Origin of the sequence: Pseudoalteromonas sp. GW168-MNA-CIBAN-0100 (genome assembly GCF_040309225.1) — a bacterium.
GTDB lineage: Bacteria > Pseudomonadota > Gammaproteobacteria > Enterobacterales > Alteromonadaceae > Pseudoalteromonas > Pseudoalteromonas arctica.
This window is the reverse complement of the sequence record NZ_JBEOOL010000019.1, coordinates 1-93,895: the sequence shown is the minus strand read 5'-3', so window position 1 is coordinate 93,895 and position 93,895 is coordinate 1. Positions and strand designations below refer to the sequence as shown.

The window sequence follows — 93,895 nt, the reverse complement described above, 5'->3', positions numbered from 1 at the left end:
CCGAATTGTTGTTTTGCCCAATGAGTATGTTCGTTAATCATAATGTGCCCTCAAACAAGATTTGAAGATCTGATCATGACATTGAGATTTAGTTCAAAAAAATCCCCGCTAATTTCTTAGCAGGGATTTGTGTATAAGAGACAGCTTAGTAAGCGCCTTTTTACTGCGTAGAAGAAAATCTTAAATCGCCTCTTCATCTTCCTCAGCAGTACGAATACGTATTACACGCTCAACATCAGTGACAAATATTTTACCGTCACCGATTTTTCCTGTTTGTGCCGTTTTTACAATAACTTCAATTGCACGGTCTACATCTTCATCAGTCAATACAATATCAAGTTTTACTTTAGGTAAAAAATCAACCATATACTCTGCGCCACGATATAACTCAGTGTGACCTTTTTGACGTCCAAAGCCTTTAACTTCGCTTACCGTCATACCTGTAATACCTACATCAGACAATGCTTCACGCACATCGTCTAACTTAAAAGGTTTGATAATTGCTTCTATTTTTTTCATATTAATTACTTTTGAAAGCTCCAGTTGCCTCGATTTTAGACAATCATGATGCTCATAGCAAACAAAGCGATTGAATTACGGTGATAAAACAACCGATCATGGTATAATTTATTGTATAAAAATAGCGATACTTAAATGACTAGCAGTAAATGAGATTAATATGAAAAATAAACAAAACGGATTCACTCTTTTAGAACTCATGGTAACCGTTGCTATCGTTGGGATCATTGCATCCATTGCGATCTGGAATAGCAGCGATATGCTAGAAGAAAATAGAGCTGAGAATTTTTTGTTGGAATTAAAAAGAAGTATTACTTATGCACGCTCTCAAGCGGCAAGTACGGATGAAATAGTTATTTTATGTCCCGCACAAGAAGGCGCTATTAAACAAGCTAAAGATGAGTTTGAATGTGAACCAGAATGGGACACGAATAAAATCATTGTTGTTTTTGTTGATGCTGATAACAATGGAAGTTATAACGTAGCTAACGATGCCTTGTTGAGAGTTATAGAAGATATTCCTGCAACTGATAGCCTTAGTTATAGTGGTAACGAGACAAGTCTTCGTTTTAATACCAGTGGTCGTATTACAACAAATCCGGGAGACTTTATCTATTGCCCTAATAGTGATAATGAAAATAACAAAGCTTTAACAGTATCTCAATCTGGTACTTCTTTTTATACTGGTGATACAGCTCAGACTTGCGGTTAAAAAACATACAAATTAATCTTGTCATATTTGTATCATTTACTAGACTGAGTTAATCATTTATTAACTCAGGTCTTCAAGGATGAGATTATCAATATCAAAAAACAAGGGAGTGACACTTCTTGAATTAATGGTTTCAATTGCTGTTGTCAGTGTAATCAGTCAATTATCGATGTGGTTTTATCCAGACTTCTTGGCTAAAAACCGATTAGATAACCATGTGAATCTACTACACCGAAATATAAATTATGGCCGTCTTTACGCAATTGAAAATGGTACTTACGTCACGCTTTGCGCACTAAAAGGCAGTCAATGCACAAAGGACGAGTGGGATGGTCAAATGTCACTATTTATCGACAAAGATAAATCAACGACTCTCGATGATGATGAGTTACTCTTAAGCACTTTCGAGGATGTTCATGATGCTGATACTTTAGAGTATCCGCGCAACGCCATTACATTTCGTCCAGATGGTTCTTTAAATGGTTTTCAAAATGGGACTTTTATATATTGCCCCAATAGCGATAAAGCCAATCTCGAAGGATTGGCTTTATCTGTAAGTCAAACGGGTAGAATTCGCATCAAATCAACTGATAAGTGTCAGAAGAAGTAATCTAGGCTATCGGCCCCAGCAATAGTCAACATCTGAGTCTCCTTTAGACCCTTTTGCACCTTTGAGGCCTGTGTCAGTAATTGTAAGCTCTTTACAATCATTATCGCCTTTTACAGCACCGTCTATAGGTTTAGCTGTAATAGTGAAGGTATTGCTATCGACTACCTTTATGGATAGCTCAAAATGGCCATTTTCGGTTTTACTTTGCAATCCTAAATCAGTAAATGTCTCTGTATATTCCCTATTATCGACAAAATATTGCTCTTCCTTGTTTGCTGCATCTAATAATGCTGCAGCAGCTTCAGCGCGCGAAGCACGCTTTACATATTCAGTATAGTTAGGCAGCGCAATTGAAGCGAGTATGCCGACGATAGCAACGGCTATCATCAGCTCAATTAAGGTAAACCCGTGTTGTTTTTTCATCTAATTTCCTTAATTATTAACTTCGTCATTTTCTTCACGTTTATAGATATATGTTTGTTGGGTTTTAAAGCCAAACCCTACTGCATTGTCATTAACCAACACAACTTTACCATCAACAACAGTTAAACCAGGACCTTTTATTTCTACAGGTTTCATTGGATTTTCCGCATTTTCACCTTTAATACCAGGCCCAATTAAATAAAACTGACTTTCTTGTATTACGTCAACTGTTGGGTTGTCATCACATTTACCATCGCCATTACCATCTACACATGAAGGGCTTTCACCAAAGTATAACTGAGGTGTGTCTGGTACATCATAGCTGGTTGTAAATTTAAGGTCGTCATACACCTTAGTACCGTAATGTAAGTGAAAAGCATATAAAGAACCGCCACCACCACTTAGCGAACATTGATTTTCAGTCGATGTATCTGATGCAGGTGTGAAGCTTGTAAAATAGGCAACACCTCCAACAACTGTGGCAGCAGCTAGCGACTTTTCACCCGTTCCTAACTCATATCTCCAGCCATTAAATTTAGCCAAGTCTACTTCTAAGTCAACAAAATCATCAACGTCATCTAGGGCATTACCAAATGGATCTGAGTTCATTTGCATTAAATCAGCAGGCACAATAGTATCTGGTGCATTCGTTTTATACGATTTAGTAACCGTATTTTCATCTCTGATCATAAACAATTGATCTTTCTCATTGGTGCCGGTTGGTTTTGAGCGGTTACCGCTACCAATAACTATCGCATCATACGGTGTATCTAAGCGTGTTATAACGGTACTACCATCAACTGTTGTCTCGCTTACTTTACTATAAATGGTTCGTGCAACGAGTGGTTTATAAAAAAAGCGTCGATCCTCAGTTGCTTTATTACTACCAAGCTCAGCTAATTTAAAGTGACTAAATTCACTAGTACTAGTACTAGTCCCTGGCATATCTATACGCCAAATATCTCCACCTGTATCTGCCGCATAAATTCGGTCTATATATCCATCATAATCAGAGTCAAGCGTGGTTATATCTGCAGCAATACTATGCTTACCTTTAAAGCCATTAATATCGGGTGTTAATGCCCATACTCTTTTACCTGTTTCGGCTTCAACAATATAGATACCTCGCCCTGTACTATCTTCACTACGGATAGCTGCGTCTTTATTAGTATCATAACCAGCACCAAAAACTAATAAGGGTTTATCCCCAAATGCTTTAATGTAGGCTATTTGTGGCTTTGACCAGGTTTGTGCAAGCTCTTTAAAATCACCTTTACCACCTTCGATTGGAGCGTCCCATAATTTTTTCGGTATGTTCGGATTTGTTATATCAAGTCCGTAGTAATTTTTACCACCGCGACGCATCCCCGCAAAAGCCCACACTTTATCGTCGCCACTCGCATCAATAATACCGTCATTTAAACCATCACTATTTAAGTTTTTATTATCAAAATAAATACTAATAGGACCATCCACACCATATACTTTCGTATCGGCTTGATTTTCACGTAGAGGTTTAATAATGTTGTATAAAGCAGACGGTATAAATGCCCAACTTTCACTTACGCTATCATCAGAATCCTTGAACATATGCAAAAAGCCTGCATTAGTTCCTATCAAAACTCGAATATCATCATTACCATAATCGATTGCAACAGGTTTAGAATGCAGAGGGTCACCAAAAATATCTTTGCGCTGATCAACGCTAGACCCATCGCCATCTTCATCATCAACGTCTATACCCATTGCCCATTTGATATCATTACTCGATAAGCTTAGCGGATTGTTATCGACTAAATTGAGAATATCACTCACAACTGAGGTATTAAAATTTACTATAGCTCCCTGATTGTCAGTGTATAAATTACGGCTATCTGAATCTAATGTCGTTAAATGAAGGTTCACACCACCTTGTGCAACTAAGTTACCATCCGCTGGCTCCCCACTTGGCAACCAAAATGTTTCTGCATTTTCGTCAATTAAGCCATTCTCATCAAGTGCCGACAATCCTTTTGAATCAACAATTTGATTCCCTGATACTTTCAGTTTTTTTAAGTTTCCACGCCAACGAGCACCGGTTTCAGGGTAAAACATGGCAAAATAAACAGCATCCCGGCTACGAGTTTGATCTACATTATTACTCGCAACTGAAGGCGATGAAAAACTATCATTTACTTCTCTAATTCTTGAAATAGTATTTTTTAATGCTTCAGATAAAGCTTCTGAAGTTCGCGCCTCTAAGTACTGGCCTCCACCAACTGATGCAGCTTTCTCTAGTAAGTCGATACCGCCCTCGCTCATTCCTGTGCCAAAGCCAATGGTAAAAACTCTACCAGTATCTAGCACATCACTTGTATCAGAGTATAAATCTACTTTTGTATTATTTGTTCCATGTATTATTTTTGATAGAGCAACTAAATAGCTATTAGAATAATCACCGCTCACAAAAGGGATTGAATCATTAAATAAATTATTATGTACACTTTTAATCTGATCATCACGACCATCATCGTTAGTAGGGTCTCCATCAGTCATCAAAATAATATTAATTGAGTTATCGCACCTGAGAGGATCTCCTGATTCCTTTTTAAATGGTGACTTATAAGTTCCATTAGCATCGGCTGCTTTATCTCTGCTGTTAATACCATACCCATAATAAAGGCTTTGCCCAGTAATATACCTATACGCCTCCCATAATGTTTCAGTTAAAGGAGTTGCACCACTTGCAGGCAAATCGTCAACTTCATTAAGTAAAGTGTTTTTGTTAGCACCAAGCCTTGCTAGTACATAGCCACCTGAACTTTCTCTAAATCTCATTAAACCAAAATCAATATCATCATTATCGGTAATAAGTTGGCTAACAGCGTTTTTTGCTACTAATAAGCGGCTATCTTCACAAACAGCTTGTGCATATCCGTTTACAGACTTGTAACATTGCTGTGTGTAACTAAAGTAAGTCTGACTTTTAAAACAATCTGATGTATAAAACTGTCCATTTTGATATCGACGATAACACTGGCCTCCATCTACAACATCCCAGGCCATACTCCCAGAGGTATCAAATATCATTAACACTCTTGGATTTTCGTCTGTCTCTACATCATGATTTACATAAAGCTCAATATCCTCAGCGAATACCGACATACTTATTGTTAAGCCAAGCAAAGAGGCTAACACTTTGTTTAATTTAAATTTCATCTTAAATCCCCTTGCTTACGCTGGCCATTTCTTGTGCTATACCTGTAACAATAGTTAGTTCATGTTTACTTTTAGATCCATATTCTATTGTTGTGGCAACCTGTAACATATTGCACGATATACCTGCAGTAAAATTAAAGCGTCGAGGACATTCTAAATCTAACGCCCCCTTGTTCAGGTTAGTCATTTTGCTTTGCATATCTGCATGATTTGCAATCACCATACCTTTATCATCACCATCCGCGATTGCAGTTACTTCATCGGGAGTCAGGAAGAACTGATTATTAGCGCCTTGATTTGCCTCATCAGAGATCATGCGCTGCACTTCACCAATGAGTTCATTTTCGGCCACTTCGCGCTCTTGTGCTGCATTGGTAATTTTAATATCAATACTACTACTGCTCATAAGCGTTACAGCAATACCGGTCACTGCAATAACCATTATTAAAGCTGTAATTAGAACTACACCTTGCTGTTTTTTTTGTGATTGTTTTAAATACGCCATAAATTTGATCCAACATTATTTAATCGAATAGTAGTAGTAAACACCGTGCGTCTGAAATTATCGGTAAATGTTAATACACGCTTATCTTCATCCTCACCTAATGTATAAGTTTGGTTTTTAATTTTAACTCCCGGGTCTGGCTGCAATGCGCGTATTAATAAAAAAACCTGAACAGTTAAAATACCTTTACGATTTTCCCAATCTGTATACTTCATATCTTGAATACTTCGGTAGGTATCTACACGATTATCACTGTTAGTATCAAGACCAAAAACAAACCGCATGTTCTCAACACCTTCCATAATAGTTTCTGTGTTGATGCTTCCACCAACCAGGCGCTTTCTCATTAATGCAGGTACAGTTAAATTTTTATTATTAACTTTATAAGTTTGTTCTGATAGATAATAAACATGATGGCTGTAAGGCCAAACGGTTGCATTAACATTAAGAGTCGCAGCGTTAACCGTTCCACGGAAAAATTGAGCTTTCTCTTGCTCAGCTACAAAGTAGTTTTCATCAGCCTGAGTCTCATTAGTTACTGTATTAACTGTTAAGCTCTTACCTTGTAAAAATTTTAATTGAATAATGTCAGTGCTTTTAATCGGATTATTTAGGCAGTTAAGCTCTTTTGATTCTCCAGCAACCTTTGCGTAAATAGTTCTAAAATTACTAGCTGTAGCAAAATCAGGAAAACTCCCATTATTTAACCCTTCAAAGCAGTCTGTTCCAGGGTTTGCTAGTGTATCTGTATTTACTGCAGTGAACGAATCGTCATAATAAGTTCCCCAAAAGCCAATTTGTTCAATATCACGTTGCATTATGTTAATTGCAAGGCGCCCTGATTCTTGAAGTTCACCAATAGTCATCGTATCTTTAGTGGTTACTTTCATACCTATATAGGTGAACATAACGCCACCTAGTATTAATCCACCAATAAATAATGAAATCATCATTTCTACAAGTGTAAAACCTTTTTGCTTCATGTTAGCTCCTAAGGTAAATGTAACTAGTTAAAACAACTAAGCGGCGCTTTTTGTCAGCCGTTCCACACTTTATTGCGCCAGTAGCATCATTTGCATTAAACTCTTGTCGACCTTGCCACGAAACAATTACTTCTAAATTAAATGCCTTACCACCCGAGCCAGCAACTGCTGTAGGTGCAATACATACGGTAGCACCATCTAAAGACCCCGTATTTTCTCGAGCTCTTATAGCCCTTTTCCACTGCTCAAGATCTAAGGCCGCAACTTGCGCTGCGCTACAAGTATTTGTAAAGCACGTTTGCGAGGTTGTCGTTGCAGTTTCACTATCAAATGTTTGTGTGTACAGTCCGGCTATTTGAGGGGTATCGTTAGCACGGATACGCTGCACAATATCATTACCAAGTGCAACTGCAGCAGCACGTTGCATAGAATCAAAGCTTGCTTGCTTTGCTTTTGCTTGCAGGGCAACTGCGCCTAAAAGGCCAAAACTAAGAATAATAAATGCAATTAACACTTCAATTAGAGTGAAGCCTCTTTGCACTTTTGTTTGAGATGACTGCATAGTAGAACCAAATAAAAATTATCTGATTATAAGTTTATGCTATTTATTTGAGGAATCAATGAGGACTAAGACAAGCGGTTATATTTGTTGATAAACGGTTAATTAAATCGGCTCATTCAACAAAACAGTAGTAATTAAGCGTAAATGCATTTAAGTCAGAGGCAACTTAATTGCGAAATAAGTCTAAAGCGTATTTTTAACTAATTTAAGCTCGCGGCGGCTCACTGGCAATAACTCACTGCACCCTTGTAGCTCAATCATATGATTGCCATTCCCTTTTGAATGCAAGGCTATTACTTTTTGTTTATTCACTAAAGTATTGCGGTGAATTCGTAAAACATATGCGGGATATTGCAGCTCTAATTGCTTTAGGCTTTGCTCCAGTAAAGCTTCTCCACCCGAGAATATCATTTTGGTATACTTTTCTTCGGCACTAAAATACAAAACATCATTTATATCAACACTACGTAGAGTACCCGCTAACTGATAAGATACTTTTACATTTTGTTGTTTTTGAATATGTACTTTATTTAAACGGCCTACTTGCTTAAGTACCTTCTGCAGTGATTGCTCTGAAATAGGTTTAACTAAATAACCTGCAGCGCTTAATTGTAAAGCATCGAAGGCATGCTCAGGGTGGGCAGTTATAAAAACAATAGCAGGAGGTAGAGTTAGACTATTGAGCTCATTAGCAACTTGTAAACCATTCATACCAGGCATATCAACATCTAAAAAAATCAAATCAGGCGTTTGCTTTTTAGCAAGTACTAGAGCTTCCTTACCATTACTTGCCTCACCTTGTACAACTATGCTTTTATCATGTGCCAACAAACGGATTAAGCGAGATCTCGCAAGAGGTTCATCATCAACAATGAGCACATTCATACACTGCCCTCAATTAGCTTAGGGATAACGACCTTGACCCTAAACACATCATTTTTATTAGTAATTGTTAGCTGCGCTTTATTTTTATAATAAATATTTAATCGCTGGCGAATATTTTCAAGCGCCATTCCGTTATTAGGCCTAGTTTGAGCATTAGAAATTGTTATAGGGTTAGAAACAATCATGGTTATATAGCCGGTAGTGATATGTAGCTCTACTTTTATTTCTGCACCATGCTCACTTGTTTCAACGCCGTGGCATACCGCATTTTCAATTAATGGCTGCAGGGTTAAGCAAGGAATACTCAATGCGGGTAGTTCATTAGGTATTTGCCAATCAACTCTTAAGCGATTACCAAAACGCCACGTTTCAAGTGCGATATATTGCTTACTCAACGTTATTTCATCTTCAAGAGATACATTCTTCCCCGAGTGCATTGCAGCCTGCGATAATGCGGCTAATGCTAAAATAGCCTGTTCTGCCGCATCGGCATCATGATGAGTAAGCTCTGCAGCAGTGTTTAAACTATTATATAAAAAATGAGGACGTATTCTAGCTTGTAGGGCATCAAGCTCTGCACGAGAAAGTGCTTTAGTTTGCTGCTCTTTTTCAAAATGAATTAATAAAAACTGGACGAATAAAGCAGCCAGCAAAGCCACTATAATGCAATTGCGAAGTGTGAAATAAATTAAGTTATTTGTATCATCTATATCAAAAGCAAAATGAGAAAATAAAATACTAAAAATACAGGTAGATAATAAAAAAAAGGCAAAAAATAGACTTAATTGAAAAGTTTGAGTACGTTTTTGTAAGAAAAATCTACAGAAGTATAAAGAAGAGGTACCGACTAAAACAATTAAATGCATAAACAAACTAATGATCCCAAGTCGTAGCCAAATATCTCCTTCTACATTAGGTGCAAAAGCTAAAACAATAGCAATAACTTGAGAAACAATAAGCGTGGCTAATACGCCTCGTTCATTAAAAAGAGCCGAAAAAAGCAAACCATCATTTTGAAGTGACTTGCTCATAACGACTCTCCTTTAATCTAAATGTTTAATATATTTAAATTAACGTAGCTCTACAGGAACAGCAAATACTATATTTTCTACTTCACCTGGGTTCTCAACAACCTGTGTGCCACCTAGCTCTTTTAATCGGCTTATTACTTGTTGTACAAGTACTTCTGGCGCAGATGCACCCGCAGTTACACCAACTGATTTAGAGCCTGAAACCCACTGCTCTTGTACATCAGTTGCGTCATCAATTAAATAAGCAACTGTGCCCATTTTATCTGCAAGTTCACGTAAGCGATTAGAGTTAGAGCTATTTTTAGCGCCAACAACTAATAGCACATCAACTTTATCAGCTAAGTCACGAACAGCGTCTTGACGATTTTGCGTTGCATAACAAATGTCATCTTTACGAGGTCCGTCAATTGATGGAAACTTATTGCGTAGTGCATCAATAACATCTGCTGTGTCATCAACTGAGAGTGTTGTTTGGCTGCAATAAAAAAGATTTTCAGCATTTTTTACATTAAGCGCAACAACATCATCAACGGTTTCAACAAGATAAATGCCACCGGCTGAGTTATCATATTGTCCCATTGTTCCCTCTACTTCAGGGTGGCCATGGTGTCCAATTAAAATACACTCAATACCTTTACGACTCGCACGTGTAACTTCCATATGTACTTTAGTTACAAGCGGACACGTTGCATCAAATACTTTTAAATCACGACGTTTAGCCTCTGAGCGAACAGCTTGCGAAACACCATGTGCACTAAAAATAACAATGCTGTCGTCAGGTACTTGATCAAGCTCTTCAACAAATACCGCACCACGACTTTTTAATCCATCAACCACATAGCGGTTATGTACTACTTCGTGGCGCACATAAATTGGCTTTTCAAAAATATCTAGGGCGCGCTCAACAATACTAATAGCACGGTCAACACCAGCGCAAAAGCCGCGTGGATTAGCTAGTAATATTTCCATTAACCTTCCACCTCAATAATATCAACTTCAAACGTTAAACGTTGGCCAGATAAAGGGTGATTAAAATCAATCGTTACCGACTCACCTTGCACTTCGCGAACTAATCCAGGAAGCTCAGTACCGTCTGGTTGAGTAAACGCAATAATTGCACCTACCTTAGCTGGTGTTTCTGGGCCAAATTTACTACGGTCAACGTAGTAAATATTATCTGGATTTGGCTGACCAAACGCATCTTCAGGTTCTAATTCAAACGTTTTACTTTCGCCTGCAGTTAAACCTAATAAACACTTTTCGAAGTTTGCCGTTAAACTGCCATCGCCCATTGTTAATTTAGCAGGTTTGTTGTGCACCTTGGTAGAATCGGCGGCAGAGCCATCTTCTAATTTAATAGAAAAATGGAAAATAACTTGCGAGTTTTCACCAATTACAGCTTGGCTCATGCTTTATGCTCCTTCGGACTCTCGCCGGTAAAGGCATCAAATAACAATAATGCTGCGCCAATACAAATAGCGCAATCAGCAATATTAAATACAGGAAAATGTGAGTCTTTATAAAATACGTGAATAAAGTCGATTACATAACCATACGCAATACGATCGTATAAATTACCAATAGCGCCTGCAAGTACCAGTGCATAAGCACCGCATAGTACTTTGTTTGTTGCAGGTAAGCGTTTTAGCCACCACACAAGCAAAGCACTAATAGCAATAGCAATCGCACTTAAAAACCAACGCTGCCAACCACCCGCTTCACTTAAAAAGCTATAAGCAGCACCATAGTTATGCACATAAGTAATACTAAAAACAGGGAGTAAGTTTATCGACTCTTGATAAGCCATAGTCCCTACAACAAGTGTTTTACTGGCAAAGTCTATTACTAATAGTAATAGACTCAACCAAAGCCACACTAAACCACTTTTTTGGGCTAGTTTGCTCACTAAGAATAACTCCTAAGCGAATTGACGCTTTTCGCCTTCGCCGTCAACATTACTTACACAACGACCACAAATTTCAGGATGAGCAGGGTTAACACCTACATCTTCGCTGTAATGCCAACAACGCTCACATTTAGCAGCATCTGTTGCAGCAACACTAATGAATAAACCTTCAATTTCGGTAGGTTGTGTATCAGCTGGCTGACTATCAACTTCAGAAACATTTACGGCCGATGTTAATAATACAAAACGCAGTTCATCACCAAGCGCATTTAATTTAGCGGCAAGCTCTTTACCAGTAAATAAATTAACCGTTGCTTGAAGCGTTGCACCAATGACTTCTTCTTTACGTGCAGCTTCTAATAAGCGGTTTACTTCGTCGCGTACTGTTAGAATTTCTAACCAGTCATCGTTACTAAATTGGCTATTTGTTGGCGCTTGTAAGCCATCATACCAAACAGATGTAAATACGTAGTCACTACGCTCACCCGGTAAAGCCTCCCAAATTTCTTGTGCGGTAAAGCTCATAATAGGTGCCATCCAACGCGTCATTGCTTCTGCAATATGATAAAGCGCTGTTTGACAAGAACGACGTGCATGGCTGTCACTCTTAGCTGTGTACTGACGATCTTTAATAACGTCTAAATAGAACGAACCAAGCTCACCCGTACAGAAGTTCATTAGCTTTTGCGTTACTAATAGCATTTGGTAGCTATCGTATGCGGCTAAAATTTCGTCTTGCAACTGAGCAGCACGACCAACAATCCACTTATCAAGCTCAACCATATCATCAACAGCAACTTGATCAGTTTTTGGCTCAAAACCATTTAGGTTAGCTAGTAAGTAACGGCTAGTGTTACGAATACGGCGGTAGCGATCGGCAGAGCGCTTAAATATTTCATCCGACACAGTCATTTCTGCCGTGTAATCGGTAGAGGCAACCCATAAACGTAGAATGTCGGCACCTAGTTTATTCATCACATTTTGTGGTGAAATAACATTGCCTAGTGACTTAGACATTTTTCGGCCGTTTTCATCAACAGTAAAACCATGAGTCAATACTTGGCGGTATGGCGCATGACCATTAATAGCCACTGATGTCATCATTGATGACATAAACCAACCACGGTGTTGATCAGAACCTTCAAGGTATAAATCAGCTGGACCAACCAAGTCTTCACGTGCGTCTACAACACATGCGTGTGAAACACCTGAGTCAAACCATACATCTAGCGTATCTTGCACTTTCATGTATTGCTTGGCATCTTCTTCACCAAGTAATGTAGCTGGTTCTAAATCGTACCATGCCTGAATACCAGATTTTTCAACTAGCTGTGCAGCTTGCTCAATGAGTTCTTGAGTATTTGGATGAAGTGCACCGGTATCTTTATCAGCAAACAATGCAATTGGCACACCCCAAGTACGTTGGCGAGATATACACCAATCTGGGCGGCTTTCAACCATGTTCGAAATACGGCTTTCGCCCCACTCTGGCAACCACTGCGTGTTTTTAATTTCTTTTAAAGAATCTTCACGCAAGTTAGCCTGATCCATACTTACAAACCATTGTGGTGTAGCACGGAAAATAATCGGTGTTTTATGGCGCCAACAATGTGGGTAACTATGAGTTATAGCATGATGATGCATTAATGCACCGTGCTCTTTTAATACTTCAATTACGCTCGCATTTGCTTTAAATACATGCTGACCTGCAAAAAGTTCAGTATCTGGTAAATAAACGCCATTAGCGCCAACAGGGTTAGCTACTTCAAGGTTGTAATTTAAACCAGCCACGAAATCTTCTTGACCATGCCCTGGTGCTGTATGTACAACACCGGTACCTGAGTCAGTCGTTACGTGTTCTGCAACAATCACGGGTACATTAAAATCATAAAAAGGATGGGCTACTTGTAAGTTTTCAAGTGCAGCACCTTTTACATAACCTAATACGTGGAAGTGATTAAAACCAAAGCGGTCCATTGCATCTTTAACAAGCTCAGAGCCTAAAATTAGACGTTGTTGTACGCCTTCATCTTCAACCTGCACCAATGCATATTCTAAATCGGCATGCACAGCTACTGCGCGGTTTGCTGGAAGCGTCCACGGTGTTGTTGTCCAAATAACAGTACCAACACTGCCTTCACCTTTATGACCATCAGCCAAATCAAATGCACTTACAACAGCATCTTGATCAACAAATGTAAAACGTACATCAATCGCTGGTGATTGCTTGTCTTGGTACTCAACTTCAGCTTCTGCTAATGCAGAACCACAATCTGTACACCAATGCACAGGCTTAGCACCTTTATGCAAATGACCTTTTTCAATAATACGACCAAGTACACGAATTGCATTCGCTTCAAAGTCAAAGTTCATTGTTAAGTAAGGCTTATCCCAATCTGCAAATACGCCTAAACGTTTAAAATCAACTTTTTGACCTTCAACTTGTTTTTTAGCGTATGCACGGCATTTTTCACGAAACTCGCTCGCGGTTACTTTTACGCCCGGCTTGCCTACTTTTTTCTCAACCATTAACTCGATTGGTAAACCATGACAATCCCAACCTGGGACTAATGGTGAATCAAAGTCAGATAATGTTTTAGACTTAACAATAATGTCTTTTAATATTTTATTAACTGAGTGGCCTAAATGGATATCGCCATTTGCATACGGAGGGCCGTCATGCAAAATAAAGGTCTTTTTACCTTTCTTAGCGCTGCGAATTTGACCGTACAGGTCGTCTTCATACCATGCTTTAAGCATTTTTGGTTCACGTTGTGCCAAATTGCCACGCATTGGAAACGGTGTTTCCGGTAAGTTCAAAGTATGTTTATAGTCGCTCATTTATCCTACATTCCGTCTCTATCGGCTACCTGATTTAAACCAAAACACTGCTTAGCGGCAGCAACATCAGTTGCTATTTGCGCCGTTAATCGTGTTAATGTCTCGAATTTTTTTTCGTTGCGAAGTTTTTTTATTAACTCCACATGCATAAATTGTCCGTAAATATCCTGTGCAAAATCAAAAAGGTGAACTTCTAATAATGCACGAGTTCCATTAAATGTCGGCTTATTGCCTACATTTGCAACTCCAAAAATCTGTTTTCCTGCAATCGTTGCTTGCACTGCAAACACCCCGTTGACAGGACACACTTGGCGTTTTAGGGCAATATTTGCCGTTCTAAAACCGAGTTCACGTCCTCTTTTCCAGCCGTGTATAACACGCCCAGAAATAGCATAATCGTGACCAAGCATTATTTTAGCACTTGCTAAGTCACCAGATGCTAAAGCATCTCGTATTAAAGTGCTGCTTACTCTAGCATTTAATTGACGAAAACTCGCGGTGCTTTTTACGTCCATGCCCGCTTGCTTGCCCATGCTAGCAAGTAAGTCAAAGTTACCTTGGCGCTGCTTTCCAAACTTAAAATCATCGCCAACAGTGAGAGCTTTAACACCTAACTTTTTAATCAAAATATCATTAACAAATTGCTCAGCATGCATGTTTGCAAATTGCTGATTAAAGCTAATGCAAATAACTCGCTCAATACCTAAATCACTAAGCAAACGTAGCTTATCTCGTAAGCGCGTTAGCCGTGCTGGTGCATTGTTTTTAGCAAAAAATTCTTGTGGCTGGGGTTCAAATAGCATTACAGTGCTAGACAAACTATGCGCTTTAGCATCACTAAGTAAGCCTTTTAATACTTCTGAGTGGCCTAAATGAACACCGTCAAAATTACCAATAGTTAACACACAACCAAAGTGGTGTGGGCGAATATTGTGTATACCTCTAATTAACTCCATGCCACCTAATGCCTTGTTTAGCGAGTTATTAATTACGACTAAAAATTAATTAAAGCCGCAGAGTTGCCGATTATAATCTTTTTTTTAGTTTGATTCAGTAATTGCTACACTTTTTATCGTATTTAGTCTAACGCCCATCAAAAATAGCATTGCAAAGTAACTAATACCTGCCAAAGCCACGAGTGCTATTAATAAGACTACCTGCTGTGTAAAAGCCCATGTAGCCCAGTAATAGTAACTGCTCACAAACCATGTAACAGCTCCCATAACCATACTTGCAACAACACATTTAAGTGTAAAGCGCATACTCATTGATGAAAACTGATACACATTTTCTTTTTTAAGCTGCCTGTATAGCAAAAATGCATTACAACTAGCCGATAGCGAAGTAGCGAGTGCTAAACCTAAATAACCAATAAAAGGAGCCAGCATAATATTAAATACCATATTCAATACTAAGGTAATAATACCAATACGCACCGGCGTTTTTGTGTCTTGACGAGCATAAAAGCCAGGAGCAAGTACTTTAATCAGCATAAAGCTTACAAGCCCTACTGAATATGCGACTACGCCTAAACTTACTGCTTTAACATGATCAACACTGTCTTCTTTAAACGCACCGTGGTCGAACAATACGGTGATAATAAGCGGGCTGATGATCATTAGACCTATCATTGCTGGTAGGCCTAAAAATATAACAAAGCGCACCCCCCAGTCGAGGGTATGCTGAAAGTCACTACTTTTTTTACTGCTATGTAACCTAGAGAGCGCCGGTAAAATAACTGTCGCAATACCAATACCAAATAAGCCCAATGGAAATTCAATTAAACGGTCTGAATAATAAAGCCATGCAATCGAGCCTGTCATCAGTAATGAAGCAATCATGGTATCAAGCAACAAATTAATTTGGCTAATAGATACACCAAACAAAGCAGGAAGCATAAGTTTACGTACTTTTTTTACGTTTTCGTCTTGCCATGCCCAGCGTGGACGCGCCAACATTTTTGCACGGTATAAAAATGGAAGTTGAAACAATAACTGCACAACGCCACCAATAAATACGCCAATTGCGAGAGAATAAGCCCCGACACTAAATTTATCATGTAAAAAAATTGCACACGTAATAATAGAAACATTGAGTAAAACAGGTGTAAATGCAGCAACAGCAAAACGGTTATACACGTTCATTACCGCACCACTAAGCGCAACTAAGCTTACAAAAAACAAATAAGGGAATGTAAATTTAAGTAATGAACTTGCAAGTTCAAACTTTTCGGCGTTAGGTCCGCCCTGCCACCAATCTATAAACCAACCGGTGCCAAACAATGCTGCAATAACGGGTGAAGCAACAACACCTATAATAGTGACAATCAGTAAAATGGTTCCTAATGTGCCTGCTGCTTGTGCAACAAAAAGTCTGACCTTGTCGTCGCCTTGCTGTTCTTTAATTTCACTCAGCACGGGTACAAATGCTTGTGCGAAGGCACCTTCTGCAAATAAACGACGTAAAAAATTAGGAATACGGTTAGCAAATAAAAAAACATCAGCCGCCGCACTTGCGCCTAATAAATTGGCAACGACTGCATCTCGAACGAGCCCTAAAATACGCGATATCATAGTCATACAACTAACAATCATACCGGAGCGAAATAAACCTTTTGACACCTTAAACCTACTCAAAAATCCTCAAGATAGGCGATTATGCCACAGTCTTTTTTATAAATCGCTTTAAAGCACTAGGCTGGGGGTCTGTGCTTTGTTACAATGTCGGTATTAACTGCTAAAGCGGCAAATTGATGCTCGTTATATGGTGCAGTTTTTCTTGGATTGTTAAATTTAAATTGACATCCATGATAGAAACAGGCATATTCCACGGCCTTTAATTTAAGCTTTATTTTAAGATTGTTAGGAGCAAACCTTGGCTAACATCAAGTCTGCAAAAAAACGCGCTATCACAAGCGAAAAAAACCGTCAGCACAACGCAAGCCGTCGTTCAATGATGCGCACTTACTTCAAAAAAGTAATTGTTGCTATTGAAGCGGGCGATAAAGAAGCTGCACAGCAAGCTTTTTCTGTTGCTACACCTATCCTAGACCGTTACGCAACTAAGGGTCTAATTCACAAAAACAAAGCAGCTCGTCATAAGAGCCGTATAGCAGCTAAGATTAAAGCTCTATAATTTGTTTTTGATAGAATATAAAAAACCGGCTTTTGCCGGTTTTTTTTTGTTTAAATTTTAAATGTACTTACTTTATTAGACATTTTCTAAATCTGGATAAAACTTCTTAAGCATTGCCGCTATTTTTTTAGGTGTAAATGGCTTTACTACAAACCCTTTAGCGCCTTTATCAATTGCATCCTTAACATTCTCAATACCTGAATGTGCAGATACCATAACCACATTTGTCTCTGGGCTTAATTCATTGATTTGTGCAATCAAATCTTTACCATCACCGTCTGGCAATTCAATGTCTAAAAAAATGATATTATAATTTGCAGCTTGGCACTCACTAATACATTGTGAGGCAGTAGATGCTTCCTTTACGTTATCTATCCCTAAGTGCATGAGCGTTTGGCTCAAAAAACTACGCACTGTGCTAACGTCATCTACAATTAAAATTGATAGCTGCGTATTCATCTTTATTCCTCGTAGGCTATAAGCTAACTTTAAGTTATCATAATAATTAGCTTAGTATATAAATTTACTCATTTAATTATAGAGACCTACGGAAAAAAGGCCAGATTTGCTTTATGTCTAAAACCCCAAATAAACAATCGTTGCTAGGTAAAGCACCGGCAAGAAAAAAAACAGCGCAAAAAAGAAAACCTCAGCGTTCTACTCAGCGCCCTTCACCTGGCGAGTTAAATTCCAGTGCAAAGAATGATATAAGCCAAAAAACAACGCAAAAAAAAGGACTGTTTATATCACTCGCTGTCGTTGCTGTAATAATTTTAGCTTTTCCAAAACCTACCTTACTCACCTATAAAAAATTAGGGATGGTAAGTGAGAGTGTTTACTGGCCCGGATTCTTTGGCAAGGGGGCTACTTTGATTGATTCAAACCTACACCCCACCTATGATTCTAGCCGTGAGTCCCTTTATTTATGCAGTGACTTACAAAAACCGCAGAGCTGCCAAAAGTATCAAGTAATTGCTGATAATGGTTTATTTTCAGCAATCGGCAGCTACTTTTAGCATTAAAAAAACTAATCTGAAAATTTAAAATTACTTGGTTGAAAGGTGCGCAAAAGATCAACATAATGGCGCTCCTTTTTTCAACAACTGAACTATTGAAACGACCATGCTAAACGAGCTAGATTGGCTTTTAAATACTACACTACTTGCACTAGGTTTAGGTGCATTCTTTATTAACCAGATAACACTGCTGCGCGTTGCCGCCATTAGTGCGTGTGGTTTATTATTCTTATCATTTAGCTTAGATCTTATGTCGTCGAGTGTTATTTCAAATATGAGTTTAGTGTTGATCAATACTTTTTACTTGTTTAAAGTTTATACATTTGGGCAATTTAATGTAACCCAAAGTTAACAACTTTTCCCTAGAATATTTAATAGCCCAGCATTGCTGGGCTTTTTTTGTTAAGAATTTAAAAATATTAAAAAGCACTTTCAATCAAGATGAAAATTAGAGCTTTAGGGGCACACAAGCACTACTGTGAAAATAATGCTTGTGTACTGCTAAAAAGAGTCACGAGAAGAAACACGAAAACAGAGGAATACATAGTAAGTAGGCTAGTCCGCTATTGTTAACTCGCTTTGGGTTTGTATTGTAGAAGGAGTATCCTCTGCATTAGCCTGATTAAACCAAGCTGAAACACCAAGTATAATAATTGAAACAATAACTAGGCTTAATTTAACGCCACTTTGACTCGATTTCATAACACCCTCTTTGTATTTTTTATTAGTGAGAATACCTTTTACACTAATGAAAATTACAAATGTTAACAAGCTGTTTTTTAAACTAATTAGCTATCAGCTAATAACCTTTAGTTCTATCTATTGGATTATTAAGTACTAACCCCTTATTCAAGCATTCAATATTATCGGCTATTTGCTCTATAACACTATTTAAATCAGAAATCGCCGCGCAATGTGGTGTAAGCGTTATTTTGGGGTTTCCCCAGTAAGGGTGATTCGACGCTAAAGGTTCTTGATCAAATACGTCGAGTGTAGCTGCGCGTAAGCTATCGTTATTTAATGCACTTAGTAAGTCTTGCTGAACAACATGAGCACCGCGTGCCACATTAATAACAACAGCATGTTTAGGTAGCTTTGCGAGCATTGAGTGATTAATAATGCCTGTCGTTGCTTGCGTAAGGGGTAATAGACATACAAGGTAGTCAACATCAGAAAGCATACTATTGAGGCCTTCCTCGCCATAAAAAATTTCGACATTAGTCGCGCTTTTATTACTTTGCGCCCAGGCACTTACCTTAAAGCCATTATTTATAAGCTTTTGCGCGCATGCTTTACCTAATTCACCAAACCCAAGTATGCCGACATGTTTATTACTATGCGCCCGCTTTGGCTTCCATGTTTGCTGTGTTTGTTTAATGTAATACTCTTTTAAACGTAACTTTTGAGCTAACACATGTGTCAGTACATATTCCGCCATATCTTCAGCTAGTTGCATGTCAACAATACGTACTACTTCAACACTTTCGTCGAGTAATGTTAAATCGATACTGTCTACGCCAGCACCAAATGACGACACAGCCTTTAAGTTAGGTAGCTGTGGCCACATAGATTCTGGCGCTTTCCACGCAAGTACAAAATCCACATCATGTGCGTTTTTGCAATCAGGCCATTGCTCTATCAGCGTATTTGGTAATCGCTCTTGTAACTTCGTTATTAGTTTTGTGTTGTCACGCCCAGTTATAGCAACCAATACCGACATAAATTCTCCTAACAATACACAGTTTATAAGTTAGCACTTTAAAAAGTCACACTACTGCAAAGTAACTGTCACACCCTTTTTTTAATCTTACATGTATGGCGAATAGGCCAAACGGAATATGAGGTTAATATGATAAGTGTTGATAAAGTAATTGCTGCAAACTTACCACAACTAGAGAACTCTCCAAAAGTAAAAGGTTTAGTAAAAAAAGGCCTAGGCTACTTATTACATGAACAAGAGTTTGTTGCTTTTGGTGATGCCTACCCTCACCTACAAGGATTAGAATTTGTTGAACAAGTGCTCGATGAACTCAATTTTGATACGCGCTATAAACCTAAGCAGATAGAACATATTCCTAATGAGGGTAAACTTGTTATCGTTGCTAACCACCCTATTGGTTCATTAGATGCTTTAGCACTTATCAAAGTACTTTCAACTGTAAGACAGGATTTAAAAGTAGTGGCAAACCGCATGTTGATGTCGGTTACTCCAATGCACTCACTTTTACTCCCCGTAGATAACTTATCAGGTATGAGTAAGAAACAAGAGCTTAGTAATATACAAAACCATTTAAAGGATGAAGGCGCATTACTTATATTTCCGGCAGGAGAAGTATCGCGATTAGGGCCAACAGGTATTAAAGACTGCAAATGGAATAGTGGCTTTTTACGTATGGCAAAAAAAGCTAACTGCCCTATTTTACCTATTTATATTAAAGCCAAAAACAGTCCACTTTTTTATGGCACATCAATGATTTATAAACCTTTGGCAAGTTTACTATTAGTGGCCGAGATGTTTAAGCAGCGCCAAAAATCTTTAGAGTTTGAGATTGGCGCCTCTATCCCTCCTGAATCTTACTTAATAGAAAATCTTAAAGATAAAGAAGTTGTAAACCTCATCCGTAAACAGCTTTATAGGCTTACAACAAAAAAAGCACTGCCGCTAAAAACACAAACACCTATCGCTGTTCCCGAGTGCAGAAAGGAGCTAAAAAAAGCAATTGAGCAATGCCAACTACTTGGTAAAACGCAAGACGGTATGCATATTCATCTATACCAATATGCAGGTAGCTCACCTATTTTTAGAGAGTTAGGGCGCCTGAGAGAAATAGCATTTAGAGCAGTCGGTGAAGGTAGTGGTAAGCGTCGTGATATAGATAAATACGATATGGATTACCAACACCTTGTACTGTGGGACCCAATGCAGCTAGAGCTGGTAGGTGCTTATCGATTAGCCTGTGCACAACAGATAATACAAAAACATGGCCGCGAAGGTTTGTATACCGATAGCTTATTTTCTTATACCGACGCTATGACGCCCTATCTAAAACAAGGAATTGAGCTTGGTAGAAGCTTTGTACAGCCTAAATATTGGGGACGTAAGAGCCTCGACTATTTATGGTATGGCATTGGCGCTTTTATAAAAAGCTATCCACAGTACAGGTACTTGTTTGGTGCTGTAAGTGTATCAAATGCTCTACCCGAGCAAGCAAAAGCCATGCTCGTTTATTACTATCAGCATTACTATAAAAGTGGTATTGAATTAGCTACGCCTAATAATGAATTTAAATTAACTGAGCAACAGCTAACCCAGTGCAATACTCTTTTTTGCGGCAATGACGTAAAAGAAGATTTTGTAGAGTTAAAGCATGTGTTAGCTAATATGGGGGCTCAAGTCCCTACTTTATTTAAACAATACACTGAACTTTGTAAACCAGGTGGCGTGCAATTTTTAAGCTTTAGTATTGATCCCGATTTTAATAATTGTATTGATGGATTGGTATTGGTCGATCTTGAAAATGTAAAAGAAAACAAAGCCAAACGTTATTTAGAATAACCAATAATAAGAGAGTGCTTTATATTTATAAAGTACTCGATTTATATTTATAAAGTACTCGATTTATATTTAATTATTTATAAATATCTGCTCTAGTAAAGTTGTATAAATAGCTTCAATTTTAAGTAAATCACTAATAGATACGTGTTCATTAGCTTGATGAATCGTATTGTTTCGCACACCACATTCAATAACTTGAGTATGGGGGCTGGCAAAAAATCGTCCATCTGATGTCCCTCCATTTGTACTTAGTAATGGGTAACTTGAAGTGTTTTTGTAAATAGCCTGCTCAATATGAGTAAGTAAACTCCAACCCGTATTATGGCTTGTATAATAAGGCTCGCATGGGCGTTCCCACTCAATTGTAAAATGCTCAGCAAACTTGTTTAGGGTATTCATTAATTGCGTTTTAACTGCTGCGCTACTGTAACCGTGGCTATAACGTACATTAAATGTAATCTCACAATGACTTGGCACTAAATTATCGACCACATTATTTATGTTAATTCCAGTCACTTGCAGTGTGGTTTTTGAGCTAGCCACATCGAGTAACCAGATCTGATCACTCAAGCTATTTACTATTTTTGCAGCAATATGAGCAGCATTGAGTGTGTTTTGAGGATAAGCTACATGACCTGCCTTACCAGTAACTAAAATCCGAGCTGAAAGCGCACCACGACGGCCATTCTTAACCGTATCGCCAACTTGTGCCACACTTGATGGCTCCCCGACAATACAGCCATCTAATACAACACCTTGCTTGGCAAGCTTATTAACTATTTCTTGAGAACCAAATTCAGCCTCTCCCTCTTCATCTGACGTGATAAGCCAGTAAAGAGTCCCTACTTTAGCGGATTTACTATTAATTAACTTTTTTGTGGCGCTAAGCATGGCGGCAACACCCCCTTTCATATCGGCCGCCCCTCTACCGTATATTGCATCATTGCGCACTCGCCCTTCAAAAGGAGGACTTAACCAACCGCTACTTGTTGCTGGTACTACATCAATGTGCCCTGAAAAAGCAACACATGGGCCATCTTTGAATTTTATGCAGGCAATTAAATTGGTTACACCATTTATAGTAAATTGCTCGCAACTTAACCCTAAATCCACCAATTTATCTGCAAGCCAATCAATTGCACCCGCTTGGTTAGGGGTTACTGATTCAAAGCGAATTAGTGTTTGTAAGTGCTCTACAACTTCTTTTTGAATATCCGTTGTTTTTGATTTTTTTTCGAATGCTTCTAAAAACATGTTAAACACACTTTATTATTTAATGTGCCTTTATTAAAACGTGAGTTTATGACTAAGCGATGTCAGCCTTAATACATTCATATGACTGTTGATGAAATAAATATGTCAATCTTTTCAAAAGCAGAACGACGCTAAATTTAATCTAAATCAATAAAGCATTCCACAAGGTTAAAATGTTTTTTAAACTTTGATCTAGAACAAGTTTTCATTTTTATTGCTCGGTAATAATAGCGCCAATCAAACAGTAGTTCTTGGAGAACAACATGAAAACTCAAATTAGCATCGCATTATTAACCTCTTTATTAGCACTCTCTCCAGCTGCACACGCTAACTTTAGCGTAAATGTTGGCGCTATTAACGTAAACCCTGATAATAGTAGCTCAGCAATTAATGAAGCACCTACGCTGGGCCTTAAAGGTGATTCAGATACTCAACTAGGTATCACTGTAGATTATGCATTTAACGATCAATGGGTGTTAGAACTAATAGCAGCAACACCTTTTTCACACGATGTAAATGGCGCAGGCGGCTTAGCAGGCAACAAAATTGCAGATATAAAACAGCTTCCTCCTTCTTTAGTTGCGCAATACCACTTTTTAGACACAAGTTATGCGCTAAGACCTTTTATAGGCGTAGGCATAAACTACACTGCATTTTTTGATGAGCAACCTTCTCAAGCACTTAAAGCGACGCTAGGAACAGACGATGTAGAAGTAAAATTAGATGATTCGTTTGGCTTTATGGCTCAGGTAGGTGCTAACTATAAAATTGATGCAAACTGGGGTCTACACGCCATGGTATCAATTATGGATATTGATACCGATGCCACTGTTTATGCTAATGGTGCAAAAGCACTTACATCAACTGTTGAGCTTGACCCCGTTGTTGCTATGTTCGGTGTTAGATACAGCTTTTAAAGCATATATAAAGTAGTACGTAGTTACCCAATTACAATGTGTGTTAAAAGGCCGAAAGGCCTTTTTTTTCATTTGTAGAGATTAGGGCAGGTTACTTAACTTTTTCTGCTCTAGCATTTCTTTCCAGTGCATAACTTCACTTGGCAATATAGGTGTTTGGCCATCAAAACCAGCCACTTCAAGCATTTCTTCAATACTTATAATACCTTTTTTACTTTTAAATACACCGCGTACATAAGCAATAGCATGTAAGCCTCGTTCTGAGTGAAACTTTTGCTCAATATAAAAGTATTTATGATCCCATCCAACTAGCTTAGTACTTATTGTATATCGCTGCATAGGCTTAATATCACGAATATAAGTAATAGCAGTTGCGTTAACAATCGGAAACCAGCGACGCTTCATTATTTGTTTAAGCAAGCCAACGCGCTCAGTCATCCAAGTTCGAGATAAATCCATCATCGCGAGGTAACGTGAGTTTGTTAAATGTAAATTAATGTCACAATCAGTAGGTAAAGCTTTGTAATCAATATCTACCGTATCAAGTAAATTTTGATATTGCTTGTTACGTTTAATTTTAAAAAACAATAATAAAAGTCGAATATATAAGTTCACAAAAAAGGTCTTACCAGTTAAATTTATTCGAGTGTAGCATAGCCCCTTGCGAAGACGAATATTCTACTTTAATCTTAAATCACTATTACAATAAAAAGATAACTCATGAAGTCAAAACTAAAAATTATTACTGCGCTAACTCTATTAGCGCCTAGTTATAATGCTTTTGCCGATTTTTCATTACCGGGTAAAGGCTCTGTTACTTACCCTACTGGTGTAGTTAAAGAATTTAAATTTGGTTTTGAATGGCAGCAAAAAGCTGAAAAATTCACTATTGGCTCTAAAAGTTACAATATGGAGCAGATCCCTAGCTCTTACTCGGTAGCTATAACGCTTTCAAAGGATGACAGCCAAATATGGGTGCAAGAATTTAATAATGGATTTATTGAAGAGTTTGAATGGCAAATTGGCGAACATAAGGTCACTTTAAAAAAGCAGCAATTTAGCGACCCCGTAAAAGGCGATTATGTTATTGAACTTAATGGCCGTAGCTATTTTTTCACTCGTAATAACGCCAGCATTGTAATGAACTTTAACGAAGAAGGTATCGAGACAATTGCAATTGACGGGGTAACAAAAAATATGGGCACTAAAAATTAGTCCCCATATTTTAATTTATTTATGTCAATTACACTTTTACTGTTTTTCGGTTAATACCGTAATCACGTAACTTATTAGCTACCGCGGTGTGACTTAGGCCCAATCGCTTAGCTAACTGACGTGAGCTTGGATAAGCTGGGTAGAGTTTGCGAAGTAAGGTCGCTTCAAAACGTTTAACAGCTTGATCTAGTGAGCCTTCAAAATCAGACTCTAAATACCCTAAATCATGGGTAAAAGTTGGTAACTGTAAATGCTCTACGCGAAGCTCGCTATCATCTAGTAACGACACTGCACGGTAAATTGCATTTTCCAGCTGACGAACATTTCCTGGCCACGGATACTCTTGTAAAAAGCTCAAACACTCTTGTGATAAAACAGGAATTGCATGACCATTTTGTTGCGCATATTTTTGAATAAAATGCTCTGCAAGTGGTCCTACATCTGCTTTTCTATCTCTTAGTGGTGCTATTTCTAAAGTAAGCACGTTTATACGGTAATATAAGTCTTCTCTAAAAACCCCTTCTTGTACCATTGCAGGTAAGTCTTTTTGAGTAGCGGCAACAATACGTACATTTACTTTAACTTCGTTCTCATCGCCTACTTTTCTAAACGTACCATCTTGTAAAAAACGCAGTAACTTAGTTTGTAGTTGAGTCGACATTTCGCCAACTTCATCTAAAAATACAGTTCCACCATCGGCTTGCTCTAATACACCGCGCTTTGGCGCTGCATTTTCTTCGTACCCGGCATAACCAAATAACTCAGACTCAGCAACATCATCAGGAAGTGAAGCACACGACAGTGCAATAAAAGGTTTAACAGAACGATTAGATGCGTAATGGCACGCTCTAGCTAATAACTCTTTACCTGTTCCTGTTTCACCAGTAATCAAAATAGGGGCTTCTAGTTGCGCCATTTTGCGTGCTTCGCGCACAACTCGGCGCATTGCCGTACTAAAGTTGTGAATAGTAGCGAAGCTTTCTTGCCCGTAACGTCTAAATGCACTGACTTGCTGCCCTAACCGACTTTGCGATTTAATGTTAATAACCGCACCAGCAAGCACATCACCTTCACTACCTTGAGGCACTGCAATTGGCAAAATGTCTGCAATAAAATCCTCACCAGCCACTTCAACGCGAGTGGTTTGTCCGAGTACTTCTTTACCTTCTAACCAGCGTGTAAAGTTAAAACCTTTAAGCAGGTTATTAATATTTGCACCAATCACGTCTTTTTCAATTAGCTGTAAGTCTTTACATGCTGCATCGTTACACAAACGTACCCAACCTTTGGCATCAATAGAGATAACCCCATCAGGCAATGCACGTAGTAAAGTATTTAATTCGTTGTGTTCACGCTCAGATGGTAAAAATGCAGTAGTACGCACATCGTGTACACCGTCGATTAAACGTATCGATGGCATAATTTTTTGGAATTGTTCAAATTCAATTTCGGGAAAACTAACGTACATACGACAATTTACAGAATCGACTTCAATTCCTTTCAAATCAACGCTGTAGTTAACTAATATATTAAGGATTTCTTGAGCAATACCAATTCGATCAGCACAGTGAATATCTAGACGCATACATCCTCAAAGAAGGAAAAACTATATTAGCCGAATAATACGCTAAGTCGCTTTGAGAAGGTAGCTTATTGTAAACATTTTTGGACAAAATAGCTTTTAGAGCCAAAGAGTGGGATGTAATTAAACGAAGAAAAACAGCACTGATATCTATATTTAACTATACCAGTGCTGTTTATTAAATCTTATTATGAGACTACTTACCTTGTGGGTAAGCTGACCAATCACCACCATCTAATTGTATGAATGGTCTTTGGTTAACATACATCATTATTGTGCCTTCATTTTCAGCAACTTTAGGTGCTTTAGGTAGGTTTTCAAGTAAATTAGCAACACTATTATTCCCACCAAACACATCAGTTTGCAGCGTCTTACTTACCAGCTCTGAAAGCGCAAAGTAACTTGTTGAATCATCAACCACAATTTGCGAGTAGTTTTGTACGTCTGGGCCTATAAATTTAATCGCTACAGGTACAGACACAATTGCAGGACTAGGGATTTCACGTAATCCTGCAAATTGTACTTTATCACCTTTTAAGTTAGCGCCGTGTTCAGGCACTATCATTAACATAACGTTGCGACCACGCTTTTCTAATTTTTTTACAAATTGGTTAATATCAGCAAACAAGTTTTTATGTCTGATTGGGTATGTCTCTTTACTATTCACCCTTGGTTGATTCTCTAGCTGATTACCGTCATGTAAACTTGTGGTGTTATAGTACATAGCACACGGCTTACAATCATCAGCTTGCTCTAACCAACCATCCAGCACAGCTTCATCTGAGTAAATAGGGCTATTATCAAAACCTCGAAGCGCCACTGGCATTGAATCGATATTAAATGGCGTGCTATCTAGGCCACCGTACTTATTTATTAAACCTTTAAACTCATCAAAATGTCCGTCGTGATTCATCACAACATTATTTTGATAACCTAGTTTTTCTAGGTTTTTAAACAAGTGACATTGTTCAGGTGCCTCTTTAAATAATGCCGTTTGACTAGTTTGGCCACAACTAGCGCGCAGTAGCCTTACCGCAGCTGGTCCGCTGTATGATGTAGCCGAGTTAAAGTCTGAAAACACCACATCAAAGTCTTTATACATATCAGTAACACTTACACCAATAGCATTTAAATCAGCAACAGCCATTGAGCATATGTTCAAAATAATTACATCAAACAGTTCACCATTTACTTGGCTTGGAAAGTGACTCATTAATAAGCTTTGTTGTTGATAAAAATCAGCTAATTTTTGATCAGGAGATTGTGCTGCCTGAGTGATCACTTGTGTTTGAGGATTACTTTGACTCTGTGTAACCGGCTCAGGGTTAGCCACATTATTAACAAATTGTGATTGAGAGTTACCCCCTTGCCATCCTACAACTAACAACCCAACGATAGTGACTGTTGTAAAGCGTATCCATTGCGATGTATACCAAAAACACACACTAATTACGAACAAAGCCAATAACATATCAATGTTAATAACACGGGTTAATAACTCAATAAAATAACCAAAACTAAAATCTTGAACGTTACCCGCTTGTTTAGTCAACCTGTTTATTGGTGGCAACCATGAGTCTTGGTAAAGTAATACCACAGCAAACACAGCACCTACTATATGTTTTACCTTCTCTATTAATGGCTGTTTAAATTTAATCGCAAGCAACGCAGCAAAAGCCGCATTAGTTAATACGTTAAAATCAATTGCACCATAATAAAACAGAGCAAACTTAACTAAAAAATAAAGGTTCCAAACCCCTAAACCTGATAATTTCACTTCTTATCCTTTTTTACTGTATTTGGTGTATAAGGCTCTAGTACTTCATGTTTAAAAGTAAGCTTATAATAATATTTTGTTATTTGAGATAAAATGTATTTGCCTAGCATACAAAGCACCGCGCCAAGCACCATTGCAAGAAACACGGTAATTAAAAGCTGATTCATACTCATAAGTTATCTCTTAATTTCATTATAAAAGGCTTAGCATCTGGGCGGCTTTTGCTAGAAAATTCAGGTGTGTTAATATTTTCAGTAACGCTGTTTGCTATATCAGGTGCAAATTTATAGCTATCATTCTCGGCAAGTTTTTGCGAGAAATCTACAACACTCTTACCTTTATAAAAACGCCTTAATTGTTTACATTCTTGTTGAATGTAAAAGTGATCAGAAATTACATTTTGCTGTACAAAAAAATCGCTTGTTTTTAATTTAAACAAATGCTTAATCGCATTATCAACGTCATTCTCTCTACAAGCATGCAAATATAAATAAACTGTATTATCTGCAATACTAAATACATCACCTTCGCGTTTAATATGAAATAAATGCAAAGGGTGTATTGGGTCGATCCGTGGCAGTAATTCAAGCTTTACTAGCACACCACTCACACCTAAATTAACGGCTGAGTCACTATGAATTTCTACTTGTTTTGTAAACTCAATAAAAGGTAAATATCCTTTCGAAAAAGTGTTTTCAGTGTATTTCAATACGTCCTCAACTGAGGGAGGTAAAGGCCTAGAAAACTGAAAACCTTGAATAGATTGAATTTGTGAGAGCAACCGAGAAGGCTCTGAAAAGCTATATAGAATAAGGTTTACACCCAATGTTAAAAATAAACATTCATCTTGATGGCGAATAACACCATCAACATTTTGAATAACAAGCTTTAACCAGCGCCCACAGTTTTTTCTAAGTTCAAAACACTGCTTACCTAATAACGCTAAATCAGTGTAGCGCGTTACTGCAAAAATTAAGGTGGCTGCTTCTACCTTTGGTCCTTTATTAAATAAGTCATTATTATCTTTTACACTTTTATAGTGCATTGGTAATTTAGTACCTTCGGGCACCGCACTTTGCACAAGCCAAACATCGTCTTCATCGGAAAAGTCTGAACTTTTAGGTGCTTTGCTCTCGCTTATTATTCCCTTTTGAACAACAAACTGATTATTACTTAATAATAACGGGTAATGTTCACCAGCAATAACACCCGTGCTATGGCGCCAATAATCATATTCAAGAACTCGCATTGCAGAATCATTATCAACAAAAACCAGCCCATCAAATACATTATTTAATCGTCTAACTAAAAAACGGTAGTTAGCAATATCAGGCCCAGATATTAAAAATAGTAATGTAGCTCCGGTACGACGAACAAAATCGTTGTACTCATTCATCATCAGTTTCAAGCTTTTTTCGCCAGCGCTGTTTAACTGTGTTGTATTAAAATGGACAAAAATGAGCGCTTCGTTTAGACGTTTATAAGCACTTATCTCTTTTATAATACCTGAATTGATTCGCTCAATTGAATAGTGTTGTGTTTCTGGGGCCAACGAAAAAGGATGTACTCGATTATGTTCATAAGCATAATTTAACGATGCAGAAAAAGAAGAATCAAAAAATGATTCAGCCTCTTGAGAAACTATATATATATCATTAGCTAAACTTTGGTTAATTGAATGTAACGCTAATTCGATTGCAAAATTATCTAAAGGGGCTAAAACAGCATAACTTGAAGCCGATTTTAACTCTTTTGCAGCAGGCTCTAATCCCGTTATGTTAAAGTTATGCACTTAAAATGCCCTATAAAAAATACTTTTTTACTAGTTTTAACCGTTATTCTATATATAATAGCCAAATATTGTCCACTTTTAATCAAAATAATTAAAGTAACTGTAAAGGTAAAGATGAACAACTTAACATCTAAAAACTCACAAACGTTAACATCGAGTGATATAGAAAACCTTACACTGCGTTTTGGTGGAAAGAGTGATGACTACATAGAAATTGTAAACAAGCAGCAAAATAATAATACAATTAATAAATACGCATTGCTTAAAGAGATAAACAACGAACTAAACACATACACTAGTTAAACTAAGGATAGGTAACCCCGTTGCAAAGAGTTTTCATTAAAGGTATCAAAGGCGGTTTAGGCAGCACTTCTGTAGTTGCCAACCTTGCATGCGTGCTAAAAAAGTCTGACGTTGACGTTGTTGCTATCGATTTAGATGCAAAAAGTGACTTAGGTTTACATTTTGGTTTACCGTGGAAATACACCAAAGGCTGGAGTAATGAAGTGCACTTTGAAGATGCACTTACGCATTTTCACCAAGATAACGATGGCATTATATTTTTACCATTTGGCGATAACGACGACACTAGCACCGATAACATCACTAAAACGGTCAATAAATGCAAAAACCTAAATTATAACAACGAAGCTTGGATACTTTTTGACTGCCCTTCACATATTAACCTTTCTCACTACCCATTAGAGAAAGACGATATTGTAATTGAACTTGTTAATTGCGACGCTATTTGTCACAGCTTAATTTATAGGCGCCTGCAAAAACTTAAAAATTCAGATACCAATTGGAAACATTACTTTTTAGTTAACCGCTATAACTCTGCATCAACGCTAGAATTTGACTTATTTTCCCTATGGCAATCGACACTTCCCCTTATGGCTCCCTTTTTTATTAACAGTGACGAAGTTATTAAAGAGTCAACCGCATACAGAAATGTAGCACTTAACTGCGCGCCATATAGTGTCGCAAACGATGACTTTGAAACACTAGCTGGTTGGCTAGTTAGTAAAGCGACCTTATAAAATGAGCATTACACTATTTTATCAGCGCCCTATTCACAGCACTTTATACTTGCTGCTGAGCATTTTATTTACTGATAAGTTAGTTCGGTACATTTTATTTAAGTTTCATAGCTACTTTAATCAACATAAAGTAAATGTAATTGAAGCTTTCTTAATGCCTTTTATTACGCTTTTAAGCTCGCTATTTATAAACATTAAACAGCATAAAATCAGCTTTGAGTTTACCCTTTATAACTACTACCCTCATTTAAGGCTGCCTTACCGAACCTATATTTACTCCAATATATTACGCTTTATTATTCAAAGTGTTTTTTTAGTGTTTTTTAAAAATCAGCTTAAATCTAGTTCAGTAAAAGAAGATGCAGTTAATTATTTTTATGATGGCGTTAGCTACCTTTTAAGGCAATTACGTTGGTTTGATTTAAAGTTAGGTAAATTATTAAAACGCCTACTATCAAAAAACAAAAAAGGCCCTAAAAAAAGTGCATTTAAAGCCATGGCTGATGCACGTGTATGGCAAAATAAATTAGTTAAATACGTCATCCTCGCGTTTATTTTATTTTTATTAGCAATATTCATTACAATTCCTTTTAGCTTGGAAGCTCAAGCCGTATTTATAAGCTTTATTTTATTAGTTGCGTACGCACTTAAACGAGTAAAAGGCCAAATGGCAACCATTGTCATGATCACCCTGTCAGTAACTACGTCTTCTCGTTACTTATGGTGGCGTTACACTGAGACTTTAAACTGGGATGATCCGCTTGCACTTGCACTAGGTGGCGGTTTACTACTTGCTGAAACGTATGCATGGCTTGTACTGATTTTAGGTTTTTTTCAAACAGTTAATCCGCTTGAGCGAAAACCAGTGCCTTTACCTAAAGACACTGACCTATGGCCAACTGTTGATGTATATATTCCAACTTATAACGAGCCGTTAAGCGTTGTAAGACCCACTACTCTCGCTGCTTTAAGTATCGATTGGCCTGCAGACAAGTTAAATGTTTATATATTAGATGATGGTAAGCGCTCAGAGTTTAAGGATTTTGCAGCCGAGATTGGAGTGGGTTATTTAGCGCGTTCGGATAACAATCATGCTAAAGCCGGTAATATGAATAGTGCTATGCGTTATACCGATGGCGAATATATCGCAATTTTTGATTGTGACCACGTTCCTGCTCGCTCGTTCTTACAAATGACAATGGGACAGTTTTTAAAAGACAGTAAAGTGTGTTTGGTCCAAACACCGCATCACTTTTTTTCTGCCGATCCATTTGAGCGAAATCTTAATAACCACAGTCAAATCCCTAACGAAAACATGTTGTTTTATGGATTGATTCAAGATGGTAACGACATGTGGGATGCAACCTTCTTTTGTGGTTCTTGTGCCGTATTAAAACGAGAAGCGCTTGATAACATTGGTGGTTTTGCATTTGAAACAGTAACTGAGGATGCTCACACGGCCCTTCGTATGCAGCGCGCAGGTTATAAAACTGCATATATAAACATCCCACAAGCCGCAGGCCTTGCTACCGACAGCTTGTCAGCGCATATAGGCCAACGTATTCGCTGGGCGCGTGGTATGGCACAAATATTTAGGCTTGATAACCCATTGATGGGTAAAGGTTTAAGCATCCCTCAACGATTATGCTATATAAACGCAATGCTGCATTTCCTATCGGGTATTCCTCGTATTGTATTTTTAACAGCTCCTTTGGCGCTAATATATTTTAATGCCTACATAATTTATGCTCCTTTTATTGCTATTTTTATCTATGTGGTACCGACACTAATTCAAATAAAAGCGACTAACTCACGCATTCAAGGTAAATACCGTTACTCCTTCTGGGGTGAAGTGTATGAGTCAGTACTTGCTTGGTACATATTAAAACCAACTACCGTTGCTTTATTTAATCCTAATAAAGGTAAATTTAACGTAACCGAAAAAGGCGGTTTAAATGATGAAGAGCATTACGACTGGGGGATTTCTAAACCGTATTTAATTCTCTTACTTATTAACTTACTTGGAATAATAGTGGGTGTATTACGTCTGTTTTTAGGTGATTCAAGCCAGATTGGCGTACTTATAATAAGTATGGGTTGGGCTTTTTATAATATTATTATTTTGGGTGCTGCGGTTGCGGTTGCTGCTGAGGCTCGCCAAGTGAGGCACTCGCATCGTATAAAGGCAAACTTTCCTGCCGGCGTTCGTTTAGCAAATGGCCATACTTTAAAAGTAAAAATAACGGATTATTCAGATAACGGTGTAGGTATAGAGACTGAACACGCACATTTATGCCGCGTTAACGATAAAATTGAATTATTAATGAGTCGCGGTAACAAGCAATTTTCGTTTACAACGTATGTATGTAATACCCGTAAAAAACAAATTGGCCTTACACTTAAAGATTTATCCCTCGAAAAGCAAAGAGCTTTTATACAATGTACTTTCTCCAGAGCAGATGCTTGGCTAGATTGGCAAAATAACTTTAGACATGACCGTCCATCGTATAGCTTCAAAGAAGTGCAAAAAACCAGTTTACGGGGCTTTAGTAATTTATTGTTTCATGCCCCAAGAGCGTTACAACCTATAATTAAGTTTATGACTAATACTGTCATTTACATAAATTCATTTACTCCAAAAAAACCGATAGTGCATAATAATTATGATTAAAAAGTTACTTAATACATTTCTAACATTGTTACTTATTAGTAGCGCATATCAAGTGCTCGCTATCGAGCCTATGCACGACAAAACTATGTTTGTAAATGGCTACCCTGAAAGCGCTCAGGTTTCTAGTTTACGTCTTAGCTTTGAAAAGTTAGGGTTCAACGACTATAAACTCGACGGCGTGAATAATAATTCTCGAGTCGATTTCACAAATAGAATTGATAAATTAAGCACTAATCTAAAGCTTAACTTTTCGTACACCAACTCACCTTCATTGCTGGCTAATGTATCGCATTTAAAAGTTTATTTTAACGATAACTTAGTTACTGTTTTACCTATTAATGAGCAATTAAGTGTTGTAAAAAATACGGTAAGTCATAGCCTAGACCTAAATGCTAAATACATCCAAGACTACAACCAAATTCGCTTTGAACTAGTTGGCTACTACGACTTACGATGCCAAGATTACTTTAGCCGCTCAATTTGGACTGAAATAAACAAATCAAGCCACATCACGCTTGATCAAAAACAGTTAGCAATTGATAGCCGCCTTGAATATTTACCAGAACCATTTTTTGATGCTAAAGATTACAACAAATTAAACTTACCTTTTGTATTTGCAAGCACACCTAATACACAAGCAATAGAAGCTGCAGCAACTTTATCTAGTTGGTTTGGCGCACAAGCTGACTGGCGTGGCGCTAACTTTCCAGTCGTTTTAAATAAAGCACCAGAGCAGCATAGTGTGGTGTTTATTACTAATGACTCAAAACCTGATTTTTTAAAAGATTATCCAGATGTTGAAAAGCCAACCGTCGAGCTAATTTCAAGCCCTATTCACAGATACAATAAAATGCTGTTAATTTTGGGGCGTGACGAAAAAGACTTAAAAACAGCGGTCACTGGTCTTGTATTTGGTCATAAAATTATGACTGGTCGAAGTGCAAGCATCGAGGCAATTAACAAACTCCCACTGCGTAAAGCTTATGATGCGCCGAGATGGCTAAGAAACGATCGTCCCGTGCACTTTGACGAGCTTATTGACTACCCAACTCAGTTACAAGCTGAGGGTCTTAACAACGGCCCTATAAAATTAAATGTTCGTTTTGCACCTGATTTATTTACTTGGCGTGAAAAAGGTATTCCTATTACTTTGCAATACCGTAATACGCCAGAGAGCGAAACCTTAAATTCACGTTTAAACATGCTAATAAACCAAGAATTTATAAGTGGTTTTTTACTTGATAAAAAAGACACATCGTTAACTACCGCTAAAACGTTGCTGCCTTTAATTGCTAATACAGACACAACGCAAAGCGCTGAAGACTTTTCATTAAACGGTATTAATCTTGCCAGCCGAAATGAGTTAAATTTTGACTTTAGATTTGCAGTACTTAAAAAAGGCGAATGTGCCGTTGCTCCACCTGGTGGCGAGTACGGGGTAATTGATGGAAATTCTAACATTGATGTAAGTGGGTTTGATCATTACATGGCTTTACCTGATTTAAATGTATTTGCAAATAGCGGATTCCCATTTACAAAATACGCAGACTTACAACAAACTTTAGTATTGATAGATGAAGTTCCATCACCTAAAGCACTATCTGTATTGTTTAATTTAACAGGCCACTTTGGTGCTATTACAGGCTACCCAGCTCATAGAATAAGCATTGCTCATTTAAATCAAGATGCCAACTTAGATGATAAAGACATCTTAGTAATCGCAACACCTAATAGCATTGCTAATAACTTAGATGAAGATGCGCAAACCAATATCCTGCTTGATAATAATCAGCGCGCTATAAAACAAGCCATATACAATGGTGCTTACGATGAGCAGACAACAGATAAAGTCCAAGTAAGTATAAAAAGTAGTGGTGATATGGCCGTTATTACTGGCTTTCAATCACCGTTTGATTCAGAGCGTTCAATTGTATCGCTTAGTGCAACATCACAAAAAGCCTTTACTCTACTAGATGATGCGTTAATGAGTTCAGAAGCTCTTGCGCAAATTAAAGGCAGTGCTGCGGTCATAAATTCTCAAGGCATTAAGACAATTAAAACTGATGAGCAATACTTTGTTGGTCATATACCTGTGCATACCCTAATTTGGTTCCATTTATCGGATCACCCATTTGTACTGGCGCTATTGTCTATTTTAACACTACTGTTGATCTCATTTATAATATGGCGATTACTGCAAGCATTAACATACAAGCGATTAGCTGAAGGAGATAAGTAATGAAGTCACTCATTAAAGTATTTTTTACCGTGATTGCATTATTTACCTTTAATGCCAATGCACAAATAGAGCAATGCCAACCATGGGATGCATGGCAAACGTTTAAAAGTAACTTTATAAGCCAAGATGGTCGCGTTATTGATTTGGGGAGTGAGCAAAAAGTCACAACCTCTGAAGGCCAATCTTATGCCTTATTTTTTGCTGTCGTAGCAAATGACAAAGCAATGTTTGACCTAGTCCTGGATTGGACGCAAGAACATTTGTCAGAGGGTGATTTAAGCACTCGTTTACCGGCATGGCAATGGGGTGTTAACAATCAAAATGTTGGCGGAATTTTAGATTCAAATCCAGCGTCTGATTCTGACTTATGGATAGCATATAGTTTATCGCAAGCTGCTATTCTTTGGGATGACCGCCGCTACAGCATATTAGCAGCCGTACTTGCACAACGGATAATGCGTGAAGAAACCGCCTATATTTCGGGCCTAGGTTTATCATTACTACCCGCCCCTACTGGTTTTGAATTTGATAATGAGCGTTTTAAGTTAAACCCAAGCTACTCACCGTTATTTATTTATCAGCAGTTTAAAAAGCTTTATCCACACTCGCCTTGGCATCAACTGCACGAAGGCTCAGCAAAGTTGATTTTAGATACAGCAAAGCAAGGTGTTAGCCCTGACTGGGTAATGTTTGATGCAGATAACGGCTTTTACTACGATAAAAAAACGAGCGACTTGGGCAGTTACAACGCTATTAGAGTATATTTATGGGCAAGTATGATGGCAGACAACGCACCTTATAAAAAAGAGCTATTAGCGCAATTTAACCCTTTTATAGAAACAATTAATAAACGTGGTTACGTGCCTTTAAATACTTTTGCTAAATCAGGAAAATCTGAAAAAAGAGGCCCTCTAGGCTTTAACTCAGCTCTATTACCTTTACTAGCGACTAATAACGATAATTCTACAGTAATGGCTATTCAGCAAAAACTAATGATTGATAAATCATTTACCCAGACTCGTTATTACGACAGCGTACTTAACTTGTTTGGTGCAAGTGCTTTAAATAAACGTTTTTCAATTACAGCAGATGGGACGCTACAACCGGTATGGAGCACTGAATGCCGTTAAGGTTTGCCCTCGCTTGCACATTAGCGCTTAGCTCTGGATTAAGCGCTAACACAGTCAACGATATTGATACGCAATCTGTTGATTGGTTACTAAGCCAAATAGGTATTGGTGAAGCACAGCAAAATAAAAAACTAGTTGAAGATAGCTTGCGAAAGCTAGTCGCTATTGCCCCTGCCCGAATAGAAACACAGTGCGCAGTAGCGCGTTATAATTTTGCCAATGGCGAATCAGTGAAAGCCAACCAATTATTAAGCAAAATAGATAACGGACTCACTAAGCAAGCCCCTTGTGTTGAAAAACTTAAAATACTCTCTCGTATTGAGGGTAAAGATAAATCTTTAATTCATGAAGCTAGGCTACTTTCTCGAGCTGGACGTTATGAACAAGCCCGTGAAATATACAATAAAATATTTAAAAACACCTACCCTACACTTAATTACGAGCTTGAGCATTTAAGCTGGTATGGGCAAGACAGCGACCAATGGAAAAGTGTTAAAAAAGGCTATGAAAAGTTATTAAAAAGCTATTCTAATATCGCTCAAGTAGAAATACCTTATGCTCGCCATTTACTGAGGAAAAACCCAGCAAATAATAAAGCTTTAGATATTTTAAGTAATTACGGAACTAGCCCTTCTTTTATTAATGAAGTTGAGTTTATTTGGCTTGCAACTCTTAAGAGCATGGATCTTACTCAAAATACAGTTGAGCAATACCAACGATACTTCTCTGTGTACCCATTTAGTAGTAAAGGTAAGTTACAATACGAAGATTTCCAACGAGATTTTAAAGTAAGGCAAGCATTACTTGCCGATCCTGCGTATCAGCTTTGGCTTAAAGGTGATCGTTTACTTAATAATAAAAAATTAAAAGAAGCTGAGCCCCTACTATTAAATGCTTTAAAAGGGCGGCCAACCGATAAAGAAATTATGCGCAGCTTAGGGTATTTGTATTTAGCGAAAAGCGACTACAAAAAATCTTATTACTATTTTTTTACCGCGCAAAAATATACACCTAATTTTGATGAGCGTGAAGGACTTAAAGAACTCGCGACAGTTGCGAAGTTTTGGCTGTATATGTCTGAAATGGAAGATGCTATAGAGCAATCTGATTTTAAAACAGCACAATTAAAACTAAATCTAGCTGAGCAATTAAATCATGACCAAGAAGCTTTTCTTTATAACAAAGGCCTATTACTAGTAGCTCAAGGAAATTACACACAAGCTGCTACCGCCTATCAAGCTGCCCTAAAAACCAATCCTTTATATGAAAATGCCTTACTTGGCTTATTAAATATCGCGCAACTAGATCAAAACCAAAAATCAATTCGCAACTTTTATAATTCATTAAATGCAAAGCAACGAGATTTAATCTACCCCTCATATGCACTAGCTACCAGTAATACTCTAAGAGATAAAGCAAGTCAGTATACTAATGGTGGAGAGCTAGAAAAAGCAGAAGAATTACTTAAGCAAGCTATTGAGCTTTCACCTGAGCAACCTTGGTTATATTACGATTTAACTTTTATATACCAACAAAAAGGCCTCACTCAACAAGCACGTGATTTATTTAATAATGTATTGTGGCAATTTCCGCTAAACCCCCAAATTAGATATAGCCATGCTTTATTTTTGCGCTCTATAAATGATTATGAAGGTGCTTTAGATACACTTAAATATATTCCTTTTAAAAATCGAGATACAGATATTATTGCTTTAGAGCAGCAATTGTTGCTTAACGAGTCTCTTACGCAAAGTCAGCAATATCTTGATTTAAAAAATAAATCTGTCGCTATCTACCATTTAAGTAACTTAGAAGCAAGAGAGCTAACACCTGAAATGCAAGCTGAGCTTTCTAATAGTTGGTACAAAATTGATGAAAAACGACATGCTCTTAAATTACTTTCAAGTGCCCTTTCATCTGACTCATCTTTGTCGCCTTATTGGCACCTTTTACAAGGCCAGTGGATACTAGAGCAAGGTAACCAAGTTGAAATAAAACGCTGGTTTGAGGGTTACGTGTTACCAGAAAGCGCTTCTGAAAACGAAACGGCTCAATATGTTCAGTTACAAAATAACTACCTAAACCAGTTTTACACTGGCAGTGATTTAATTGCTAAGCTCAATCAGCTTGATCAAAAATATAAAGATATTCCAGCAACAACTACTGCCCTTATTAATGCAAATTTAGCGCTAGAACAATATGAAGCGGCCGTTATTTTGTATCAGCAAAAAGTACAAAATAAACAAACCATAGAGCCTCAAGCACTACTCGCTATTGCTAATGCATACATAGAACTTGGAGACGACTTTCAAGCAAAAGAAGTTACGCAAAAAGCGATAGCGCAAACCACATCGCAAGAGGGTTATTTGCAACGCCAAATCATGTCATCTCTCAATGAGTTTAATTACTCTGGAGACGCACTTTATTTAGCTAAGCAACTTGTTGAAAAGTCACCCAACGATCAAGAACTACGTTATTTAGGCGCTCAAGTAGCCAGCAAATTCAACGAAACCGAACAAGCACAATCTTGGTACGCACAAACCCTGTCACCTAATCGTACTTTAAACGAAAAAGAGCTTTACGGAGCGCTTTTAAAAATAGATGAAAACGATGAATGGTATGTAAACGGTGCTAAACGTGAGCTAATAAACGAGCAAAACAAAAACCAAGCCTACATTGCCATGGGTGTTAACTTTAGTGGGCAAACAAGTACCGAAAGTGAAGCAACACTTGGTGCGGGCTTAGTACCGATTGAAGCTTACTTTCCACTTTGGCAAGGCCAAGGATTTATTAAAGTAGACCCGACTACTATTAGCGCACAAACAACGCGCTTTGATGAGCAGTTCGCTGGTAGTCGCTACGGACAAGGTGCTTTATGTATTTTCACTTGTTCAGTCGATGAAGTGACACCAGAGGAAAGTGGTGTAGATATAGGTATTGGTTGGCAAAACGAAAACTGGCGTGTAGATGTAGGCACTACTCCACTTGGCTTTTTAATTGAAGATATTGTATGGGGTGTAAATTACGCAGACAGTTTTGGCGACTTTGGATACAGCCTAGAACTTGAAAAACGCCCAGTTACAAATTCAGTGCTTTCTTATGCGGGCTTAAAAGATGTAAATACAGGTGAAGTTTGGGGGGGCGTACGCTCTACAGGCCTAACAGCTAATTTATCGCACGACTTAGGCGGAAAATGGGGTTTTTGGTCAAGCGCCGACTTTACCCTATATAAAGGCCAAAATGTAAAAGACAACCAACGCTATCGTATGATGGGCGGTACTTATTACCGTGTAATTAGCAATCAAGAGCGTGAATTCACCTCAGGCGCTAGCTTATTACATTGGGCATACAAGTATAATTTAAGTGAAGAAACATGGGGCCATGGTGGTTATTACAGCCCACAAAACTATGTAGGTTTATCTGTGCCACTCACTTATGACGCGCGTTGGGGCGATGATTTTGTTTATCGATTAAAAACCGGTGTTTCGTACTCGCAAACAAAAACTCAATCTATTGATTTCTTCCCTAATGATGGCGATTTGCAAATAGCTGCATATGATAGAGAGTCAATAACAGGTGTTGATCCTGTATTTGAAGGTGAAACAAGTTCTGGTGTTTCATATAATCTTGAAGGTAGTTTTGAGTATAGAATAACGCCGAATTGGTTCTTTGGTGGTTACTTAGCCATCGATCGTTCTGACTTTTACGAACCAAATTTTGGTCAGCTTTATATACGTTACTACTTTAATCCTGTGTACGGAACACTTGAGTTTCCAGGCACCCCTATTGTTCCTTATGCTGAGTTCTAACTTGGCATAAGGTGATACACCGCGCAATACTTCCCCTAGCACTAAGGTATATGTATACTTGAGCGCAATTGTAACTAGGATAAGGGTGTGTCTCTTACCTTGTGGTGTTACTGCCATATAGCAAATCATTATCTTAGCTACAAATAATATACTGATGGTCGAGCATTTTAGTGGTTACAAATTCTAAAATAGCTAAAGCAAAAAATTATAAGGCCATCATAACAATACTTAAAGTTAGGAAGTAAATATGAGTTCAGCTCCAGATAGTGGTTGGTTTGGCCACCCTAAAGGACTTTCAACATTGTTCTTCACTGAAATGTGGGAACGAATGAGTTATTACGGTATGCGAGCTATGCTCGTATTATTCATGACAGCAAGCTTACAAGAAGAAGGTTTAGCCTTTACTGTTGCCTCAGCTGCTGCAATTTATGGTTTATACACAGGTGCGGTATACTTTTTAGGTTTACCAGGTGGCTGGCTAGCAGATAGATTGTTTGGTGGTCAAAAAGCAGTTTGGTATGGCGGTATAATCATTATGATTGGCCATATTATTTTGGCTATTCCACATGATTATTCTTTCTTCATTGGCTTAATATTTGTAGCGACAGGTACTGGTTTGCTAAAACCAAATATCAGCGCAATGGTCGGCCAACTATACAGTGATGCTGATGAGCGTCGTGATGGCGGTTACGCTATTTACTACATGGGTATTAACTTAGGTTCTTTAATTGGTTACTACGTTTGTGGTTACTTTATGGAAAACGTAGGTTGGCACTGGGCGTTTGGTGCAGCCGCTGTTGGTATGGCTATTGGTTTGGTGCAATATAAGCGCTCACTTAATAACTTACCAGAGCATAGCGCTTTACCAGCTAATCCATTAGGTCCTAAAGGCACTTCTCGCGCATGGGTTGGTATTGCTGCGTTTGTAATTGCAGCTGCTGCAGTTACTACGGCTGCAATGACCGGCGCAATTGTAATCAATCCAACAGTGGTTGCAGGGTACGTAGCTGTTGTATTTACTATTATCTTTTTTGTTTATTTTGGTGTTATTTACTTTACAGGTAAATTAACAGATGCTGAAAAACAAAGAATGTGGGCACTATTTTTAGTCTGTATTGCATCTGCATGTTTTTGGTCTGGCTTTGAACAAGCGGGTTCATCATTAAACTTATTTGCTCGCGATTATACTGACCGTCTTATTGGTACTTTTGAAATCCCTACAACGTGGTTTCAATCATTAAACTCACTGTTTATTATTGCTTTATCGCCATTTTTTGCAGCGCTTTGGATTAACTTATCTAAAAGCTTAGTGTCACCTAGCTACAGCGTTAAATGTGCAATTGGCTTAATTATCATGGCATCTGGCTTTTTAGTTATGTTTATGGCGGCTCATTACGCAGCTGAAGGTTTAAAAGTAGCGCCTTACTGGCTTGTTACTACGTACTTTTTACATACAGTGGGTGAGCTTTGTTTAAGCCCTGTAGCGTTAAGTGCTGTAAGTAAGTTATCGCCTAAACGTTACACAGGTCAAATGATGGGTGTATTTGTATTAACTTACTCAATCGGTAATATTATTGCAGGCTTACTTGCTGGTAATTTCGATCCGAATAATGTTGATGAAATTCCTAACTTATATTTACAAATTGCATTATTTAGCATTGGTGTTGGTGTTGTTTTAGTACTAATGACCTTTAAAGCTAAAGTATGGGAAAAACAAGGGTTAGAAGAGAAAGCCTCTTAATTATTGTTTATTTTTAATGTAGCAATATAACCTAAGACAATTCCTCCATAGCTCCTATGGGGGAATTTTTTATTCAACTTTGCCCTGCTCCCGTTAACTGATATTATGTCCTGATTGGTTATTGAATAGACTCAGGGACATCCGTAGATGCAATCGTTAACGATATCACGTGTTATTATATTTATATTTCTTAGCTTTATTTTAACTGCCTGTGGTAGCGGCGATGAAGTGACGGTTAATCCAAACGATCCTGTTGAGCCTGAACCAAGCAAATTAACACTATCAAGCGCTAATGGTTTAGACGCTACATTAGACGAAGGCAATTTTATATTTAATGCACCTTCCAGTGCTATTTCTAGTGATGTAGAGCTTACCTACGAGAAAACATTATTAGATGAGACGAATATACAACAAAATATAATTTCTGATTTACATGCACTTACGCCCTCCACGCTTACTCTTTCAAAACCTATTACCATTACAATAAAAATCCCTGATGACTATGCATTAGGCGGACAACTGTTTATCGCAAAGCAATCGGGCGCTAATTGGGACACAGTTACAAATTCAATCGTTTTAGATGGATTTGTTAGCGCTCAAGTAACAACATTGGGCACATATGCAATACAAATGCAGCGCAATGAAGCTTTCGCAAATATCGGCCCAACTTGCGATGCTAACGCAACAGAGCAGTCAGTAAGGTTTGTCCACGTTGCAGACTTACATGCTCGCTTTGGCTATGAAGAGCAATATTTCAGTCGTATAAAAGCCTACTACAATCAAGTAGCAAGCCAAACCCCGCACACCTTATTTACAAACGGTGGTGACGACTATGAAAAAGGCACTGTTGCTGAGCAATTATCACAAGGTACTGCAACAGAAGAAGCAATTAAAGCAATGCAGTTTGACCTACGAGTCGTTGGAAATCATGATTATGCTTGGGGCCCAGAAAAATTACTAAGTTATTCCCAAGACGAGAATGCAATCGTACTTGCTAGTAATACTCGTTATGAAGCAGAGCAACTACAAGATTTTGCAGGCGTAGGATTTGCAAAAGTACAGGTAGGGTGTATTACACTTGGTGTGTTTGGCATGACTTCTGTGCCGTGGAATGAGCTAGATGAACCAATTCAAGATGATCCGATCCCTGATTTTATTAAACAATTTAAAATGAGCTGGCAATGGCAACAAATCGCACAAAGCATAGTAAACCAATACAGTGGTGATGTAGATTACATGATTATGTTGAGCCATTTAGGTGTAGGCTTAGATACTGATATGGCAACAAACGTACCCGGTATCGACTTAGTACTTGGCGGCCATACACACGGTGGGGAAAGCTACACAACCCTTGATAACGGCGCTATTGTTTTACAACCGGACTTTTACGCTAAAGGTATTACTGACTTAACGCTTAATTTTAATTTAGCTGATAAATCATCTCCAGTTGTTGATTACAAAACGATTGAAACCGATACAATTGTTGAACGTGATGAGACAACAAAACTAGCAATAGATGAGATAATGGGGCGTTATGCTCCCGATGCAGAAACTGAAATCGCTATTTCTGAAAACTACCCAACTGATGCGCAGCTAGCCGAAATCACCGCCTTAGCCGCAAAACATTCAAGCACAATTAGCGCAGCATTACTTAATCCTGAACTAGTACAAAAGCGCTGGACACCTGGCACACTTACTCAAGAAGACTTCCATAAAGCTTTTTACGTAGAAAGGCAGCCATCAAATACGCCAGGGTTTAACTCTATTTATAAAGTAACAGTATCGGGAAGCGACTTAACAACGATGTTTGCAAGTCAACCAGATTGGTTTTTACTTAAACCTGAAGATATACAACCTACTAATAATTACGAAGTTGCACTATTTAAAGGGGCAGCTTTAAATCCTGATTTATTTTTTAATAGTGTTACATTCTCAAACGTAGAGCCAATAGCCGAAGCTTGGTGGCTACTTGATAAATATGCACGTGCCAGAACAAGTCAGTGCCTACACCTTGACACTGACACCGAACTTTATTCATGCAACAACTTAGCAAATGTAACCGTATGGAATTTTGACGATACTAACAACCCGTTAGCTGCTGATTTTGGACCTTCGATACTTAGCTACTTTGATCCAGATGAAACAAATTGGGGCACTGCAGAGACACAATATAGCACCACGACTCAATTAAATATTGATGATTTAAGTAATGGTCCTTCAGGTGTTATGGCGTTTTCTCGCCACGCTCCAACAGAAGGCTTACTTATTGACTTAAACACACCAGCAAATGGTGACTTTGCAAATGAAGGAATGGTGTCTGACTACACTTTGGTAATGGATTTATACTGGCCCGCAGAAGGTAAAGATATTTACCGTGCAATTATGCAAGCCAATACAACTGATTATCTTAATGATGATGCCGATATGTTTATTGACCCAAGCGGCGGCTATGGGCAAGCAACTAGCGATAGCGGCTATTTTGGCAATACACAACCCGACTCTTGGCATCGTATAGCTTTTGTATTTTATACAGCACCAACCAATGGGGTGTTTGAAGTCTATATAGATGGAGAACTTGCTGGCGTAAAAGAGGATGGCGAAATCGATAGTCGCTGGGCACTCAATCAATCTGTATTACTTTTGACAGATAACAATTACGAGACAGTACCAGGGTACTTAAACTCGCTGCTTTATGCAGGACGTGCTATGACCAGAGATGAAATTAAAAGTATGGGCGGCGCACAACAAAAGTTGTCCTTTGAGCAACCGACGCGAGTGTTAAATCAAACGATTGAACGTCACTATCAAGCTGCGCCAGCGATAAAAACAAACCAATGGATTGAGCAACGTAACAAGTTCTTTGGTGGCAACTCTAAAAGTGTAAACAATTAAATACAACTAAGCTTTTTCTTGTTCATTCTAAAAGGAGGCTTCATGCAGGTGAACCCTCCTTTTTATTATTTAAAAACAACAAATTAAGAATAAAAACCACTATTCAATCCTATGGCGTATAACTTCATTTTACTTAACTGTATTACAAACACGTAACTTTATAATAACCGTCTTATAAAATTTACACATACACTACACACTAAATAGTGCCTCCCCCTTCCCCAAATCAAAAATCTGGTTGATTATCTACTGCAATATGACAACAACACATAATCGCAGTGCTTAATTGCGGGAGTAATAATAATGAGTGAAGTAAATAACTATTTAGGTTTAGTCGGTATTGAATTTACCGAGTACGCAACACCTGATGCTGATTATATGGATAAAGTATTTACTGATTTTGGCTTCTCTAAGCTTAAAAAATTCAAAGGTAAAGACATTGTTTATTACAACCAAAACGATATTCATTTTTTACTGAATAACGAGCGTGAAGGTTTTTCTGCAGAATTTGCTAAAAGCCATGGCCCTGCTATTTGTTCAATGGGTTGGCGTGTTGAGAATGCGCAAAAAGCATTTGAAACTGCAGTAGAGCGTGGTGCAAAACCAGCCACTGATTCAACACATAAAAACATGCCTTACCCTGCAATTTATGGCATTGGCGACAGCCTAATTTACTTTATTGAAAATTTTGGCGACAAAGGCACTATTTACGAAAGTGATTTTGAAGATTTAGAAACGCAAAATGTTGTAGAAGATAAAGGCTTTATCCGAATCGATCATTTAACCAATAACGTTTATAAAGGCACCATGGAAAAATGGGCTAACTTTTATAAAGACGTATTTGGTTTTACAGAAGTACGCTACTTTGACATTAAAGGTCAAAAAACAGCGCTTATTTCGTATGCATTAAAATCACCTTGTGGCACCTTCTCTATTCCAATAAACGAAGGTAAAGGTAACGATAACAACCAAATTGATGAATACCTTGGTGAGTACAACGGCCCAGGCGTTCAACATTTAGCGTTTTTAACAGATGACCTAGTAAGTTCTCTTGATAAGCTTGATAAATCAACAATTGCAACGCTCGATATTATCCCAGAGTACTACGATACTATTTTTGACCGAGTACCTTGGGTTGCTGAAGATAAAGAAAAAATTCGTAAGCACCAGATACTCGTAGATAGCCAAAGTGAAAATTGTTATTTATTACAAATTTTCTCTAAAAACTTATTTGGTCCAATCTTTATAGAAATGATCCAACGCGTTGATGATGGTGGCTTTGGTGAAGGTAACTTCCAAGCATTATTTGAATCAATCGAACGCGACCAAGAGCGTCGCGGCGTTTTATAAAATATTTGAGTAAATTAAAAGCAGCGAACTTCGCTGCTTTTTGTCGTTTTAATATTTAAAAAGTATGGCGCCAAGTACAAGTATGATTAAATAAACTATACCTTGTCGCCATACAGTAAAATCCAAAGGAAATGTAATGAGCCTAATTAACGAAACCCACGATATTAATTTAACCAGCTGGGTAGAGTCAGCTAATGTTGATAATTGCGACTTCCCTATTCAAAACTTACCGTTTGCAGAGTTTCGCCGTAAAGGGTCTGATGAGGCCTTTCGTGGTGGTGTTGCAATTGGTGACCAAGTAATTGATTTAGCAAAACTGAGTAAATTAAATGTTTTAACAGGTGACGCTAAAACAGCCGCTGATGCAGCAAGTGAAGCAACTCTAAATACATTTATGGGTTTAGGGGGGCAGTATTGGTCAGCACTGCGTTTAGCGCTTTCAAAAGCACTACGAGCAGGCTCTGAGCACCAACAAGCGCTTAGCGATACGCTTGTTGTACAATCTGACATAGAGTTTTCTTTGCCTTGTCGTATCGGCGATTACACCGACTTTTACACTTCTATTTATCATGCTACTGCTGTGGGTAGTTTGTTTCGCCCTGATAACCCATTACTACCTAACTATAAATGGGTACCTATTGGTTATCATGGTCGCTCTTCATCTATTGACGTATCGGGTCAAACATTTCATCGCCCTAAAGGCCAAACTAAAGCGCCTGATGCAGAAGTGCCATCATTCGGTCCTTGTAAACGCCTTGATTACGAACTAGAGCTGGGTATTTACTTAGGTAAAGGCAATGCACTGGGCGATGCAATCGCTATCGAAAATGCTGAAAACCACGTATTTGGCTTTTGTGTATTTAACGATTGGTCAGCACGTGACTTGCAAGCGTGGGAATACCAACCGCTTGGTCCATTTTTAGCTAAAAACTTTGCTTCAACTGTATCGCCTTGGATTGTTACAACCGAAGCGCTAGCGCCTTATAGAACAAGCTGGACGCGTGATGAAAACGATCCGCAGCCTATGGACTATTTAGAGTCAAAAGCGAATCGCGACCAAGGTGCTTTTGATATTCAAATGGATGTTAAAATTCAAACGCAAAAAATGCGTAGCGAAGGCCATAACCCAACGCGCGTATCCACATCTAGCTTTAAGCACTCTTACTGGACTGTGGCACAAATGGTTACTCACCACACAGTAAATGGCTGTAACTTTATGCCAGGTGACATGTTAGGTTCGGGCACTCAGTCTGGTCCAACGCACGAAGAAGCGGGTTCTTTACTTGAACTATCTCGTGGCGGTAAAGAAAAAATTACGCTAAGCAATGGCGAACAACGTAGCTTTTTAGAAGATGGCGATAACGTTATTATGCGCGGCTGGTGTGAAAAAGAAGGCTATGCACGCATAGGTTTTGGCTCTGTAGAGAGCACAGTACTGCCTACAAAGTAATACGAGTATTAAAAAAATTATCAAAAGGGCTGCTTACTAAAAGCAGCCCTTTTTTATTAATTTTTGAACAGTTACAATTTTTTTCTAGCTTTTTTAACTCAAATTGCTATCTTAATTCGGTTAATAGCCAGTGTTTATATGCCATGTCAGTATTTATAAAGTCTTTTTATCATAAATTTTTCCCAGCTCGACAGCTACTTATTCGCCAAAATGGCGAAGTTAAGCATGTTGTTTTAGCCTCTTGGTTTCAACTTTTTGTAGCGTTGCTTATTTTAGCCACTTTTACTTGGCTGAGTATTTCGAGCTTTCGTGTTTACACACAAACTAATAAAATATCTGACATAGAACAAAGTCAAATAAACAAGCAAACACTTTGGCAACAAAAAGTCAGTGAACAGCAAGCCCTGCAAGCAACGCAATTAGAACAACTTGCGATACTTGAGCAAAAGCAGGCGCTACTGCAAAGCATGATAGAGTCCCTTCCCGCTTCGATTAGCAAAGACGTTATTAAGCTTGATTCAGATCTTGACGTGCCAATCAATGAAAGCAGCAATGAATTTCACGAACCATTAGTCGATGAAAATCCAAAAAGTAAGCAGGCGCAGTTAATAGCTCCAATTCCATTCGCAACAAGAATTGCCAATTTGAATAATCATTATGAACAAAGCTTTAACTTTTTAGATAACCAAATTAGCGAACGTCACCAAGCTATTTTAGCTATGGTTAAAGGCGCAGGAATTGAGTCAGCGCTTGAGCAACACTTAATATTAAGTGCCCAAACAACCGCACAAGGTGGCCCACTTGATACATTTAACGAAACAAAAATTCCAAGCCACTTTTTAGCCATCGTTGATAAGTTATTAGCATTAAATAATTTAGAAAACTTTTTAACTGAACTACCAAACACCCTCCCCTTAGCTAAAGCTAAATATTATATTTCGAGTAGTTTTGGTCTTAGAAAAGATCCAATGAATAGTAATCATGCCTTTCATAAAGGAATTGATTTAGCCGGTTGGCATAAAACCGAAATATTCGCCCCAGCAGACGCTGTAGTGCTTCGTGCCGGTCGCAATGGTGGTTATGGTAACTTTATTGAGCTTGAACATAAAAATGGCTTAGTGACTCGATTTGGACACTTAAATAAAATTAAAGTAAAAAAAGGTCAGTTAATCACTAAACATGACGTAATTGGTTTAATGGGCAGCACAGGCAGAAGTACAGGTACTCATTTACACTACGAAGTATTACTTAACGGTAAACAAGTCAATCCTCTAAAAATAACAAAGGCGCTTTCTCATGTTTGGTAGAAAAAAACAAAAAACAGTTAGCTCTAATTTAAAAAGAGTAAATCACACACCGTCTATTATTTCTGAAGACGTACGCCTTACAGGCACTTTAGTTAGCCAAGGTGAAGTACAGCTTGATGGCCGTATTGATGGCGATATAAAAGTGGAGCATTTAGTTATTGGCTCAACGGGTGTTGTTGAAGGTATTGTTGAAGCTAAAAGCGTCATTGTTAAGGGTAAAGTTATTGGCTCAATTAATGCTAGTGAAGTAAAAGTACAAAGTGGCGCTCATGTTCATGGCGATGTGTTTCACGATACATTGAGTATTGATGCAGGCGCAGTAATTGAAGGTAGTTTAAAGCAACGCTTTGAAAAAGAAGAGCCTGAACTAATTTCGAAAGAGCTTAAACCCGCAAAAGAAGTTAAAGCATTGTTGAAGGAAGATGGCAGCGACTTATCGTTTGTAAATAAACAAGCCGCTGATAAAAGCTGAGTCAAATCAGTTTAACGTAAGTTACCTTTTTTCAGTAATATACATAGTAATATCTGCAGTGAAAACAAGCTCATTGCGGGTATTATACAGTTTAACCGGTACTACTAAGTCTTCTTTATCAATCCACTTACGCGGTAAATCAATTTCAGCGACTGCTCTTACATCTGTATCTACTTTAGCCAAATACCTAACTGTCATGCCTTTTGGGATCCAACGATGCGTTTTAACTGGCACTGTTGCATCTACCATTACACCAGCACACAATTCAGCTAAGTTACACTGCGCAATAGCATGAATAGTTCCAATATGATTATGAACGCTGCGACGATTTTTAACTACCGCACTACAATGGCCCTCTCTCAAATCGAGTACGTAAGGTTTCATTGAACCAAAATATGGCGCTTTAAAGCAAACAGCTTTAGTAAAAAGCCAATTCCCAAACGGTAGGCGCTTAAATTTATGCCATGTTTGTACAAGTGCGGATTTATTACTCATTATTATTTTCCATCAACAGTTACTTTTTTCAAATTAACACATCAGACCAGTTTTAAAAAGTGCATTTACACTGCCTTTTTAGCTTAATCCAATCAAAAAATAAAAATGACAACCTATGCAGGGGTCATAAGCCCTTTCTTTTTTACGAGTGCCCACCTAAAATACTCGGCAAAAGGAGACTCAATGCAAACACAGCCCGCTAAACCTAATATGACTTTGTTACTTATCCTAGCGTTACTCGTTATATTTTGCCCTATGGCAATCGATATTTACTTACCCGCTTTTCCTACTATTGCAGAACAATTTGCAGTTACAGAACAACAAGTTCAGCAAACCGTTGCTATTTTTATGCTAACAGTAGGTTTAGGCCAATTAATTGCGGGGCCTTTGGCCGATAGGTTTGGCCGAAAGCCAGTGGCTATAGTGGGTATAAGTTTATATGCAGGCTCAGCATTACTTGCCTATTACTCGCCTTCTTTTGAAGTATTGATGATTGCACGTGCCCTTCAAGGTTTTGGAGCCTGTGCCACATTTGTTGTCGCATTTGCGATAGTGCGTGACAAATATGGTAGTGAACGAAGTGGACAAATGATCACTTACCTTAACGGGATTGTGTGCTTTATTCCGGCAATGGCACCTATTTTAGGAGCTTGGCTTACCGTACAATTTGGCTGGCGTATGAACTTTATGTTTTTAACCGCGTTTGCCATTGTAGGCCTTGTTGTTACGCTATTCTTTTTTAGAGAAACGCGTCCTGCTGATAGCCATTATCAGGGGCATATTTTAGATTTACGTCGCTTTACACCTATTATAAAAACACCGGTATTTTTGTTTAATAGCCTAATTTGCATGGTCTCAATGTCGGCAATATTAGTGTATGTAACGCTCGCACCAGGCTGGCTTATTACGCATTTAGGCGGCACAGTAGCCGACTTTACTTTTTGGTTTACGTTAAACGCCGTAATAAGTATTGTCGCTAGTTTTATTTTACCAACGTACATTAAACGAAATAGCCAACGTGCTTTGCGTGTCGGTGTGAGTGTACTGGTTTTTTCAGGCGTTTTAATGCTAGCCCTTAGCGGTATAGAAACGGCATTTGCGCTTATGTTACCTATTTTAATTGCAGCATTAGGCTTTGCTCTAAGTTTAGGCTCAGCTGCAGGTATGGCTCTATCTAGCTTTCCTAAACAAGCAGGCACAGCCTCGGCATTACTTGGTGCTATGCAAATGAGTGGCGCGAGTATACTCGTTGTTTTAACCCAATATTTAGGGTTAAGTACACCGTGGTTAATTGCTTTTCATTTATTATTACTAGTTCCGCTTTGGATTATTTTAATGAGCAAAAAAGCACATACTTTACACCCAACTAAAAGCGCTCAATGATCAATCCTGATTTTTTAGTCTCGTTTTTATTAGCCAGCTTTTTAATGGCGGTAGCACCTGGGCCATCAAATGCATTTTTGATGGCACAAACATTTGCTAATGGTCGAAGCGCCGGTATGCAAAGTGCTTTTGGTTTTGCATTAGGTGGGGTTATTCATACTCTATTTGCTGTTGTAGGCCTAAGCGCAGTCCTAAAAGCTTCCCCTAGCGCCTATGCGGCAGTGCAATATGCAGGCGCAGCATACTTATGTTATTTGGGGTTTATGATGATTAAAGGCACGCTAAAGCAGCCAAAGCCTATATCTGAAGGCAAGCAAACCGATAAACCGCATATAAGTACCAGTAAAAAAAGTAATGTCATGTTTCAGGCCATGATGACTGAAGTATTAAACCCTAAAGTAGCATTATTCTTTATTGCATTTATTCCGCAATTTGTAGATCCAACGCTTTCATCTGCTACTTTTCAACTCGCTTTTTTTGGCTTGCTTTACCCTATTTTTGCTTTTCCGATTGACTGCACGTATATTTATTTTGGCGACAAAATTGCACAGTTTTTTAGACGTAACCCAAATAGCCAACTTTGGATTGATAGGATCACCGGCATTGTATTTATAGCCCTTGCTATCAATCTATTATTTTAACTAACCTGCACTTTGGTTAAGAGATTTATTACCCAGAGTTTAAGCTAACTAATAAAAAAGAATCAGCATGGAACAAAAAACACAATCTCTTCCCGCACAAAAAAATATTGCTTTAGTTGCCCACGACGGTAAAAAAGCAGCATTAAAATTATGGTGTGAAAAGCACAAAGAAATACTAAGTAAGCACACTTTATATGGCACAGGTACTACCGGGCATTTAATCCAAAAAACCACGGGGCTTGATGTTATTCAACTTTTAAGTGGTCCAATGGGCGGCGATCAACAACTTGGCGCTAAAATAGCAGAACATGAGATACATGTTTTGATATTTTTTTGGGACCCATTAGCATCACAGCCTCATGACCCTGATGTTAAAGCACTGCTGCGTTTAGCCGCTGTTTGGAATATTCCGGTGGCGTGTAATGAGGTGAGTGCAGATATGTTATTAAGCTCTCCGCTCATGGATGTAGAGCTTGAACGTACATTGCCAGATTACGAAAAATATCTCGCAACCCGACAAATAGATCTTTAAACCTAGGTATCATCCAGGTTATTTATAAAGCATGCTGGCCCATTTAGTCAGGCCAGCAGTTACACTACCAAAGTGATCCCCGTTAACCATTTTTATATTGCCTAAGTGCTCACTTAAAGCCGCTTTAATCAATGGTGACTGTGCACTACCGCCTGTTAAGTAAATAATGTCTGGCGTGGTCGCAGCGTCGCTGATTGCTTGTTTTGCTAAAGTAACTATTTGGCTAATACTACTCTCAACGGCAACAGCTAAATCGCTTACCGATACATTTTTATTCAGCCCACTATCTAAAAAGCTTAAATCACAATCAAACGCACTAGCTGATGAAAGTGCTATTTTAGCTGCTTCACCTTGTTGTACTAACTGATGACCTTGCTTGTTTTGCTGTAAATGTATTAAACGCTTATAAAGCTCAGGCGCACTTACATCACGTAATTGTGCATTTAGCTCTCGGGTATGGCTTTCACTATAAAATTGGCTTTGTAAGTTTACATCGTTAATTTTACACGCTTGCCAAAACGCTTGATTAGGCAAAGGTAGGCCTGATTTAAACGTACTGCCTAAACCCAATAACGGCATTAAACCATGAAAGCTCAAAGCAATATCTAAATCGTTTCCGCCAACACGTTTACCACTGTGAGATAAAAAATCGCCATCGCGCTGGTTATTTCCTCTAAAACTCGGACCCATTTGTACAAACGAGCAGTCACTCGTACCACCACCAATATCAATAACGAGTACTTTTTGATCTTGAGTTAAATCACTCTCGTAATCGATACCCGCAGCAAGTGGCTCATATAAAAACTCTACGTCTTTAAAACCAGCACGTTTAGCAGCACGTTCTAAAATACCGACTGCTTGTTGATTTGATTGCTCACCACCCACAGCTTGAAAGTTTACTGGACGACCAATCACTGTTTGTGTAAGTGTTTTACCTAAAGAGAGCTCGGCGCGTTGCTTAATTTTTAAGATCATCGCGGTTGCGATATCTTCAAAAAAGTTAATTTGACCTTGCTTTAAACCTGTTGCGCCAAAAAATGATTTAGGGGACTTAACAAAGTAGCCTTCTTCAGGAAACTGCACGTACTCGCTAATCGCTTCACGACCAATAAATAGGGTTTCATCTGAAGGTTGTAAATCAAGGTCTGACTTAATACGAGGTAAAGTATTTAATAATGCTTGGCGCTGCGTTAAAAAGTCATGCTCATGGGCTGTGCCATGTAAATGCTTAGCAACAAAATCAACAACCAACGCACTGTGATGAGTGTAAAGTGTAGACGGTAAGTAATGTTTTCCTTGCTCTAGCGGTACTAATTGAACATTACCCTCGCTCATTACACCCATAGCACAATTAGAACTACCGTAATCAAAACCTACAAACATACTTCACCACACATTACCAAAAAGGCCGCGCAATTTAGCACACTTTGTAAAAATTATAAATGTTATAAACTATCTCTTACTCGTAAAAAACTAGCAAAACGCGGTAAACCGTTTTTTGTTAATCCATGAAATCGGTACGTTACAGTGCTGCCTATCTCAGGCGGAGTGGCGCGCTCTGCATCATTAAACCCAGTACCAATTGAAAACACCTGCCCTTGTGCTGTTTTTACCCTTAATGCCCCTAACATACCTTGGTATTTGCCTTTACCTGGTAAGTGCGCAATCACAATCGCTTCTGCATCTAAATAAGGCTTTAATTTTAGTAATGCACTGCTTCGCCCATTGCTGTGCTTAGCACTAGCCAAATGTAACATTACGCCCTCGCCGCCCTGCTTAGTTATGTTTTCAAAATACTCTGTGAGCTGCTCATTATTAGTAAAGCTATATTGAACTACAACGCTAATGTGCGGCGAGTTTAGGCTAGTAATAAGCTCATTATAGTTTTTATAGCGAGTGCTAAAAGGCAGATTTTCATCTGGCATATCAAATACTTTATAAGTAATAGTTTGCCAATCATGATTATTAGGTTTTTTAGTTCTTACTATGCCACTAAGCGCAGAAAAGTGCTCACGCTTGGTCCATAGCTCACCATCAAGCCATACATTTGGCAATGGCGCTGTAAACCAACTCGGCGCATTGATAATATTGCCCTTGCGAGTAACAAACTGCGTGCCGGTCCATATAGCTCTTACGCCATCATATTTTTCACTAACTAAATACTTACTTACATCGTAATGTTTAGTTTCGTTATATACTTTAGCCAGTAAAACAGAGGGTTGTGCTGCACTTATACATTGCGTAAAAAGTACAACAACAATTAAAAGCAGGTGTTTAATAGTAAACATTGGCGCATCCAAGCAAGTAAAAGTTGGCTTAAACTATAGTTGAGATTGCACCCATTGCCAAAACTCATCTAAGTTACTCATTTTATAGGTAGCTTGGCTAAAATCGTGATCTTTAGTATGGCTATTGGCAATGGCTACAACACGTAACAAAGCGTTGTTGGCCGCCGTAACACCGGTAAATGTATCCTCGACAGCAATTGCATTGCCTGCCTGTATATTTATCTGCTTAAGTGCCAGTAAATATGGGTCTCCAGCAGGTTTAGGATTAGTTACATCGTCTTTTGTTACCACCGTGTCAAACAGCTCATAAAATCCTAAACCTTTAAGTATTGGCATAGCTTCACTTTTAGCACTGCCCGTTACTAGCGCCATTTTTAAGTCACTCGCTTTTACAGCTTTCAACGTTTGCTCAGTAAACGGCATCAGTGGTGGTAAATGTGTTATTACATATTCGCCAAATAAACGGTATTTTTCATCCGCTAAAAACTGTGCGCTTACTGATAAGTTATGCTCTTGCTTAATTTCGATTGCAGCTTCTAAAGTGGGTCGTCCTGAAAAGCGCTGACAAAAATCACTTTCTAAATAACTAACACCATAAGGCTTAAGTAGTTTACTCCAACATACAAAGTGCATGCTTTCTGAATCAACTAATGTGCCATCCATATCAAATAATACTGCTTCTAATGTCATCCTCATTCCTTATTTAACCTAAGCCAAATTTTGACAATAAAAAAGGCGCCTTAAGCACCTTTTATTAAATTGTTGTTATTGCGTTAAGTCAGCTGGTGGCTCACCCGTTGCTTCTTCACCCGTATCAACATCAACAAGCTCGTAGCCACGCGTTTTACGCATAACTTTAAGTACAGGCTTTTCAAATGCTGTTTTTAAACGATCTGAGTCATCTTTCAACTCATCAAGTGTTGTACCAAAAGGGGCTGCGCCTGTTTCTGACCAGTTAGTCACTTTACCGTTCAGGTTATATTCTACTTCGTGTATTTGATATTGCGCTGCTTCATCTTTCGTTGCTTCACAAAAAATTACACGGTAATTCCAAAATCCAGCCATTGCTCTTCTCTTTAAATAAACCAATTAGGCGCTACTTTAGCAGCTCTAAAAGGGGTTATACAAATAAAAAAGCCTGCGCAATGCAGGCTTTTAAAGTAAATACTTTTAGCTATTAGTTAGAAAAATCTAACTTTAAACTCAGCACCTACGTAACGTTCTTCGTTAACAATACCCGTATTGTTATTAAAGTCTACAGCTCCAATAACTTGTTGCTCGTCAAATAAGTTACGAACAAAAGCGGCTACTTCGTATTCGTAATCGCCTTCAGACCATGTGTAACCTGTACGCAAACCTGTTTCAATAAGCTCTTTACCTTCAAACTCTACTGATTCGTAAAGGAACATATTGATTTTACTGCGATAAGAAATATCACCGCTTGCGAAAAAGTTACCATCGGCAAGTTCTTTAGTGTAGCGAAGCGTAAAGTTAGAGATCCACTCAGGAGCATGCGGTAAGCTATTACCATCAAGTACAGCAAGACCAGAACCATTAATTGGGTCAGTTACAGTACATTGAGCACAAACAGCGACAGCTAAATCGTTATCTTTAATTTCTGTTTTATTGTAGCTTAAGTTAAACGTTGCATTAAACTCATCGCTTAATACCCACTGCGTATCTAACTCAAAACCATAGCCAGTCGTTTTATCAGCATTAACTAAACGGTTAAAGTTAGCACCACCGCCTACAGCGGTAAGTTGCTGGTCGTCCATTGTGTAATAAAACACAGTCGCGTTAACACGACCTTGGCCATCTAACACGTCTGATTTAATACCTGTTTCGTACGATGTTACAGTTTCTGATTCAGCTGTTGTTACATCATCACCAAACAAAATACGACCTTGTAAACTAGGTGCGCGGAAGCTATTTGCTACACGGCCGTACCAGTTAACATCATCGTTTACTTTATAATTTGCAGATAAGTCCCAGCTAACATGGTCGTCACTAACATCACGCTCTACAAGTAATGCACCACCGCCAATTGGGCTAAGTGTACGGTCAGCGACAAAATCTTTATCGTCATCAGAGTAGCGAAGTCCCGCTGTTACTTTTAAATCATCTGAAAAAGTATAATCTACAGAACCAAATACAGCCCAAGCTGTAGTATCTTGCTGTTGACGAACATAGCCATTTAAAGCACCAGCATCGGGTGTTGAGAATGTATCGTAGCTGTAGTTTTCAATTGTTAGTTCTTCATCGAAGTAAAAAACACCTACTTGATAATTTAAATCGCCATCAAAGTTACTAGATAAGCGTAGCTCTTGCGTCAACTGGTCGTGATCTGGAATGCCATCAGCACTTTCTGAAGAGAAAGGGATAAAACCAGGCCCCATGAAATCTGGAATATAAGAAGCACCGTAACCGCCGTCGATGTCAGCGCGAGAATATATTTCAGCACTTTCCCATGCAGAAATTGAAGTGATTGTGTGATTTTTAAGTTCCCACTCAAGCTTTAAGCTTGCACCTTCAGATTCTACTTGTTGAGTAGAACGAGATGCTGCATCTTGATAAACAACATCACTTTCGTAATTATCTACTAGCTCGTTAGTACCCGTTTTAATTACATTTGCACGAAAGGCAATTGGCGAGCCATCTAAATCACGTGTGTGATAGTTTAATAAAGCAGTAAAATCATCGCCTTCATATAAAAACTGAACACGTGCCGCTTTTTCAGTGTAACCACCTTGCTCGTCTTTAGCTTCAAAGCCTGGAGCTTGGTTATCAATGTAATCGTCTTTATCTTGCCATAATAATGAAACACGAGCAGATAAACGGTCAGTTAAAGCACCACCTACAGCACCACTTGTGTCTACAGCGCCACGGCTACCGTATGAAACAGAGCCATAACCATCAAACTCTTGACTTGGTTTAACAGTATCAAACTTAACAAGGCCAGCCGGCGTGTTACGTCCAAATAAAGTTCCCTGTGGTCCACGTAATACTTCTACGCGCTCAACATCAAATACTGGGAAGCCTTTTAAAATTGCATTTTCTTGAACGACTTCATCAACAACAAGTGATACTGGTTGTGATGCATTCAAATCGAAATCGGTATTACCTAAACCACGAACGTAAAAGCGTGGGAATGAACGACCAAATGAAGATTCAATAGATAAACTTGGAATTTTCGCATTTAAAAAACGAATATCCATACCAGCTGAGCTATACGCATCAAGGTTATCACCTTGTAGAGCAGATACTGCTACTGGTACTTCTTGAGCGTTTTCTACACGTTTACGAGCTGTTACTTGAATAACTTCTAGTTGATTACTTTTTTTAGCTGTTTTTTCTTCAGCAGCTAAAGAAGAAAATGAAGTACCTGCTACTGCAGAGAACAACGTTGCATTGATTAGGGTAGCTAACGTAGATCTTTTCATTGCTTTCATGTTGGGTTTAACCTTTTTTGTGCACTCTTGTTCAACGGTTTTTTGTGTTGCGCAATGTATTCATTGCGGGCTCGTTCAATTTTTCGCGACTTGCGTCATGCGCGCGGACCTTATTACCGAGAGTACAAAAACGATGTTATAAGGCTGAACGAACGATTAAGATTATACCATTGTGTGACAATTTTACTGCATAAATATAGACATAATTAGAAACTTTTTTGCAACATTTAACTATAAAATCACGTGTTTTTATCACTATTCAGATGCAAAACCCCAATATTAAGGACATATGTCCTTTATTGGATTTAATAAAATGGAGTAGGAAGAAGGGATTGTTTTACATGTTAACCTAAAATAGAAACACCTGTGTTTTTATTAAAAGCCGCCCAAGAGCGACTTTTAATATTTACTATATTTGAACTATGAGCGCTTAAATGCAATTTCACCGTCGATATGAATATCACGCTGCGGAAAAGCAATCACTACATCATGCTTTTCAAATACAGCGTAAATACTAAAACGAATATCACTGCGTACTTTTCTAAGCATGGTTTCAGACTCGGCGCACACCCAAAAAATAGCGTTAAATACGAGCGAGCTATCTGCAAAGTCATCAAATAACACCGATGACTTTGGATTAGCCAATATTGCTTCATGATCATCAAGCACTTGCTGAATAAGCTTTTTAACCAGTATCACGTCTGATCCATACGCAACGCCTACACTGACCGATGAGCGTGCATTGCCATCTATTAGAGTCCAGTTTGTTACTGTATTTTCGAGCAATTGAGAATTAGGAATAAGCATATGTACGCCGTCATTTCGGCGAATACGCGTTGAGCGAGTATTAATTGTTTCAACCACGCCTTTTGCATTGCCTACCTCTAAAAAGTCACCAATACGTATTGGGCGTTCCCACATTAGTATCCAGCCACTAATAAAGTTATTGATAATATTTTGAGCACCAAAGCCTACACCAATGGCTATTGCACCTGAAACAAAAGCAAACGCAGTAAGCGGTATGCTTAATACTTCTAAAGATGTAAAAATTAAAATAGCGATACTTAAAATAAAGTAGATACGTGTAAATAAATGCACGGCATCTTGGCTTAACTTTTTTGCCAATAATGTTTTTGTTATTAGCTTGCCAATACGCGTCACAATAAACCAAATAGCGAAAAGTATTAAAGGCACTTTAATACTTTTCGCTACGGTAATGTGTACATCGCTGTAACTAAATACAACAAAGGCAAGAATTTGGTTTATGTGTTCTAAGGTCATTTATTTTCCAAAACAAGCAAAGGAGCGCTTTAAATTTAAATCGCTATAAAGTGAAAGCGGTTCAGTGTTGGGTAAGTTTAGCAGTCATAATATAACTAAAACGCCAAGTTAATAAGTTCAATATACTTTTTATGAACAATTTATTAACTCTTTATTGCACCGAGTGCTATATAAATAGTGTACAAGCACTGGAGATCACATATGACACAACTTACTTTAAATCAAAGACTCGCTACTTTGCAGCCGCAGGTAGACTTACATTTATTTGAAAGCAGCCTAGATTACCGAAATAAAATTTTGTGCCTTCTTGCAGAACAAGAGCAAACACTGGCATCTATTAACAAAGAGTTTGGCCAACAACAACCTAGCAACTTTGGCTCTGAGAGAAAATTTGTACTAGGATATAACTAAGCAATTATGACTCAACGACTTATTAAGTAGCTCAGGTGTTTACTTTTAGAGCTACTTTTACCTTCCTTAAAGCTAAATATTAGCTAATTTGCGTTCAAATCCCCCTTAATACCGATAAACTTTATTGTATAAACGCCAAAATTTGATAAGTTAACTAGGTTTTTCGACTCGCAAAGCCTATTCCGGCTAATCTTTCTATGGAGTTATTATGCGTAAAACCCTGATCGCCACTACTATTGCTAGTGCCTTAATATTATCGGCCTGTTCATCTAACGATACACAAAACATGGCAAAAGAAGGCGCAGCACAAGTGCAAGACATGAACGCAAACAATGTTTTATTTAAGCCAAGCCCATTGCAATATATGGCACCAGAATTTGATAAATTTGGTACAAAAGACTACGAAGCTGCATTCGATGCAGGTATCACACAGCACACGGCACAAGTACAAGCCATTGCTAATAACCCTGCTCCAGCAACATTTGAAAACACATTAGTTAAAATGGAATTGTCAGGGGAGCTATTAAATCGCGTATCGGCTGCTTTTTATAACTTATCTGGTTTAATTTCAGATGCTGAATACCAGCGTATTGATGAAAAAATGGCGCCTGTATTATCTGCTCACTCAGATGATATTTACTTAAACGGTGAATTATTTAAGCGCGTACAAACAATTTACGACAATCAAGATAAATTAAACGCAGAAGATAAACGCCTAGTTGATTTTTACTACAAGCAGTTTGTAAAAGCAGGTGCTAAATTAAATGACGCTGAAAAAGCTAAAATGCGTGAAATTAACTCAGAGCTAGCTCAGCTATCTACTGCGTTTTCACAAAACATTTTAAAATCGTTTAAAGAAGACGTTATTGTAGTTACAGATAAAAGTAAATTAGCGGGTCTTTCTGAAGGCGAAATTGCAGGCCTTGCAGCTTCAGCTAAAAAAGCGGGCAAAGACGGCTACATGATCACTTTGGTAAATACAACGCAACAACCAATTTTAAGCAGCCTTGAAAACCGCGACCTACGTGAGCGAATTTTTAAAGCCTCTGCAAACCGTGCAGCAAAAACTAACGGCCCTATTATTATTAAAGAAACCAACCTACGCGCTCAAAAAGCAGAGCTTTTAGGCTACAAAGATTGGGCTTCTTATGTAATGACGTCGCGTATGGCGCAAACAACTGAAAACGTTTACGGCATCCTTGATGACCTAGCACCAAAAGCAGTTGAAAAAGCAAAGATTGAAGCAGCCGCTATTCAAAAAGTGATTAACGATTCAGGCGAAAGCTTTGAGCTTAAACCATGGGATTGGACTTTTTATGCTGAAAAAGTACGTGCAGAAAAGTACAACTTAGACCCAGCACTTGTTAAACCATACTTTGAAATGCAATCGGTTATTCACGATGGCCTATTCTTTGCTATGAACAAACTGTACGGTATTACGTTTAAAGAACGTAAAGATCTTCCTGTTTATCATGAAGATGTAACCGTATACGAAGTATTTAACGCTGATGGCAGCGCTATTGGTTTATTTTACTTAGACCCATATGCACGTGAAGGTAAACGTGGCGGCGCATGGATGAGTGCATACGTTAGCGAAAGCGGCTTAAAAGGCACCAAACCTGTTATTTACAATGCGCAGAACATTCCAAAACCTGCTGCAGGCGAGCCTACGCTAATGACGTTTGACGAAGTGTCTACTATGTTCCATGAATTTGGTCATGCTGCACATGGGTTATTCTCAGATGTTAAATACCCAAGCCTAGCGGGTACTGCAACGGCACGCGACTTTGTTGAATTTCCGTCACAAGCAAATGAAGATTGGATGATTGAACCAACAGTACTTGCAAACTATGCTAAGCATTACAAAACAGGTGAGCCAATTCCACAAGCTTTACTTGATAAAGTACTTGAATCGCAAAAATTCAACCAAGGTTACGGCACTACTGAATATTTAGCCGCTGCACTACTTGATATGGAATGGCATTCATTTGGTTCTGATAAAAAAGTAGCTGACGTTCAAAAGTTTGAGCAAGACGCACTAGAAAAACACGGTATTGCTTACTACCCTGTTCCACCGCGTTACAAATCAAACTTCTTTAGTCACACATTTGCAGGTGGTTATTCAGCGGGTTACTACGCGTACCTGTGGACTGAAGTATTTGCAGCAGACGCCTTTGCACATATGGAAAACAACGGCGGCTTAACACGTAAAAATGGTGATAAGTTCCGTAAAGAAATCCTATCAAAAGGTAACAGCCGCGACTTAATGCAAAGCTACATTGAGTTTAGAGGCCAAAAACCAACTACCGACGCACTACTTAAGCGCCGTGGTTTAGTTGAATAGTTAGGGCATGTTGACCTTTCGTGGTTGAATTTGCAGCAGTATGTTTGGTATTTAGGCAAGGCAGAGCCTATGTAGTGTGGTTATTCCCCATAAATAGGCGATAACGCAGCATAAATGCCAAACATGCGCTGCCCTTTGGGTTCTTTCTAGGGACGATTAACTCTTTGTTACTCGGTTTTTACTTAGCCCGCTAGGTTACAAACCTCGCGCCGCGATTAAATCGCCCCTAGATTGAACAAATTTCAATCCACAAAGATCAACACGCCCTAGTAACTTAGTTTATTAATTATTGCTTTATAAAAGCCCGCTTGCGGGCTTTTATTGTTTATACATTAATTTATAACAGATAAACTGCTGCCATTAATTATTTAAAGACGACGGCTATGCGGTACTTATTTGCAGTAACTTTACTTTGGGCATTTTCATTTAGTTTAATTGGCGTGTATTTAGCAGGTCAGGTTGATGCATGGTTTAGTGTGTTAATTCGCATAGCACTAGCAACCCTCGTATTTTTACCATTTTTAAAGTTTAAACAAACACCTAAACCTTTAGCCTTAAAGCTTATGCTGATTGGCGCTATACAACTTGGTGTTATGTATAGCTTTTACTACCACTCCTTTTTATTTTTAAGCGTCCCCGAAGTACTGCTATTTACAGTAATGACTCCTTTGTACATTACCTTGCTAAATGATGGATTGAACAAACATTTTAACCCACGCTTTTTTATAGTCGCACTTATTGCTGTAATTGGTGCAATTACCATTCGTTACGAAAACCTAAATAGCAATTTCATAATTGGCTTATTATTAGTTCAAGGTGCGAACATAAGTTTTGCTGTAGGCCAAGTAACCTATAAACGCTTAATGATGAACAATAAGCTTGATGATAAAACCGTATTTGGATGGTTTTTTATAGGCGCACTTATTATTGCCACAATTTGTTATGCATTATTTGGTAATTCAAACAAATTACCAACCACTTCTACTCAGTGGGGCATACTGATTTATTTAGGGATTGTTGCATCAGGCCTTGGTTACTTTATGTGGAATAAAGGCGCAACACTCGTCAACGTTGGAGCTCTGGCAGTCATGAATAACTTACTTATCCCAGCAGGGATTATTGTTAACGTACTAATTTGGAACCGAGACGCTGACATAGTCAGGTTAAGTATTGGAGCAGCTATAATGTTAGGTGCATTATTAGTGAATCAAATGCTTAATAAAAAAGTAAATTAATAAGCTTGTAGCAAAATTGTCATTAATAATCATTAAGGTAGTACAAATTTTACTTTTTAAGGATAAACAATGAAACGTATCACCTTACTTACAAGCTGTATATTGTTAGCCACACTTGCAGGCTGCGACGACGATGTAGAAATAGTAGAAAAAGAAGTGGTTGTTACCAACACCGAAGTTGAGATTGTTGAAATACCTACGCCTGTTATTGTAGAAGTACCAAGTGGTGATGCGCCAGATATTCAACTAGGCACTCGTCCTTATTATTTAGTAGATGATATGAGCGACAGCAACTTAAAAACCCAACTAGAGTCGTGCAGTGAAGGTCCTTTTTACCGTACCGATTTTTCTATTGGTCATCGCGGTGCATCAATGCAATACCCCGAGCATACTAAAGAAGCCTATATTGCTGCAGCCAGAATGGGCGCAGGCATTGTTGAATGCGACGTTACATTTACAAACGATAAAGAACTAGTATGTCGCCATTCTCAATGCGACTTACACACCACAACTAATATTTTAGCCATTCCTGAGCTTGCAGCTAAATGCAGCGTGCCATTTACACCAGCAGACCCTGCTAATGGTGTTGCTGCTTCTGCAAAATGTTGTACCAGCGATATAAGCTTAGCGGAATTTTTAACCCTTGAAGGTAAAATGGATGGTGCAAACACTAATGCAACTACCGTTGCCGATTACATGGATGGTACACCAAGTTGGCGCACTGATTTATATGCCACCAACGGCACATTGATGACCCATAAACAAAGCATTACACTGTTTAATGAGCTGGGTGTAAAAATGACTCCTGAACTTAAATCGCCACAAGTAAGTATGCCATTTGATGGAATGACGCAAGAGCAATATGCGCAAAAAATGCTAGACGAGTACACACAAATGGGCGTGCCAGCCTCAAAAGTTTATCCGCAATCGTTTAACCTTGAAGACATAAAATACTGGATTAACACTAACCCTGACTTTGCAGATAACAGCGTATACCTAGATGGTCGCGACAGTGAAGCCGGATTTGATCCAAGTAACCCACAAACATGGCAACCTGGTATGGATGAACTTGTGGCTGACGGCGTTAAAATTTTAGCCCCTCCAATTTGGATGATGCTAACAATAGATAACGAAAATAATATCGTGCCATCACAATACGCAATTGACGCAAAAGTAGCAGGTTTAGAGCTTATTGCATGGAGCCTTGAGCGCTCAGGTCCGCTTAATGAAGGTGGTGGTTATTACTATCAATCTATTGCTGATGTTATAGATAACGATGGCGATATGATGACGGTCGTTGATGTGCTCGCACAAGACGTGGGGGTAATGGCTATATTTTCAGATTGGCCGGCTACCGTAAGTTATTACGCTAGTTGTAATAAAATGCCTGCAAGTATTTAATACCAATCTGCTTATATATGGGGTCTATTTAACGTTAAGAAAATTACGCTAGAACTAGGCAAAAATTTTTTATCTAGTTGTTCTAAATAAAAAATTTTTAACGACGTTATAGTGAAATTTAATTCGTTAAATTGATCAAAGATTTATGCAGGTTGGTATAAATACTCGACAACAAAAGTCGTTTATTTTATCGCGCTCAGTTACCATATCATTATATATAATTTTATTTAACTGAGCGCTTTTATGATAATTCAACAACATAATGCAGACTTGCCAACACCTACAGGTTTAATGCGAACAACAGTATATCGCCCTCAGGCGCAAGGGCAATTCCCTGCTATCATTTTTTATTCTGAAATATTTCAGCAAACTGCACCTATTGCACGCAGCGCAGCTATTTTAGCAAGCCATGGCTTTGTGGTATTAGTACCGGAAGTGTTTCACGAGTTAAATCCTATGGGCACTGTGCTTGCTTATGATGATACAGGTAAAGACAAAGGCAATGCAGATAAGTGGGCAAAGCCACTTGAGCATCATGATAGCGACACGCAAGCCATGATCGACTTTATAAAGCAGCAACATTACTGCACAGGTACAGTAGGCGCTATGGGCGTATGTATTGGCGGGCATTTAGCTTACAGAGCGGCGCTTAATCCTGAAATTAAAGCGGCTTTTTGCTTATACGCGACTGATATTCATAGCAATACATTACCTGCAAAATCAGGTAATAACTCATTTGAACGCATGGCTGATATACAAGGCGAAATTCACTTTATATGGGGTAAACAAGACCCGCATGTGCCACAAGAAGGTCGTACTAAAATATACCAGCAATGCGTAAGCACAGGCATTAATTACCAATGGCAAGAAGTTAATGCCCAACATGCCTTTATGCGTGATGAAGGTGAGCGATACGATGCAGCCCTTGCAATTAATATGTATCAACAAGCGGTTGCATTATTTAGCCGTACTTTATAAATATTTAAAAAGCGAAAATAATTAAACGCTTTTCAGCATACCCAAGGCGGTATGCTGTTTCACAAAATACGCTTTTAAGTAATCAATAAATAATCGTAGTTTTTTAGATCCCGCAGCTCCTGGCGGAAATACTCCATACAGTTCAATATCTTTGCTTTTATAATCATCTAATATTATTTCAAGTAGCCCAGCTTGTACTTTAGGCCACGCATCGTAAAGCGGAATACGCCCAATGCCATGCCCCGCTTCTACAAAGGCAGTACGTGCAGCTGCGTTATTAGTACTTAAGGCGCCTTGCATTGCAATGTCGTGTTTTTTGCCATCTTTTGAAAGTGTTAACGTTTTACTTCCTAGCTGATAAACCACCCATTGATGATCTGCCAATTCTAAAGGCGTTTTAGGTTTACCAAAATGTGTAAAGTAATCCGGCGCGCCACAAATACAAGTGCTCATTGTAGTAAGCTTGGTTGCTTGCAAGTTGGAGTCACTCAGTGCCACACCCCTAATTGCAAAATCGAACCCATTTTTAATAATATCAACCACATCGTCAGTAAGCTGTAAGTCTATTTTAATTTTAGGGTATTGGCGCTTAAACGTATTTATTGCGGGCACAATTAGCTGCATTCCCACATTCACAGGGCAGCTAATTTTAAGTAAACCTTGTGGCTCACTCTTTATATTTTCTATTTGCTGATTAGCTGCATTAGCTTGTTCGGTAATTATTCTACAACGCTCATAATAAGCAATGCCCGCCTCAGTCAGCGCCATGGTACGAGTTGAGCGATTTAATAAAGTGACTTCAAGCTGGGTTTCTAACTTTTTTAAATGATAACTTGCTACGGCTCGCGTAAGTCCTAACTGTTTAGCGGCAGCGGTTAAGCTGCCCTGCTCTACAATTTGCGCAAATACAACCATGCTCTTTAACTGCTCAAACGACACCTTCATATGTGCTCCGTAGCGTGTTTTAAATTCAACCTCTCTATTGTATCAATTATTAAACCAATAAAGTTAAATTTATCATCGTTGTTTAAAGCTCTGTTAGTGCATATAGTAATTGGTAAGCAAGATAAACTAATTCAAATCATCAGAAGGAATATATTCAATGTCTAAAAAAATACTTATGGTTCTTACATCTCACGCAGAACTTGGTAACACTGGCGAAAAAACAGGTTTTTGGGTAGAAGAATTTGCAGCCCCTTACTATGCATTTGTTGATGCAGGCGTTGAAGTAACGTTAGCGTCTCCAGCTGGCGGCCAACCACCAATTGATCCGACAAGTACACTTGTCGATTTTCAAACAGATGCAACAAAACGTTACGACGCCGATAGCGCAGCACAAACACTTATGGCAAACACTAAAGTATTGAGTGAAGTGAACTCAAGCGATTTTGACGCTGTATTTTACCCAGGCGGTCACGGTCCATTATGGGATTTAGTTGACAACACAGATTCAATTTCGCTTATCGAAAGCTTTATAAAAGAGCAAAAGCCTGTCGCTGCGGTATGCCATGCAAGTGCTGCATTTTTAAATGTTAAAGATACAGACGGCAATGCATTAGTAGCGGGTAAAAAAGTAACTGGCTTTACTAACTCTGAAGAAGCTGCAGTGCAACTTACCGATATCGTGCCATTTTTAGTTGAAGACGAGCTAATTAAAAAAGGCGGCGATTATCAAAAAACTGACGACTGGGGCGTATTAGCGCTAGTAGATGGTTTAGTAATTACCGGTCAAAACCCAGCAAGCTCTGAACTAGCAGCCAAAAAACTATTAACTAAACTAGGTTAATAGTGAGTAAAAATTAAAAATAAGCACAGCATCTTATGCTGTGCTTTTTTAATTGCTTTTCATTAGCAAATACAATTCCTATACTGGCAACTCTTAAAGTCAATTAGGGCGATTATATGGCAACCAAGCCAACCACACTGTCATTACTAACTAGTACCCGCTTCGCAATTTTTAGTATTGTTGTTATTTGCTTCGTACTACAAGTGATCAATAGCCTACCTGGTATAAACCTAAATGGTTTAGGCATATATCCACGCAGTATCCAAGGCTTAATTGGCATACTATGCGCACCTTTTTTACATGGTAGCTGGTGGCACTTTGCCAGTAATATGATCCCATTTGTAGTGTTAAGTTGGCTAATTTGCCAGTACAGCGTAAAACGTTTTTATAACGTATTTATTTTTACCGCTCTAGTTGGTGGACTGTTAGTTTGGGCATTTGGGCGCAGTAACATACATGTTGGTTTAAGCGGTGTTATATATGGTTTATGGGGCTTTATTCTATGCTACGGCTTAGTAAGACGCTCATTAAAATCAATTATAATTGCTGTTGTAGTGGCTATACTTTATAGCGGTTTTATATGGGGTGTTTTACCCCAGCGCTATCATGTATCGTTTGAAAGCCATTTATTTGGAGCACTAAGCGGATTGTTTTTAGGTTATAGATTAGCAAAAGCCGATAAATTAAAAGGTCGGTAAATTAAGTATTAGGGCCTTTAATTAATTTTTTATGGCCACATTTACCATATATGTATTTCATCTAACAGAGGTTATTTATGAGTGATAAAAACGAATACACGCCACCAAAAGTATGGACGTGGGAAAGTGAAAGTGGCGGTAAGTTTGCCAGCATTAACCGCCCAATTGCAGGCGCGACTCATGACAAAACTCTACCTATTGGTGAGCACGCATTTCAGCTTTATTCTCTTGCGACACCTAATGGCCAAAAAGCTACAATCATGTTTGAAGAGCTTTTACAGCTTGGTTGCACCGATGCAGACTATGACGCATATTTAATAAACATAGGTGATGGCGATCAGTTTGGATCTGACTTTGTTGATATTAATCCAAACTCAAAAATCCCAGCGCTAATGGATCATTCAACCACGCCGCCTACTCGCATCTTTGAATCAGGTTCTATTTTACAGTATTTGGCTGAAAAATTTGATGTACTTATACCTAAAGATCTAAAAGCTAAAACAGAGTGTCGTAACTGGCTATTTTGGCAAATGGGCTCAGCACCTTACTTAGGTGGTGGGTTTGGTCATTTTTATAGCTACGCACCAAGTAAAATGCAATACCCTATTGACCGTTTTACCATGGAAACTAAACGCCAACTTGACGTGTTAAATCGCCATTTAAGCGAAAATGAATACATGGCAGGTGATGAATACTCAATTGCCGATATTGCAATTTGGCCGTGGTACGGATCGTTAGTGCTTGGAGCTTTATATGATGCAGCAGAGTTTTTAGATGTTGCCTCATACACCCATGTTGTACGCTGGGCTACGCAAGTATCAGAGCGCCCTGCTGTAAAGCGTGGTCGTCGCGTAAATCGCACATGGGGTCCTGAAGAAGAGCAAATGGCAGAGCGCCATAACGATAGCGATTTCGAAGGTTAAATCTATAGAACAGCAAGTAAAGTCGTTAACACTTTAACCTGCTTGATAATTTTAAGGCTCAAAATAAATATTTATTTTGGGCCTTTTTACTTTTTAAACTTTTTTTATCCCTCCCGTAAACTATATTTACTTTTACATTAAAGTTTTATTTAGCTGCGTAAAGGCTTATTAAGCTCTTTGTATTACCAGTATTGCATTAGTGTAATTTGCTAAATGGTTTACTTAATTTCCTAGGGGTTGTTTTTGAAAAAGGTTTTAATTAGTGCCATATAACAATTTAAGTAATAATGAGCGAAAAGAAGCGCTCAAAATTTTATACTCGAATGCTATTTCCGGAATTGCAGTCTCTGTACTAGTCAGCGTTGCTTTGGTATTTGCTTTTGATATAACTAATGAGAAAACCAACCACGATAAAGTAGTCTGGTTAGGCATAATGATGTGCGTGCTTACTTTACGCATTATTGATGTAGGGCTTTTTTTGAAAGCTCAAAATTCTCGCCAACCTTACAACACACATTTTTATCTAAATCGCTTTGCTATTGGCTGTATATCAACAGCCGTGTCTTGGTGTGGCTATGCTCTTTGGTTTCATAGCACTTCATCTACGGTGGAAGTTACTACGACCATTGCTATTTTATCAGCGCTTGCCGGTGGCTCTGCAAATTTGCTGTCTGGTAGTCGTTTTACAGCTGTTTTATATAGCTTTACTTTATTGGCCCCCTACTCTTTTTTGCTAACGCTTTCAAACGATCACTACCATCACATATTGGGGCTATTAGGTTTAACTTTTGCCACAATTATGATTGCCTCTTCGTACAAATCAGCCACATTTACACACAGTGCAATCAAGCTAAAAAACCAAAACAGAGAGCTGCTTAATGAAATGGAAAACAAGGTCGAGCAACGCACTGAAGAAATTTACCGCTTATCGAATACCGATCCACTCACAAATCTATTAAACCGTACCGCATTTTTAAAAAATGCAAACAAACAACTAGCAGATAATCCTAAAGAACCCTTTGCTTTATTATTTGTAGATTTAGATGGTTTTAAGCAAATCAACGATTCGTTGGGTCATAAAGTAGGCGATAAAGTATTAAAAGAAATAGCACTGAGAATTAGTAATGTATGCAACCAACAACTCTATAAATGCCGTTGGGGCGGAGATGAGTTTTTAATTTTAGCAACCTATCAAAATCAAGCTGAGCTTATCGAGTTTGCTAATAAAGTGCTTCAAAGCATTGGTGCCGAGCATGAAACATATAAATATCAAAAATGGGTATCAGCAACTATTGGAATTGCCATGTACCCTGAGCACGGGAACGACTTAAATACCTTAATTCGCTCTGCTGATACTGCGATGTATCACCAAAAACGCATAGCTAAAGGTAACATCAATATTTATAACGATTCACTCAAATTAAAACAAGAAAGAGAGTACCTGTTGAGTCGACGGTTAGCCAGTGCTATAGAAGAAAACAGTTTAAGGCTAGTATTTCAGCCAATTATAGATAGCAAAACATCAAAAGTAACCTCTTTCGAATCATTATTACGTTGGCAACTAGACGGTGAAAATATTTTCCCTGATGAGTTTATAATTATTGCCGAGCAATACGGGTTAATAACCCAAATGGGCCTCTGGGTGATAAATCAAGCATGTATACAAGCAAAAAAATTCAATCATTTACCGGAGAAAATTGCAGTAAGCGTGAATGTATCGGTAATCCAATTACAAGATCCAGATTTTGTAACTAAGGTATTAAAAATAGTAAAAAATCATCAAGTAGAGCCTAAAGATCTGCATATAGAAATTACCGAATCAGTATTTGCCGAAGATAAACTCACGTTTTTGACAGCCGTTAAAGCACTACAAAAACAAGGCTTTTGTATTTCAATTGATGATTTTGGAACTGGCTACTCATCACTATCAAGCATGCTTGATATTGGTGTAGATATAGTAAAAATAGACAGAAGTTTTATTCAAAATATGGATAAAAGAGGGTTAAGTATTATTCATGCAATTGTACAAATGGCCTCATCTTTAGATTTTACTGTTGTTGCCGAAGGCGTTGAAACTATTGAACAAGCAAACACGCTTACTAATATTGGTGTATCTCACCTGCAAGGTTATTACTTTTCAAAACCGATAGAAGTAGATTTTGTAGATGCTTATTTAAATGAGCAAAATAAGCTGTGCCTTTGATAACCAAAACCCGCTAAAAGCGCTTAACTGCCATATGAGTTTTGCACTACCTTTCTTATTAGGGCTTGTTTATCTTTCGAGGTTAAATTTGCAGCATACTGTTTGGTATTTAGGCAATGCAGAGCCTATGTAGTGTGGTTATTCCCCATAAATAGGCGATAACGCAGCATAAATACCAAGCATTCGCTGCCCGAAGGGTTCTGCCTAGGGGAGATTGACTCTTTGTTACTAGGTTACAAACCTCGCGCCGCGATTAAATCTTCCTTGGGTTGAACAAATTTCAATCCTTAAAGGTCAACAAGCCCTCCTTAAAACATAATCTTACAATTACTTACACCCTGTACATAGTAATTAGCGTAGGCTAAATATAATCCAACTTACATATGTATATTACGTTTAAATTTACGCTAATTAGCAAACCGCCAGCGCTGGATAATACGTAAAGTTACGCGCTGACGCTGCTTATATAAGTGAATGATATAAATGTAACTATACAACTAAATATAAAAAAGGAATTTGCATGATAAAACCACTTTGCTATTCACTCATCACTTTACTTACCCCCATTAGCGCTATAGCTCAAACAATGGCAATAAAAACAACGGATGAATTAGTATCAACCGATTCAGAGATTTTATTTGCATATAATAAAGAATCAAAACAATTAGAAGCCATTAATTTACTCACATCACTAAGTAGTGAACTTGCTTTACCAAAAAATGCCATCGGGTTTGATGTGGCTACACTTGCTAACATTACCGATAAACAAGCACTCGTACTAACAAGTGATGGCGTATACAAAGCCCAAGCTGGTAAACCAACACTATTGTTTAATTATGAGTCGGTTCTAAATCAATTAAAAATAGATAAATTTGAAAAAGTAGACTTCGTTTTCGATGCAAACAACGACGGTCTAAGCGATATTTTCATCCCTGGGTTAGCAAGCAGTACTTTATATATTCAAAATAAAGATGGCAGCTTTAAGCCTAACAAATTTAAACAAACACCTATGTATGAAGGTAGCTTTTCAGGAAAAGGACTTTCTCTGGAAGTTAATATTAACAATAAACCCGTTGTTATTGATTTTAACCACGACGGGTTGAACGACTTGGTTTTTTCAAATGACTTTGGAGCGGATGTACTACTTGCTAATTCAGAAGGCTTTGAGCAAAAGCTCACCTCAATTGATTTTAACATCGAATTAGGCGAGCTAAGCAATGGCGAAACTCGCAAAATAAAGCAAATTATTGATATTAATAACGACGGATTTCTAGATTTTACAACCAGACAGTTTAAGCCTACGCAAGGTATGGACTCGCTAGATATAAAAATAGCACATACTTTGTACCTAGGAAGTGCTAAAGGCTTTACTAATACGCCCATTACCTTATTTGAAACACAGGGCCCTAGTGAGTTATTGCTCAAAACTGATTTTAATAATGATGGCTTAATTGATTTACAAAAAATGGATTTAGATATTGGCTTAGGTACTATCGCGTCTATGGCATTGGGCGGTGGCAGTACTGATGTAGATGTAGAAATGAACCTTTATAAGCAGCAACCCGACGGCTCATTTGCCAATAAATCGAGTATAGAACTTGATTTAGAAATGGAAGTGGGAATGAACGGCGATGATTCCGAGCCAGCCCTATATTTAGGTGATATTAACGGCGACAGCTATATTGACGCAGTATACAAATACAGTAAAAAAACGCTGTATATTTATTACGGAGAGCAAGACTCACTGCTAAATGATAAGCGTACAAAATTAAAACTAACGCTGCCTAAAAATAATAAAGATATTCTTCTAGTAGATATAAACCAAGACGGTAAAAAAGATTTTGTATTTAAATTTACCGAAGAAGATGGCACCAGCAAAATAGAAACACGCTTAAATTAAGCCAATAAAAAAGCCCAACAGAGTTAACCGTTGGGCTTTGGACTTAAGACTTTCGAGTAACAGTCAGCTTTACTCTAAGTTATAACACCTAAGCAGTTACATTTAGCAGTGAATCGCCTTCACTTAAACCAAACTTCTCTTGCACTGATGCAAGGATTGATTCTTTATCTTCATCAGACAACTGGCTTGAATACTCAGTTAATAGCTCATCTAAGTAGCTGACTACTTCGTCTGTATCTACTGATTCTAATGAGTTCTGTGGCGGCGGTGGCGGTCTTTGACCTTCCACTCGTCCTGCATCACCAATGCTTTTAGCATCAAACTCAAGTTCGCTCATTAAATCAGCAAGCTCTTTTGTTGGTTCAATACCTTGTTCTTTAAATGCCGCTTGAATACTTTGCGCGTTTTCTTCGGTTAAGTTTTCAGCGTCAAACTCTGCAAGCGTTTCTTTAACAAAATCGCTTTGCTCTGTTGTTAGCTTTGCAGCCTGACTACTTTGTTGCGGCATAAAACTCGCAGAACTACTGTTAATACTATTAATCATTTTAGTATCCTTTCAGCGTTCACGACGAGGTGGTTTATGATCGCTAAGTTCTTGTTCACTAATTTCGCCATTACCATCGGCATCTATAGAATCAAAAATTGTTTGTGCATCGCCGTGTGGCGGTTTTTTAGCACTAAACTCTTCAAAGCTAATTACGCCATCACCATCAGTATCAATAGTTGAAAAATCAGGTTTTTCAGGAGGATTGTCACCGCCTCGAGCAGCTACATTAGCTGAAAAAGCAATAGATAATATTGCCACAGTGGCAAGAGTTGAAAAATGCTTCATAGTAATAACCTCGTATTTAAGAATTAAACTAAGCTTACGCTTTAAAAACGCAAACAATGTGCAAATAATAAGGAAGTAATAAATTATTTGGATAAAAAATAGTAATCTAAATACTTATTTAAAAAGTTCTGGTTGATTGCTTTGCAATCAATATATAAGCTAATAAAATAATACGATTAATTACTCTCAGGCAGTAGTGTTACTGCCCTTAATTCTCAAAGCTGATATACTGCTTGAGCCAATTAAACAAACAAATACAGAGCACTTTCATAAATAATGATTAATAACCAACCCTACTTAGCAGGCAATCTGTGAAAATACCTAAACGCCTACAACCCCTTGTTGATGATGGCCTTATTGACGAAGTTATAAGCCGACTAATGAGCGGTAAAGAAGCCGATGTATTTATTGTCCGCTGTGGTGAGCACATTCGCTGTGCGAAAGTGTATAAAGACGCGGTTAAACGTAGCTTTAAAAAAGCGGCACAATACCAAGAAGGCCGAAAAGTACGTGGTGGACGCCAAGCGCGTGCTATGGGTAAACGTTCTAGCTATGGCCGTCAATTAGAAGAAGAGATTTGGCAAAATGCCGAAGTTGATGCGTTATCTCGTTTAGCTGGCGTGGGTGTACGTGTTCCTGATACTTATTTTTGTATTGATGGCGTGCTGCTTATGGAACTCGTGTCGGACGAGGACGGTAACGTAGCCCCTCAACTTGGACATGTCGTTTTTAGTGAAGAGCAAGCGATTGAGCAGCATAAACTCATGATGCATTACATTAAGCTTATGCTTTGCGCAGGTATAATACACGGCGATTTATCTGAATTTAATGTACTTGTAGATAATAACGGCCCTGTAATTATAGATTTACCGCAAGCAGTTAACGCTTCAGCAAATAACAGTGCACAAGCTATGTTTGCACGCGATGTAAATAACATACGCCGCTATTATGGTGAATTTGCGCCAAGCATACTAAAAACTCAATACGCTAAAGAAATGTGGGCATTATTTGAAGAGGCCAATTTAACGCCTAATTCAACGCTTACAGGTGAATTTGAAGACAGCGATGAACTTGCTGATGTAGATTCTATTCTTGATGAAATTCAAGCTGCCGAATACGAAGAGTTTGACCGTTTAGAGCGAATTAAAAATGCTGACGATGATGAGTAACTCATCGTCATAGCTCACTAATACCTCTTACTGCGGGTGCACAAATCGGTAGCCAACCCCATAAACAGACTGAATAACACTTTCAGTTTGTGTCACTTCATCTAGTTTTTTACGCAACTTTTTAATATGGCTATCAATAGTACGATGGCTCACAATACGCTGATCGGCGTACATAGTGTCCATTAAACTATCGCGCGAATAAATACGATTTGGGTTGTTAAACAAAGGTTTAAATAGCTGAAATTCAAAGTTCGTTAGCTCTATGCTGCTTGATTTGTATTTTACGCTGTAGGTGCTCTCGTCAAGCTTCATTGTTGACTCTGTAACATCACTTGCGCTACTTAATCGCCTTAATATAGCTTTAACTCGCGCCACCAGCTCAGCATAACTAAACGGCTTACAAATATAATCATCTGCACCTAACTCAAGTCCAAGCAGCCTATCTATTTCTTCTACTTTTGCCGATACCATAATAATAGGCACATTTGAAAAGCGCCTGATTGCTTTACATAGTTCAATACCACTTTGACCTGGTAGCATTATGTCGAGCAAAATTACGCTCGGCCTGTTAATTTCAAGCCAAGGTAATACTTCATTTCCGTGATGTATTTGATGAGTAACAAAATGATGGCTACTTAAAAAGTCACTCATTAAGTTAGCCAGCTTTACTTCATCTTCCACAATCAGTATTTGTTCACTCATAGGCATCTCTGTAAGTAACCTCAACTTTATTTTTATAAACTAAATAGTTGGCAATCTAATAATAATAGCAAGACCGCCTAAAGTGGCTTTTTCAGCAGCTATTTCACCATTATGGCCTTTAACTATATGCTGGCAAATAGATAAGCCCAAGCCCGAACCGCCCTCTTGACGATTACGCGAACTATCTACTCGGTATAAATACTCAAACAAATGCGATAAATGCGACTGCTCTACACCTACGCCATTATCTTCAATTATAAGCTCTAAGTAGGTTTGCCCTTTAATGCTTATATTATTAGCTGTTAATGAAATAGTTGTGCATTGTGCATAATGCACCGCGTTCATTAAAATATTATCGAGCAGCTGCAAAAGGCGTGTTTTATCTGCTTGTACAGTTATGTGTTTAGCGCTATTTAGTAAGTAAATTTTTATATTGTGCTGCTCAAGTATAACCTGATATTTTTGCTCAATAGTATTTAATAATAAAGCCATATCAGTAGGTTGCATAGTGTAATGCATACCCCCTAACTCTGCGCTATTAAGCATATGTAAATCATCAATCAAGCGTTTTAAATGCAAAGCCTCATCGTTAGCCGAATTAATATTTTTTGCATTAGGCTCGCGTATGCCAAGTAACATAGCTTCAAGCTCACCGAGTAAAATGCTCATTGGCGTCCTAAGCTCATGAGAAATATTAGCTAGCCAACGTTTACGTACTTGCTCATCTTTAGCGAGTGTAAATGCAAGGATATTAAAATCTTCGCTTAACTGGCCTAATTCGTCTTTTCGCTCAAGCGTAAGTTTGGTCTCGTAATTGCCTTGCGTTAAGCGATGCATGCCGTTAGCAATTTGCTTTACTGGGCTAACTAAGTGGCGAGACAATAAAAAGGTAACTAGCAATGTAAGCAATACCGCAGCTAAAGCAATAAACCATAAATAGTTAGTTTGCTGCTGTAAAAAATCAAGCTCATAACCATCGACCAAGCTATCTCTTTTGGAAACAGCTAAGTAACCCACTGTTTTATCGCCAACTATAATTGCCGTTTTTATATAGTTTAAATCGCTGAGGTATCTACCCATTATTCGCTGTTTATTTTCATCAAGTAATGCGTAGTGAGCAATATTTTCTGGTGGTGGGCGGCGATCCCCCCCTAAACGAATATGATCTGGTGGCGGCCGTCGCATCATTCCTCCTCTGTGGCCTGGACCTTCTGGTGGCCTAGGTAAAAACTGGCTGTTTTCTAACTGCGATTCAACAAGTTTTCTAAAATTTTCGCCATTGCCGACAACACGTTCCCATGATGGGGTTTTTTCGTATTGCTTTGCAAGTTGCACAACAAGTGGTTCTAGCGCTTTTACCTCTTTTGCATTAACAAAATCAATTACGCCTTGGCCTATACTCCATTGTATAAGTACCACCAGCCCTGCAATAACACTAAAAGTAAAACTAAATAGTATTAAAAAAAGTTTATTATGAATTTTCATTAATGCGTGTTTTCAACCTTGCTAGGAAAGCTTTCAAAACGGTATGTTATAAACTCTTTGGTTTGATCGTTAACATACAATGTAGCAACTATTTTTTTGCCTTGAGCGGTCCAATACATATGACCATGATTATTTAAAGTAACCGATACGGTATTTATACCACTTTTAAATAAGTTAGCAGGTAAATGCAATGCATGTCCGTAAATTCGCTGTATTTTAACCCCATTTATATATAAATGAGCATGACCTTGTAAAAAGCCCGTGTCATCGTTTGTAGTAACGCTCATCATTTGCTGCATGTTCATTGCGCCCTCAGGGGGTACAGATAAATCATAGCGCTGCGTATCTAAAATTAAGTTATAACCCGACATACTATCTTTTAATAACTTAAGGCTTAATGCCGGAATTGGCGTATCACTTGGCACTGCTATAGGCATATGGCTATGATCCATCATTTCCTGCTGCGCAAAGAGCTTAAAGCTCAATAGCGCAGCAGTAGTTAGGATCAATGCGTATTTAAAATAACGCATAGTTACTCCTTACATTCCCGGTGGTGGACCCATTGTTTCGCCCGTATCACAGCGACCAATTGAATTATCGGCTAATTGACCTTTAAAACGAGGCCCTATTTGATAAGGGAAAGAAGGCTGTAATTTACCATCGCTGTCTAGCGTTAGTGTTATATGGTAGTGATAACCCTTGCCATCGTTAGTATCGTGGCCGTTATGCTCATCTAATTGAGCACCGGTTACTGTTTTTTGTGCGTAGTAGAAATCTTCAAAGTAATAACCATCGTCGGCATTTAATGTATTACCAGAGAGCGTCGTCACTTGTGCGCCAATAGCAGGGCCTGCATCACTTGTTTGTGTGCCTTGGCTAACATCGTATTGATCAACTAAGGTACAGCTTCGCTCGCCCTCAGTACCACAACCACCTTCACTTTCTGATGCGCCATAATCACGCATTTCCCAGCCACTTAATGCAAGTTGGCCGTTACTTTCATAAGGACCGTAAAGCGGATAGCCATCAGCTGCAAAGCCATAAATAGGTGAATGCGCATCGCCATCATCTTCAAGTAAATCAGCTAAGCAACTCGTGTAAAAATGGTGATGATATTCACCGTTAGCAGCATGTCCGCCACACACATCAACATCGTATTGCTCAGCAATGGGCGCTAATGTATACCAAATATTATTACCGTAGCTCATACCATCGCCCCAGTTAAATATACTGGTGCCATTAACCATTAAGCCAACTGTACCTAAACCTGTTTCACAAGTTTCAGTGTCAGATAAATCGGTAGGTGTTATCGGAAAATACGCCTCAACTGTTTGTTCTGTCGGACAACCTGGTCCTGGAGGCCAATAGCCTGCACCGCCTGTGTCATCACAGTTTTCAGTGCTACTGTTATAGCCAATATCTTCACCAAACGAAATGGTTTGCCCTACTGCTGCTGAGGTTACACCGTTATAAAAATCGGTAGCTGCACGCGGGCGGTTATTTAACGCGTCTACTTGGTCTTGTGTAAGCGTTACATCATATTTAGGAATGTCAGTAGTTTGCACGTACATGTATTCAACGTCAGCATCGTCTTGTGCAACAGTAACAACCTCAACCGATTGCACGTCTTCAACCACTGCACCATTATTTTGTATGTAGGTAGAGGTTGTATCGTTATTAATTAACCAGCTGGTAAGTTTTGCACTATTATCAACTGTACCAGTATCTGAGCCCGAGCCTGATGAAGCAATAACATTAACTATAACTGTATCTACAACGACATCGTTTGTGCCGTCATCTGCACTGATTTCAAATACAAGTGCTTCATCGGTTAATACTTCAGGGGCAACAAACTCAGTAGAAGTTGCAGTACTTGAAGATAAGCTAACTGAAGTGCCTGATGTTTGTGACCAGCTAACAGATACTTCGCCATCATCTTCAACTGTTGAAATTAAATAAACGGTATCGCCTGCATTAACAGTTTGGTCAATACCGGCGTCAACCGTTGGAGCACTATTACTGACCGTTTCGCCGTCTGTTGTAGTACTTGTAGAATCGCTGTTACATGCGCTTAAAGCGATACAAAGCACACTTAACGCAAATAACTTAGTTACATTAGAGGCTTTTGTTTTAAGAAGTGTTTTCAATGCTTGAACCTTTACTTTAACGTTTAATAAAACAAAGTTAACAAGTAAAAGTGCAAACAATGTGCATAAACTAAGGAAGAATCAAGATTAAAATTACAACTGCGGCCTTTTAAGCAAAAACTTATCCTTCGTCGTACTAAAGTAATCGCCGCCCATTTTGCCCACTGCGCTTAATAATTCAGGGTCAATATAGCCACCACTCATCACTTCATCGTCTATACAAATACCCACTACATCCAACAACATCATTTTTCCGCCGCCAGGCTCATTTGAAATACTAATAACTTCGCGTAACTTACATTCAAACCGTACTTTTGAATTAGCAACACTTGGCGCATTGACTAACTTACTTGGAGCTTGGGCAATGTTAGCTGTATCAAATTCGCTTATACCACTAGGATAATTTGCACAACTTTGATTCATTTTTTCAACTAGCTCTTCGCTAACTATATTAACCACACATTCTTTAGTTGCCATTAAATTACTGAGCGTATCTTTATTCGTTTTATCACTTGGGTTTACTTGCGTAACGCTTAAAACAGGTGGCTTGCAGCTAGCCACAGTAAAAAATGAATAAGGCGCAATATTCGCAATACCTTCACTATTTAATGTACTTATCCATGCGATAGGCCGTGGGCTTATACCACCTACTAAGTAAGAATAAACATTTTGACTGGTGTTTTCGGTTAGATCTAAAAACATACATTTCCTTTTAATACATTAAAACTAAATCTTAATTCAAGGTAGTTACGTATAAGTTTGGCTGACTCAGTTAAATAACAAGCTAATTTTTATCTCTATTTAAAGCAATAAACAAATTATATGAAAATAAACATCGTGTGGTTTAAACGTGATTTACGTCTTAGCGATCATCAACCATTAAAAAATGCATTCAGTAATGGCTTACCTACCCTGTTACTTTATAACTTTGAGCCATTACTGCTCGAAGATGCACACTACAATGAGCGGCACTGGCGCTTTGTGTATCAATCAATAGTTGAGTTAAACAAACAACTAGCGCGCTTTAATGCCTGTGTTTATATGTTTAATTTAAATATGAGCGATTTACTTGAATCGTTAAAGGCACAGTTTGAAATAGTTAATATTTTTAGCCATCAAGAAATAGGCTTAAACAATACCTTTGAGCGCGATAAAGCTATTAAAATCTGGTGCCAGCATAACCACATTAACTGGCAAGAGTCGCAAACAGGCGCGGTTATTCGCGGCAAAAAAAATCGTAATAATTGGAACGAACGCTGGCAGCAAACAATGCAAGCACCTATTGCTGTTCCTAATTGGAAGAGTATAAAAACAATTACCCTCAATAACTACCAAACACCTGAGCTACCAAGCGCTTACACGCAAGATCACGACAGCTTTCAACAAGGTGGCCCGCTGCATGCGCGAACTGTAATGCAGAGCTTTTTTGCCGAGCGCGGTAAAGGTTATCAAAAAGGAATATCGAGCCCAAGTTTAAGCCAAACATATTGCTCCCGACTTTCGCCATACCTAGCATGGGGGAACATTAGCCTTAGGCAAGTGTATCAAATGGCCTTTGACGAATATCATTCAAAACATCCTGATAAAAGAGGCTGGAAGCGCCCGCTTGCTGCGTTTGTATCGCGCTTGCATTGGCACTGCCACTTTATGCAAAAGTTTGAGAGCGAATGTTCTATGGAGTTTTTAGCCCTTAATCCGGGTTATCACGTATTTCCGTATCGCGATGATGAACATGTTAAAAACGATATTGAACGCTGGGCGCAAGGTCAAACAGGTATTCCCATTATTGACGCTTGCATGCGCTGCTTAAAAGCCACCGGTTACATAAACTTTAGAATGCGCGCCATGCTTGTAAGCTTTGTAACGCATCATTTAAATATAAGCTGGCAGCAAGCAAGCTTTCCTCTCGCTAATTACTTTTTAGATTTTGAGCCAGGGATTCATTATCCGCAAATTCAAATGCAAGCCTCGGTAACAGGCATTAACACCATTAGGCACTACAACCCAATTAAACAATCGGAGGATCAAGACCCAACAGGTTCGTTTATTAAAAAGTGGTGCCCCGAGCTTGAAAAACTCCCTATTGAATATTTACATCAGCCTTGGGAGCAAACTCCGATGGAAGCACTCTTTAACGACTTTAAGTTAGGGGAGGATTACCCTGAACCCATCCTTGATTTAACAGCTGCCTCAAAAGAAGCACGCGAGCGCTTATGGCAATATCGTGAGCGAGCCGATGTTAAACGCGCCATAGGGAGGATTCTTAGAAAGCACGTAGCAATTACACCAAAAACAAGCCAAGCAAAAAATAAAACGGATACTAAAAGTAATTGTGAGACTAAGTAAGTATGGCGCACAAAAAACTAAACTTACCTCAAAAAATATGCCCCACTTGCAATAAACCTTTTACTTGGCGTAAAAAATGGCAACGCGACTGGGATAACGTTATTTACTGTTCAGAGCGCTGTAAGCGAAATAAACAGGGATAACAATTAACTGGCGTCTATTTTGCAACATCATCAGTAATTATTGCTTTTAAGGCTTTATGTAAGCTTATTTTGTAAATAACGCTTATCTAACCTGAAAAGCTTACAATCAAGCAAGGAGAAGATGATGACGACGATTAAAAAGACGGCAAGCTCAACATGGTCTGGCGATATTAAAACAGGCAAAGGTAGCATTTCAACTCAAAGTGGTGCGCTTGATAAACAACCTTATGGCTTTAATACTCGCTTTGAAGGAGAGTCTGGCTCGAATCCTGAAGAATTAGTAGGTGCGGCGCACAGTGCATGTTTTAGTATGGCGCTTTCGCTTGCATTAGGTGATGCAGGTTTTACAGCAGATAAAATTGATACTAAAGCCACCGTAAGCCTTGATGAAGTAGATGATGGCTTTTCGGTAACGCATATTGCCCTTGAGGTAAAAGCGCGTATTGATGATATTCAAAACGAGCAGTTTCAAGCCTTATGTGAGCAAACCAAAAAGAGCTGCCCTATTTCCAAGCTCTTAAATACCGAAATATCACTAGATGCGACACTTCAATCAGCATTTTAAATATTTAGACTTAACTATTTAGACAGTTCCTTACTAAAAAAGCCAAGTAAGTAATTACTTGGCTTGCTTATTATAAAGAAATATCTCTAGGGCGTGTTGTTATTTGGTGGTTGAATTTGCAGCAGTGTGTTTGGTATTTAGGCAAGGCAGAGCCTATGTTGTGTGGTTATTCCCCATTAATAGGCGATAACGCAGCATAGATGCCAAACATGCGCTGCCCTTTGGGTTCTTTCTAGGGACGATTGACTCTTTGTTGCTCGGTTTTTACTTAGCCCACTAGGTTACAAACCTCACGCCGCGATTAAATCGCCCCTAGATTGAACAAATTTCAATCCACAAAAATCAACACGCCCTAGGTTTATTCCTACTCAAAGTACTTACTACAAGCCCTATTCCCATCCCAATTGCTGGCCATACTACCCATATATAACTAGGCGAAGTTAGTAAATTTATAACGCTTAGCAAAGTTAAAATAAGTAAATATCCTTTAATTTTTTTGCCTAATGTCACTGTATTGCTCATTTATATTCTCCAAGTAATGTATGTCGCTATTATTGTTTTAATAAGCAACGTACACACCTGCTAAATGTCACTAAGTGGTCTGACATTAGTCATCACTTTTCATTTAATTACATAGTTATTTATTATGTATAAAAACATAAAAAACAATACTTTAATCTATTTGTGTTAGAATCTAACCTCGACTAACCTAAACAAATAAACATAACAGGATGAGCTAAATGAGCGAAAAATCAAAAAATTGCGAAAAAGTGACATGTAACAACTGTGCTGACGCAAACGAACTCGAATTTGATTTTTCAATGGCTTTTCAACCGATTATAAACTGTAAAACTAACCTTATTTATGGCTATGAGGCACTGGTTAGAGGTTTAAATGAGGAGTCTGCTTATTCTATTATTTCAAAGGTGAATGAAGACAACCGTTATACATTTGATCAACTTTGTCGTATTAAAGCCATTAAACTTGCCTCAGAGCTAGGCATAACATCAATGCTAAGCATTAACTTTTTACCTAATGCTATTTATAAACCAGAGCGATGTATACGCACCACACTAGAAGCTGCAAAAAAGTATAACTTCCCAATTCAAAATATTATGTTTGAATTTACTGAAGTAGAAAAAATAGAAGACACCGCACACATTAAACGCGTTGTTGATTACTATCAGTCTCTCGGATTTAAAACCGCCACTGATGACTTTGGTGCAGGTTATTCTGGTTTAAATCTACTGGCTGACTTTCAAACAGATATTATTAAGCTGGATATGGCGCTAATACGCGATATAAGCAACGACAAAAAACGCCAATTAATAGTAACTCATTGCTTAAATATGTTTCGCGATTTAAATATTATCGCACTGGCTGAAGGGATTGAAACAGTAGAAGAATATACATGGCTTAAAAACGCAGGTGTTGAGCTTATGCAAGGGTATTTATTTGCAAAACCTAGTTTTGAAAGCTTGCCAGACGTGAATTTTGAAATAATAGGTGCTGACTAATAACCAACACCTATTTTTAGTTCTATTGCATCTAAATATAAATTACATATTACCCAGCTCTATCATCATCGCTGTGTACATACGCAAATTAAGCTCAAGTTGCTCAATGGTCATAAATTCATGCTCTGAATGACCTGTGTAGCGTTTACCTGGCATTGAAGGACCAAACGATACCGCGTTATCAAACAGCTTGGCGTTAGTGCCACCACCTATTGATACAAAGTCAGCTTTTTCGTCGCCCGTAAAATGCTTAAAAATATCAAGCAGCTTTTGCGCATGCGGCGCGCTATCAAGCAGCATAGGTGTGCCAATAATTGTTTCTATGTTGGCAAGCGTTACATTGTTAGTGGCTTGCCAATTAGCGAGCGCATCATCAATTTGCTTTTGTAATACAGCTTCGTCTTTACCCATAGGGCGACGTGCATTTACAGCAAGTGTTAGCGCATTACCATCGCGCTCAATAACGGTTGGTGCCACTGTCATCGGACCCATAAAGTCGTGCTTATAAGCTATTTCGCCAAACTGTTTACCGTGAATGTCTAAACCAATTAACTGATTCACAAAGTCGATTAGCTCGCCGTCACTGTTATTTTCAAGCTCCACGCCTTTAAATAACTCAGCTAAATACGCAATCGCATTTATACCCGACTCCGGCTCAGATGAATGCGCCGACATACCTTTAACGCTTATTGCTAAACCATTACTTTTTTCACTAAAGTTAAACTCAACTTTATTTAATGTTTTGGCTTTTGCTTTTAATGTATTAATAAGTGCAGCGTCTGCATTGTGAAGTACTAAGCTGGCGTCTTCTGGAATTTGGCTTCTAAACGCACCGCCAGTTACATCCTTTACATATAAACCCGTTTGTGGTGATGTTGCATTAAAGGTAGGAGCAATTAAGCTCCAGCCTTTCTCGGCAACCACTACAGGGTATGATGCATCAATCGTTACTGCATATTTTGGTTGTTCATACGTTTTCATAAATTGAGTAAGCGGACCCCAATCAGACTCCTCAGCAAGGTAAATCATAAGCTCAATACGGTTATTAAGCGTTATGCCTTTATCTTTAATTGCCTTCATGGCGTAAAGCGCTGTCGCTATTGCACCTTTATCGTCTTCCGTACCACGACCAACTAATTTACCCGGTTCAGATGTATCAATAATAAAAGGACTTTGTTTCCATTTGCTAGCATTAGCAGGTTGCACGTCACCGTGCGTTACTACCGTTACTTTTTCGCTTTGCTCGCCCATTCCAATTAAAACGGTGTAACCTAAATCTTGGTAGTCAAAACCAAGCTCTGCGGCTTTCATTTTTAACAGTGCTTTAAAGCCAATAAAATCGGGATTTTGAGGGGCTGTAATGTCGCTTTTATTAACGGTCGGAAAAGCCACTAAGTTAGTTAGTGTGTGTATTTGAGCATTTTGGTAGGTATTTACTGCGTAATCGGCAACGCTATCAATATTTTTATTTAACTGCGCATGAGCACCAAACGCAAATAAAGCAATACTGGCTAAAGCTAACTTTTTCAAAACAATTCCCATTTAATTAATAACTAAGAGCGGTAATTATAATGCTATGAAGCGCTTACTTATAGCTCTTTACGCTAAACACACAGGTAACTTAAGGTAAATAACCTGAACTCTGGATAATAAATCTATCTCAAGCAGTTATTTTCAGCGCTAACTGCGTTGAATTTACTTGCAATAGGCCAGCTATTGACGCGTAAGTTCGCCTTGTTTTCACTGAAAATCTCTGGCTAGAGAAAATAAATTTAAATATCACTATAGTTCAATACGCTGGTAAATCTCTTACCCAGAGTTCATGTTAAATATTTATATAGCAGCTTTTATGAGGATGACTGTATAATGCGCGACTTAAAATTAACAGGGTATTTAATTGTGAACCGTCGTAAAAAAATCGTCACTAAATTTCAAAAGAAAGATAAACGCACTAACGCTAAACTACATAAAAGCAACAAACCTGGTTATGTGTCAAAAGCTGAGCGCGAAAAGCTAGCTGAACAAGAAAGTAATGAGCCAGAGGTAATCCAAGAGTAACTCTACGTTACCTGTTCCTTTGATAATTTAAAGTGGCAAAAGTACCGACCACTTACATAACCAACTACTGCCGTGGCAACTATAAGTTCAAACGTAGCTAAGTAATTAACTGTATCTACATATGGCGTTGCAAGGTTTATACTTTGCATCCAATCAGCCATTTTAAATAATGCAGTTGCCCCAATAACCATTGGAAATGTAAAAGCAGCGTAGCTCGGCGTAAAAGGCCTGCGTAATAACTTTATAAATAACACATAAACAATCAGTGTTTTTATTATCGCTAATATAAATAATGCCCCCACTATAAAGAGTGATGGATTAGCTACAATATGAAAATACCCCGCTAATGTTAAACTGGCAGGCGCTGCTAAAATGGCAAGTGTTGGCTGTATTTCGTAGTCACTTTTTAATGCTAATAAAAAGCGATAAAACATAATTGGCAGCATAATACTGTACGTTGATATACCAATCACCAGTGCGCTATAAGCTAACCACGCTAATGTCGGATTTCCCGAAAAAGTAACATCTGCAATAATTATCCCCACTGGCGGCACAAACCAGCTGGGCGCAATATCCTCAAAGTTAAACTTTTTTGCTCGCTGGTATAAAAAACTCACCAAAAATGTGAGATGCAGCACAAAAGCTAAAACCCACATAATGTCGCCAGCTAATGAATTAAATTGCCCAACTGAGTTTGAAATAACAAGATTAGCCATTGCAAATGTAGGGATCACACTTCCTGCAACTGGGTGTGCTAAATCGGCTTTTAATAAATGAGGGTGTAGTAAAAACTTAGCAGCCAAAAGTAAAACTAATACGCCAGCTAGTACCGCTCCCAAAAATTGCCCTTGGGAGTTTAAATTAAAAACGTTTTCCCATGTCCATCCCATACTAGCAATACCCAAAGCTAAACCGGCCATAGCTGTTGGCGCACCCATCACTTTATTTTTAAATTGCTTAAACACTGTATTTCCTAATCATTGGGTGATGAACAAGTTACTGCTTTTTACTGCATTGCCTTAAAATAACGCTGTAAAATTAATACAAGCGTGCTTAATAGAACGCTTTTTGCATACAAACATTTCATTAAAATAAGTTTACGGCTTAATTATTAAAGCGCAAAAAAAGCCATAACGTGGTTATGGCTTTTGCTTTATTTTAAATTTGAATATGAGGTTAATTAAAACGCGTAACTAACGCTTACATTAAATGAACGACCCTGCCCAGCAAGTTGTTCAAACCCGTTGCTGCTATCTTGTTTAAGTGCCGCAATACTTACACCTCCTAGCGGGAGTTGGTAGTATTCATCAAACACATTACTCACTTCTGCGCTTAGCGTTAATGAATCCCATGTTGCTTTAGAGCTTAAATTAACCAGGCTGTAGCTGTCTGTTTGGTTTTCAAAACGATTATTATCTACTCGGCTTTTAGTATCTACCCATTGCCAAGATAATGCGTTTTCAAATCGACCTATTTGCTGGCTAATACCTAGCTGGGTTTGCAGTGGTTTAATTTGATAAAGCGGCTGGTTAGTATCGTCGCGCTTGCCTCTCGTATTAGTAAGATTAGCGTGTAACTGCCAGTTACCTAATTGCTTAGATTCATAAATGTTGGCTGTTAAATCTATTTTTGCACCATACAAAATAGCATCTACATTAGTAAACTGAAAAATGTTACGCGCTGTATTGTCTAAATCATAACTATTGAAGCTTCTTACAATATCAGCATCAATATAGTCACTCACATCTGTATACCAAACATTGGTGCTTAATCGCCAACGGTCATCTTTAGCCGATTTAATATAAGTAGCACTTATTGTATGCGCTGTTTCAACGTCTAAATCAGGGTTACCAATATAGCCATTACCATCGCCATACCAACCAATCATGGTGGTTGCCATGGTGCTTACACCCCAACTGTATCGCTCGTATAAATTAGGCGCTCGGTTTTTTCGGGCAAGACCAAGTTGCAGCTCATCATAATTTGTTATTTGGTAGTTAATTAATAAGTTAGCATCAACTATAGTGTCGGTTTTATCTCTGTCGCCAGCATTAAAGTTCTGTGCAGCAACAGTGTTATCTGTAGACGTATCGCTCATGGTCATACTTTCCACACTACCCATGTCGCTCATATCGTCCATATCCGTCATGCTCATACCATCGTTGTAAGATTGAACCTCTCCAACGTGGGTACTAATACTTTCAATGCGTACGCCTGCGTTTAACCATAACTTTGTATTTACTTGGCTCTCAAATTCAGCAAATGCCGCTATTCGTTCTCGTTTACCGTTATTAATATTTACGTAATCGTCTGGTCCCATCATGGTTGAGCCTTCAATACCTGGCCACCAATCATCAATACTGTAATTGTAATATTCTTGACCGAGTAAAATACTGCTGTTTTTATCAAGCGCGATACGCCATTTAAGCTGCGTACTTATATCTTGTGCATCGGTTTTCATTCGCATCATGCCTGTTTTTTCTTCACTGAAAAAACCCATTTCGTGCTTTACGCTATGCCAGTTAACTTGCCCTTCAAGCTCGATGTTTTCAAAGGAGCGTTTGTATTGAGCTATTGCACCGTAACTGGTGTTATCGGTCATATCCATATACTGATTTGCAAATCCCTGATACGGGATTTTTTGATGCGTTAGCTTTATAACTAATTGCTGTTTATCATCGCGCATAGCTGTGGTTAAACTATGATTTTGTGCTCGATACAATGTATCTAATACTACATCGCTGTTACCGTCCTCATAACTATCTGCGTCACTAAACGAACCCTGATAATTAAGGCTAAACGTGTCACTTGCTAAACGTGCACCTACGCCAAGTTTACGTCCGTTATCAACGCTACTGTACTTTGCTGACACATAACCTGAGTGCCAACCTAATTCATTGCTATCGCTATACTGTGGTGAAATAGAATTAACGCTTATTACACCGGCAATATTATCGCCGCCTGCGCTTACTGGCGACACGCCTGCAACCACATTGTAAGACGTAATTTGATTGGCCGAGATATACGAAAGTGGCGGGTTCATATGATTAGCGCATGCAGCGGTTACATCTGCACCATCGATTAACACTTTAACTCTGTCGCCCATTAAACCATTTAAAATAGGTAAGTTAGATACGCCGCCCGCCGCAGAAAAATCGACACCTAAATCATTTAATAATGATTCTGACGAGCCAAGCACTAAATGTTTATTTTGAGCATGCCCGTGTACTTCAATCACTTCTAAAGACGTATCGTCGGCAAATGCGAAAGGAGATAACACACCACTAATAAAAAGTGCGACAGAGGTAAGGAAATATGTTTTTTGAGTTTTGCTTTTATAAACCATTGTTAATTTATGCCACTGTAATAATTGGCGTAATTATAGTGTGAGTGGCAAAAGCAAAAGCGCGACATATTGTCGCACTTTATCAATTTAGAGTGTTGTTAGGTGTGTTTAATCTAAAAGGTCATATAATAAATTAAACATTTAACTTAGCTACCGTTTGAGAAACAATATCGGCTCCACGTTCAATCTCTTTAATGACCTCAGACACATTAGCAATAAGCTCTCTTCCTTGTTTTGATGAGTCTGAAACTGACGTTATTTGCTTTGATATATCATTAGTGAGCTCTTGGTTATTTTTAACAACACTTGCTATTTCATTAGTTGAACTACTCGTACTGGCTGCAAGTTGCCTTACTTCGTCAGCTACTACAGCAAAACCTCGACCGTATTCACCAGCACGTGCAGCTTCAATAGCAGCATTGAGTGCAAGTAAATTAGTTTGATCAGCAATGCTGCTGATTGTAGAAACAATGGAGCCTATTACAGCTGATTGTTCATTAAGATTTTTAATTAAATCAACTGACTTAAGAACTTGGCTTACAATGGCATCTGAGTTTGCAACAGAACTTTGTAGTATCTCAGAACCTTTTTTAGCGGTTTGCGCTGTAGCTACCGCCGATTCATACGCGATTGCAGCGGCTTCAGTCACTGCATTATTATTGTGTATACGATCAGTAATATTTGATGCAAACTTAATTATTTTAATTACATTACCTTTGCTATCTAATATTGGGTTATAAGTAGCTTCTAGCCAAATTTCTGAACCGTCGGCAGCAATACGTTTAAATTTTCCTGACTTAAACTGCCCCTGCGCTAATTCATTCCAAAAGTGTGGGTTTTTCTCATAAAACACTTCAGTACAAAACATTTTATGATGTTTACCTACAATATCTTTTAAGCTGTAGCCTACTGTTGCTAAAAAGTTTTGATTTGCGCTTAAAATATTACCTTGTGGGGTAAACTCTATTGTAGCCAATGCTTTATCGAGTGCACTAGCTATCGCTTCTTGTGCCTTTCGTTGTATATAACTAGTCGTAATATCAGAGGCTATTTTAATCACTTTAGTGACTACGCCATGCTCTTCTACAGGAAAGTAAGTCGCCTCAAGCCAAAGCTTATCGCCATTAGCTTTGTACCTTAAAAACGAGCCTGCTTTAGAATTCCCTGTTTTTAATGCTTGCCAAAATTGACTATATTCGTTCGACTTTGCATATTCAGGTTCGCAAAACATACGATGATGCTTACCAATTATTTTCTCTTTGCTATACCCAATCGTTTTTAAAAACAACTGGTTTGCGTCTAATATTATTCCATCAGGTGTAAACTCTATATAAGCAACGTGCTTATTAATTGCCGATAAAATAGATTGCTTTTGAATTAATTGAAGCTCCATTTCTTCAATTTTTGCGTTTCTTTTAGAAATACCAAACATATAAAAACCTTAAGGAGTAAATTAGTACAAAAATTAGCAAATTAATGTGATATCAATATGTAGCTGTACTGTAAATATAAGCTTTAAATAACCTTTCGGCTAATATTTAATACCCTGTAGACGCCTGCTTTATAAATAGTTTTTTTATTTTATGAATGTTAAGTAGTATTTTCTTCTAATTAACATTTTAAAAACCTAACAAAAACACTAATTTATGCATGACTCTGTACTTTTTTTAAATTAAAATAACGTTCTCACTGACTACCCTCTCACACCAAATTTAAGCATACACATGATATTTCCTATTCAGGATTCATTGTGCAATTTCATTTTTAAATTAAACCTAAGGGATCATCTATGACATCAGATGTAACGTCGGCATCTAGTCAACTAAACAGAACTGCTATTTTACTCGTATTAGCGCTTGGCACATTTATTTTAGGATTATCTGAGTTTTCGATGATGCCTATGCTGCCACTAATTAGCGAAACATTTGGCTCAACGCCATCACAAAGTGGCTATGCAATTAGTGCTTACGCCATTGGTGTTGTAGTGGGTGCCCCTATTTTAATGCTTACCACTGCTAATATGAGAAAGCGCAAAGCATTGCTCATATTTATAAGCTTAATGTTTGTCTCAAACGGATTAAGCGCGATGGCAACGTCGCTTGAGCAACTTGTAATATTTAGATTTTTAAGTGGTTTACCTCATGGTGCATATTTTGGCGCGGCTATTTTATTAGCATCGGATATTGCCCCAAAAGGTAAGCGTGCTAGCTTTATGTCTAAGGTGTTTATGGGTTTAACTGTAGCTACTATTGTTGGTGTGCCTGTTGTAACACTTGTGGGTCAAAACCTTAGTTGGCGGTATTGTTTAGCCGGCGCTGCAGTGCTTGCATTTATTGCTTTTATTTTTGTTTATAAAGTAGTTCCAAATATAGATAACGCTAAGCCTTCTAACTTACTAAACGAGTTTGGCGTACTTAAAAATAAACTGGTTTGGTCTATTTTGGGTATTGTAATTATTGGCTTTGGCGGGGTGTTTTGTATTTATACTTACATTGCCGACACCATATTAGTGGTAACAAAAACAGCCCCGTATACTATTTCTATCGCAATGGTAATGTTTGGTATTGGTTGTACGCTCGGTAACTATGTACTGGGTAAAGCAGCCGATAAATCAGCAATTAAAACGACTGGCCTTGCGCTTGTATGTACCATTGTATTTGCCTTTGCTTATGTAACGGCAAGCCATAATATTTGGGCTCTTTATGCAGTGATCTTCTTTATTGGATGCAGTGTGGGCTTGGCTACGCTGATTCAAACGCTTTTAATGGACGTTGCGCCCGAAGGCCACGCTATGATTGGTGCCTTAGTACAGTGCGCATTTAATACTGCCAATGCTATAGGTCCTTGGGTTGGCGGAATTGCAATAGCGCAAGGTGCTGCACCTAATCAAACAGGTTACGTAGCAGCTGCATTGTTTTTAGGTGGTTTGGGTATGTGGCTATTAAGTTACTTACAACTAAACAAACAGCAACCAACAGCGCAAGCAGCTAATTAGCTGAGTTCTGGTTAATTTAAAATACAAAAAGAGCCGCTAATTAGCTAATGCAGATCGTTTAAGCTAATTGAACGATCTTTCAAAGGGCTCATAATAGGCTACAACAGAAGTTGTGGCCTATT

82 protein-coding genes are annotated in these 93,895 nt (G+C 38.3%); 40 read left to right on the top strand and 42 right to left on the bottom strand.

Going from position 1 to position 93,895, the window contains the following annotated elements; all coding sequences use genetic code 11:
* Positions 1 to 180: 180 nt before the first annotated feature.
* Entirely contained in the window at positions 181 to 519 is a 339-nt protein-coding gene (gene glnB / locus AAEY62_RS13000) for a nitrogen regulatory protein P-II (RefSeq protein ID WP_002962211.1), read from the bottom strand.
* A 160-nt stretch (positions 520 to 679) separates the two neighbouring features.
* On the opposite strand from glnB, the gene AAEY62_RS12995 reads away from it, so the two are divergent.
* Together AAEY62_RS12995 and AAEY62_RS12990 are read left to right on the top strand one after the other, a co-directional pair.
* On the top strand, positions 680 to 1,231 hold the full coding sequence (locus AAEY62_RS12995) for a GspH/FimT family pseudopilin (RefSeq protein WP_121954429.1): 552 nt from the start codon (positions 680 to 682) through the stop codon (positions 1,229 to 1,231).
* A gap of 79 nt (positions 1,232 to 1,310) precedes the next feature.
* Positions 1,311 to 1,841, top strand: a complete 531-nt coding sequence (locus AAEY62_RS12990) for a GspH/FimT family pseudopilin (protein WP_024589415.1) — start codon at positions 1,311 to 1,313, stop codon at positions 1,839 to 1,841.
* 6 nt (positions 1,842 to 1,847) lie between these two features.
* Here the strand turns inward: AAEY62_RS12990 and AAEY62_RS12985 are convergent, their stop codons facing one another.
* From AAEY62_RS12985 to murJ, 13 genes are all read right to left on the bottom strand, one after another.
* Positions 1,848 to 2,264, bottom strand: coding sequence for a type IV pilin protein (locus AAEY62_RS12985; RefSeq protein ID WP_024607276.1), 417 nt, complete (start codon positions 2,262 to 2,264; stop codon positions 1,848 to 1,850).
* Between the two features lie 9 nt (positions 2,265 to 2,273).
* Positions 2,274 to 5,462: a pilus assembly protein gene (locus tag AAEY62_RS12980; protein WP_350635067.1), complete on the bottom strand. Its 3,189-nt coding sequence runs from the start codon at positions 5,460 to 5,462 to the stop codon at positions 2,274 to 2,276.
* Between the two features lies 1 nt (position 5,463).
* Complete coding sequence (locus AAEY62_RS12975; protein WP_024589418.1) at positions 5,464 to 5,967, bottom strand: hypothetical protein; 504 nt, start codon at positions 5,965 to 5,967, stop codon at positions 5,464 to 5,466.
* Complete coding sequence (locus tag AAEY62_RS12970) at positions 5,955 to 6,950, bottom strand: PilW family protein (protein ID WP_007581375.1); 996 nt, start codon at positions 6,948 to 6,950, stop codon at positions 5,955 to 5,957. Before AAEY62_RS12970 ends, AAEY62_RS12975 begins: the two co-directional genes overlap by 13 nt.
* A gap of 1 nt (position 6,951) precedes the next feature.
* Complete coding sequence (pilV, locus tag AAEY62_RS12965) at positions 6,952 to 7,512, bottom strand: type IV pilus modification protein PilV (protein ID WP_007581374.1); 561 nt, start codon at positions 7,510 to 7,512, stop codon at positions 6,952 to 6,954.
* A 183-nt stretch (positions 7,513 to 7,695) separates the two neighbouring features.
* The gene (locus AAEY62_RS12960) at positions 7,696 to 8,397 is read right to left on the bottom strand and encodes a LytR/AlgR family response regulator transcription factor (protein WP_024607278.1); all 702 of its coding nucleotides are present in this window, start codon (positions 8,395 to 8,397) and stop codon (positions 7,696 to 7,698) included.
* Positions 8,394 to 9,428 (bottom strand): sensor histidine kinase, encoded by a 1,035-nt coding sequence (locus tag AAEY62_RS12955; protein ID WP_010555108.1) that lies wholly within the window; start codon positions 9,426 to 9,428, stop codon positions 8,394 to 8,396. The genes AAEY62_RS12960 and AAEY62_RS12955 overlap by 4 nt, the downstream gene beginning before the upstream one ends.
* Positions 9,429 to 9,467: 39 nt before the next feature.
* Entirely contained in the window at positions 9,468 to 10,397 is a 930-nt protein-coding gene (gene ispH, locus AAEY62_RS12950; protein WP_007581370.1) for a 4-hydroxy-3-methylbut-2-enyl diphosphate reductase, read from the bottom strand.
* Positions 10,397 to 10,837, bottom strand: coding sequence for an FKBP-type peptidyl-prolyl cis-trans isomerase (gene fkpB / locus AAEY62_RS12945; protein WP_002958231.1), 441 nt, complete (start codon positions 10,835 to 10,837; stop codon positions 10,397 to 10,399). The genes ispH and fkpB overlap by 1 nt, the downstream gene beginning before the upstream one ends.
* Entirely contained in the window at positions 10,834 to 11,334 is a 501-nt protein-coding gene (gene lspA / locus AAEY62_RS12940; protein ID WP_007376920.1) for a signal peptidase II, read from the bottom strand. Before lspA ends, fkpB begins: the two co-directional genes overlap by 4 nt.
* A 12-nt stretch (positions 11,335 to 11,346) precedes the next feature.
* Positions 11,347 to 14,175 (bottom strand): isoleucine--tRNA ligase, encoded by a 2,829-nt coding sequence (gene ileS, locus AAEY62_RS12935; RefSeq protein ID WP_350635066.1) that lies wholly within the window; start codon positions 14,173 to 14,175, stop codon positions 11,347 to 11,349.
* Between the two features lie 5 nt (positions 14,176 to 14,180).
* Entirely contained in the window at positions 14,181 to 15,131 is a 951-nt protein-coding gene (ribF, locus tag AAEY62_RS12930; RefSeq protein WP_350635065.1) for a bifunctional riboflavin kinase/FAD synthetase, read from the bottom strand.
* An 84-nt stretch (positions 15,132 to 15,215) separates the two neighbouring features.
* Entirely contained in the window at positions 15,216 to 16,754 is a 1,539-nt protein-coding gene (gene murJ, locus AAEY62_RS12925) for a murein biosynthesis integral membrane protein MurJ (protein ID WP_033012718.1), read from the bottom strand.
* Positions 16,755 to 17,049: 295 nt separating this feature from the next.
* Between murJ and rpsT the strand changes: the two genes are divergently transcribed.
* Entirely contained in the window at positions 17,050 to 17,310 is a 261-nt protein-coding gene (rpsT, locus tag AAEY62_RS12920) for a 30S ribosomal protein S20 (RefSeq protein ID WP_002958225.1), read from the top strand.
* Positions 17,311 to 17,385: 75 nt separating this feature from the next.
* Here rpsT and AAEY62_RS12915 read toward each other — a convergent pair whose 3' ends face one another.
* Positions 17,386 to 17,769, bottom strand: coding sequence for a response regulator (locus tag AAEY62_RS12915; protein ID WP_002958224.1), 384 nt, complete (start codon positions 17,767 to 17,769; stop codon positions 17,386 to 17,388).
* A gap of 113 nt (positions 17,770 to 17,882) precedes the next feature.
* On the opposite strand from AAEY62_RS12915, the gene AAEY62_RS12910 reads away from it, so the two are divergent.
* A complete protein-coding gene (locus tag AAEY62_RS12910) occupies positions 17,883 to 18,326 on the top strand; it encodes a hypothetical protein (protein WP_101217800.1) in 444 nt (147 codons plus the stop codon).
* A 106-nt stretch (positions 18,327 to 18,432) separates the two neighbouring features.
* Positions 18,433 to 18,678: a hypothetical protein gene (locus AAEY62_RS12905; RefSeq protein ID WP_002958222.1), complete on the top strand. Its 246-nt coding sequence runs from the start codon at positions 18,433 to 18,435 to the stop codon at positions 18,676 to 18,678.
* 203 nt (positions 18,679 to 18,881) lie between these two features.
* Here the strand turns inward: AAEY62_RS12905 and AAEY62_RS12900 are convergent, their stop codons facing one another.
* Entirely contained in the window at positions 18,882 to 19,028 is a 147-nt protein-coding gene (locus AAEY62_RS12900; RefSeq protein ID WP_350635064.1) for a hypothetical protein, read from the bottom strand.
* 97 nt (positions 19,029 to 19,125) lie between these two features.
* Complete coding sequence (locus AAEY62_RS12895) at positions 19,126 to 20,046, bottom strand: 2-hydroxyacid dehydrogenase (RefSeq protein WP_350635063.1); 921 nt, start codon at positions 20,044 to 20,046, stop codon at positions 19,126 to 19,128.
* Between the two features lie 129 nt (positions 20,047 to 20,175).
* On the opposite strand from AAEY62_RS12895, the gene olsF reads away from it, so the two are divergent.
* Positions 20,176 to 21,882 (top strand): bifunctional ornithine lipid synthase OlsF, encoded by a 1,707-nt coding sequence (olsF, locus tag AAEY62_RS12890; protein ID WP_024589427.1) that lies wholly within the window; start codon positions 20,176 to 20,178, stop codon positions 21,880 to 21,882.
* 69 nt (positions 21,883 to 21,951) lie between these two features.
* Here olsF and dapE read toward each other — a convergent pair whose 3' ends face one another.
* A complete protein-coding gene (gene dapE, locus AAEY62_RS12885) occupies positions 21,952 to 23,136 on the bottom strand; it encodes a succinyl-diaminopimelate desuccinylase (protein ID WP_350635062.1) in 1,185 nt (394 codons plus the stop codon).
* Between the two features lie 263 nt (positions 23,137 to 23,399).
* Between dapE and AAEY62_RS12880 the strand changes: the two genes are divergently transcribed.
* Positions 23,400 to 24,053 (top strand): OmpW/AlkL family protein, encoded by a 654-nt coding sequence (locus tag AAEY62_RS12880; RefSeq protein ID WP_002958218.1) that lies wholly within the window; start codon positions 23,400 to 23,402, stop codon positions 24,051 to 24,053.
* A gap of 81 nt (positions 24,054 to 24,134) precedes the next feature.
* Here the strand turns inward: AAEY62_RS12880 and AAEY62_RS12875 are convergent, their stop codons facing one another.
* Positions 24,135 to 24,668, bottom strand: a complete 534-nt coding sequence (locus AAEY62_RS12875; protein WP_002958217.1) for a thioesterase family protein — start codon at positions 24,666 to 24,668, stop codon at positions 24,135 to 24,137.
* 105 nt (positions 24,669 to 24,773) lie between these two features.
* Between AAEY62_RS12875 and AAEY62_RS12870 the strand changes: the two genes are divergently transcribed.
* The gene (locus tag AAEY62_RS12870; protein ID WP_024589429.1) at positions 24,774 to 25,268 is read left to right on the top strand and encodes a hypothetical protein; all 495 of its coding nucleotides are present in this window, start codon (positions 24,774 to 24,776) and stop codon (positions 25,266 to 25,268) included.
* Positions 25,269 to 25,296: 28 nt separating this feature from the next.
* On the opposite strand, the gene tyrR is transcribed toward AAEY62_RS12870, so the two are convergent.
* The 3 genes from tyrR to bcsE form a co-directional block, all read right to left on the bottom strand.
* Positions 25,297 to 26,853, bottom strand: a complete 1,557-nt coding sequence (gene tyrR, locus AAEY62_RS12865) for a transcriptional regulator TyrR (protein ID WP_010555118.1) — start codon at positions 26,851 to 26,853, stop codon at positions 25,297 to 25,299.
* Between the two features lie 193 nt (positions 26,854 to 27,046).
* Entirely contained in the window at positions 27,047 to 28,627 is a 1,581-nt protein-coding gene (gene bcsG, locus AAEY62_RS12860) for a cellulose biosynthesis protein BcsG (RefSeq protein ID WP_350635061.1), read from the bottom strand.
* A gap of 169 nt (positions 28,628 to 28,796) precedes the next feature.
* Complete coding sequence (bcsE, locus tag AAEY62_RS12855; RefSeq protein ID WP_024589431.1) at positions 28,797 to 30,419, bottom strand: cellulose biosynthesis protein BcsE; 1,623 nt, start codon at positions 30,417 to 30,419, stop codon at positions 28,797 to 28,799.
* 114 nt (positions 30,420 to 30,533) lie between these two features.
* Between bcsE and bcsR the strand changes: the two genes are divergently transcribed.
* The 12 genes from bcsR (at position 30,534) to AAEY62_RS12795 (ending at position 50,520) form a co-directional block, all read left to right on the top strand.
* Positions 30,534 to 30,722, top strand: a complete 189-nt coding sequence (bcsR, locus tag AAEY62_RS12850) for a BcsR/BcsP family cellulose biosynthesis protein (protein ID WP_007581346.1) — start codon at positions 30,534 to 30,536, stop codon at positions 30,720 to 30,722.
* Positions 30,723 to 30,742: 20 nt separating this feature from the next.
* A complete protein-coding gene (gene bcsQ, locus AAEY62_RS12845) occupies positions 30,743 to 31,459 on the top strand; it encodes a cellulose biosynthesis protein BcsQ (protein ID WP_024589432.1) in 717 nt (238 codons plus the stop codon).
* A 1-nt stretch (position 31,460) separates the two neighbouring features.
* Positions 31,461 to 34,130: a UDP-forming cellulose synthase catalytic subunit gene (bcsA, locus tag AAEY62_RS12840; RefSeq protein WP_024589433.1), complete on the top strand. Its 2,670-nt coding sequence runs from the start codon at positions 31,461 to 31,463 to the stop codon at positions 34,128 to 34,130.
* Positions 34,123 to 36,369, top strand: coding sequence for a cellulose biosynthesis cyclic di-GMP-binding regulatory protein BcsB (gene bcsB / locus AAEY62_RS12835; RefSeq protein ID WP_350635060.1), 2,247 nt, complete (start codon positions 34,123 to 34,125; stop codon positions 36,367 to 36,369). Before bcsA ends, bcsB begins: the two co-directional genes overlap by 8 nt.
* Positions 36,369 to 37,499, top strand: coding sequence for a cellulose synthase complex periplasmic endoglucanase BcsZ (gene bcsZ / locus AAEY62_RS12830; RefSeq protein WP_350635059.1), 1,131 nt, complete (start codon positions 36,369 to 36,371; stop codon positions 37,497 to 37,499). The genes bcsB and bcsZ overlap by 1 nt, the downstream gene beginning before the upstream one ends.
* Positions 37,490 to 41,308, top strand: a complete 3,819-nt coding sequence (locus AAEY62_RS12825) for a cellulose synthase subunit BcsC-related outer membrane protein (protein ID WP_350635058.1) — start codon at positions 37,490 to 37,492, stop codon at positions 41,306 to 41,308. Before bcsZ ends, AAEY62_RS12825 begins: the two co-directional genes overlap by 10 nt.
* A gap of 247 nt (positions 41,309 to 41,555) precedes the next feature.
* Positions 41,556 to 43,049, top strand: a complete 1,494-nt coding sequence (locus AAEY62_RS12820) for a peptide MFS transporter (RefSeq protein WP_024589437.1) — start codon at positions 41,556 to 41,558, stop codon at positions 43,047 to 43,049.
* A gap of 147 nt (positions 43,050 to 43,196) precedes the next feature.
* Entirely contained in the window at positions 43,197 to 45,941 is a 2,745-nt protein-coding gene (locus tag AAEY62_RS12815) for a metallophosphoesterase (RefSeq protein ID WP_024589438.1), read from the top strand.
* 303 nt (positions 45,942 to 46,244) lie between these two features.
* Positions 46,245 to 47,291, top strand: a complete 1,047-nt coding sequence (hppD, locus tag AAEY62_RS12810; protein WP_010555129.1) for a 4-hydroxyphenylpyruvate dioxygenase — start codon at positions 46,245 to 46,247, stop codon at positions 47,289 to 47,291.
* 136 nt (positions 47,292 to 47,427) lie between these two features.
* Positions 47,428 to 48,741 carry a fumarylacetoacetase gene (fahA, locus tag AAEY62_RS12805; protein WP_282113975.1) on the top strand — a complete coding sequence of 438 codons (1,314 nt, stop codon included), beginning with the start codon at positions 47,428 to 47,430 and terminating at the stop codon, positions 48,739 to 48,741.
* 143 nt (positions 48,742 to 48,884) lie between these two features.
* Entirely contained in the window at positions 48,885 to 50,048 is a 1,164-nt protein-coding gene (locus AAEY62_RS12800) for a M23 family metallopeptidase (protein WP_350635057.1), read from the top strand.
* Positions 50,038 to 50,520 (top strand): bactofilin family protein, encoded by a 483-nt coding sequence (locus AAEY62_RS12795; RefSeq protein ID WP_024607173.1) that lies wholly within the window; start codon positions 50,038 to 50,040, stop codon positions 50,518 to 50,520. Before AAEY62_RS12800 ends, AAEY62_RS12795 begins: the two co-directional genes overlap by 11 nt.
* 21 nt (positions 50,521 to 50,541) lie before the next feature.
* Here AAEY62_RS12795 and AAEY62_RS12790 read toward each other — a convergent pair whose 3' ends face one another.
* Positions 50,542 to 51,015, bottom strand: a complete 474-nt coding sequence (locus AAEY62_RS12790; RefSeq protein ID WP_350635056.1) for a hotdog fold domain-containing protein — start codon at positions 51,013 to 51,015, stop codon at positions 50,542 to 50,544.
* 183 nt (positions 51,016 to 51,198) lie between these two features.
* Between AAEY62_RS12790 and AAEY62_RS12785 the strand changes: the two genes are divergently transcribed.
* From AAEY62_RS12785 to AAEY62_RS12775, 3 genes are all read left to right on the top strand, one after another.
* Positions 51,199 to 52,398, top strand: a complete 1,200-nt coding sequence (locus tag AAEY62_RS12785) for a multidrug effflux MFS transporter (RefSeq protein WP_101164158.1) — start codon at positions 51,199 to 51,201, stop codon at positions 52,396 to 52,398.
* Positions 52,395 to 53,039, top strand: coding sequence for a LysE family translocator (locus AAEY62_RS12780; RefSeq protein WP_350635055.1), 645 nt, complete (start codon positions 52,395 to 52,397; stop codon positions 53,037 to 53,039). Before AAEY62_RS12785 ends, AAEY62_RS12780 begins: the two co-directional genes overlap by 4 nt.
* Positions 53,040 to 53,106: 67 nt before the next feature.
* The gene (locus tag AAEY62_RS12775) at positions 53,107 to 53,571 is read left to right on the top strand and encodes a methylglyoxal synthase (RefSeq protein WP_350635054.1); all 465 of its coding nucleotides are present in this window, start codon (positions 53,107 to 53,109) and stop codon (positions 53,569 to 53,571) included.
* 18 nt (positions 53,572 to 53,589) lie between these two features.
* Here AAEY62_RS12775 and yegD read toward each other — a convergent pair whose 3' ends face one another.
* From yegD to AAEY62_RS12745, 6 genes are all read right to left on the bottom strand, one after another.
* Entirely contained in the window at positions 53,590 to 54,954 is a 1,365-nt protein-coding gene (gene yegD, locus AAEY62_RS12770; RefSeq protein WP_350635053.1) for a molecular chaperone, read from the bottom strand.
* 62 nt (positions 54,955 to 55,016) lie between these two features.
* Positions 55,017 to 55,859 (bottom strand): DNA ligase, encoded by an 843-nt coding sequence (locus tag AAEY62_RS12765; protein WP_350635052.1) that lies wholly within the window; start codon positions 55,857 to 55,859, stop codon positions 55,017 to 55,019.
* 33 nt (positions 55,860 to 55,892) lie between these two features.
* On the bottom strand, positions 55,893 to 56,549 hold the full coding sequence (locus AAEY62_RS12760; protein WP_165740500.1) for an HAD family hydrolase: 657 nt from the start codon (positions 56,547 to 56,549) through the stop codon (positions 55,893 to 55,895).
* Between the two features lie 75 nt (positions 56,550 to 56,624).
* Positions 56,625 to 56,924, bottom strand: coding sequence for a hypothetical protein (locus tag AAEY62_RS12755; RefSeq protein ID WP_350635051.1), 300 nt, complete (start codon positions 56,922 to 56,924; stop codon positions 56,625 to 56,627).
* A gap of 116 nt (positions 56,925 to 57,040) precedes the next feature.
* The gene (locus AAEY62_RS12750) at positions 57,041 to 59,308 is read right to left on the bottom strand and encodes a TonB-dependent receptor (protein ID WP_165721312.1); all 2,268 of its coding nucleotides are present in this window, start codon (positions 59,306 to 59,308) and stop codon (positions 57,041 to 57,043) included.
* Positions 59,309 to 59,728: 420 nt separating this feature from the next.
* Positions 59,729 to 60,589: a mechanosensitive ion channel family protein gene (locus tag AAEY62_RS12745; protein ID WP_350635050.1), complete on the bottom strand. Its 861-nt coding sequence runs from the start codon at positions 60,587 to 60,589 to the stop codon at positions 59,729 to 59,731.
* A gap of 201 nt (positions 60,590 to 60,790) precedes the next feature.
* Here AAEY62_RS12745 and AAEY62_RS12740 point away from each other — a divergent pair, with 201 nt between their 5' ends.
* The 5 genes from AAEY62_RS12740 (at position 60,791) to AAEY62_RS12720 (ending at position 66,958) form a co-directional block, all read left to right on the top strand.
* On the top strand, positions 60,791 to 61,000 hold the full coding sequence (locus AAEY62_RS12740; protein ID WP_024590275.1) for a hypothetical protein: 210 nt from the start codon (positions 60,791 to 60,793) through the stop codon (positions 60,998 to 61,000).
* A gap of 208 nt (positions 61,001 to 61,208) precedes the next feature.
* Entirely contained in the window at positions 61,209 to 63,344 is a 2,136-nt protein-coding gene (locus AAEY62_RS12735) for a M3 family metallopeptidase (RefSeq protein WP_350635049.1), read from the top strand.
* A 383-nt stretch (positions 63,345 to 63,727) separates the two neighbouring features.
* On the top strand, positions 63,728 to 64,579 hold the full coding sequence (locus AAEY62_RS12730) for a carboxylate/amino acid/amine transporter (protein WP_350635048.1): 852 nt from the start codon (positions 63,728 to 63,730) through the stop codon (positions 64,577 to 64,579).
* 69 nt (positions 64,580 to 64,648) lie between these two features.
* Entirely contained in the window at positions 64,649 to 65,980 is a 1,332-nt protein-coding gene (locus AAEY62_RS12725; protein WP_350635047.1) for a glycerophosphodiester phosphodiesterase family protein, read from the top strand.
* A gap of 243 nt (positions 65,981 to 66,223) precedes the next feature.
* Positions 66,224 to 66,958, top strand: coding sequence for a dienelactone hydrolase family protein (locus AAEY62_RS12720; protein ID WP_350635046.1), 735 nt, complete (start codon positions 66,224 to 66,226; stop codon positions 66,956 to 66,958).
* Between the two features lie 21 nt (positions 66,959 to 66,979).
* Here the strand turns inward: AAEY62_RS12720 and AAEY62_RS12715 are convergent, their stop codons facing one another.
* Complete coding sequence (locus tag AAEY62_RS12715) at positions 66,980 to 67,903, bottom strand: LysR family transcriptional regulator (RefSeq protein ID WP_010555363.1); 924 nt, start codon at positions 67,901 to 67,903, stop codon at positions 66,980 to 66,982.
* Between the two features lie 157 nt (positions 67,904 to 68,060).
* On the opposite strand from AAEY62_RS12715, the gene AAEY62_RS12710 reads away from it, so the two are divergent.
* The 5 genes from AAEY62_RS12710 to AAEY62_RS12690 all read left to right on the top strand — a co-directional run bounded on the left by AAEY62_RS12710 (position 68,061) and on the right by AAEY62_RS12690 (position 74,468).
* Complete coding sequence (locus tag AAEY62_RS12710; protein ID WP_101164169.1) at positions 68,061 to 68,744, top strand: type 1 glutamine amidotransferase domain-containing protein; 684 nt, start codon at positions 68,061 to 68,063, stop codon at positions 68,742 to 68,744.
* 116 nt (positions 68,745 to 68,860) lie between these two features.
* Positions 68,861 to 69,442, top strand: a complete 582-nt coding sequence (locus AAEY62_RS12705; RefSeq protein ID WP_010555361.1) for a rhomboid family intramembrane serine protease — start codon at positions 68,861 to 68,863, stop codon at positions 69,440 to 69,442.
* Between the two features lie 77 nt (positions 69,443 to 69,519).
* The gene (yghU, locus tag AAEY62_RS12700; protein WP_024589239.1) at positions 69,520 to 70,365 is read left to right on the top strand and encodes a glutathione-dependent disulfide-bond oxidoreductase; all 846 of its coding nucleotides are present in this window, start codon (positions 69,520 to 69,522) and stop codon (positions 70,363 to 70,365) included.
* A 262-nt stretch (positions 70,366 to 70,627) separates the two neighbouring features.
* Complete coding sequence (locus AAEY62_RS12695; protein WP_024589240.1) at positions 70,628 to 72,568, top strand: putative bifunctional diguanylate cyclase/phosphodiesterase; 1,941 nt, start codon at positions 70,628 to 70,630, stop codon at positions 72,566 to 72,568.
* Positions 72,569 to 73,088: 520 nt separating this feature from the next.
* Positions 73,089 to 74,468 carry an FG-GAP repeat domain-containing protein gene (locus AAEY62_RS12690; RefSeq protein WP_024607167.1) on the top strand — a complete coding sequence of 460 codons (1,380 nt, stop codon included), beginning with the start codon at positions 73,089 to 73,091 and terminating at the stop codon, positions 74,466 to 74,468.
* A gap of 88 nt (positions 74,469 to 74,556) precedes the next feature.
* Here AAEY62_RS12690 and AAEY62_RS12685 read toward each other — a convergent pair whose 3' ends face one another.
* Together AAEY62_RS12685 and AAEY62_RS12680 are read right to left on the bottom strand one after the other, a co-directional pair.
* Positions 74,557 to 75,012 carry a hypothetical protein gene (locus tag AAEY62_RS12685; RefSeq protein ID WP_197173526.1) on the bottom strand — a complete coding sequence of 152 codons (456 nt, stop codon included), beginning with the start codon at positions 75,010 to 75,012 and terminating at the stop codon, positions 74,557 to 74,559.
* A 12-nt stretch (positions 75,013 to 75,024) separates the two neighbouring features.
* The gene (locus AAEY62_RS12680) at positions 75,025 to 75,300 is read right to left on the bottom strand and encodes an EF-hand domain-containing protein (protein ID WP_007581281.1); all 276 of its coding nucleotides are present in this window, start codon (positions 75,298 to 75,300) and stop codon (positions 75,025 to 75,027) included.
* Positions 75,301 to 75,611: 311 nt separating this feature from the next.
* Here AAEY62_RS12680 and AAEY62_RS12675 point away from each other — a divergent pair, with 311 nt between their 5' ends.
* Positions 75,612 to 76,469, top strand: coding sequence for a PA4780 family RIO1-like protein kinase (locus AAEY62_RS12675; RefSeq protein WP_007376869.1), 858 nt, complete (start codon positions 75,612 to 75,614; stop codon positions 76,467 to 76,469).
* A gap of 27 nt (positions 76,470 to 76,496) precedes the next feature.
* Here the strand turns inward: AAEY62_RS12675 and AAEY62_RS12670 are convergent, their stop codons facing one another.
* The 5 genes from AAEY62_RS12670 to AAEY62_RS12650 are packed head-to-tail and all read right to left on the bottom strand — an operon-like array spanning position 76,497 to position 81,505.
* Positions 76,497 to 77,171 carry a response regulator gene (locus AAEY62_RS12670; RefSeq protein WP_024607583.1) on the bottom strand — a complete coding sequence of 225 codons (675 nt, stop codon included), beginning with the start codon at positions 77,169 to 77,171 and terminating at the stop codon, positions 76,497 to 76,499.
* A 39-nt stretch (positions 77,172 to 77,210) separates the two neighbouring features.
* Positions 77,211 to 78,656, bottom strand: a complete 1,446-nt coding sequence (locus AAEY62_RS12665; protein WP_350604139.1) for an ATP-binding protein — start codon at positions 78,654 to 78,656, stop codon at positions 77,211 to 77,213.
* Entirely contained in the window at positions 78,656 to 79,186 is a 531-nt protein-coding gene (locus AAEY62_RS12660; protein WP_024589245.1) for a hypothetical protein, read from the bottom strand. The genes AAEY62_RS12665 and AAEY62_RS12660 overlap by 1 nt, the downstream gene beginning before the upstream one ends.
* Before the next feature lie 9 nt (positions 79,187 to 79,195).
* Positions 79,196 to 80,863, bottom strand: a complete 1,668-nt coding sequence (locus AAEY62_RS12655) for a YHYH protein (protein WP_350635045.1) — start codon at positions 80,861 to 80,863, stop codon at positions 79,196 to 79,198.
* Positions 80,864 to 80,896: 33 nt separating this feature from the next.
* Positions 80,897 to 81,505, bottom strand: a complete 609-nt coding sequence (locus AAEY62_RS12650; protein ID WP_350635044.1) for a flavin reductase family protein — start codon at positions 81,503 to 81,505, stop codon at positions 80,897 to 80,899.
* 120 nt (positions 81,506 to 81,625) lie between these two features.
* On the opposite strand from AAEY62_RS12650, the gene AAEY62_RS12645 reads away from it, so the two are divergent.
* From AAEY62_RS12645 to AAEY62_RS12635, 3 genes are all read left to right on the top strand, one after another.
* Positions 81,626 to 83,149, top strand: a complete 1,524-nt coding sequence (locus AAEY62_RS12645) for a cryptochrome/deoxyribodipyrimidine photo-lyase family protein (protein WP_350635043.1) — start codon at positions 81,626 to 81,628, stop codon at positions 83,147 to 83,149.
* Between the two features lie 2 nt (positions 83,150 to 83,151).
* Positions 83,152 to 83,292: a DUF2256 domain-containing protein gene (locus AAEY62_RS12640; RefSeq protein ID WP_076915499.1), complete on the top strand. Its 141-nt coding sequence runs from the start codon at positions 83,152 to 83,154 to the stop codon at positions 83,290 to 83,292.
* Between the two features lie 124 nt (positions 83,293 to 83,416).
* Positions 83,417 to 83,857, top strand: a complete 441-nt coding sequence (locus AAEY62_RS12635; protein ID WP_350635068.1) for an OsmC family protein — start codon at positions 83,417 to 83,419, stop codon at positions 83,855 to 83,857.
* 342 nt (positions 83,858 to 84,199) lie between these two features.
* On the opposite strand, the gene AAEY62_RS12630 is transcribed toward AAEY62_RS12635, so the two are convergent.
* Positions 84,200 to 84,379 (bottom strand): 2TM domain-containing protein, encoded by a 180-nt coding sequence (locus AAEY62_RS12630; protein WP_076916397.1) that lies wholly within the window; start codon positions 84,377 to 84,379, stop codon positions 84,200 to 84,202.
* Between the two features lie 218 nt (positions 84,380 to 84,597).
* Between AAEY62_RS12630 and AAEY62_RS12625 the strand changes: the two genes are divergently transcribed.
* Positions 84,598 to 85,374 (top strand): EAL domain-containing protein, encoded by a 777-nt coding sequence (locus AAEY62_RS12625; protein ID WP_350635042.1) that lies wholly within the window; start codon positions 84,598 to 84,600, stop codon positions 85,372 to 85,374.
* A gap of 42 nt (positions 85,375 to 85,416) precedes the next feature.
* On the opposite strand, the gene AAEY62_RS12620 is transcribed toward AAEY62_RS12625, so the two are convergent.
* On the bottom strand, positions 85,417 to 86,904 hold the full coding sequence (locus AAEY62_RS12620; RefSeq protein WP_024589252.1) for a dipeptidase: 1,488 nt from the start codon (positions 86,902 to 86,904) through the stop codon (positions 85,417 to 85,419).
* A gap of 336 nt (positions 86,905 to 87,240) precedes the next feature.
* Here AAEY62_RS12620 and AAEY62_RS12615 point away from each other — a divergent pair, with 336 nt between their 5' ends.
* Entirely contained in the window at positions 87,241 to 87,432 is a 192-nt protein-coding gene (locus AAEY62_RS12615) for a DUF2986 domain-containing protein (protein ID WP_008169531.1), read from the top strand.
* A 2-nt stretch (positions 87,433 to 87,434) separates the two neighbouring features.
* Here the strand turns inward: AAEY62_RS12615 and AAEY62_RS12610 are convergent, their stop codons facing one another.
* The 3 genes from AAEY62_RS12610 to AAEY62_RS12600 form a co-directional block, all read right to left on the bottom strand.
* Entirely contained in the window at positions 87,435 to 88,397 is a 963-nt protein-coding gene (locus AAEY62_RS12610; RefSeq protein ID WP_350635041.1) for a TDT family transporter, read from the bottom strand.
* Positions 88,398 to 88,612: 215 nt separating this feature from the next.
* Complete coding sequence (locus tag AAEY62_RS12605) at positions 88,613 to 90,778, bottom strand: TonB-dependent receptor (protein ID WP_350635040.1); 2,166 nt, start codon at positions 90,776 to 90,778, stop codon at positions 88,613 to 88,615.
* 133 nt (positions 90,779 to 90,911) lie between these two features.
* Entirely contained in the window at positions 90,912 to 92,210 is a 1,299-nt protein-coding gene (locus AAEY62_RS12600) for a methyl-accepting chemotaxis protein (RefSeq protein WP_350635039.1), read from the bottom strand.
* A 357-nt stretch (positions 92,211 to 92,567) separates the two neighbouring features.
* Between AAEY62_RS12600 and AAEY62_RS12595 the strand changes: the two genes are divergently transcribed.
* Positions 92,568 to 93,773: an MFS transporter gene (locus AAEY62_RS12595; protein ID WP_197117840.1), complete on the top strand. Its 1,206-nt coding sequence runs from the start codon at positions 92,568 to 92,570 to the stop codon at positions 93,771 to 93,773.
* Positions 93,774 to 93,895: the final 122 nt, after the last annotated feature.

Bases quoted from the DNA above. Each gene is read 5' to 3' on its own strand.
- AAEY62_RS12725 (WP_350635047.1), top strand. From the start codon at position 64,649: ATGAAACGTATCACCTTACTTACAAGCTGTATATTGTTAGCCACACTT.
- AAEY62_RS12785 (WP_101164158.1), top strand. From the start codon at position 51,199: ATGCAAACACAGCCCGCTAAACCTAATATGACTTTGTTACTTATCCTA.
- AAEY62_RS12915 (WP_002958224.1), bottom strand. From the start codon at position 17,769: ATGAATACGCAGCTATCAATTTTAATTGTAGATGACGTTAGCACAGTG.
- AAEY62_RS12615 (WP_008169531.1), top strand. From the start codon at position 87,241: ATGCGCGACTTAAAATTAACAGGGTATTTAATTGTGAACCGTCGTAAA.
- hppD (WP_010555129.1), top strand. From the start codon at position 46,245: ATGAGTGAAGTAAATAACTATTTAGGTTTAGTCGGTATTGAATTTACC.
- AAEY62_RS12670 (WP_024607583.1), bottom strand. From the start codon at position 77,171: ATGAGTGAACAAATACTGATTGTGGAAGATGAAGTAAAGCTGGCTAAC.
- AAEY62_RS12705 (WP_010555361.1), top strand. From the start codon at position 68,861: ATGGCAACCAAGCCAACCACACTGTCATTACTAACTAGTACCCGCTTC.
- AAEY62_RS12765 (WP_350635052.1), bottom strand. From the start codon at position 55,859: ATGTTTACTATTAAACACCTGCTTTTAATTGTTGTTGTACTTTTTACG.
- bcsB (WP_350635060.1), top strand. From the start codon at position 34,123: ATGATTAAAAAGTTACTTAATACATTTCTAACATTGTTACTTATTAGT.
- AAEY62_RS12900 (WP_350635064.1), bottom strand. From the start codon at position 19,028: ATGAAATCGAGTCAAAGTGGCGTTAAATTAAGCCTAGTTATTGTTTCA.
- ispH (WP_007581370.1), bottom strand. From the start codon at position 10,397: ATGGAAATATTACTAGCTAATCCACGCGGCTTTTGCGCTGGTGTTGAC.
- AAEY62_RS12745 (WP_350635050.1), bottom strand. From the start codon at position 60,589: ATGACCTTAGAACACATAAACCAAATTCTTGCCTTTGTTGTATTTAGT.
- AAEY62_RS12960 (WP_024607278.1), bottom strand. From the start codon at position 8,397: ATGAATGTGCTCATTGTTGATGATGAACCTCTTGCGAGATCTCGCTTA.
- AAEY62_RS12825 (WP_350635058.1), top strand. From the start codon at position 37,490: ATGCCGTTAAGGTTTGCCCTCGCTTGCACATTAGCGCTTAGCTCTGGA.
- AAEY62_RS12640 (WP_076915499.1), top strand. From the start codon at position 83,152: ATGGCGCACAAAAAACTAAACTTACCTCAAAAAATATGCCCCACTTGC.
- AAEY62_RS12985 (WP_024607276.1), bottom strand. From the start codon at position 2,264: ATGAAAAAACAACACGGGTTTACCTTAATTGAGCTGATGATAGCCGTT.
- AAEY62_RS12600 (WP_350635039.1), bottom strand. From the start codon at position 92,210: ATGTTTGGTATTTCTAAAAGAAACGCAAAAATTGAAGAAATGGAGCTT.
- AAEY62_RS12880 (WP_002958218.1), top strand. From the start codon at position 23,400: ATGAAAACTCAAATTAGCATCGCATTATTAACCTCTTTATTAGCACTC.
- AAEY62_RS12755 (WP_350635051.1), bottom strand. From the start codon at position 56,924: ATGGCTGGATTTTGGAATTACCGTGTAATTTTTTGTGAAGCAACGAAA.
- bcsR (WP_007581346.1), top strand. From the start codon at position 30,534: ATGAACAACTTAACATCTAAAAACTCACAAACGTTAACATCGAGTGAT.
- AAEY62_RS12690 (WP_024607167.1), top strand. From the start codon at position 73,089: ATGATAAAACCACTTTGCTATTCACTCATCACTTTACTTACCCCCATT.
- AAEY62_RS12710 (WP_101164169.1), top strand. From the start codon at position 68,061: ATGTCTAAAAAAATACTTATGGTTCTTACATCTCACGCAGAACTTGGT.
- AAEY62_RS12735 (WP_350635049.1), top strand. From the start codon at position 61,209: ATGCGTAAAACCCTGATCGCCACTACTATTGCTAGTGCCTTAATATTA.
- yegD (WP_350635053.1), bottom strand. From the start codon at position 54,954: ATGTTTGTAGGTTTTGATTACGGTAGTTCTAATTGTGCTATGGGTGTA.
- AAEY62_RS12795 (WP_024607173.1), top strand. From the start codon at position 50,038: ATGTTTGGTAGAAAAAAACAAAAAACAGTTAGCTCTAATTTAAAAAGA.
- AAEY62_RS12740 (WP_024590275.1), top strand. From the start codon at position 60,791: ATGACACAACTTACTTTAAATCAAAGACTCGCTACTTTGCAGCCGCAG.
- AAEY62_RS12630 (WP_076916397.1), bottom strand. From the start codon at position 84,379: ATGAGCAATACAGTGACATTAGGCAAAAAAATTAAAGGATATTTACTT.
- tyrR (WP_010555118.1), bottom strand. From the start codon at position 26,853: ATGCGTCTAGATATTCACTGTGCTGATCGAATTGGTATTGCTCAAGAA.
- fahA (WP_282113975.1), top strand. From the start codon at position 47,428: ATGAGCCTAATTAACGAAACCCACGATATTAATTTAACCAGCTGGGTA.
- AAEY62_RS12955 (WP_010555108.1), bottom strand. From the start codon at position 9,428: ATGAGCAAGTCACTTCAAAATGATGGTTTGCTTTTTTCGGCTCTTTTT.
- AAEY62_RS12650 (WP_350635044.1), bottom strand. From the start codon at position 81,505: ATGTTTTTAGATCTAACCGAAAACACCAGTCAAAATGTTTATTCTTAC.
- AAEY62_RS12595 (WP_197117840.1), top strand. From the start codon at position 92,568: ATGACATCAGATGTAACGTCGGCATCTAGTCAACTAAACAGAACTGCT.
- dapE (WP_350635062.1), bottom strand. From the start codon at position 23,136: ATGTTTTTAGAAGCATTCGAAAAAAAATCAAAAACAACGGATATTCAA.
- AAEY62_RS12820 (WP_024589437.1), top strand. From the start codon at position 41,556: ATGAGTTCAGCTCCAGATAGTGGTTGGTTTGGCCACCCTAAAGGACTT.
- AAEY62_RS12605 (WP_350635040.1), bottom strand. From the start codon at position 90,778: ATGGTTTATAAAAGCAAAACTCAAAAAACATATTTCCTTACCTCTGTC.
- AAEY62_RS12970 (WP_007581375.1), bottom strand. From the start codon at position 6,950: ATGAAGCAAAAAGGTTTTACACTTGTAGAAATGATGATTTCATTATTT.
- bcsZ (WP_350635059.1), top strand. From the start codon at position 36,369: ATGAAGTCACTCATTAAAGTATTTTTTACCGTGATTGCATTATTTACC.
- AAEY62_RS12775 (WP_350635054.1), top strand. From the start codon at position 53,107: ATGGAACAAAAAACACAATCTCTTCCCGCACAAAAAAATATTGCTTTA.
- AAEY62_RS12790 (WP_350635056.1), bottom strand. From the start codon at position 51,015: ATGAGTAATAAATCCGCACTTGTACAAACATGGCATAAATTTAAGCGC.
- AAEY62_RS12635 (WP_350635068.1), top strand. From the start codon at position 83,417: ATGACGACGATTAAAAAGACGGCAAGCTCAACATGGTCTGGCGATATT.
- fkpB (WP_002958231.1), bottom strand. From the start codon at position 10,837: ATGAGCCAAGCTGTAATTGGTGAAAACTCGCAAGTTATTTTCCATTTT.
- AAEY62_RS12905 (WP_002958222.1), top strand. From the start codon at position 18,433: ATGCTAAACGAGCTAGATTGGCTTTTAAATACTACACTACTTGCACTA.
- AAEY62_RS12645 (WP_350635043.1), top strand. From the start codon at position 81,626: ATGAAAATAAACATCGTGTGGTTTAAACGTGATTTACGTCTTAGCGAT.
- AAEY62_RS12720 (WP_350635046.1), top strand. From the start codon at position 66,224: ATGATAATTCAACAACATAATGCAGACTTGCCAACACCTACAGGTTTA.
- AAEY62_RS12815 (WP_024589438.1), top strand. From the start codon at position 43,197: ATGCAATCGTTAACGATATCACGTGTTATTATATTTATATTTCTTAGC.
- AAEY62_RS12980 (WP_350635067.1), bottom strand. From the start codon at position 5,462: ATGAAATTTAAATTAAACAAAGTGTTAGCCTCTTTGCTTGGCTTAACA.
- bcsA (WP_024589433.1), top strand. From the start codon at position 31,461: ATGAGCATTACACTATTTTATCAGCGCCCTATTCACAGCACTTTATAC.
- AAEY62_RS12990 (WP_024589415.1), top strand. From the start codon at position 1,311: ATGAGATTATCAATATCAAAAAACAAGGGAGTGACACTTCTTGAATTA.
- AAEY62_RS12730 (WP_350635048.1), top strand. From the start codon at position 63,728: ATGCGGTACTTATTTGCAGTAACTTTACTTTGGGCATTTTCATTTAGT.
- pilV (WP_007581374.1), bottom strand. From the start codon at position 7,512: ATGCAGTCATCTCAAACAAAAGTGCAAAGAGGCTTCACTCTAATTGAA.
- AAEY62_RS12760 (WP_165740500.1), bottom strand. From the start codon at position 56,549: ATGACATTAGAAGCAGTATTATTTGATATGGATGGCACATTAGTTGAT.
- yghU (WP_024589239.1), top strand. From the start codon at position 69,520: ATGAGTGATAAAAACGAATACACGCCACCAAAAGTATGGACGTGGGAA.
- AAEY62_RS12665 (WP_350604139.1), bottom strand. From the start codon at position 78,656: ATGAAAATTCATAATAAACTTTTTTTAATACTATTTAGTTTTACTTTT.
- AAEY62_RS12625 (WP_350635042.1), top strand. From the start codon at position 84,598: ATGAGCGAAAAATCAAAAAATTGCGAAAAAGTGACATGTAACAACTGT.
- AAEY62_RS12780 (WP_350635055.1), top strand. From the start codon at position 52,395: ATGATCAATCCTGATTTTTTAGTCTCGTTTTTATTAGCCAGCTTTTTA.
- AAEY62_RS12800 (WP_350635057.1), top strand. From the start codon at position 48,885: ATGTCAGTATTTATAAAGTCTTTTTATCATAAATTTTTCCCAGCTCGA.
- AAEY62_RS12660 (WP_024589245.1), bottom strand. From the start codon at position 79,186: ATGCGTTATTTTAAATACGCATTGATCCTAACTACTGCTGCGCTATTG.
- ileS (WP_350635066.1), bottom strand. From the start codon at position 14,175: ATGAGCGACTATAAACATACTTTGAACTTACCGGAAACACCGTTTCCA.
- AAEY62_RS12975 (WP_024589418.1), bottom strand. From the start codon at position 5,967: ATGGCGTATTTAAAACAATCACAAAAAAAACAGCAAGGTGTAGTTCTA.
- AAEY62_RS12750 (WP_165721312.1), bottom strand. From the start codon at position 59,308: ATGAAAGCAATGAAAAGATCTACGTTAGCTACCCTAATCAATGCAACG.
- ribF (WP_350635065.1), bottom strand. From the start codon at position 15,131: ATGGAGTTAATTAGAGGTATACACAATATTCGCCCACACCACTTTGGT.
- AAEY62_RS12895 (WP_350635063.1), bottom strand. From the start codon at position 20,046: ATGTCGGTATTGGTTGCTATAACTGGGCGTGACAACACAAAACTAATA.
- murJ (WP_033012718.1), bottom strand. From the start codon at position 16,754: ATGACTATGATATCGCGTATTTTAGGGCTCGTTCGAGATGCAGTCGTT.
- AAEY62_RS12910 (WP_101217800.1), top strand. From the start codon at position 17,883: ATGTCTAAAACCCCAAATAAACAATCGTTGCTAGGTAAAGCACCGGCA.
- AAEY62_RS12995 (WP_121954429.1), top strand. From the start codon at position 680: ATGAAAAATAAACAAAACGGATTCACTCTTTTAGAACTCATGGTAACC.
- olsF (WP_024589427.1), top strand. From the start codon at position 20,176: ATGATAAGTGTTGATAAAGTAATTGCTGCAAACTTACCACAACTAGAG.
- AAEY62_RS12715 (WP_010555363.1), bottom strand. From the start codon at position 67,903: ATGAAGGTGTCGTTTGAGCAGTTAAAGAGCATGGTTGTATTTGCGCAA.
- AAEY62_RS12685 (WP_197173526.1), bottom strand. From the start codon at position 75,012: ATGATTAATAGTATTAACAGTAGTTCTGCGAGTTTTATGCCGCAACAA.
- glnB (WP_002962211.1), bottom strand. From the start codon at position 519: ATGAAAAAAATAGAAGCAATTATCAAACCTTTTAAGTTAGACGATGTG.
- AAEY62_RS12680 (WP_007581281.1), bottom strand. From the start codon at position 75,300: ATGAAGCATTTTTCAACTCTTGCCACTGTGGCAATATTATCTATTGCT.
- AAEY62_RS12870 (WP_024589429.1), top strand. From the start codon at position 24,774: ATGAAGTCAAAACTAAAAATTATTACTGCGCTAACTCTATTAGCGCCT.